At 41.1% G+C, this 115343-nt stretch carries 104 protein-coding genes; 46 read left to right on the plus strand and 58 right to left on the minus strand.

The features are described 5' to 3' along the window. Nucleotides 1-261 precede the first annotated feature (261 nt). The 4 genes from nagA (at nt 262) to K7X70_RS11180 (ending at nt 4553) form a co-directional block, all read left to right on the plus strand. Entirely contained in the window at nt 262-1368 is a 1107-nt protein-coding gene (gene nagA, locus K7X70_RS11165; protein ID WP_222537191.1) for an N-acetylglucosamine-6-phosphate deacetylase, read from the plus strand. A gap of 38 nt (nt 1369-1406) precedes the next feature. Beyond that, entirely contained in the window at nt 1407-2114 is a 708-nt protein-coding gene (gene pyrH, locus K7X70_RS11170; RefSeq protein WP_062550771.1) for a UMP kinase, read from the plus strand. Nucleotides 2115-2154: 40 nt separating this feature from the next. Next, nucleotides 2155-2718: a ribosome recycling factor gene (gene frr / locus K7X70_RS11175; RefSeq protein ID WP_062550770.1), complete on the plus strand. Its 564-nt coding sequence runs from the start codon at nt 2155-2157 to the stop codon at nt 2716-2718. An 86-nt stretch (nt 2719-2804) separates the two neighbouring features. Then, a complete protein-coding gene (locus K7X70_RS11180) occupies nt 2805-4553 on the plus strand; it encodes an ABC transporter ATP-binding protein (protein WP_062551223.1) in 1749 nt (582 codons plus the stop codon). Nucleotides 4554-4607: 54 nt separating this feature from the next. Here K7X70_RS11180 and K7X70_RS11185 read toward each other — a convergent pair whose 3' ends face one another. From K7X70_RS11185 to K7X70_RS11210, 6 genes are all read right to left on the minus strand, one after another. After that, on the minus strand, nt 4608-5882 hold the full coding sequence (locus K7X70_RS11185) for an MFS transporter (protein ID WP_222537192.1): 1275 nt from the start codon (nt 5880-5882) through the stop codon (nt 4608-4610). A gap of 67 nt (nt 5883-5949) precedes the next feature. Continuing rightward, nucleotides 5950-6582: a thiamine phosphate synthase gene (locus K7X70_RS11190; RefSeq protein ID WP_222537193.1), complete on the minus strand. Its 633-nt coding sequence runs from the start codon at nt 6580-6582 to the stop codon at nt 5950-5952. A 6-nt stretch (nt 6583-6588) separates the two neighbouring features. Beyond that, complete coding sequence (locus K7X70_RS11195) at nt 6589-9018, minus strand: TonB-dependent receptor (RefSeq protein ID WP_222537733.1); 2430 nt, start codon at nt 9016-9018, stop codon at nt 6589-6591. Nucleotides 9019-9322: 304 nt separating this feature from the next. Further along, a complete protein-coding gene (locus K7X70_RS11200; RefSeq protein WP_222537194.1) occupies nt 9323-9853 on the minus strand; it encodes an AAA family ATPase in 531 nt (176 codons plus the stop codon). Next, nucleotides 9837-10457 (minus strand): nicotinamide riboside transporter PnuC, encoded by a 621-nt coding sequence (gene pnuC / locus K7X70_RS11205; protein ID WP_222537195.1) that lies wholly within the window; start codon nt 10455-10457, stop codon nt 9837-9839. Before pnuC ends, K7X70_RS11200 begins: the two co-directional genes overlap by 17 nt. 57 nt (nt 10458-10514) lie before the next feature. Beyond that, nucleotides 10515-11060, minus strand: a complete 546-nt coding sequence (locus K7X70_RS11210) for a hypothetical protein (RefSeq protein WP_222537196.1) — start codon at nt 11058-11060, stop codon at nt 10515-10517. Nucleotides 11061-11349: 289 nt separating this feature from the next. Between K7X70_RS11210 and K7X70_RS11215 the strand changes: the two genes are divergently transcribed. Next, on the plus strand, nt 11350-11667 hold the full coding sequence (locus K7X70_RS11215) for a peptidase associated/transthyretin-like domain-containing protein (RefSeq protein ID WP_222537197.1): 318 nt from the start codon (nt 11350-11352) through the stop codon (nt 11665-11667). A 233-nt stretch (nt 11668-11900) separates the two neighbouring features. Beyond that, nucleotides 11901-14717, plus strand: a complete 2817-nt coding sequence (carB, locus tag K7X70_RS11220) for a carbamoyl-phosphate synthase large subunit (RefSeq protein WP_222537198.1) — start codon at nt 11901-11903, stop codon at nt 14715-14717. A gap of 89 nt (nt 14718-14806) precedes the next feature. Here the strand turns inward: carB and K7X70_RS11225 are convergent, their stop codons facing one another. The 7 genes from K7X70_RS11225 to K7X70_RS11255 form a co-directional block, all read right to left on the minus strand. Then, a complete protein-coding gene (locus tag K7X70_RS11225) occupies nt 14807-15763 on the minus strand; it encodes a DUF3137 domain-containing protein (protein ID WP_222537199.1) in 957 nt (318 codons plus the stop codon). Continuing rightward, nucleotides 15763-16326: a LemA family protein gene (locus tag K7X70_RS11230; protein WP_222537200.1), complete on the minus strand. Its 564-nt coding sequence runs from the start codon at nt 16324-16326 to the stop codon at nt 15763-15765. Before K7X70_RS11230 ends, K7X70_RS11225 begins: the two co-directional genes overlap by 1 nt. Nucleotides 16327-16386: 60 nt before the next feature. Beyond that, nucleotides 16387-16854 carry a DUF4920 domain-containing protein gene (locus K7X70_RS11235; protein ID WP_222537201.1) on the minus strand — a complete coding sequence of 156 codons (468 nt, stop codon included), beginning with the start codon at nt 16852-16854 and terminating at the stop codon, nt 16387-16389. Between the two features lie 364 nt (nt 16855-17218). Next, nucleotides 17219-18595 carry a DNA repair protein RadA gene (gene radA / locus K7X70_RS11240; RefSeq protein WP_222537202.1) on the minus strand — a complete coding sequence of 459 codons (1377 nt, stop codon included), beginning with the start codon at nt 18593-18595 and terminating at the stop codon, nt 17219-17221. A 125-nt stretch (nt 18596-18720) separates the two neighbouring features. Continuing rightward, nucleotides 18721-20271, minus strand: a complete 1551-nt coding sequence (locus tag K7X70_RS11245; RefSeq protein ID WP_222537203.1) for an Rne/Rng family ribonuclease — start codon at nt 20269-20271, stop codon at nt 18721-18723. A 250-nt stretch (nt 20272-20521) separates the two neighbouring features. Continuing rightward, complete coding sequence (locus K7X70_RS11250) at nt 20522-21394, minus strand: tetratricopeptide repeat protein (RefSeq protein WP_222537204.1); 873 nt, start codon at nt 21392-21394, stop codon at nt 20522-20524. 6 nt (nt 21395-21400) lie between these two features. Then, nucleotides 21401-21703: an HU family DNA-binding protein gene (locus tag K7X70_RS11255; protein WP_062550757.1), complete on the minus strand. Its 303-nt coding sequence runs from the start codon at nt 21701-21703 to the stop codon at nt 21401-21403. 172 nt (nt 21704-21875) lie between these two features. Here K7X70_RS11255 and mutY point away from each other — a divergent pair, with 172 nt between their 5' ends. Both mutY and K7X70_RS11265 read left to right on the plus strand, forming a co-directional pair. Further along, nucleotides 21876-22928, plus strand: coding sequence for an A/G-specific adenine glycosylase (mutY, locus tag K7X70_RS11260; RefSeq protein ID WP_222537205.1), 1053 nt, complete (start codon nt 21876-21878; stop codon nt 22926-22928). A gap of 11 nt (nt 22929-22939) precedes the next feature. Then, nucleotides 22940-23368, plus strand: a complete 429-nt coding sequence (locus tag K7X70_RS11265; RefSeq protein WP_222537206.1) for a single-stranded DNA-binding protein — start codon at nt 22940-22942, stop codon at nt 23366-23368. A gap of 74 nt (nt 23369-23442) precedes the next feature. Here the strand turns inward: K7X70_RS11265 and glmS are convergent, their stop codons facing one another. The 3 genes from glmS to K7X70_RS11280 all read right to left on the minus strand — a co-directional run bounded on the left by glmS (nt 23443) and on the right by K7X70_RS11280 (nt 27641). Next, entirely contained in the window at nt 23443-25281 is a 1839-nt protein-coding gene (gene glmS, locus K7X70_RS11270; protein WP_222537207.1) for a glutamine--fructose-6-phosphate transaminase (isomerizing), read from the minus strand. 75 nt (nt 25282-25356) lie between these two features. Then, nucleotides 25357-26793: a DUF4270 domain-containing protein gene (locus K7X70_RS11275; protein WP_222537208.1), complete on the minus strand. Its 1437-nt coding sequence runs from the start codon at nt 26791-26793 to the stop codon at nt 25357-25359. 23 nt (nt 26794-26816) lie between these two features. Then, a complete protein-coding gene (locus tag K7X70_RS11280) occupies nt 26817-27641 on the minus strand; it encodes a glycogen/starch synthase (RefSeq protein WP_255607101.1) in 825 nt (274 codons plus the stop codon). Nucleotides 27642-27795: 154 nt separating this feature from the next. Between K7X70_RS11280 and panC the strand changes: the two genes are divergently transcribed. The 3 genes from panC (at nt 27796) to K7X70_RS11295 (ending at nt 30268) form a co-directional block, all read left to right on the plus strand. Continuing rightward, entirely contained in the window at nt 27796-28635 is an 840-nt protein-coding gene (gene panC, locus K7X70_RS11285) for a pantoate--beta-alanine ligase (RefSeq protein ID WP_222537210.1), read from the plus strand. Nucleotides 28636-28680: 45 nt separating this feature from the next. Continuing rightward, entirely contained in the window at nt 28681-29031 is a 351-nt protein-coding gene (panD, locus tag K7X70_RS11290; protein WP_062550751.1) for an aspartate 1-decarboxylase, read from the plus strand. Nucleotides 29032-29128: 97 nt separating this feature from the next. Then, nucleotides 29129-30268 (plus strand): acyl-CoA dehydrogenase family protein, encoded by a 1140-nt coding sequence (locus tag K7X70_RS11295; protein ID WP_222537211.1) that lies wholly within the window; start codon nt 29129-29131, stop codon nt 30266-30268. A gap of 278 nt (nt 30269-30546) precedes the next feature. Here the strand turns inward: K7X70_RS11295 and K7X70_RS11300 are convergent, their stop codons facing one another. Next, nucleotides 30547-30894 carry a phage holin family protein gene (locus K7X70_RS11300; RefSeq protein WP_222537212.1) on the minus strand — a complete coding sequence of 116 codons (348 nt, stop codon included), beginning with the start codon at nt 30892-30894 and terminating at the stop codon, nt 30547-30549. Nucleotides 30895-30912: 18 nt separating this feature from the next. Between K7X70_RS11300 and K7X70_RS11305 the strand changes: the two genes are divergently transcribed. The 5 genes from K7X70_RS11305 (at nt 30913) to K7X70_RS11325 (ending at nt 37342) form a co-directional block, all read left to right on the plus strand. Beyond that, on the plus strand, nt 30913-31347 hold the full coding sequence (locus K7X70_RS11305) for a hypothetical protein (protein WP_222537213.1): 435 nt from the start codon (nt 30913-30915) through the stop codon (nt 31345-31347). A 175-nt stretch (nt 31348-31522) separates the two neighbouring features. Further along, the gene (rimP, locus tag K7X70_RS11310; protein ID WP_222537214.1) at nt 31523-31987 is read left to right on the plus strand and encodes a ribosome assembly cofactor RimP; all 465 of its coding nucleotides are present in this window, start codon (nt 31523-31525) and stop codon (nt 31985-31987) included. A 2-nt stretch (nt 31988-31989) separates the two neighbouring features. Then, nucleotides 31990-33225 carry a transcription termination factor NusA gene (nusA, locus tag K7X70_RS11315; RefSeq protein ID WP_222537215.1) on the plus strand — a complete coding sequence of 412 codons (1236 nt, stop codon included), beginning with the start codon at nt 31990-31992 and terminating at the stop codon, nt 33223-33225. Nucleotides 33226-33341: 116 nt separating this feature from the next. After that, complete coding sequence (infB, locus tag K7X70_RS11320; protein ID WP_062550745.1) at nt 33342-36407, plus strand: translation initiation factor IF-2; 3066 nt, start codon at nt 33342-33344, stop codon at nt 36405-36407. 77 nt (nt 36408-36484) lie between these two features. After that, nucleotides 36485-37342 (plus strand): hypothetical protein, encoded by an 858-nt coding sequence (locus tag K7X70_RS11325; RefSeq protein WP_222537216.1) that lies wholly within the window; start codon nt 36485-36487, stop codon nt 37340-37342. A gap of 222 nt (nt 37343-37564) precedes the next feature. Here K7X70_RS11325 and K7X70_RS11330 read toward each other — a convergent pair whose 3' ends face one another. From K7X70_RS11330 to K7X70_RS11385, 12 genes are all read right to left on the minus strand, one after another. Beyond that, entirely contained in the window at nt 37565-38011 is a 447-nt protein-coding gene (locus K7X70_RS11330; protein WP_438268959.1) for a hypothetical protein, read from the minus strand. 9 nt (nt 38012-38020) lie between these two features. Continuing rightward, nucleotides 38021-38209, minus strand: a complete 189-nt coding sequence (locus K7X70_RS11335; protein ID WP_222537218.1) for a hypothetical protein — start codon at nt 38207-38209, stop codon at nt 38021-38023. Between the two features lie 330 nt (nt 38210-38539). Beyond that, nucleotides 38540-39514, minus strand: coding sequence for a glycosyltransferase family 2 protein (locus tag K7X70_RS11340; protein ID WP_222537219.1), 975 nt, complete (start codon nt 39512-39514; stop codon nt 38540-38542). Nucleotides 39515-39518: 4 nt separating this feature from the next. Then, nucleotides 39519-40439 (minus strand): glycosyltransferase family 2 protein, encoded by a 921-nt coding sequence (locus K7X70_RS11345; protein WP_222537220.1) that lies wholly within the window; start codon nt 40437-40439, stop codon nt 39519-39521. Between the two features lie 54 nt (nt 40440-40493). Further along, nucleotides 40494-41723 carry a glycosyltransferase gene (locus tag K7X70_RS11350; protein ID WP_222537221.1) on the minus strand — a complete coding sequence of 410 codons (1230 nt, stop codon included), beginning with the start codon at nt 41721-41723 and terminating at the stop codon, nt 40494-40496. A 17-nt stretch (nt 41724-41740) separates the two neighbouring features. Continuing rightward, nucleotides 41741-42562, minus strand: coding sequence for a glycosyltransferase family 2 protein (locus tag K7X70_RS11355; protein WP_222537222.1), 822 nt, complete (start codon nt 42560-42562; stop codon nt 41741-41743). A gap of 42 nt (nt 42563-42604) precedes the next feature. Beyond that, nucleotides 42605-43819, minus strand: a complete 1215-nt coding sequence (locus K7X70_RS11360) for a glycosyltransferase (protein WP_222537223.1) — start codon at nt 43817-43819, stop codon at nt 42605-42607. A gap of 6 nt (nt 43820-43825) precedes the next feature. Beyond that, nucleotides 43826-44707 carry a glycosyltransferase family 2 protein gene (locus K7X70_RS11365; RefSeq protein WP_222537224.1) on the minus strand — a complete coding sequence of 294 codons (882 nt, stop codon included), beginning with the start codon at nt 44705-44707 and terminating at the stop codon, nt 43826-43828. A 2-nt stretch (nt 44708-44709) separates the two neighbouring features. Then, nucleotides 44710-45507: a hypothetical protein gene (locus K7X70_RS11370; RefSeq protein ID WP_222537225.1), complete on the minus strand. Its 798-nt coding sequence runs from the start codon at nt 45505-45507 to the stop codon at nt 44710-44712. Nucleotides 45508-45509: 2 nt separating this feature from the next. Then, nucleotides 45510-47330: an ABC transporter ATP-binding protein gene (locus K7X70_RS11375; RefSeq protein ID WP_222537226.1), complete on the minus strand. Its 1821-nt coding sequence runs from the start codon at nt 47328-47330 to the stop codon at nt 45510-45512. Nucleotides 47331-47430: 100 nt separating this feature from the next. Further along, entirely contained in the window at nt 47431-48165 is a 735-nt protein-coding gene (locus tag K7X70_RS11380; protein WP_222537227.1) for a glycosyltransferase family 2 protein, read from the minus strand. A gap of 6 nt (nt 48166-48171) precedes the next feature. Beyond that, nucleotides 48172-49170, minus strand: a complete 999-nt coding sequence (locus K7X70_RS11385; RefSeq protein ID WP_222537228.1) for a glycosyltransferase family 2 protein — start codon at nt 49168-49170, stop codon at nt 48172-48174. 52 nt (nt 49171-49222) lie between these two features. Between K7X70_RS11385 and meaB the strand changes: the two genes are divergently transcribed. The 6 genes from meaB to recG all read left to right on the plus strand — a co-directional run bounded on the left by meaB (nt 49223) and on the right by recG (nt 55499). Continuing rightward, nucleotides 49223-50116: a methylmalonyl Co-A mutase-associated GTPase MeaB gene (gene meaB / locus K7X70_RS11390; protein ID WP_222537229.1), complete on the plus strand. Its 894-nt coding sequence runs from the start codon at nt 49223-49225 to the stop codon at nt 50114-50116. Between the two features lie 409 nt (nt 50117-50525). Beyond that, nucleotides 50526-51851, plus strand: a complete 1326-nt coding sequence (locus K7X70_RS11395) for an OmpA family protein (protein ID WP_222537734.1) — start codon at nt 50526-50528, stop codon at nt 51849-51851. Nucleotides 51852-51931: 80 nt separating this feature from the next. Continuing rightward, nucleotides 51932-52066 (plus strand): DUF6728 family protein, encoded by a 135-nt coding sequence (locus K7X70_RS24555; protein ID WP_348636309.1) that lies wholly within the window; start codon nt 51932-51934, stop codon nt 52064-52066. Nucleotides 52067-52088: 22 nt separating this feature from the next. Next, a complete protein-coding gene (locus K7X70_RS11400) occupies nt 52089-52475 on the plus strand; it encodes a RidA family protein (protein ID WP_222537230.1) in 387 nt (128 codons plus the stop codon). 3 nt (nt 52476-52478) lie between these two features. Next, entirely contained in the window at nt 52479-53390 is a 912-nt protein-coding gene (locus K7X70_RS11405) for an EamA family transporter (protein WP_222537231.1), read from the plus strand. Nucleotides 53391-53393: 3 nt separating this feature from the next. Beyond that, the gene (recG, locus tag K7X70_RS11410) at nt 53394-55499 is read left to right on the plus strand and encodes an ATP-dependent DNA helicase RecG (RefSeq protein WP_222537232.1); all 2106 of its coding nucleotides are present in this window, start codon (nt 53394-53396) and stop codon (nt 55497-55499) included. On the opposite strand, the gene K7X70_RS11415 is transcribed toward recG, so the two are convergent. After that, the gene (locus K7X70_RS11415) at nt 55500-56717 is read right to left on the minus strand and encodes a serine hydrolase domain-containing protein (protein WP_222537233.1); all 1218 of its coding nucleotides are present in this window, start codon (nt 56715-56717) and stop codon (nt 55500-55502) included. Between the two features lie 175 nt (nt 56718-56892). On the opposite strand from K7X70_RS11415, the gene fumC reads away from it, so the two are divergent. Genes fumC through K7X70_RS11440 form a run of 5 tightly spaced genes read left to right on the plus strand, consistent with a single transcriptional unit; the run spans nt 56893 to nt 60653 of the window. Further along, nucleotides 56893-58290 carry a class II fumarate hydratase gene (gene fumC, locus K7X70_RS11420; RefSeq protein ID WP_222537234.1) on the plus strand — a complete coding sequence of 466 codons (1398 nt, stop codon included), beginning with the start codon at nt 56893-56895 and terminating at the stop codon, nt 58288-58290. 19 nt (nt 58291-58309) lie between these two features. Further along, nucleotides 58310-58804, plus strand: coding sequence for a fumarate hydratase (locus tag K7X70_RS11425; protein ID WP_222537235.1), 495 nt, complete (start codon nt 58310-58312; stop codon nt 58802-58804). Nucleotides 58805-58820: 16 nt separating this feature from the next. Continuing rightward, entirely contained in the window at nt 58821-59627 is an 807-nt protein-coding gene (locus K7X70_RS11430; RefSeq protein WP_255607102.1) for a S1/P1 nuclease, read from the plus strand. 5 nt (nt 59628-59632) lie between these two features. Then, on the plus strand, nt 59633-60079 hold the full coding sequence (locus K7X70_RS11435; RefSeq protein ID WP_222537236.1) for a low molecular weight protein-tyrosine-phosphatase: 447 nt from the start codon (nt 59633-59635) through the stop codon (nt 60077-60079). Nucleotides 60080-60092: 13 nt separating this feature from the next. Further along, nucleotides 60093-60653, plus strand: coding sequence for a DUF1543 domain-containing protein (locus K7X70_RS11440; protein WP_222537237.1), 561 nt, complete (start codon nt 60093-60095; stop codon nt 60651-60653). A 234-nt stretch (nt 60654-60887) separates the two neighbouring features. On the opposite strand, the gene cphA is transcribed toward K7X70_RS11440, so the two are convergent. After that, entirely contained in the window at nt 60888-63503 is a 2616-nt protein-coding gene (cphA, locus tag K7X70_RS11445) for a cyanophycin synthetase (RefSeq protein ID WP_222537238.1), read from the minus strand. 270 nt (nt 63504-63773) lie between these two features. On the opposite strand from cphA, the gene K7X70_RS11450 reads away from it, so the two are divergent. The 4 genes from K7X70_RS11450 (at nt 63774) to K7X70_RS11465 (ending at nt 68550) form a co-directional block, all read left to right on the plus strand. Next, entirely contained in the window at nt 63774-64649 is an 876-nt protein-coding gene (locus K7X70_RS11450; RefSeq protein ID WP_222537239.1) for a cyanophycinase, read from the plus strand. A gap of 27 nt (nt 64650-64676) precedes the next feature. After that, nucleotides 64677-65519, plus strand: coding sequence for an isoaspartyl peptidase/L-asparaginase (locus K7X70_RS11455; protein ID WP_222537240.1), 843 nt, complete (start codon nt 64677-64679; stop codon nt 65517-65519). Nucleotides 65520-65539: 20 nt separating this feature from the next. Then, a complete protein-coding gene (locus K7X70_RS11460) occupies nt 65540-66220 on the plus strand; it encodes a hypothetical protein (protein ID WP_222537241.1) in 681 nt (226 codons plus the stop codon). Nucleotides 66221-66384: 164 nt separating this feature from the next. Further along, complete coding sequence (locus tag K7X70_RS11465) at nt 66385-68550, plus strand: carboxy terminal-processing peptidase (protein ID WP_348636310.1); 2166 nt, start codon at nt 66385-66387, stop codon at nt 68548-68550. Nucleotides 68551-68619: 69 nt separating this feature from the next. On the opposite strand, the gene K7X70_RS11470 is transcribed toward K7X70_RS11465, so the two are convergent. Beyond that, nucleotides 68620-69558 (minus strand): SPFH domain-containing protein, encoded by a 939-nt coding sequence (locus K7X70_RS11470; RefSeq protein ID WP_222537243.1) that lies wholly within the window; start codon nt 69556-69558, stop codon nt 68620-68622. Nucleotides 69559-69670: 112 nt separating this feature from the next. Here K7X70_RS11470 and K7X70_RS11475 point away from each other — a divergent pair, with 112 nt between their 5' ends. Beyond that, nucleotides 69671-69856 (plus strand): hypothetical protein, encoded by a 186-nt coding sequence (locus K7X70_RS11475; protein ID WP_222537244.1) that lies wholly within the window; start codon nt 69671-69673, stop codon nt 69854-69856. Here the strand turns inward: K7X70_RS11475 and K7X70_RS11480 are convergent, their stop codons facing one another. After that, nucleotides 69857-70963 (minus strand): CapA family protein, encoded by a 1107-nt coding sequence (locus K7X70_RS11480; protein WP_222537245.1) that lies wholly within the window; start codon nt 70961-70963, stop codon nt 69857-69859. A 76-nt stretch (nt 70964-71039) separates the two neighbouring features. Next, nucleotides 71040-71594 (minus strand): C40 family peptidase, encoded by a 555-nt coding sequence (locus K7X70_RS11485; RefSeq protein WP_062550716.1) that lies wholly within the window; start codon nt 71592-71594, stop codon nt 71040-71042. Nucleotides 71595-71821: 227 nt separating this feature from the next. Here K7X70_RS11485 and pdhA point away from each other — a divergent pair, with 227 nt between their 5' ends. From pdhA to hisS, 3 genes are all read left to right on the plus strand, one after another. Further along, complete coding sequence (gene pdhA / locus K7X70_RS11490) at nt 71822-72817, plus strand: pyruvate dehydrogenase (acetyl-transferring) E1 component subunit alpha (RefSeq protein ID WP_222537246.1); 996 nt, start codon at nt 71822-71824, stop codon at nt 72815-72817. Nucleotides 72818-72847: 30 nt separating this feature from the next. Further along, on the plus strand, nt 72848-74497 hold the full coding sequence (locus tag K7X70_RS11495) for a pyruvate dehydrogenase complex dihydrolipoamide acetyltransferase (protein WP_222537247.1): 1650 nt from the start codon (nt 72848-72850) through the stop codon (nt 74495-74497). Between the two features lie 75 nt (nt 74498-74572). Further along, nucleotides 74573-75958, plus strand: coding sequence for a histidine--tRNA ligase (gene hisS, locus K7X70_RS11500; protein WP_222537248.1), 1386 nt, complete (start codon nt 74573-74575; stop codon nt 75956-75958). On the opposite strand, the gene K7X70_RS11505 is transcribed toward hisS, so the two are convergent. From K7X70_RS11505 to hutU, 6 genes are all read right to left on the minus strand, one after another. Continuing rightward, nucleotides 75955-76425, minus strand: coding sequence for a nuclear transport factor 2 family protein (locus K7X70_RS11505; RefSeq protein WP_222537249.1), 471 nt, complete (start codon nt 76423-76425; stop codon nt 75955-75957). The genes hisS and K7X70_RS11505 overlap by 4 nt on opposite strands. Nucleotides 76426-76431: 6 nt before the next feature. After that, nucleotides 76432-76824 carry a response regulator transcription factor gene (locus tag K7X70_RS11510; protein WP_222537250.1) on the minus strand — a complete coding sequence of 131 codons (393 nt, stop codon included), beginning with the start codon at nt 76822-76824 and terminating at the stop codon, nt 76432-76434. Nucleotides 76825-77095: 271 nt separating this feature from the next. Continuing rightward, nucleotides 77096-78541: an SDR family oxidoreductase gene (locus tag K7X70_RS11515; RefSeq protein ID WP_222537251.1), complete on the minus strand. Its 1446-nt coding sequence runs from the start codon at nt 78539-78541 to the stop codon at nt 77096-77098. Continuing rightward, nucleotides 78538-79842, minus strand: coding sequence for an ABC1 kinase family protein (locus tag K7X70_RS11520; protein ID WP_222537252.1), 1305 nt, complete (start codon nt 79840-79842; stop codon nt 78538-78540). The genes K7X70_RS11515 and K7X70_RS11520 overlap by 4 nt, the downstream gene beginning before the upstream one ends. Nucleotides 79843-79847: 5 nt before the next feature. Beyond that, the gene (locus K7X70_RS11525; protein ID WP_222537253.1) at nt 79848-80501 is read right to left on the minus strand and encodes a TetR family transcriptional regulator C-terminal domain-containing protein; all 654 of its coding nucleotides are present in this window, start codon (nt 80499-80501) and stop codon (nt 79848-79850) included. Nucleotides 80502-80667: 166 nt separating this feature from the next. Then, nucleotides 80668-82320 (minus strand): urocanate hydratase, encoded by a 1653-nt coding sequence (gene hutU / locus K7X70_RS11530; protein WP_222537254.1) that lies wholly within the window; start codon nt 82318-82320, stop codon nt 80668-80670. 76 nt (nt 82321-82396) lie between these two features. Between hutU and K7X70_RS11535 the strand changes: the two genes are divergently transcribed. Together K7X70_RS11535 and K7X70_RS11540 are read left to right on the plus strand one after the other, a co-directional pair. Then, nucleotides 82397-82729 carry a hypothetical protein gene (locus K7X70_RS11535; RefSeq protein ID WP_222537255.1) on the plus strand — a complete coding sequence of 111 codons (333 nt, stop codon included), beginning with the start codon at nt 82397-82399 and terminating at the stop codon, nt 82727-82729. Nucleotides 82730-83094: 365 nt separating this feature from the next. Beyond that, the gene (locus K7X70_RS11540) at nt 83095-85398 is read left to right on the plus strand and encodes a TonB-dependent receptor (protein WP_222537256.1); all 2304 of its coding nucleotides are present in this window, start codon (nt 83095-83097) and stop codon (nt 85396-85398) included. Nucleotides 85399-85495: 97 nt separating this feature from the next. Here K7X70_RS11540 and hutH read toward each other — a convergent pair whose 3' ends face one another. Then, nucleotides 85496-87010: a histidine ammonia-lyase gene (hutH, locus tag K7X70_RS11545; RefSeq protein ID WP_222537257.1), complete on the minus strand. Its 1515-nt coding sequence runs from the start codon at nt 87008-87010 to the stop codon at nt 85496-85498. A gap of 85 nt (nt 87011-87095) precedes the next feature. Here hutH and K7X70_RS11550 point away from each other — a divergent pair, with 85 nt between their 5' ends. Further along, a complete protein-coding gene (locus tag K7X70_RS11550; protein WP_222537258.1) occupies nt 87096-88085 on the plus strand; it encodes an alpha/beta fold hydrolase in 990 nt (329 codons plus the stop codon). Between the two features lie 21 nt (nt 88086-88106). On the opposite strand, the gene K7X70_RS11555 is transcribed toward K7X70_RS11550, so the two are convergent. Together K7X70_RS11555 and K7X70_RS11560 are read right to left on the minus strand one after the other, a co-directional pair. Then, nucleotides 88107-88889 carry a M90 family metallopeptidase gene (locus K7X70_RS11555; RefSeq protein WP_222537259.1) on the minus strand — a complete coding sequence of 261 codons (783 nt, stop codon included), beginning with the start codon at nt 88887-88889 and terminating at the stop codon, nt 88107-88109. A 3-nt stretch (nt 88890-88892) separates the two neighbouring features. Then, entirely contained in the window at nt 88893-89906 is a 1014-nt protein-coding gene (locus K7X70_RS11560) for a Gfo/Idh/MocA family oxidoreductase (protein ID WP_222537260.1), read from the minus strand. Nucleotides 89907-90069: 163 nt separating this feature from the next. Between K7X70_RS11560 and K7X70_RS11565 the strand changes: the two genes are divergently transcribed. Beyond that, complete coding sequence (locus K7X70_RS11565) at nt 90070-90432, plus strand: hypothetical protein (protein ID WP_222537261.1); 363 nt, start codon at nt 90070-90072, stop codon at nt 90430-90432. A 78-nt stretch (nt 90433-90510) separates the two neighbouring features. On the opposite strand, the gene K7X70_RS11570 is transcribed toward K7X70_RS11565, so the two are convergent. The 7 genes from K7X70_RS11570 to K7X70_RS11600 form a co-directional block, all read right to left on the minus strand. Further along, nucleotides 90511-91191 (minus strand): YiaD family glycine zipper/OmpA-like lipoprotein, encoded by a 681-nt coding sequence (locus K7X70_RS11570; RefSeq protein ID WP_222537262.1) that lies wholly within the window; start codon nt 91189-91191, stop codon nt 90511-90513. Nucleotides 91192-91373: 182 nt separating this feature from the next. Further along, a complete protein-coding gene (locus K7X70_RS11575) occupies nt 91374-92072 on the minus strand; it encodes an ABC transporter ATP-binding protein (protein ID WP_222537263.1) in 699 nt (232 codons plus the stop codon). Continuing rightward, a complete protein-coding gene (locus K7X70_RS11580; protein ID WP_222537264.1) occupies nt 92069-93547 on the minus strand; it encodes a DUF5687 family protein in 1479 nt (492 codons plus the stop codon). Before K7X70_RS11580 ends, K7X70_RS11575 begins: the two co-directional genes overlap by 4 nt. Nucleotides 93548-93549: 2 nt before the next feature. After that, nucleotides 93550-94830, minus strand: a complete 1281-nt coding sequence (locus K7X70_RS11585; RefSeq protein ID WP_222537265.1) for a replication-associated recombination protein A — start codon at nt 94828-94830, stop codon at nt 93550-93552. A gap of 19 nt (nt 94831-94849) precedes the next feature. Next, nucleotides 94850-96229 carry a DEAD/DEAH box helicase gene (locus K7X70_RS11590; RefSeq protein ID WP_222537266.1) on the minus strand — a complete coding sequence of 460 codons (1380 nt, stop codon included), beginning with the start codon at nt 96227-96229 and terminating at the stop codon, nt 94850-94852. 122 nt (nt 96230-96351) lie between these two features. After that, nucleotides 96352-97134 carry a DUF4197 domain-containing protein gene (locus K7X70_RS11595; protein ID WP_222537267.1) on the minus strand — a complete coding sequence of 261 codons (783 nt, stop codon included), beginning with the start codon at nt 97132-97134 and terminating at the stop codon, nt 96352-96354. Then, entirely contained in the window at nt 97121-99136 is a 2016-nt protein-coding gene (locus tag K7X70_RS11600) for a YfbK domain-containing protein (RefSeq protein WP_255607107.1), read from the minus strand. The genes K7X70_RS11595 and K7X70_RS11600 overlap by 14 nt, the downstream gene beginning before the upstream one ends. A gap of 99 nt (nt 99137-99235) precedes the next feature. Here K7X70_RS11600 and K7X70_RS11605 point away from each other — a divergent pair, with 99 nt between their 5' ends. Together K7X70_RS11605 and K7X70_RS11610 are read left to right on the plus strand one after the other, a co-directional pair. Further along, nucleotides 99236-99814 carry an RNA polymerase sigma factor gene (locus tag K7X70_RS11605; RefSeq protein WP_222537737.1) on the plus strand — a complete coding sequence of 193 codons (579 nt, stop codon included), beginning with the start codon at nt 99236-99238 and terminating at the stop codon, nt 99812-99814. Then, nucleotides 99807-101024, plus strand: coding sequence for a peptidase associated/transthyretin-like domain-containing protein (locus K7X70_RS11610; protein WP_222537268.1), 1218 nt, complete (start codon nt 99807-99809; stop codon nt 101022-101024). Before K7X70_RS11605 ends, K7X70_RS11610 begins: the two co-directional genes overlap by 8 nt. A gap of 109 nt (nt 101025-101133) precedes the next feature. Here the strand turns inward: K7X70_RS11610 and K7X70_RS11615 are convergent, their stop codons facing one another. The 6 genes from K7X70_RS11615 to K7X70_RS11640 form a co-directional block, all read right to left on the minus strand. Then, the gene (locus K7X70_RS11615; protein WP_222537269.1) at nt 101134-102144 is read right to left on the minus strand and encodes an inorganic phosphate transporter; all 1011 of its coding nucleotides are present in this window, start codon (nt 102142-102144) and stop codon (nt 101134-101136) included. Between the two features lie 12 nt (nt 102145-102156). Further along, on the minus strand, nt 102157-102798 hold the full coding sequence (locus K7X70_RS11620) for a DUF47 domain-containing protein (RefSeq protein ID WP_222537270.1): 642 nt from the start codon (nt 102796-102798) through the stop codon (nt 102157-102159). Nucleotides 102799-102944: 146 nt separating this feature from the next. Continuing rightward, nucleotides 102945-103970, minus strand: coding sequence for a sensor histidine kinase (locus K7X70_RS11625; RefSeq protein ID WP_062550693.1), 1026 nt, complete (start codon nt 103968-103970; stop codon nt 102945-102947). A gap of 34 nt (nt 103971-104004) precedes the next feature. Next, a complete protein-coding gene (locus K7X70_RS11630; RefSeq protein ID WP_222537271.1) occupies nt 104005-104652 on the minus strand; it encodes an HD domain-containing protein in 648 nt (215 codons plus the stop codon). 61 nt (nt 104653-104713) lie between these two features. Beyond that, complete coding sequence (locus tag K7X70_RS11635) at nt 104714-104974, minus strand: helix-turn-helix domain-containing protein (protein ID WP_062550691.1); 261 nt, start codon at nt 104972-104974, stop codon at nt 104714-104716. Between the two features lie 97 nt (nt 104975-105071). Beyond that, nucleotides 105072-106256, minus strand: a complete 1185-nt coding sequence (locus tag K7X70_RS11640) for a THUMP domain-containing class I SAM-dependent RNA methyltransferase (RefSeq protein WP_222537272.1) — start codon at nt 106254-106256, stop codon at nt 105072-105074. Nucleotides 106257-106328: 72 nt separating this feature from the next. Between K7X70_RS11640 and K7X70_RS11645 the strand changes: the two genes are divergently transcribed. The 3 genes from K7X70_RS11645 to K7X70_RS11655 all read left to right on the plus strand — a co-directional run bounded on the left by K7X70_RS11645 (nt 106329) and on the right by K7X70_RS11655 (nt 109687). Then, nucleotides 106329-106694: a DUF3127 domain-containing protein gene (locus K7X70_RS11645; protein ID WP_062550689.1), complete on the plus strand. Its 366-nt coding sequence runs from the start codon at nt 106329-106331 to the stop codon at nt 106692-106694. Between the two features lie 406 nt (nt 106695-107100). Then, nucleotides 107101-108939 (plus strand): ATP-binding protein, encoded by a 1839-nt coding sequence (locus tag K7X70_RS11650; protein WP_222537273.1) that lies wholly within the window; start codon nt 107101-107103, stop codon nt 108937-108939. A 52-nt stretch (nt 108940-108991) separates the two neighbouring features. Next, on the plus strand, nt 108992-109687 hold the full coding sequence (locus K7X70_RS11655; protein WP_197286266.1) for a response regulator transcription factor: 696 nt from the start codon (nt 108992-108994) through the stop codon (nt 109685-109687). Here K7X70_RS11655 and K7X70_RS11660 read toward each other — a convergent pair. Together K7X70_RS11660 and K7X70_RS11665 are read right to left on the minus strand one after the other, a co-directional pair. Continuing rightward, a complete protein-coding gene (locus tag K7X70_RS11660) occupies nt 109684-110460 on the minus strand; it encodes a GLPGLI family protein (RefSeq protein ID WP_222537274.1) in 777 nt (258 codons plus the stop codon). The genes K7X70_RS11655 and K7X70_RS11660 overlap by 4 nt on opposite strands. A 4-nt stretch (nt 110461-110464) precedes the next feature. Then, nucleotides 110465-113278, minus strand: a complete 2814-nt coding sequence (locus tag K7X70_RS11665) for an outer membrane beta-barrel protein (protein WP_222537275.1) — start codon at nt 113276-113278, stop codon at nt 110465-110467. A gap of 219 nt (nt 113279-113497) precedes the next feature. On the opposite strand from K7X70_RS11665, the gene K7X70_RS11670 reads away from it, so the two are divergent. Together K7X70_RS11670 and K7X70_RS11675 are read left to right on the plus strand one after the other, a co-directional pair. Beyond that, a complete protein-coding gene (locus K7X70_RS11670; protein WP_222537276.1) occupies nt 113498-114067 on the plus strand; it encodes an RNA polymerase sigma-70 factor in 570 nt (189 codons plus the stop codon). A gap of 78 nt (nt 114068-114145) precedes the next feature. Further along, entirely contained in the window at nt 114146-115342 is a 1197-nt protein-coding gene (locus K7X70_RS11675; RefSeq protein ID WP_222537277.1) for a FecR family protein, read from the plus strand. The last annotated feature ends 1 nt before the right edge of the window (nt 115343 follow it).

Genomic DNA, 115343 nt, shown 5'->3' on the forward strand with positions numbered 1-115343 from the left:
GGGAGAGTAGGTCGGTGCCAAATCTTAAAGAAAGCCTGTAGGAAACTACAGGCTTTTCTTGTATACAGCCTTTTTTTCTGAAAGGTTTCGAGCAGGTAGCGCTGCTCTTAAGTTATATAACTAGCATGTTTTTCGTAGCTTAGATCAATCTTATGTCATTCTGCCTATTTGAGGTAAAATTTATATCCATCTTCTTTTCTCAATTAGCTAGTGATATCTGAAGGACTCGCTTATATTTGGATATCTTAAATACATCTAATTATGATTGCGATAACCAATAGTCAGTTTTTTAGTGACGGCCTACTCCAAAAAGGTCAAACCATTTTTATTGAAGAAGGGAAGATTAGTCGAATCTCTAATGAAGCTGTTCCAGCTGACTATGAAATTATAGATGTAGCCGGTGACTATGTCTCTCCTGGTTTTATTGATCTTCAGATTTATGGTAGTGGCGGAAATCTCTTTTCCGCATATCCTACGGCGGAAACGTTAAAACAGATGGATGAAGATCTAATATCTAAAGGAACAACTAGCTTTTTAGCTTGTGTGGCAACAAATAGTCCCGAAATCGTCTATCAATGTCTGGATGCAGCAAAAGCTTATCGTAGCGAAGCTAAAGGGTTTTTAGGGCTTCATCTGGAAGGACCTTATATCAATCCCAAACGTAGGGGAGCACATATAGCAGAATACATTTATAAAGCAAGCCTGGATGAAGTAAAGAAACTGTTGGACTATGCGGATGGTACAGTTAAAATGATGACTATAGCCGCAGAGTTGCAGGACGAGAAGGTAATCCGTTATTTAGTTGATCAGGGAATCATATTGTCCCTAGGCCATAGTGATGCTGATTTTGATCAGGCTACAGCGGCTTATAACAGTGGTTTTAAGACAACCACTCATTTGTTCAATGCAATGCCTTCGATTCATCACAGAGCTCCTAATCTGCCTGTGGCGGTAATGAATCATCCTACTGCAATGGCTAGTATCATTGCTGATGGCTGTCATGTGAATCTTGAAGTTGTTAAAATGACGTACAAAGCAATGAAAGATAGGTTATTCCTAATTACGGATGCAGTGACGGCTTGTGCAATAGGGCCTTATCAACATGAACTTCATGGCGACAAGTTTGTGACTGCCGATGGTACGCTTTCAGGCTCAAATATTACCCTTTTGCAAGCGGTTCAGAATTGTGTTAAACATTGTGATATTCCAATACAAGAAGCTTTAAAACTTGCTTCAAAAAATCCGGCACTATTAATGGGTATTTTAAAAACAAAAGGCACTTTAAATGTTGGTAGCGATGCTGATTTGCTGTTTTTATCTCCCGAGCTGCAGCTAAAGAAAGTTTTTGTAAAGGGTTTGCACATTTGAGCCCTGATTAATTAAAACAAATAGTTATTTTTGGACTCATGAAGTATAAACGGATTCTGCTGAAATTAAGTGGCGAGTCGCTGATGGGCGATAAACAATATGGTATTGATAATGAGCGTGTTAGACAGTACGCTGAAGACATTAAAGCGGTACATGATGAAGGCCTTGAAATAGCAATAGTTATTGGAGGTGGTAATATTTTTAGAGGTTTAAGCGCCGAAAAGTCAGGCATGGACCGAGCACAGGCTGATTATATGGGAATGTTAGCGACCGTAATCAACAGTATGGCACTACAAGATGCACTAGAAAAAGTGGGTTTAAAAACACGTTTGCTGACTGCAATTAAAATGGAGCAAATCTGTGAGCCATTTATTCGTAGAAGAGCGGTACGTCACCTAGAAAAAGGTCGTGTGGTGATTTTTGGTGCCGGTACAGGTAACCCTTACTTCACAACTGATTCTGCGGCTGCTTTAAGAGCAATTGAAATTAAAGCGGATGTAGTACTTAAAGGAACACGTGTAGATGGAATTTACACTGCAGATCCTGAGAAAGATCCTACAGCAACAAAATATGAAAAAATTTCTTTCAAAGAAGTTTATGATAAAGGTTTAAACGTAATGGATATGACCGCCTTCACCTTGTGTGAAGAAAATGAACTTCCTATTATCGTTTTTGATATGAATAAAACCGGTAATTTCATGAAAATTGCCAAGGGTGAAGAGATTGGAACACTTGTTAAGGTCTGATTCTAATAAATTTTATATTTTTGGTTAAATTTTACAAAACATGAATGACCTCATAAAGAAACAACTACAAGATGCTCAGGCAAGCATGGACAAGGCTATTGACCATTGTGAATCTGAATTGACAAAAATTCGTGCGGGAAAAGCTTCTGCAGGAATGTTAGATGGCATATTTGTAGATTATTATGGTAGTGCTACTGGTTTATCTCAAGTAGCAAGTATCAATACACCAGATGCACGTACTTTACTCGTTCAGCCTTGGGAAAAAAATATGTTAGTTCCTATTGAACGCGCCATCATGGAAGCGAACATTGGAATTAACCCTCAGAATGATGGTGTGGTAATCCGTTTAGTAGTTCCTCCGCTAACTGAAGAACGCAGAAGAGAGCTTGTAAAAAAGGTAAAAGAAGAAGCAGAACGCGGAAAAATTACCATTCGTAATATCCGTAAAGATGCTAACGAGAAAATTAAGAAGCTAAAAGGCGAAAGTGTCTCTGATGATGAAATCAAAACCGGAGAAGGCGAAGTGCAAAAAATAACTGACGCATATATTATCAAAGTGGATAAACATGCTGAAGCAAAAGAAAAAGATATCATGACGGTTTAAAACCTGATTTATAATTTACTTGTAATTTAAAGGGAATGGAGCTAATGCTTCATTCCCTTTATTTATTTTTGGCTAGATTTAATTACATGAAATTACTACTTGAATATTTAAGTGCTCATAAATGGGTGGTTGCACTGGCACTTTTACTAGCAGCAATCAACATTGGATTCTCCTTATTGGACCCTTATATTACGGGAAGAATAGTGGATGAGTTCATTCAGAAGAAGGACGTGTTGCAAAGAAGCGAATTTGTATGGGGAGTACTTGGCTTGGTTGGCTTGAGTGTAGGAGCTGCAATGGTGTCTAGAATTGCCAAGAATTTCCAGGATTACTTTACCAGCATTATCGTTCAGAAGGTTGGAGCCAGTATGTATGCCGATGGACTGAAGCATTCTCTTGAATTACCTTATCAGGTATTCGAAGACCAGAGAAGTGGGGAAACATTAGGAATTCTACAGAAGGTTCGTCTTGATTCGGAAAAATTTATTACCGCGTTTATTAGTATTCTTTTCGTGAGTTTGATAGGGATGGTATTCGTTATTGTATACTCGGTTACGGTAAGTTATAAGGTAACACTGGTGTATTTTTCTGCAATTCCAATCATTAGTTTTGTCAGTTGGTATCTGAGCAGGAAGATTAAAACTATTCAAAAGACTATTGTTGCAGAAACAACCGCATTGGCGGGTTCTACCACGGAATCCTTGAGAAATATTGAGCTGGTGAAAAGTCTCGGCCTTGCCAGCCAGGAAATCGAAAGGTTAAATAAAACCACGTATAAAATTTTAGGGCTGGAACTAAGAAAGGTGAAATATGTAAGAAGTATGAGCTTTGTACAAGGAACAACTGTCAATTTTGTGCGTAGTACGATGGTGGTGGTTTTATTGATCCTTATCTTTGAAAATACGATTTCTGCCGGGCAATACTTTTCTTTTCTGTTTTATTCTTTCTTTCTCTTTGGTCCTTTACAGGAACTGGGCAACGTAATTCTTTCCTGGCGCGAAGCAGAGGTTTCTCTTGGAAATTTCAAGAAAATTTTAAGCACGCCAATAGATGAGAAACCACTAAATCCGGTTAAACTGGATAAAATTACCAGTCTTGAGTTTAAAGATGTGAACTTTAGACACCTGACCGGAAAGCACAATGCTCTGAATGACATTAATTTCCGTACTCATAATGGGGAGACCATTGCATTTGTGGGGCCTTCAGGCTCTGGAAAAACCACATTGGTAAAACTGTTGGTGGGTCTTTATCAGCCAATAGAAGGCGATGTTCTGTATAATGATACTTCGAGTAAAGCGATAGATCTTGATATGTTACGAGAGAAAATTGGTTTTGTAACGCAGGATACACAATTGTTTTCCGGAACGATCAGGGAAAACCTGCAGTTTGTAAGACCCGATGCTACAGATGAAGATTGTTTACGAGTAATGAAACAAGCGGCTTGCAATAACTTGCTGGCACGTGCAGATAAAGGTTTGGATACTGTAATCGGTGAAGGCGGAGTGAAGGTTTCTGGCGGAGAAAAACAAAGATTATCAATTGCAAGAGCATTATTGCGCAGACCAGATATTCTGGTATTTGATGAAGCAACCTCTTCTTTAGACTCTTTAACAGAGGAGGAGATCACGGCAACAATCCGTGATATTTCTGTGCAGACCAATCATATTACGATTTTGATCGCCCACAGGCTGTCGACGATTCGTCATGCAGACCGTATTTTTGTTTTGGAACGCGGACATATCATTGAACAGGGTAAACACGAAGATTTATTGGCCGAAACAGGGTTGTACTATGCCATGTGGAGACAGCAGGTCGGTGAGAGAATAGAATACTAGGCATTCCTGGAAAACAAACCCTGGCACAAAAGGATAAGGTTTAAATGAATGGGGTTAATTTTGCTGGTCGTTGATTTCCTGCAAAGTTAACTTCATCATTCCTTTTGTCTTCAGATACGTGATTCCAGCAACCAAAATCGTCATACTTCCTCCGAATACCACTGCAGGGACGGTTCTCATGAGCTTTGCGGTAAGACCAGACTCAAAGGCTCCAATCTCATTAGAAGAACCAATAAACATGCTGTTTACAGCAGAGACTCTACCCCGCATCTCATCAGGGGTAAGCAATTGCATAATCGTCGATCTGATAATCACACTGATGCTGTCGAAAGCACCTTCCATGAATAAAAACACCAAGGTGAGATAGAAGTTTTTTGATAAACCATAACAGATAATACTTGTTCCAAATCCTGTAACTGCAATCAGCAGATTCCTCCAGGGCTTGTTCATTGGAGAGAAACGGGTCATGGCTAACATGGTAATTACTGCGCCACTGGAAGCAGCAGCCCGCATGAAGCCGAGTCCTTCAGAACCTACTTTCAAAATATCATTTGCAAATACCGGAAGTAAAGCTACCGCTCCTCCAAAGAATACAGAGAATAAGTCTAAGCTCATCGCACCTAACATCATTTTGTTTTTGAAGACAAAATGAACACCCTCAGTCAGACTTTTTACAATACTTTCTTTAGGGACAAAGGTAGGAGGATATGTTTTTAAGAAAAATATGCAGATTAGGGCAATGCCGATGAAGGAAAGGATAACACAATAAGTCACTGTAATGCCGTAGAAGCCGTAAATTAATCCACCTACAGCAGGACCCAAAATAGAAGCGGCCTGCCAGCTGGAGCTGTTCCAGGTACTTGAATTAGGGTAAAGTTTTTTAGGAATAATCTGTGCCATTAAAGAGAAGGTTGCCGGACTAAAAAATCCTCGGGCAATTCCAATTCCAAATACCATCAAATACATAATGGGCACAATATAGTCTACTGGTACGTAGGCATGCATTTGCTGAGTGGTCACGATCAGCATGATCAATGAACACAGGAATACACCGCTAAATATTTTCAGTAATAACCCTCTTTTTTCTGATTTATCAGCTACATAACCTCCGTATAGTGCGATGCTGATGGCTGGAATCGCTTCGCAAAGTCCAACTAAGCCAAGAGCTAAGGGATCTTTGGTAAGGTGGTAAATATGAAATCCAATGATGACCGCCTGCATTTGATAAGCAAACGTAAAAAAGAAACGCATGCCGAGGTAGGATCGAAACTCCCGGAATCGGAGCGCAGCGTAAGGATCTGGTTTTTCTGTGGGTATCTGAGGTTCCAAAAAGGGTGTTTTTTAAACAAATGTATGTTATGGTGATTCAATAACATACACTTGCTTAAAAAAAATATTACATGATACTGTCATAAAATGCGCGATACGCAGCACCCATGTTATCCGCCTGATTGATGGCTTCAGAAACGGCAATTCCAAAAATTCCCGTTGCCATTAATGGATCAATATCACTAAGGGTAACACCTCCAACAGCAAGAACTGGTAGATTAATTTCTTGTGATTTTAGCGCTTGCATGGCCTTTGCATATCCTTCTACTCCTAATAATGGCGCAGTGTTGGGTTTGGTTCTTGTAGTGTAAAATGGTCCGAATCCGGCATAATCTGCACCTTCTGCTGCCAGTCTGATCAAGCCTTCTAAAGTGTTGGAAGAGCCGCCAATGGTAATCGCTTCTCCCAATTGCTCCCGAAGTTTTACAAAATCTGCATCCATATCTTCTATATGAAAGCCTTGAATGTCGGCTTTTCCATTCAAATGAATATGATCTGTAACGATCAGGGTTGCTCCCCAATCGTCACAGATTCCTGCAATTGCATTGATATCTTCCAAAAGTTCTTCATCATTTTTAGTCAGACAACGGTATTGAATCCATTTTGCACCTTCACTGCAGGCGATGTTAGCCTGTTCAATATGGCTATGCTGGTGGATATCGTGTGTTATAAACTGTAGCTTTTCGATGAACTTCTTCATAAGTAGTTAAAATTTGAAATTTAACGAAAGTAAAAAATTAGTTCCGGCTTGGGCGTAATAAAAGTTCTCTGTGGTGATATTGCCTTGGTAAGCAGAGCTATAAGTATAACCATTGCTTTCATACTTTTCATTGAGGATATTATTAACTAATAATCCAATATTGATGTTTTTGATTCCTTTAAGTTGGAAATCGTAACCGATTCTTGCATTATTTACCCAATAAGCATCTAGTTTTCTGCTTTCATTTTGTGTATTGTCAAGATATTGCTTGCCTACAAATTTACTTTGCAAAGCAGCGGCAAAACCTTTAAATGGTTTGTAAACGAGTTCTCCTCCAATAACGGATTTTGGAGAGAAAGAGATGTCTGTGTTTTTGTAATTGGTAGTAATCAGCGTTTCCGTATTGTCATCCTCATACTGAGTTACATAATTAATATAATTCTGGATTTTATTCTTACTGAATGCAGCATTGGCATTCAAGGCAAATTGAGCGCTAATGATATAGGAAGCATCTAATTCAAATCCCATCCGGTAACTTTTGTCAACATTTTGACGATAAGCATCAGCAAATTCATTGATTTCTCCGGTGAAAATCAATTGATCTTTATAGAACATACCATAGACATTTACGCCGAGGTTCAATCTGTTTTCTTTGTAACGGTATCCAGCTTCTAAATCATGCAGACGTTCTGGTTTTGGAGCAGGTATACCTACTTTCAAATTGGTGAAATCATCGCGATTCGGCTCTTTGTTAGCCACGCTGAAGGAGGTATAAATATTACTCTGCTCATTTAAGAAATAAGTAGCGCCAATTTTTGGATTGAAAAAGCGATAGGTATTGTTGAAATCAAGCTCCCGAAGGTTTTTATCTTTTCCTGAAATCGTATAGTTTACACTTCGGTATTGTAGGTCTGCAAAAATGCTCAGCTGATCAACCGGGCTATAGCTCACTTTAGCATAGGTATTGAAATCATTTTTATTTCCTTTACCATCATAGTAATGATCTGTATTGTTGCTGGTAGAAGGATATTTTGCCCAGATCACTTGTCCGAAGTGTTTTCCTCTATATTCATTGTAAGCACCACCAAGTGTGAAATTCAAATTAGCTTGCGGCTTATAAGTGAATGCATAAGTGGCACCATAGAAATCATTATCCAACCAGCGCCGACGAATCAGATCTGACCTTGTTTGAATGGCACCATCTGCATTCATTGGTGGCAAACCATATTTACTCAGCTTTTGATCGAATTTGAACTCTTCAAAATAACCTTTTCCATCTGTATAATGCAGGGCTCCATTGAAAGAGAATTGTTCGTTAAATTGCTTGGCATAAAGTGCCTGATAGTGATTTTGTGCGTAGTTGTCGGTTTGATCTTTATAGGTAAAGGAATTATAGGTTCTATTTCCTGAGTTTAATAAGTGCTGTTTTTGGGCATCATTAAATTCCTGACGCTTGCTAAAATCTATCATTCCCTGCAGATCACCTTTTAACCTGGATTCAGGAATCCCGTCCCAGGCCTGGTAAGTTTTTTCTGTTCCGGAGAAAACATTCAGGCGAAGCAATTCATTTTTCCCGTGATAAGCACCAGAAAGATAATAGGACTTCAAGTTTGAGGCTGCACGGTCGATAAAACCATCAGATTTTATTCTGGAAAGGCGCCCATCGAAACTCCATTTATTGTCAATAAGGCCTGTCCCTAGTTTTACCGTATTTTTAAGCGTATTGAACGAACCGTAAGTGTTGTTTAATTCTGCATACGCACTTTCTGAAGGAGCAGTGGTTTGGATATTCAAACTTCCGCCAAAAGCACCGGCACCATTTGTAGAGGTTCCTACGCCACGTTGGATCTGCACATTTTCTATAGAAGAGGCAAAATCCGGCATATTAACCCAGAATATTCCCTGACTTTCACTGTCATTGTAAGGAATACCATTAATCGTTACATTGATTCTGCTGGCATCACTACCTCTGATTTTTATACCCGTGTAGCCTACGCCAGCACCTGCATCGGAGGTGACCACCACTCCAGGGGTATTGTTTAAAATAAATGGTAGGTCTTGTCCGAAATTGTTTTCCTGGATTTCAGCTTTGCTGATGTTTTTATAAGTGGTTGCTGATTTGTCGTTGGCACGTGTGGCATTAACGATGACCTCATCTGCAAGAAAAGCAGCAGGTTTTAGGCTGATGTTTTCCAACTGATTCGCCTTTAGCTCAAGATTTTTTTCTGTTGTCTGATAACCAATAAAGCTCACGACTAAGGTGTAATTTCCCGCTTTAAGGTTCTTAAGCTGGTACTTTCCTTGTCCATCTGCCGTTACTCCAAAAGATTTTCCTTTTAAACGGATGGTTGCACCTGGTAATGTCTGCTGGTTGTTTTCGGACACAATTCCTGAAATACTAAACTGTGCCTTTGTTAATACAGGCAACATCAACATAGCTAGCGCTATGGTCAATAACTTTCTCAATTTTTTTGTTTTTTTAGTTAAAACACTGTAAGTAAGGGGCACTTACAGCCCAGTTAACTCCATAACTCCAATCCCTCCGCCGGCATTATCCGGATCAGGTGCATATATCTGTTTGTAGATATAATGGGTATGCTCTCAGCCTGTTTTTGTGTTTTTTACAAAACAAGGCACCCCTTTTTGATGGGCTAAAGGTATCGATAAAAATTGAATCTCAAGAATGTATCTCTAGGAATGATGTTTACAGCCTATTTTATGCAGTAATAATAAGCGAATGCTAATCTTCTTTAATAAAGTATTCTACAGCTGTAATCGCATTATTTAAGCGTTCGTCTGTGCCACCGATTACTACATAATTGGCGTTTAAATTTTGTAGTTCCTGATGCCAGACCTGCATGAAATGTTCTCTCTTATGAGGGAAATCACGCAGTGGATCTTCTTGCCATGGCAAGTCAATGTCCATTAACAGGTATAAATCGTAGGTATGTAGCGGCAAAGCCTTCAGTACCACTTCTGGAGTATTGCCAAAAACCTCATCACTCCAAACCTTTACCGTAATAAAAGTAGTATCACAAATGATCAGATCTTTTTCCGCTATGGCGAGGATGGACTCTTCCAGTGCGACTTGCCCATGGTACATATTTACTTCATCCTGTAAATTACAAGGCTCCGTTAGTGCAGCGCAATAGTAACGGGCATATTCTGGCACCCATAAGGTTTGGTAGTGTTTGGCCAGCTGCTGCGCAATAGTTGATTTTCCAGTGCTTTCGGGGCCAACGATGGCGATCTTTTTAATTTGCTTGTTCACGGCGGTACGTTTTCCTCCAGTCTATATATCCTTTAATGGCAATGGCGACCAGGAAAGCATAAAATATGGCACTTAAATTTAGATTCTTGTAAATATATAATGGGATATAGCAAAGGTCAACAATAATCCATAATATCCAGTTTTGCAGGATTTTTCTGCTGAGCATGAGTTGTGCAACAAAACTCATTGCCGTACAGAAGCCGTCTTCGTAAGGTACATTGGTATCTGTAAAATGGTCCAGAAATAAACCCAATGCAACAGATAGTATTACTATTGACCCAATTGCGATCCACCAGCCTTTTCTAGATAAATTAGCGACCGGTTTATCATTTACTTCTTTTTTTCTGATCCAAAAATACCAGCCATAAAAAGCAGTAAAAAGGAAGTAGAATTGCAGTGCCATATCTCCATACATCTTCGCATCAAGAAATACCCAGGCATAAGCGATCACGCTGATGATTGAAATCGGCCAGCTGAGCACATTTTCTTTTGTGGCCAGGTAAATGCAGATAAATCCGGAAAATACACCCAGCCATTCCAGCCAGGTAGTATGAATAAATTGATCAGCAATTAACTGAAAAAATGAAGACTCAAGAAGTAACATGAGCCAAAAGTAGTTATCCTAAAATTATTTGCAACATAAAGCTTTATAGGATTGCCGTTAATTATTGGTTTTTGGCGAGGTGCTAAAACTCAAGGACACCCGGACGCTTACGTCAGTAGTCGTTTTTTCTCTTAAAACGTACTCCATTCTGATGCGCAAATTCGTTCCTTTAACATAATTGTCCAGGAAGCGTGAATTGTCGATATCTAAAACCAATCCGGTACCAATATTCTGCTGCACATCATTTCTGGAAGCCACCATTACTTCTTCTCCTTTTTCATTAGCTACAAATAATTTCACAGACTTAAACATTCCTAAACTTTTGTTCGAAGGATTACTGGCTTCCATTTTTGCCGAAGCAATTCTGATCTCTTTTACATAATCTGTACCATTTTGATTTCCAAAAACCTGATCAAAGCTAGTTGCCGCGGAGCTGGTAGAAATGTTTGTATCACTTTTTGTGCCTGCAGGAATGACTACAGTCGCATTATATGGAAAAGATGATTTTATAAGGGATTGTACTGTGGCACAGCTGGAAAGCATCACTATTGTGGCCACTACTACAGGGAATAATTTTTTCATTGGGTTGTACATAGTTCTCATTTGATATGGTATATTTCAGATAGGAACGGCAAATGTTGTTCCAAATTGCATTCAGATATATTTTACCGCTGGTTTCGTGATGGAAACATCGGCATTGCCATCTAAATCAAGCTAGTCATATTAATGGAATTCGGCTAAACTAAAAACGTAATAAAGATATACACTAAATTATTACAGGAAGGGATGAATCTGGAAATGGATTTTACATTAAAACATAATTCTGCGCCAGTTGTAGTAAGTATAGGATTAAACATCAAACCTTTATAATTTCTACTTAAAATTGAATATAATGAAAAGGCTAAAATTAAATTTTATCGTAGCAGCAGGACTTTCATTTGGTTTATTGGCATTCAGTAGCATCAGGGAAGGCGGCATCCAGGGGAAAGTAAGTCCTGCGGAGGGTGCATCTCAGGTATTGGCCATTTCCGGAAGGGATACTTTACGCGCCTCAGTTAACAATGGAAGCTTCGTTTTTAGCAAAGTTAAACCTCAAACTTACACCATTTTGGTGAAGGCAAATTCGCCATATAAAGACACTTCTTTAGAGAATGTTGCGGTGGTAGATAGTGCCACAACAGACGTTGGAGAGATTAAATTGCTGCAGTAATTTATAGTAAATGATTAAAAGGGCTTTAGATGAATTTCAAAGGCCCTTTTTTATTTGAACTGTTTTTTAAAAAACAGCATATTTTTATGGATCAAAAACGTAACTTTGCATCCCGACGGAAGAGTCGGGATATTCCCCTCGCACAGCAGAGAAAATCTCTAGACTATTCTGGTCTTTTAGAATGCAATTTTTACCAATTTCACTTATACTAACTTTAGACTTTTTAAAGCCTTATGCCTAAAGACACCTCCATACGCTCAGTATTAATTATCGGATCGGGACCTATTATCATTGGTCAAGCCTGTGAATTTGATTATTCAGGATCTCAAGCTGCCTTATCCTTAAAGGAAGAGGGGATTGAAGTTTCCATCATCAACTCTAATCCTGCAACCATCATGACCGACAAGGTGATTGGGGACCATGTGTACCTTTGGCCTTTAACGGTAGACTCTATTGAGCAAATCCTGATCGAAAGAAAAATCGATGCAGTTTTGCCAACCATGGGTGGACAAACCGCTTTGAACCTTTGTAAAGAAGCAGAAGAACGTGGGGTTTGGGAAAAATATGGTGTTAAAGTAATCGGGGTAGATGTTGCCGCGATTGAGAAAACTGAAAACAGAGAATCCTTCCGTCAATTAATGATTGATATAGGTGTAGGCGTTGCTCCATCCAAAATTGCAAATTCCTTCCTGGAAGGTAAAGAAGCAGCTCAGGAAATCGGTTATCCATTGGTAATCCGTCCTTCTTATACATTAGGCGGTTCAGGTGGTGGTTTTGTGCACAAAAAAGAAGAGTTCGATCACGCTTTACAACGCGGATTAGAAGCTTCTCCAACGCATGAAGTATTGGTAGAGAAAGCTGTAATCGGATGGAAAGAATACGAATTGGAATTGCTGAGAGATAGTAATGACAACGTGATCATCATCTGTTCAATTGAAAACTTTGATCCAATGGGTATCCATACCGGCGACTCAATCACTGTAGCACCAGCAATGACTCTATCCGATCGCTGCTACCAGGATATGCGTAACCAGGCCATCAAAATGATGCGTGCTATTGGTACTTTCGCTGGAGGCTGTAACGTTCAGTTCTCTGTGAATCCTGATAATGACGACATTATCGCCATCGAAATCAACCCAAGGGTGTCACGCTCTTCGGCATTGGCAAGTAAAGCAACAGGATATCCGATCGCAAAAATCGCTTCTAAATTAGCCATCGGTTATAACTTAGACGAGATCGAAAATCAAATTACAAAAACTACATCTGCATATTTCGAACCTACATTAGACTATGTAATCGTGAAAGTACCTCGCTGGAACTTTGATAAATTCAAAGGTGCCAACATGGAACTAGGATTACAAATGAAGTCGGTTGGAGAAGTAATGGCTATCGGCCGTACCTTCATCGAAGCCCTACAAAAAGCTTGTCAGAGTTTAGAAATTGGCAGAGCCGGATTAGGTGCAGATGGTAAACATAACAGAAGTATCGAAGAGATCATGCACGGTTTGGAGCATCCAAGCTGGAACCGCCTGTTCTTAATTAAAGATGCCATGTCGATGGGTGTTCCTTTGGAGTCTATCCGTAAAGTAACTAAAATCGATAAATGGTTCCTTTCTCAGATTCAGGATTTAGTACACCTGGAAGTTGAGCTAAAAAGATACTCTCTGAACAACATTCCTAAAGATTTCTTCTTCACATTGAAACAAAAAGGATTCTCTGACATCCAGATCGCTTACCTGTTAGGTAATGTAACGGAAGATGAGGTTTATGAGAGAAGAAAATCCCTAGGCATCAGACGTGTGTATAAAATGGTAGATACTTGTGCAGCAGAATTCGCAGCGCAAACTCCATATTACTACTCTACGTTTGAAGAAGAAAATGAATCTATCCCAACAGATAAAAAGAAAGTAATTGTATTGGGTTCAGGTCCTAACCGTATCGGTCAGGGGATTGAATTTGATTACTCTTGCGTACATGGTCTGCTTGCTGCTAAAGAAAGCGGTTTTGAAGCAATCATGATCAACTGTAACCCGGAGACAGTTTCTACAGATTTCAACATGGCTGATAAGTTGTACTTTGAGCCGGTATTCTGGGAACATGTTCGTGAAATTATCGAATTAGAGAAACCAGTAGGGGTAATCGTTCAATTGGGTGGACAGACTGCCTTGAAAATGGCTGAAAAGCTTCATGAGAATGGTATTAAAATCATCGGTACATCTTACAATGACATGGATGTTGCGGAAGATAGAGGTCGTTTCTCAGACTTATTAAAAGAATTAGAGATTCCTTATCCAAGATATGGTGTTGCTGAAAACGCGGAAGAGGCGATTGTAGTTGCTAATGAAGTAGGATACCCGGTATTGGTTAGACCAAGTTATGTATTGGGTGGACAAGGAATGAGCATCGTAATCAATGACGAAGACCTGGAGAAAGCAGTAGTTAAACTACTAGGTGATCTTCCAGGAAACCGTGTATTGATTGACCACTTCCTGGACAGAGCAGAAGAAACCGAGTCGGATTCTATCTGTGACGGCGAAGACGTACACATCATCGGATTGATGGAGCATATTGAGCCTGCAGGTATTCACTCTGGTGATTCCAGCGCAGTATTGCCGCCATTCAGCTTATCTGAAAAGGTAATGAACGATATGGAAACTTACTCTAAGAAAATCGCGAAAGCATTAAACGTAATCGGATTGTTAAACATCCAGTTTGCAGTCAAAGACGAGAAAGTTTATGTGATCGAAGCGAATCCTAGAGCTTCAAGGACGGTTCCTTTCATTGCGAAAGCTTATGATGTTCCTTATATCAATATCGCTGCTAAAGTGATGTTAGGTGTAAACAAGCTGAAAGACTTTACGATCGAAAGAAAACTTAAAGGTTATGCGATTAAAGAGCCAGTATTCTCTTTTGATAAGTTCCCTGAAGTAGTGAAAGAACTAGGTCCAGAGATGAAGTCTACAGGAGAAGCGATCAGGTTTATTAAAGACCTGGAAGATCCTTACTTCAGAAAGCTAGTAAAAGACAAATCGATGTATTTATCGAAATAATAAAAAAAGTCCCGAAAGGGACTTTTTTTATGCAACCTGATTTTTTTTAGAAAGCGACCTTAACAGTTTCGTGTCTTTAAAAAATCAGGTTAATTTTTTCCCCAGATCCGCGTGTTTAAATCTAGTGTGTCAATCACCTGGTAAATATGGAGTACCAGATCTATGTCATCTCGCATCAAGTCATCGTTCAGCAGACTTTTAAACAATGAGGCCTCAAAATAATTCTTGGATAATGGAAAGGCGATATTCACCATATTTTCAATGAAAGAGAGGCTGATACTGTATTTACACCTGTCGTTGAGTGCACAGATCGATTCCATCATCAATGGAGTCAGGATATATCTTGCTTCAATCTGATCTGAAGAATGGGTGGTAAAAGTCTTTTCAAATTCCGGGCTCTCTAATTTAACACGGCTATCATATCCCGAAAGCAAAGGAACATTACTCACAAACCAATCGGAAATACTGCTCCCAAATGTTCTGGTTTGAACCACAGTAGCACCTTTGAAGTGTTTGTTAAAATCAGCCTGAAAAATTACTCCACTAAAAATCTCGTGCCAGGTTTCCTGACGCCCTTTTTTAGTGTTGGTGACTTCTTTATAATGTGCTTTTACTTCTGAAAAACTAAACTTTGTTTTTCCGGCATTTCCTTCCACAAGATCTTCACTATGATACTTATCAGGCCTCCTGCTGAAAAGTAAAGATTTAATGAATCCATTTTCAGGTAAACCTCTTTTAGGATCAATTTTAAGACTCTGGTCGATTGATTTTAAGGCTTGAGCAATCAGCTTTTCCTTAAAATCCAAACGATACTGGTCTACTGCTGTTGAGTTCATTGCCATTAAAACGAATCCGGTAATCAAGCAAATGATGCCTATAATGCCAATTGGAAGATGGGTTGATGTAAAGCCGAATAAGGCGATCAATGCCCCTGCACTGCAAATGATGATATGTGCAATCATCTTCCTTCGCAAAGCGATCCGGGTTGCTTCTAAAGTTTTTAAAACCTCCTTTGTGGCAGGATCCAAAGAAACTATAGCCGTCATTAACTGTTAAAAAGGTCTTTTGCGCTGATATTACTGCGTTCTGCTTCTGGAATAGTGAGTACTGGTTTAACTGTATAATTTAACATTCCTGCAAAGATGCTACCTGGAAACATCATGATGGCATTGTTGTAATCTGTAATTGCAGCGTTGTAATTCCTTCTGGCGGCAGCAATTTGTTCCTCGCTTTCCGTCCAGATGGTTTGTAGATTTGCGAAACTCTGGTCCGCTTTAAGGTTGGGATAATTCTCCACATTGACCATTAGCCCTTTTACCTCGTGACTGAGTTCCTGGTCGATTTTCAACTTCTCATCATTACTCAAATGAGGACTGCTGGCACGGCTCCTTAAGGCAACGACCTTTGTGAGCAGATCACCTTCATATTGCATATACCTTTTTACCGTTTCCACCAGGTTAGGCAGGAGGTCGAAGCGTTTTTTCAGCATCGCATCAATTGCTGCAAAAGCATTGTCAGTTTCGTTCTTCTTTGCAATTAAGGAATTGTAGATGGAAATACAAATAAACGCTAGTATAAGTACAAGTATGATAATGCCGGCAATGATCATAAGATAAATTTAAGAGGTTAAATGAGAATGGAGGTTATGAAATTAATAGGAAACATCTGGTTATTCCAGAATCGTTACTCCTTTTGCTTCAAAAGCCAATTCCTTTTTAGGTGCTATAATTTTTGCGATTTCCGAGGCTGGTTTATGTGCATCTTCTGCGTAATGACGTAATGTTTCTGCAGAGATGATTTGTTTTTTCGCAAGACCATCTAGTGCTACATTTTTACCTACTATATCCATTGGCATAAAAAAGGCGTAGTCTTTAAAAGTAACACGCATTGCTTCACCAGAAGGCATTTTTAAGGTCATCCAGCAGCCTTTTTTCTGACAAACTTCTACTACTTGACCGGTAATTTTCATGTCTACCGTCTTTTCAGCACCCATATTGGATTCCATTTTAGCAGCGGGAATCAGGTTGCCTGAAGTAACGCCAGTTCCAAAAGATTTGCCTTGAAGTGGTGTATTGTCTTGCGCCATTGCACAAATGCTAAGTGCAGACAAGCAAAGGCTTAATAGTACTTTTTTCATGAGATTAGGATTAAAAGATTGAAATTCTTTTGATTAGCAATAAAAATATCAAATTTCCTGGAAATTTCACGAAAGAATGGCTACAAAACAAAAAATCCTCGTTATCTATCGATAACGAGGATAATCATCCCTATTGTTGTTAAATCATAAATGATTAACAATATACATTAGACAACTTATAGGCCGATTTTTAAAAATCCCGTGCCAGATATTTAACTTGTTGATATTCAGGGCAATTTCAAATAAAAAGCAGGAATGTAACGAATCTATGGCGTAGAATAAAATCCCCAATATGTAGAAAAAGTATTACTCGTTTCCTCAAATTGGGGAAATATCTCCTTACTTATCAATTCTGTTTCCCTGATTATCCAAACAGCAAGGAGAAAACATCTTCGATTTTGCTAACTGGCGTCAGTTCAATTTTATACCTTTCAGTGATCAGGCCTTTCATATTATAATTAGAAATGAAAATCCTTTCAAAACCCAGCTTTTCCGCTTCTGAAATCCGCTGTTCAATCCGATTCACTGCTCTGATCTCGCCGGAAAGGCCAACCTCAGCTGCAAAGCAGATCTTTGAAGAAATAAAGATGTCTTCATGAGAAGAGATGATGGCCACTAAAATGGCTAAATCAATCGCAGGATCTTCCACTTTAATTCCACCGGCGATGTTCAAAAATACATCCCTGGTGCTCAGCCTGAATCCGCATCTTTTTTCCAGTACCGCCAGGAGCATATTCATTCTTTTGGTGTCGAAGCCATTAGAAGATCGCTGAGGCGTTCCGTAAGCGGCGGCACTTACCAAAGCCTGCGTTTCTATTAACATGGGTCTGGCGCCTTCTAAAGTGGCTGAAATCGCAATTCCACTCATCTCTTCATCCCTCTGCGACAATAAAATCTCTGAAGGATTGGAAACTTGCCTTAATCCTGTACTGTGCATTGCATAGATTCCCAGTTCTGCAGCTGCCCCAAAACGGTTTTTAATAGAGCGTAAAATCCGGTAAACATGATTTCGGTCGCCCTCGAACTGCAATACCGTGTCTACCATGTGTTCCAGGATTTTTGGACCTGCAATAGCCCCGTCTTTGGTAATGTGGCCGATTAAAAACACCGGGGTATCCGTTTCTTTGGCAAACCTCAGCAGCTCCGAAGTACATTCACGGACCTGTGAAACACTGCCAGGTGTGGCATCAATATGAGCGGAATGAAGCGTCTGAATAGAATCTACAATCAGCAGATCCGGGTTCAGTTCTTCAATCTGTTTGAAAATATTTTGAGTAGAAGTTTCCGTCAGGATATAGCAATCTGAGGTAGGGTTGGAGGTGATCCTTTCCGCCCTCATTTTAATCTGCTGCTCACTTTCTTCTCCGGAGATGTATAAAATCTTTTTGCCGGGGATGTTTAAAGCCAGTTGCAGCATCAATGTTGATTTCCCGATGCCCGGCTCGCCGCCGATTAAAATTACGGAACCCGCTACCAGGCCACCACCCAATACCCGATCCAGCTCCTGATCACCAGTTAAAATCCGATCCTCAGTGATAGAGATGATGTGGTCTACTTTATTCGGCTTATTTACTCTTGTGCCGGTTGTAGAAGTTTTCCAGGCCGGTACTTTTGAGCCTGCCTTTTCGATCACTTCTTCTACAAAAGTGTTCCATTCGTTACAGGAAGGACATTTTCCAAGCCACTTTGCTGCTTCATGCCCGCAATTCTGACAAAAATATGCTGATTTAGTTTTAGCCAATTGATTGATTTTTAATGTGCTGTAAATTTAAGATAATTCGCGCTAAATGCGGATTAAAAAACCCTTTAAAAGCAAACAGGCCTGTTCCGGAAGGAGCAGGCCTGTTTAAAGAAATTTAACCGTGATTATAATTTAATCTCTTCGTCTTTAGACGAAATAAAATGGAATTCAGTGAGGTTATAAGAAGGAACCGCCTTGATTTTGATTCTTTGTCCGAATTTAAAGAACCATTTCCATTGTAGAGATATGAACCCTTTTTTGATGTAAGCCTCAATATAAGGGTGTACACAAAGTGTAATATTTTTTTCGTTTTGCTCCTGCAAAATATAGGTCAGATTGTTCTCAATGTCATCCATTAATACAATACTTGCCTTAATTTCACCCGTACCGTCACAGGTTGGGCATTTTTCACTGGTTACGATGTTCATCTCCGGTCTAACACGCTGACGTGTGATTTGAACAAGACCAAATTTGCTTGGAGGCAATATGGTATGTTTCGCACGATCCAGGAGCATCAGTTCCTTCAGATAATCAAATAACATCTTACGGTTTGCAGGCTTGTGCATGTCGATAAAATCGATTACTACAATACCACCCATATCACGTAAGCGCAATTGTCTCGCAATTTCTTTCGCCGCTTCTTTATTTACCTGAAGGGCATTTTCTTCCTGATTTTCTTTGCTTGCTGTTCTGTTTCCGCTGTTCACGTCAACCACATGCAATGCTTCGGTATGTTCTACCACTAAGTAGGCACCACCGGCCAGGTTTACTGTTTTTCCGAAAGCATTTTTAATTTGCTTTTCAATACCGAAATGTTCAAATATCGGTTCTTTATGCTTGTAGATCTTCACGATCTTCTCCATCTCAGGAGAGATTTCATGCACATAAGAACGAATGTCTTCAAACAAGTTACTATCGTTCACATAAACGTTAGTAAAGTCGGTACTTAAAATGTCACGGATAAGCGTGGAAGTACGATCCATCTCTCCCCAAACACGTTTTGAAGGTTCTGCATCAGGTAACTTCTTGATGAAGTTTTCCCATTTTGTAACAGAGTCCAAAAGGTCTTTTTGAAGTTCGGCAACGCCTTTACCCTCAGAAACCGTTCTAATAATCACTCCAAAGTTCTTAGGCTTAATACTTTCGATAATCTTTTTTAAACGATTACGTTCCGTATTGCTTTTAATCTTTTTGGAAATCGAGATGACATTAGAGAAGGGAACCAGCACAATATAGCGTCCTGCTATAGATAAGTCTGAACTTAAACGTGGCCCCTTTGTTGAAATCGGTTCTTTGGCGATTTGAACTGGTAAGACAAGATTCTTGCTGACCACTTCAGAGATCTTCCCAGCTTTGTTAATGTCTCCTTCTAGCTTGAAATTATCTAATAAAGTTCCGCTAACAGAGCCATTACGCTTGATTTTAGTAAGCTTAATTAAAGATTGTACTTGTGGACCAAGGTCGAAGTAATGCAAAAAAGCATCCTTTTCGTAACCCACATCAACGAACGCAGCATTCAGACCAGGCATAATTTTCTTTATGCGGCCCAAATATATATCGCCTACAGCGTAATTGTTATTGATGAGTTCCTTATGAAGTTCTACAAGCTGTTTGTCTTCAACTAAAGCTATGGTTACTCCCGAGGGAGATGAATCTATAATGAGTTCCTTTACCAAAAGCTACAGATTTTAAGGCTATTCGCCTTATTAACACATGGACAATAAAAAAAATATTGCTACCAACAATTAAGGCTACGATCAAATCCTAGCCTTAGTTGTTGAGCAAAACATTAAGAAAACCTATTTTTTCTTATGTCTGTTTTTTCTTAAACGTTTTTTGCGTTTGTGAGTAGCCATTTTATGTCTCTTTCTTTTCTTACCGCTTGGCATAATTTTTGGGTTTTAAATATTTTCGTAAATCTGTTTATTATTTTTTATTCTTTAACGCATCCACTTTATCATCGATAAACTTCGACAAGGTCGCGTTTGCAGCTAATTTTTTACTCTTTTCGTAGGCTTCAATAGCTTCCGTGTTTTTTCCAAGGTTTTCATAGGCCGTTCCCAAATAGAAATAAGCATCTGGAGAAGGCTTCATGGCAATAATGTTTTGGAACCTGGTTATTGCTTTGTCAAATTGTCCCGATTTCATCGCGAAAGTACCTAAACTCATATTTGCTTTTAAGTTTTTCGGATCTTTCTTTACAACGTCCATTAACATTGCTATCCCAGCCATTGGCGCACCCATTCCGTTAACGATGGTAATTCCAAGGCCTGTTTTAGCATCATTGCTGGTCGAGTCTATCTTCACTGCATTTGTATAAGCGAGATTCGCTTTTTGCAATAATGCAGGTAACAATACACTGTCCCGGGTGTTGTCAAATGCCTTCATAAATGTATCTCCGGCAGTCAACCAATTGTTCAATGTAGGTTCTTTACTGGCTACAATTTCCAAATATAATGCACTTGGAACTGTTTGCTCTAAATCATCCCATTTCTTCGCTAATAATTTTGCTTCTGTAGCTTTTTTGTCTTCGGAAGCGCTGTTATACGCATTTTCAAGGGTAACGATTTCAGCGGCTAAACTGGCATTGATGGTGTTTTTAGCGACAGTCGAAACCTCTTTAAGATTGATTTCTGCTGCTGCCGGGGCTTGCGCACTCATTGGACCACCTGCAGGGGCACTGCTGGTTTCTTCCTTTGGCTTTACCAACCCTTTAATATCCCGTGTAAACAAAAACGCTACAAGCAGTACAACTGCTCCTATCAATATGGCTTGTTTAGTTCGGATATTCTTGATCATAATGAATTAAGCTTCTACGCTAACTATTTTTGAATTATTTTTCACTTTATCAACAAATACTTTTGCTGGTTTAAAGCTTGGAACGAAGTGTTCCGGGATAATAATTGCAGTGTTTTTAGAAATATTCCTTGCAGTTTTTTGTGCTCTTTTTTTAACAACAAAACTACCAAAACCCCTAACATATACATTTTCTCCACCAATCATGCTGTTTTTGATGACCTTGAAAAATGCCTCAACGGTTTCTTGTACATCTACCTTTTCAATTCCTGTTTTCGTTGATATTTCTGAAATAATATCTGCCTTAGTCATATTCTCTGTTATTAATTTATAGTGTGTTATATACTTTATAAGTGTTTTGGGGTTGCAAAAGTATTGCTTTTTAATGAGATAGGAAAATAAAAGATGATTTATTTGTCGCCAAGAGTATCACCGAATTGCAAGTTTTAGTAAAAATAAATATTTACCGCGTATTTTTGTGCTTATGAGTTTTCAGAGAGAAATCGTTAAATGGTATTCCATCAATAAAAGGGAGCTTCCCTGGAGAGACACTACCGACGCTTATGTGATCTGGCTGTCTGAAATTATTTTGCAGCAAACCCGTGTAGAACAAGGCCTCCCTTATTTTCAGCGGTTTTTGCAAAACTATCCTACGGTCAATGATTTTGCGAATGCCTCAGAGGCCCAGATCCTTAAATTATGGCAAGGTTTAGGTTATTACTCCAGAGGAAGAAATATGCTGTTTACTGCAAGACAGATCCAGGAAAATTATGGGGGCATTTTTCCGCAGAAGTACGATGAACTGGTCCAGCTAAAAGGGGTCGGAGAATATACAGCAGCAGCTATTTCCTCTTTTTCGGCCAACGAATCCAGAGCCGTTTTAGATGGAAATGTTTTCCGTGTATTGTCCAGGTATTTCGGCATAAAAACAGCCATCAACAGTACCGAAGGAAAGAAGGAATTTACGGCTCTGGCCAATGACCTGATCGAAGGTCAGCATCCTTCTGTTTACAACCAGGCCATCATGGAATTTGGCGCGCTGCAATGCAAACCGAAATCCCCGGATTGCGCAAGTTGTCCGGTTCGGCCCGGCTGCTATGCCAGAGCCAACGAGCAGGTCAATGTACTCCCTTTGAAACTCAAAAAACTGAAAAAACGGACCCGTTATTTCAATTATTTTGTGTGTCAGGAAGAGGAAAACCTGCTGGTAAAAAAACGGAGTGCCGGCGATGTATGGCAGGAATTGTACGATTTCCCATTAATAGAAACGGAAAAAAATTACCTGGAAACCCAGGAAAGTTTTCTGCCGGAATTAAAAAATAACTTTGGCCCCGACTGTCTGATCAGCCCAATATCAGCGCAAAAACATTTACTGACACACCAAACTATATATGTTCAATTTTTTGTTTTAGACAATTATATCATTAACTTTAAGAAGGATGCAGAAATAAAATGGGTATCCCTGGCAGAATTTGAGGAGCTGCCTCAACCTAAAGTGATTACAAATTTTATGAATTCCAATTCAATTAAACAGTAAAAATAGATTCCATGTCAGGTATTAACAAAGTTATTTTAGTCGGACATTTAGGCAAAGATCCTGAAGTTAGACATTTAGAAGGAGGGGTAACTGTAGCTAGTTTTCCATTGGCAACATCAGAGACCTATAACAAAGATGGTAAGCGCATTGAGCAGACGGAATGGCATAACATTGTTTTATGGAGAGGCCTGGCAGAAGTGGCCTCCAAATATTTGCAGAAAGGGAAATTGGTCTATATTGAAGGAAAGCTGCGTACCCGTTCTTTCGAAGACCGTGAAAAAGTTAAAAAATATGTTACCGAAGTTGTTGCTGAAAATTTTACCATTTTAGGTAGAAAAAGTGATTTTGAGCAGACACCGGTAACCACTGAAAATACGACGCCAAAAAGTGAAACGGAATACCTGGATCCAACAGAGGTGTCAGGAGATCTGCCTTTTTAAATCAGCATAAAAAAAACGGGTTGGAAGAATTCCAACCCGTTTTCAGTAGCTACGTTTTCAGTATCAATAAATACTTACTCTACCGTAACAGATTTCGCCAGGTTTCTTGGCTGATCAACGTTACAGCCGCGCATTAATGCAATATGGTACGACAATAACTGCAATGGTATCGTGGCCAATAATGGTAAGAAAGCCTCACTTGAATCCGGAATCTCGATGCAGTAATCTGCCATTTTTCTTACTTCTGTGTCTCCTTCGGTTACAATTGCCAACACAATTCCTTTTCTTGCTTTCACTTCCTGGATATTGCTGATTACCTTCTCATAGGAAGAATTTTTCGTCGCAATCACGACTACTGGCATTTCTTCGTCAATTAAGGCGATAGGACCGTGTTTCATCTCGGCGGCTGGATAACCTTCCGCATGGATATAAGAGATCTCCTTGAGCTTTAAAGCGCCTTCTAGCGCAACAGGGAAGCCGCTCCCTCTTCCAAGGAATAGACAGTTTCTCGAATCTTTGAATTTTGCTGCAATTTCTTGGATCAAATCGTTAGATTCTAATGCTTTTTGAATCTTATCTGGGATAGAATCCAATTCTGTTAATAGTTCTACTAGTTTAGATTTGGTAATGGTGCCTTTTTGCTGTGCCATATAAAAGGCCATCAGCGTTAATACCGTTACCTGAGCGGTAAATGCTTTGGTAGAAGCTACCCCGATTTCTGGTCCGGCATGCGTATAAACTCCTGCATGCGTTAACCTCGGGATAGAAGAACCTACTACGTTACAAACTCCAAAAATAGTAGCACCTCTTTCTTTGGCCATTTCAATTGCTGCCATGGTATCTGCCGTTTCTCCGGATTGAGAAATCGCAATCACGATGTCTTTTTCGGTGATAATCGGATTTCTATACCTGAATTCAGAAGCATATTCTACTTCCACAGGAATTCTTGCATATTCTTCGATCAGGTATTCCGCTACCAAACCGGCATGCCATGAAGTACCACAGGCAACGATGATGATGCGATCGATGTTTTTCAGTTTATCGGCATATTCTTTAATTCCGCCAAGCTGTACGATTCCTTCATTAGGATAGATCCTGCCACGCATACAATCCCGGATAGAACGCGACTGTTCAAAGATTTCTTTCAGCATGAAATGCTCATAGCCACCTTTTTCCAGCATTTCCAGTTTCAATTCCAGGGCCTGGATATATGGTGTCTGAACCACATTGTCCAACCTTTTGATCAATAACTCGTCGCGTTTTACCAGTGCCACCTCATTGTCGTTCAGGTAAATCACATTTTTAGTGTACTCAATGATCGGAGTCGCATCCGAAGCAATAAAATACTCACCTGTACCTACACCGATGACCAAAGGACTTCCTTTTCTTGCCGCAATCAGCTGCTCTGGCTGATCCTCATCCATCAATACGATGGCATAAGCACCAGTCACCTCATTTAAGGCCAGTCTAACCGCTTCATAAAGATCTGTGTTTTCATTTTTATAGATCTCTTCGATCAAATGAACCAATACTTCGGTATCCGTGTCACTTTTAAATTCATGACCTCTATTGATCAGCTCTTCCTTTAACGTCGCATAGTTTTCTATGATTCCGTTGTGGATGATGGACAATTTGCCGCTGTTAGAAGTATGAGGATGAGAATTTCGGTCAGATGGTGCACCATGGGTTGCCCACCTGGTATGTCCAATCCCGATCGTTCCGGAAAGGTCTTTCCCTACAGAGAAATTCTCTAGTTCCTTGACTTTTCCTGCTTTTTTATAAATGTTTAAACCGGTACCGTTCAACAATGCAATTCCTGCGCTGTCATAACCCCGGTATTCTAATCTTTTCAGTCCTTTGAGGACGATTGGCCAAGCTTCCCGATGACCAATGTAACCAACTATTCCACACATAGAAAAAATGTTTAAAAAAAATAAATCCCCCGAAATTACTGAATCTCGGGGGATATGAATATGGTTGGGGTTAAATTATCTCACTTTTGTATAAAAGATGTTCAATTTCATACGTTTTGTTCCTGCTGCTGCATTTTTTACCGGTGCCAGTAAAATGGAACGTTCTGCAGATGCTGCCCAAGGGCTCAAGGTGAATTCTGTACTTGGCGTTGGCGCTATAAATGTGCCATAGTCCTGTTTTTTTCCATCTATTAAATCCTGAACATAGGCAGTGATACTAAAAATGTACCTTCTGTTGACAGAATCAAAGTATCCGCCAAACAATTCCTGTGCTGGAAGTGCTCTTGGATCACCAGCAGATACACCACTAACCGCACGGTCATTATCAGGAAGGTTGATTGCCAAGCCCGCCGCATCATATCTGTACAGTCTCAATCTTGGTGCAGGTTTAAAATAAACATCATCTTCAGGGCTCAGGTCAATCACCAGTTCCGCTTTGTTGACAGATACTTTCGAACCGGCAGTTAAGGTTTTAAACTCGCTAAAATCAAAGCTGATCTTGTTTCTTAAGCCGGTTAAGCCTTGTATATACGTTTTTGGGTATTGCGTAGCCGAAGGGTCGTTCAATTGCGTGTTGATATCAGCGGTATAAGTATGCTTCACATAAGCACTCACCGGAGAAGTCGTTTTATCGATCGGAAAAATTACAGAAACCGTATCAAACGTTAATGGACTCGTTCCATCTTTGCGGTAATAGATCTGTAGTTTTGCGCCGTTGTTTACGTCTGTGATCTGATCAAAATTGAAAAATGCTATTGCACCAACACCTGTTGCTCTGGTCACATTCACATAAAGGCCATTAAACTTGCTGGTAAACAGGTCGTTTCTGGCGTAAATATTGGTGTCCAGCTTAACAATTCTATTCTGAATCAGGGTTGGATTCAGACGAATTCTCAACTGAGGAGCAACCGTTGCTGCTGTATCCGGTTTGCCGGTTACAATATTGGTTACTTTAAAGCTGGTAGTTGGGCGCTGCTGGTGGTCCAGATTTGTACCTAAAACGTCACTTGTATTCTTGAACCATTCTTTGCTGCTTAAATAGCTCGTCTCTAATGACATGTCTGTAGTCAATTGTTTTACCGCGAAATCATACTTTGCAGTAGAGTCACCATAAAACTGAGTGGAGTATGGCAATACCAATACTGCGGAATCTACAATTGGGTTATTTCCAAAGCGGTAACCTACCGAAGGAATATTTACCGTCATCGCAACCCCAGCTTCAGAGGTTCCAAACACAGGATCCACCATCAAACCGATTGGAAATCTGGTTAATGCACTTGCAGCAACCGCGTCTTCACGCTGAGTGCGAGTGGTAAGCGTTGTATTGTCGTATAAATCTCCGGAAATGGCATCACCATCTGGAGCAAGGCCAATCGTGTTGTTATCTTTACACGAAGAAAAAAGAAAAAGACCTATCAACATGGTTAATAAGTCTTGTTTTGTAAATTTCATATTTAAATTAATAATACCTGAGTTTATGCTATAGAAACCAATTCTTCATCCGAAATCTCTTCATATAAAGAGTAGAAGTTTTCGAAATCCTCGGTTAAATTAAAGGCTAAAGTTGGTTTATTAGAATCTTTAACAAATTTTAACACATCAGCATCGATTTTATCATGTGCTAAAACTACAGCATCTGAGTAAGTAATCGCCCCGATATGCATGGTATTACAGTCGGCATTTTCAAACATTTTCGTGTCCTCAAGCGTCATGGCATTCATGACAGCCTTCTTATGAAGATCGGCATGAAGCTTCTCTGTAAAGCAGTTCTCATAGATAGAATACACCACTTTCGCATTCTTGAAAGTAGGATCATTCTTATAAGAAGTCTTGATGTAAGCAGGAACTAAAGAAGTCATCCAGCCGTGGCAATGCACGATATCAGGAGCCCATCCTAGTTTCTTAACCGTCTCCAATGCGCCTTTGCAAAAGAAGATCGTTCTCTCATCATTGTCCGCATAGAATTTTTCTTCTTTGTCTCTAAAAACGTATTTGCGTTGGAAATAATCTTCGTTATCCAGGAAGTAAACCTGCATACGAGCAGCTGGAATAGAGGCAACTTTAATAATTAAAGGGTTGTCATTATCATCAATGATAATGTTCATTCCTGAAAGACGTATCACTTCGTGCAATCTGTTCCTTCTTTCATTAATATTCCCGAATCTAGGCATCAAAATGCGGATCTCAAATCCTTTATCTTGCATCGCCTGTGGTAGCTGACGGGTAATTTCTGAAATTTTAGTGAGTTCAAGGAAAGGCGACATCTCGTGTGTAACAATCAGTAGCTTCGTTTTGGCCATCTCCATATTCTGTAAATAAATAATTATGTTAAAGAAAAGATTATCAAGGGGCAAAGGTAAGCAAAATAATAACATTTATCAATTATATAGGCAAGATGTTTTGTTTGGAATGTATTATTAACCAACTTTGCCCTTTGAAATTTTATAGGCTAGTTTGAAAGTTATAAACACCATCGCAGCGTTAAAGTCGTTGCTTGAACCAATAAAATTGGGTCAACAGAAAATTGCTTTAGTGCCTACTATGGGTGCTTTGCACAAAGGACATGTGTCTCTGATTGAGGTTGCGCAGCAGCATGCTGATGTAGTGGTTTGCAGCATTTTTGTAAATCCAACCCAGTTTACAGACCCGAAGGATCTGGAGAAATATCCCCGTCCTTTAGCACACGATATGGAAATGCTTTTGGCTGCAGGTTGTGATGTGGTATTCATGCCTTCTGTTCAGGAAATGTACCCTGAGTCTGAGGAATGGCACATCGACCTGGGACCAGCAGAGTTCTTACTTGAAGGTGAATTCAGAAGAGGACACTATCAGGGGGTGACACAAATCGTAAACAAACTGTTCAATGCCGTGAATCCAGACCTGGCTTTCTTCGGACAAAAAGATTTTCAGCAGGTGCTGATGATTGAAAATATGGTGGCCTATTTTAAGCTGCCAGTTCAGATCATTTCCTGCCCGATCATCAGAGAAGACGACGGCCTGGCAATGAGCTCCAGAAACATTCACCTGAGCAAAGATGACCGCAAAAATGCCCTGGTATTGAGCGAAGCATTGCAGTATGTAAAGGATAATTTTAAAACAGTCAGCATTCCGGAATTACTGGAAAATGCGAAAAAGATGATCGCTGCCATTCCTGGTGTGGATCTCGACTACTTTACCATTGCAAATGGGAAAACACTGCTTCCGGAGGCCGATGAAAATCAACCGGATATCGTGGCGTTAGTGGCCGCAAAGGTGGGTCAGACGCGGTTAATAGATAATATGCTCCTCAACTGACAATCCATTAAACACCCTAATTACAAAAATTCGTAACTTTGAATTATGATTATCGAGATATTAAAATCGAAAATACACCGTGTTAAAGTAACACAGGCAGAATTGAACTACGTAGGTAGTATCACCATCGATCAGGATCTGATGGATGCTGCCCAGATCATTGCCAATGAAAAGGTGCAGATTGTAAACAACAATAACGGAGAACGTTTTGAAACTTACGTGATTAAGGGCGAACGTGGAACCGGTATTGTTTGCTTAAATGGTGCCGTAGCCAGAAAAGTACAGGTCGGTGATATTCTGATCATTATGTCTTTTGGCTCCCTGCCCATCGAAGAAGCGAAGAAATACCATCCTGTGCTCGTTTTTCCTGACGATAACAATCGCCTTTTAAAATAGCAAGAAATGGTATAGTGTAAAATAATGCTATGCAGCCATAGTAATCTGATCTAGAAATACTAAATTTGGCAGTACGTATATTTTTATCTATATAATTATGCTATTTCAATTAAGTGAAGAACAATTGATGATTCAACAGGCCGCCAGGGATTTCGCACAGACTGAACTGAAGCCGGGAGTTATCGAAAGAGATGAGCACCAGAAATTCCCTGCCGAGCAAGTAAAAAAGCTGGGTGAACTTGGGTTTCTGGGAATGATGGTTTCAGAAAAATATAATGGCAGCGGGCTTGATGCGCTATCTTATGTCCTGGTGATGGAAGAATTGTCGAAAGTTGACGCCTCTGCATCCGTGGTGGTTTCTGTAAATAATTCCCTGGTCTGCTATGGACTGGAATCTTATGGTTCAGAATTCCAAAAAGAGAAATACTTGAAGCCATTGGCGGCAGGTGAAAAAATCGGCGCTTTCTGTCTGTCAGAGCCTGAGGCCGGATCAGATGCCACTTCTCAGCAAACCACCGCTGTAGATATGGGCGATTACTACCTGCTTAACGGTACGAAAAACTGGATTACCAACGGATATACCGCTTCCACCTATCTGGTGATTGCACAGACCGACCGCAGTTTGAAACATAAAGGCATCAACGCCTTTATCGTAGAGAAAGGCATGGAAGGCTTTACTGTTGGGCCAAAAGAAAATAAAATGGGCATTCGTGGTTCTGATACCCATTCCCTCATGTTTAATGATGTTAAAGTCCCTAAAGAAAACAGGATTGGCGATGATGGATTTGGTTTCACTTTCGCGATGAAAACTCTGGAAGGCGGCCGTATAGGTATCGCTGCGCAGGCCTTAGGGATTGCTGCAGGCGCTTATGAACTGGCTTTGGCTTATTCAAAAGAACGTAAATCATTTGGCAAAGCGATTGCAGAACATCAGGCGATTGCCTTCAAGCTGGCCGATATGGCTACTAGTATTGAAGCTGCGAGAATGCTGGTGTATAAAGCCGCATGGATGAAAGATCAGGGCTTATCTTATACTTTGGCCGGTTCTATGGCAAAACTATATGCATCTAAAGTAGCGATGGACGTGACTGTTGAGGCGGTTCAGATCCATGGCGGTTATGGTTTTGTGAAAGAATACCATGTAGAGCGCATGATGAGGGATGCTAAAATCACTCAGATCTATGAAGGCACTACAGAAATTCAGAAAATGGTAATCTCCAGGGAAATTTTAAGATAAAAGACTTCAGGGTATACTGGTAAAGCGCTTCTTTACCAGCAAAAAAGGGCATCCTTAGGGTTGCCCTTTTTTGATCAGCAGAGTTTCTGTACTGGTCGGAAAGAAACCTGCTTTTCTAAGAGGTCTGGAGGGGGTTACTATAGGGTTCGGATAGGGTTTTGATAGCAGAGACTATAGCAACCCTATCCGAACCCTATAGTAACCCCTTCCGAACCCTATGGTAATGCCCTTCTCTTCCCAAACACTTCCCGGGCAATATCTAGACAATAATTTTAAAATTAATCTTTCTCGGTTCCCAATAAACCGCCAAGTAATCCCTTAATTACGGCAACTACAATCGCCAATAAGGCCGCAGCCCAGAAACCGCTCGTATTGAAGGTACTCATCATGTTGTCTACCAGTAAAATCATCAATACGGTGATGATGAAGGAAACCAATCCTAGGGTCAGAAAATTAATCGGTAAAGTGAAGATTCTCAAAATGGTGCCAATGGTGGCATTGGCCAGCGAAATCAACACTGCGGCAATAACGGCTGCCCAATAGCTGTCTACATGAACCCCAGGGATAATTTTGGCGCCTAGAAATACGGCCAGTCCCAATAATAAAATTTCTACAATGATCTTCATAATGCGTAATTTAGTGATATGTTTAAATACTTTGTTTGGCCAGTGGTGCTGGGCGCTGCCAGCCTTTTCTTTGCCGGATGTTCCGATGCAAATAATAAGCCACTTTCTATAGCTTTCTCGGCAGACAGTTCAAAGATCGTGTTTTCACACATTGATCCCAGAGGTTTATTGGAGTTGAAGGCACTCAAAAATAGAGATTCTGTTTTGATGGACCTGGTTTCAGTTCTGCAAACCCCTTCTGAAAAAGATTCGGTCATCAGAGAAGAAGCAATTCCCGGAACAATCAATTTGACCGACAGCAACCTTGTGTTCAGTCCGATACAACCTTTTGTAAAGGGCCGCGAGTATTTGGTCATTACACACCTGAACATTCAGTTCGCCAAGCCGGAAGAAATTATCAAAGGAAAATTAAGCTATACCATTAAGCCGCAGCAAAAGGTCTTGAACCGCTAATCAAGCGCTTTCAAAGGCTTGGATTCTGTTCCGTATCTTGCTGAAAAAGTTGCACATACATTACACATAACATCAAATCCATTTTTATTTTGTGAAAATATTTCATATCTTTGCACTGTAATAGAGGGCAAGAGGGGACAGGAGTCCCCTCTTTTCTTTTATTAGCAAATTGGTTATGCAAGTAGAAAAAAGAGTAACAGAGTTAGTTGAAGAGAAGATTTCGGATAGGCCGGAGTTGTTTTTGGTAGAAGTAAAAATGCTTCCAAACAATAAGCTTATTATTCATGTTGATGGCGATGAAGGGATTAGTATCCAGGATTGTGCAGCAATCAGCAGACATGTAGGTTTTTATTTGGAAGAAGAAAATACCATCGATAAAGCTTATAATTTAGAGGTATCCTCACCTGGTGTTGGTGAACCGCTGAGACTGAAAAGACAATATGTTAAAAACATTGGCAGAGAGTTAAGTGTGAAGCTAAGTGGTGGCGAGATTAAAGAAGGTAAGTTGCTTTCTGTTGAAGAGAACGGCATAACCATCGAAGCGAAGGTTAAAGAAAAAGGTAAAAAGGCGACACTGGAAGCAACCAGTATCGACTTTAGTAGTATAACAGAAACAAAGGTTTTAATTTCATTTAAATAAAAATGAGCAATATTAATTTAATCGATTCATTTCAGGAATTCAAAGAGTTCAAGAATATCGACCGTCCTACAGTGATTAGTGTGCTGGAAGAGGTATTTCGCAGTATGTTGCGTAAAAAATACGGTACAGATGAGAATTGTGACGTCATCGTTAACCCGGATAACGGGGATTTGGAAATCTGGCGTACTAGAAAGGTGATGGAGGATGGTTTTTCTGAAGATGATGACCTGGAGATCGAACTGTCTGAAGTAAAGCGCTTAGATCCTGATATGGAAGTTGGCGACGATTACATTGAGCAGATCACTTTAGAGAGCTTTGGACGTAGAGCAATCTTAGCTGCGCGCCAGACCTTGGTATCTAAAGTGCTGGAATTAGAGAAAGACGAGATCTTCAAAAAATATAAAGACAGAGTTGGTGAGATTGTAACCGGAGAGGTTTATCAGGTTTGGAAGAAAGAAACATTGGTGCTGGATGATGAAGGCAACGAGTTGATGATGCCAAAAACGGAACAAATCCCGGCTGATTATTTCAAAAAAGGAGATACTGTTCGCGCGGTAATCCTTAAAGTGGATATGATCAATGCCACTCCAAAAATTATCATTTCAAGGATTGCCCCTGAATTCTTACAGCGTTTGTTTGAAATTGAGGTTCCTGAGATTTTTGACGGCTTAATCACCATCAAGAAAATCGTTCGTGAGCCAGGAGAAAGAGCGAAAGTTGCAGTGGAGTCTTATGACGACAGAATTGATCCGGTTGGTGCTTGTGTAGGTATGAAAGGTTCCAGGATACATGGTATCGTGAGAGAACTTAAAAATGAAAACATTGATGTGATTAACTTCACCAATAACATTTCATTATATATTACCAGAGCATTGAGCCCGGCAAAAATCACTTCTATTAAGTTAGATGACGAAACGAAACACGCTTCGGTATATCTGAAACCAGATCAGGTTTCATTGGCCATCGGTAGAGGTGGACATAATATTAAATTAGCAGGTAAACTGACCGGTTATGAGATCGATGTTTATCGTGAAGCAGGCGAAGAAGATGAGGATGTGGATATTGAAGAATTCTCAGATGAAATCGACAGCTGGATCATTGATGAGCTGAAATCAATCGGTTGTGATACCGCAAAAAGTGTACTTTCACTTTCAATTGACGAGTTGGTAAAACGTACCGACCTTGAAGAAGAAACCGTCAAAGAAGTGATGAGTATATTAAAATCAGAGTTTGAATAAAACGTTAACTTGAACAGTCAAAATTATGTGGCCATTAAAAACAAATCACATACGCATGAAATAAACAAGAATAAACGTTACTTTTGTATAAGAATTAAAAGAAAAATAGGATATCAATGTCAGACGACAAACCAATAATTTTATTTAAAGCAGTTAAGGAACTTAACGTAGGCATAGCTACGGCCGTTGAGTTTTTAGAAAAGAAAGGCTTTTCTGTTGAGAATAAACCCACTACTAAGCTCTCCCGCGACATGTATAATGCGCTGTTGAAAGAGTTTCAGGGCGATAAGATCGTAAAAGAAGAAGCCAATCAGATTGTTATTGGTAAAATTCGTCGTGATGAGCCGGAAGCAGCCGAAAAAGCTGCAGAAGCACCTAGAAAAAATGTAGAATTCGAAAATGAAGGCATCTTAATTAAGAACCTTCATTCGTATACTCCTCCTGTAGAAAAAGCTAAAGAAGAAACTCCGGCAAAACCGGTGGCTCCTGTAGTGGAAAAAACAGAAGAGAAACCTGAAGAGGGAGCATTGCCGGGTGTGAAAATAGTAGGGAAAATCAATCTAGATGATTTAAATACTAAAACCCGTCCGGTGAAGAAAGACGAAGCACCAGAAGTGCCTCAGCCAGTTGCTGAAGCACCTAAAGTAGTGGAACCAACACCAGCCCCTGCTCCAGCGGAGAAAGCACTTGTAGAAGAAAAAGCAGTTGAGAAACCAGTAGAAGCCCCAAAAGCGGAAGTGGTTAAACCTGTGGAACAACCTAAGGTGGAAGAGACTCCAAAGCCTGTTGAGCAACCTGTTGCTAAAATAGAGCCAGAAGTAAAAGAAACTCCAAAACCAGTGGAAGCACCAAAAATAATTGAAACGCCTAAAGTAGCGGAAGCTCCGAAAGTTGAAAAAACTGACGGTGTGGAAGTCATCAAGGCACGTTCTGTAAAACTATCAGGACCAAACATCATCGGTAAAATTGTATTACCGGTAACACCTGATCGTAAATCGTCACCTGTAGCCTCATCGGCAGACAGCAATGATGCAAAGAGAAAGCGTAAACGTAAAAAGACTCCAGGCCATCCTGGCCAGGGAGGTCATACTTCCGGAGGAAATCAAGCGGCACCAGGAGCTGCAGGTACAGGCACAACAGCGCCGAAACCAGCACCTACTTTTACCAATAGACCTGATTTCAGGAACAATACGAATAACACTGCCAACAGGCCAAACTTCAGGAACAACAAACCAGGATCTCCTGGTAACGGTCCTAAAGAAGAACCTACGGAAAAAGAAATCCAGGATCAGATCAAAGCAACACTTGCCCGTTTAAGTGGAGCAGGTAAATCTGGTAAGTTCGCACAGCGTGCAAAATTACGTCGTCAAAAACGTGATGATGTGGCGCTTTCTGCAGACGAAGCAGCAATGGAGCTGGAATCACAATCCAAAGTATTAAAGGTGACGGAATTTGTTACGGCAAATGAGTTGGCTACAATGATGGATGTGCCAGTAACGAAAATTATCGGAACTTGTATGAGTTTAGGTATGTTCGTATCTATTAACCAACGTCTGGATGCAGAAACATTAACGATTGTTGCGGATGAATTCGGTTACGAAATTCAATTCGTGAAACCGGATGATGAAAGCGATATCCTGATCGAAGAAGAAGATAGCGAAGAAGATTTAGTACCAAGAGCACCGGTTGTGACGATTATGGGTCACGTCGATCACGGTAAGACTTCATTGCTGGATTATATTCGTAAAGCAAACGTAGTGGCTGGTGAAGCCGGTGGTATTACACAGCACATTGGTGCTTATATGGTAACCACGCCTACAGGTAAACAAGTAACTTTCTTAGATACTCCAGGTCACGAAGCCTTTACAGCGATGCGTGCACGTGGTGCGAAAGTTGCCGATATTGCCATCATTGTGGTTGCAGCGGATGATGCAGTAATGCCTCAGACTAAAGAAGCAATCCAACATGCTCAGGCAGCAGGCGTACCATTGGTATTCGCCTTTACCAAAATTGATAAACCGGGTGCAAACTCAGAAAAAATACGCGAGCAATTATCGACAATGAATATCCTTGTAGAGGATTGGGGAGGTACTTTCCAATCACAGGAGATTTCAGGTAAGAGCGGACTAAACGTAGACTTGTTATTAGAGAAGGTATTATTAGAAGCAGAAATGCTGGACCTTAAAGCCAACCCTAACAAACGTGCTACAGGTAGTGTAATTGAAGCCACCTTAGATAAAGGTCGTGGTATTGTTACTACGGTTCTTGTTCAGGCAGGTACTTTGAAAATCGGTGATCCGATCTTAGCGGGTAGTTATAGCGGACGTGTGAAAGCGTTGTTTAACGAACGTGGTCAGAAAGTTGATAAAGCAGGCCCATCTGTACCAGTACAGGTATTAGGTATGCAGGGAGCACCTACGGCTGGTGATAGATTCAATGCACTGGAAAGTGAAGTTGAAGCAAGAGAAATTGCCAACAAACGTCTGCAGTTAATGCGTGAGCAGGGTCTTCGTACTCAGAAACACATTACCTTGGATGAGATCGGTCGTCGTTTGGCTATCGGTAACTTTAAAGAGCTGAACCTGATTGTTAAAGGTGATGTGGATGGTTCAATCGAGGCATTATCTGACTCATTATTGAAACTGTCTACGGAAGAGATTCAAATCAATATCATTAGTAAAGCAGTAGGTCAGATCTCTGAATCTGATGTATTGTTAGCTTCTGCTTCTGATGCGATCATCATCGGTTTCCAGGTTCGTCCTTCCCCAGGAGCGCGTAAGCTTGCTGAGGCGGAACAAATTGACATCAGACTTTACTCGATCATCTACGATGCAATCAATGAGATTAAAGCAGCGATGGAAGGTATGTTAGCTCCAGAATTTGAAGAGAAAATCACCGCTAACGTGGAGATCAGAGATACTTTCAAAATCACTAAAGTGGGTACAATTGCCGGATGTATGGTATTGGATGGTACGATTACTCGTAACAGCAAGATCCGTATCGTTAGAGATGGTGTAGTAATTTACACAGGTGAACTGGCTTCGTTGAAACGTTATAAAGATGACGTGAAAGAAGTGTCAAGAGGCTACGAATGTGGATTGAACATTCAGAACTTTAACAACATCGAAGTAGGTGACATCGTTGAAGCTTACGAACAAGTAGAAGTAAAAAGAAAGTTGTAAAGCTTTCTTAAACATAAAATAACTAACCGCCACAGTCTCTGTGGCGGTTTTTTTACGCATAAAAAATATAAACACTAATGACGACCATTAAAGCAGGTTACCTGATTTCCTACGATTACGAGTTTGTGAGAACTTCATTGCCCAGAATCTATGACTTTGTGGATGAAATATATTTTGCCGTAGATGTAGAGGGGAAAACCTGGTCTGGTGGCTCATTGGAAATTGATCCGCAGTTTTGGGAATGGGTTAAGAAATTTGATAAAGATGAGAAAATCAAAGTTTATAAAGACCAGTTTTACCTGCCTGGTCTTAGCCCAATGGAATGCGATACCAGAGAAAGAAACTTTTTGGGTAAAAGGATGGGTAAGGCTGATTGGTACATCCAGATAGATTCGGACGAATATTTTGTAGATTTTGAAGCCTTTATTCAAAGGCTGAAAGCGTATCATCCGGAAAAGCCAACCAGCATTTATTGTAGCGTAGCTACTTTATTTAAAGAACTACCTACTGGTTTTCTATTGATTGATGATTCTTTTGAAACACTTAGCTTTGCCACTAATTATCCGGTATATGACCTGGCCAGGAATAATACATCTGGCAATGAACAAGTACATTGGGATAATTTAATGCTGCACCAGAGCTGGGCAAGAACGACTGAAGACATTCAGCAAAAACTTAACAATTGGAGCCATAAAGATGATTTCAACACCAAAAGCTTTTTTAAACTATGGGATGCAGTAGATGAAGACAATTACAATTGCCTGAGAAACTTTCATCCGCTTTATCCGATTACCTGGCCTAAATTGATCCTGTTTAAGGGAACAATCAGTGAGATCTTGAATTCTGAGGAGCTGAAAAGATTTAAAACTAAAAATCAAGTGCCCGTAAAAAGGAAGTCCTTCTTTTTGAGGCTTTGGAAAAAAATAAAGTCTTAGCAGCGAACGGGCTCATAAAATTTAATAGAAAAAGAGACCATATCATCACGATATGGTCTCTTTTTCATGCTGCGCCGATAGGGGCTCACGAACGGCACGTAGAGTGGTGTGAGGGTACAAGTAAGCAAATAATGATTACCTTACTTCTCAATTGTAATTTGAAGCGAATTAAATCGCTTTGCTATTTGCCGAATATTAGAAGATTTTTTAGCTTAGGAGCGTCTAAAGGTACCCAATAATGCCTTCTAAATACCAATCACTATTTCCATTCCCGATCCAAGTAAAATCATGAGTGTATATCCGATCAAATTTGCCTTTCAGTCTGAAATAAGAGTAAATGGGAGCTCCTGACCCCATATTATTAAGGCCTGACTGAAGATATCCTACTATGCCTTCTGAGATGTATTGGTCAGGAGTGGCACTTGAAGTAGTAAAGTAGTGATCTCCGTTACTGGGACGATAGTACCTGTAAAGCGCTATTAGTGGTCCTGAAAATTGATCATGTGTTGAAGTAGCATAAAGATAAAAAACACTTCCATCAGCCTGCCATTCCGAAAATCCATCATTATTAATTGTATTTATCAATTGATAAGCTTCGGGGCCTGATGCCATGAAATGTTGATTTGTCTTGTATCGGATTAATTTGTAAAGAATTACTCGGCCGGGAATTTCTTGTTTTTATGGAAGTTGAAATGCAACTCTTGCATTGACAGAGCTGCTTTTTAAACTATCGGCCGGAAGCCTCGTAGCGCCTACCTTATCAGCCTTTACTGGCAATTCCTTTTCAATTAAATCTGTAGATGTTTCTTTCTTGCAGGCAGTGACTATTAAAATAAGTAATAAGAAAGATAAATATTTGATTTTCATAATATTTTAAATATTGTTTTGGTGAAATAAAATATAAATAATGAAATTTATAGTTTTACTATTTAATTTGTTAATCTTTATTAAAATAAATAAAATTTATATGTTTTTATTTTTAAAAAAAAGATTTTATATGTTTTTTGTAAAAAATAAATTAACTTTTGTTGCGTTTTTTGAACGAAAGATTTTGGCTTGAGTTTTCTGTACAAAAACTAAGATTTGATGATGAATGAATTTGGATTTTAGGCTGCTCAGTTACGTAAAAATGAGAAATCAGGCACAGGAAAAGAAGACATTCTTCTTTTCCTGGTTATGGAAAGAATAATTAAAATTTTAGCGATGAACCGCCTGATAAAACTTTTTAATTTTTAGCATCACTGTGTTTTTGCCGATTTCAAAAGGACTTAGGAATATAAGTGTGTCCTTTGCTTTTTCTTTGCGTTCTATTGTACTTGCAGTTAAGAAACGGAAAGGGGTAACTAGCAATAACCTCATTTTTGTCAGCAAGTTTTTTTCAGATTTCAATTTCAGCGCGTTTGCCAGATAGTATTTGTGAAGGATCTTATTACTTTCTGTAAAGCCTTTAAAAAGATTAACTCTGTATTCACTTTGTAAGCGATTCTCGGGCATATAATGTTTAAAGATGAGGTTCTCGTCATAATACAACTTATAGTCTGCGAGGATTAACCGCTGGCAATATTCGGCATCCTCTCCTGCGGTCAGTTGCTTGCCTAACCTCCCTGTCAATAAAGAAGGGAAACCCATATACATTTGCTGATATAAGGAAGTCCGTGTGCCCAATCCTGCACCCCATAAATGCCCATTGGTCGTAGCGTCGCCAGTTTGTGGCCTTTGCTTACCGGTTGCATAGCCTTCTGCATAATCTCTAAACCATGTTGGGAGTGAGGGTAAATCGCATACTGCAATTCCTTGCCCGCCAACGGCACCTACTTGTGGATGGTGATCTAAAACGGCATACATCCTTTCCAGATAATCCGGATTTAGCCAGTTGTCGTCATCACAAATCAGAAGATATTCAAATTTTGCCTTTGCAGCACCTAGCTCCAATGCGTAAATCTTTCCAGGCTTTTGCTCGGAAAGTATAATAAATGGAACGGATGGCAGGTTGTATTTATTCCATTCTGTTTGTGCAACCGCTGCAGAATCATCTTTAGAAGCATTGTCTATTACAATAAGCTCCCATTTAAGTGCAGGCCCTGTCTTTTGGGAAGCGAGGTGTTCAATGGTTTTGGCAAGCCTGGTGGCGCCATTGTAAGTGCAGACAAGAACAGTAATTCCTTTATTCATTTGCTTATTTTTTCTTTTGCTTGAATTTCTTCCATATTGCAATCGGAACTAATTTAATCATACTAGTTTTAGTAGATAGCGAGTTGTTAAATAGGTTTTTAACGATATCTTTATTGGCTTTTTCGATGGTATCTTTTACTTGCCAGTAATCAATAAATTTCTTCTTGTAAGCGCGGTAGTATTGGCGTTCAGTAATCAATTGATCGGTATACATCATATTTAGGATTCTAAGCTCTTCTACAAAATTCAATCCGCTCTGGTAAGCTTTTCCACTTACATCGTTGCCGTGTTTTCTGAAGTAATTTAGGATTTTTCCAGAGATGTGGACCTTGCCAGATCTGGACAACTGGATCCAGAAAAACCAATCTCCACAAAAGCGGAAGGTAGTCAGTTGTTCAGGGATTTGGTCAAATTTATCCTTTCTCCAGATGGCCATACTTGCATTAAATATAGCCACAGGTACTGATAAGTAGTTTTGAATAAATTGATTTCCGTCTACGGTTTCTGACAATACGCGGTGATTGGACTGGAAAATAATGTCATGTTGGTCGTTCACACAATAAGATTGGCAATAACTAATCACTGTGTTTTTATCTTTTTCTATGCCGGCTATTAATGTTTCCAGAAGGGTGGGGTCACACCAATCGTCACTTTCTGCAATCCATATATAGGTGCCCTGAGCTACATTTACACCCTTTTTCCATTGTTTGAAAGTGCTGCCGCTATTTTGTTCATTAAAAATAACCTGGGTAACTTTAGGATGGCCGCGGTATCGGGCTAAAACTTTCCTGCTGTCATCTGTGGAACAATCGTCCATAAGGATGAGTTCAAAGTCCTGAAAGGTCTGAGAAAGAATGCTTTCTATTCTTTGCTCCAGATATTTCGCATGATTGAAATTAGGAACGATAACAGATACTCTTGGCATGAGATAGGTGATTATGAGGTAAAAATAATGGTTTCTGTTAGGTAGACTTTGTTTTTAGCGAATTTTTTTTAACTGCCATAAAATACTTTTCATCATTTCGGAACGGCCATAGGTATTTAGACATCTTCTAGTATATTCATTGATCAGATCCTTTGAAAAATTGGCGACCAGGCTATCCAAAGTGCTGCTTTCCATTCCAAGATGTTTGTAGACTAATTGTTCCAGACTACTGGTAATCTTTTGAGCTTTATAAGCATTTACAATTTTTTCTTTTGAAGCAGCGGACAAGCGGGTTCTCGCTGTTTCATCTTCATACAGATATTGGAGTGCCGAGGCGATTTGATACTGATTGGCTTTCGCTACCATTCCGGTTTTCTGGTGGTCTACCAGCTCTATTTGTGCATTGTCTCGATCTTCTGTGCTGATGGTCAAGACAGGTGTGCCAGCCGTCATTGCTTCTGCAATCACCATTCCAAAGCTTTCCCCAATGGCACTTGCTGCTAGAAAAATATCAATAGTTTTATAGTAATACAATAGTTCCTGAAGATCAGAAGTGTTTTCACAGATGATCAGTTTATCAGTGATCCCTAGTTTTTGCGCATGAGTTATCATTTTAGGTGTGGCACCAAGTAATAAGAAACGTGCATTGCTTATTTTTTCTGCAAATATTTTGAATCCATCCAGACTGATCAGATCGAATTTATTGTCATCCGCCCGGCCAATTCTACCGACTATAAAAAAGCTATTCAGGTTTTTATGTTTCTTGAAGTTCAATACTGCTGGAGGTTCAGGCAATAAGTTGCTGAGGTGATCTACATCGACAGGATAAGGCAAGACTTTTCTTTTGTCCTCAAAATTGTTTTTTAACTTTTTGTCCAGCTCCATACGTCTTACCAGAATCATCTTGGAGATGAAAAGATCGTAATCGATTACGTCATAAGTACTGTTGTCGAATAAGCCAAATACATTAGTTTGAATTACTATTTTTGGTTTATTCATCTTAATGATTTGGTACAAATCGGGTTCTAAAATACCATTTCCATGCCAATGTAATACGTCAGTTTCCTTTAATAGTTCAGCAAAATCCTGTAAATTACCATTGAGTACGGTCACCTTGATGCCTAAATCTTCGATAAGTTTCACTCTTGGTCCCCCCTCCAGCAGGGCAACTACGGTTACTTCAAAACGTGATTTGTCGAAAAATTTGCTATATAACTGCAAAGCATATTCCGTCCCTCCCAAGCCAAGTTGGTTCACAGCTTCTATTATTTTTATTTTTTTCATAAAATCAGGTTTGATGTTTATCCTTTCTGTTTGGGAAGGAAGAACTGTAGGGCACTCATGGTCATTTTTAAAATTCTCCAGGCTACTTTGTTTTGTTTCAGGAGTAAGAACTGCTTCATTCTTTTTTGCTGCAGTTCCGGGAAGAAAATGTAGTCGTCTTTAAATGCAGGAAAGAATTTATCCAGGGTCGCTGCTCTTTCTTTCCTCATCATGACATGGTTATCCACATTAGAAGAGAGCCCGGTCGCATCGTAATTAGTGAGGATACTGTTGATATGTTGATAAGGAACGTCTTTTTTGCAAATCGCATAGATGAAAAACTCCCAGTCGGACACAATTTTAAAGGATTCATTGTAATAGAAAAATTTATCAAAAAGTGCTCTTTTGATAAAGCTGGCCTGATGAGAGAGGTTGTGCTCGTAAAAAAAACCGAAAGTTAACCGGTCAGGAAAAGTCCTGATGGTCTGTTTGCTGATTTCATCATAAATGATATCGCCATAATAGATGCCATGTTCCCCGGTGATTTCCTGGTTTACCTGTGCCAGTACTTCCGAATGGTATAAGCTATCGCCGCTGTTTAAAAACAACAGGTATTCGCCTTTCGACATTTTGATGCCTTTATTCATGGCGTGGTAAATACCTCGGTCTGGTTCGGACACCCACTGGGTAAATAATGCTGCGTGTTCCACCAGCAATTCTTTACTGCCATCTGTACTGCCACCATCAATAACGAAGAATTCAAAACCCTTGAAAGATTGGTCTGCAACGCTTTTTATGGTGTTCTGAAGTCCAGCTTTGTCGTTGTAGTTGACAGTAATGATAGATATTTTAGGGTTCATTATAGCTTTAGGTTGATGTTAGGCGATATAATTCTGTAGAATTTACAGCGTTTTAAACAATTTATCTAACTTTTTGGTCACTTCCGCCGGACTATAGTCTTCGATTGCTTTAATAGAGTTGTTTTTGATCGAGAACCAAAGTTCTGGATTTTGGTACAATTGTAAAATCCGGTTGGCAAAATCATTGGTGCTTTCGGCAACCAGTACATTATGGCCATCTATCAGGTCCATGCCTTCTACACCAATACTGGTAGAAACCACAGGTAATCCATATTCCATACTTTGGCCTATTTTTCCCTTCATCCCTGCACCATACCTTAATGGCGCAACAAATATCCGGTTTTCATAGAAGTAATCGGCCACCTCCTGCAGGTATCCGGGAACGGAAACCTGATCAGAATTGTAAGCCAGCAATTCTTCACTGGGGTCGCTACCCAAAAGGGTCAGGTGAATACTGGGATCCGCCGCCCATACTTTAGGCATGATCTCTTCCACCAACCATTTTACCGCATCAACATTAGGTTCATGCTTGTACCCTCCGATAAATAAGATGCCTTTGCGTTCCTCAAAAGGCGTATTTTTATTGTCCGGATGGAGGAAGTGTACATTTGGAATGACGAAAACATGTTCGATCCCTTCTCTTTCCAGGATGTCTTTTTCAATTCCTGTAACCGTTACCGTGGCATGGCTGTTCAGCGCTAAGGACAGTTCTAGTTTTTTAGTTTTCAGGGCCCTGCGTTTTAACTTTTCATTGTCCTCATTTTCTGCCTGACGAAGCATTCTCAAATAATGAAGATCCACCGTATCAAAAATCGTTTTGGTGTTTTTATTCAGAATTTTCTGATATTTTTTATTCAGCGTTGGTCTGGAAATCCAGGCATAATGGAATTCATTCAAGCGTTCTTTTAACTGATCTACATGGCTCTTCCCAGGTGTGGCGGCGATAATCTCAATGCCCATTTCCTGTAGTTCTCCGGCATAAGGCTGAGGTGCCTTGCCATCTTCCGGCAGGTAAATCACCTTGAAATCCATCCCAATGAATAGCTTTAACAGTTCAAATAGTCTTTTTGAGCCAGAAGATTTATCATAAAAAGGAAGGTAATCGTCGATCACCAATAGGGTCTTTTTTGAAGCCTCTACTAATGGTTTCGATCTGCTGGAAGAAATAAGGAGTTGGCTTAACTTTGTGGCAATGGTATTCATTGTGCCTGGCTTTTTAGGACCATTGTTTAAGCTGGAGTTAGATATAGCTGCCATATAGGATTAACGGGTACTTTCTTTTAGGATGAACTTGATTTGTGAAAAAAGCGACTTCCGTCGGGTATAAAATATTGATTTTGAATTTTTAAGGAGTGTCCAGCATAAAGCCCTGGAAAAAGACTGCTGTTTCAATACGGCGTAACCATGCAGCAGGTCTTTTATCAGTGTTTTTGTGGCTTGCGGATTTAAAGGGTGGGTCTGAAATAGACTCAGGTTTTTAATGCGCAATGCTTTACCGCTGATTTTATCTTTACTGGTAGAACTGGAAGCATGTCTTCTGTGCTTCACCAGGGCTAAGTCTAGGTAGTCGATTTTACCAAGACAAGCCGCCGTATAAGCCATCCACCAATCATAATAGATACCTTCCGGAAAGGGCAGTAAATGAGGTAAAAGTGCTTTGCTCATCAAACAGGTATGTCCGGAAACACAGTTGTTGTACAGTAAAAAGGAGGCACACTGGCCTTTTACAAAACGGTGGGTATTGGACGTCTTTCTGCCGGCAGTTTGTCCATCCACATCAATTAATAGGGAATCATGGTAAATCAAGAGGTTATCCCCGATTTTGGCGGCCAAATGGCTGATTTTGTCCTGTTCCCAGATGTCGTCCTGATCCGCAATCGCAATGAATTCCCCTTTACACTGCAGCAGTGCAGCTTCAAAATTTTTGTTGAAACCCAGATTTTCTTTGTTTTGATTTAGGCGGATCTGCGGGTATTTTTCCTGATACTGCAGCAGCAATTCATAAGTCCGGTCTGTAGAGCAGTCATCCAGAATTACAATTTCAAGATTTGGATAGTCTTGTTTCAGCAGGGAGTCCATTTGTTCATGCAAATGCTTTTCACCGTTATAGGTGCAAAGGGCAATAGAGATCATTTGGGCTTCCATGATTAGATTTTCTTCTTTAGTCCATAATACATCTTTGCGAAAAACAAAGAGAGCGGGTTACCGGCCAGCCTTCCAAGGAAAGAGCCTGATAAATGGAAAATGGTAGTATTGGTTTGAATCCACCTGCTGCTAAAAAAGCGGTTGTATTTTTTGATGAGGGCTTTACGGATGGTATAGAAGTCTTCATTTCTGTTGCCTTTACTTTTATGGATCACATCAAAGGCGATCACATAGGCATTTAATCCGTTCAATTCTGCCTGTAAACAAAGATCGGCACCATATAAATGAAAACCTGAAAGGTCATTTGATACTTTTAGACAGGCTTCATTTTTTACGATCAAAAAGTTTTCATCCAGAGCGGCAACTTTCAACGGGAATTTACCTTTTGTTTTTAAGCCAGTATCAGGATAGCTGATATGGTATACCACATGGTTTGGTGCAGCAGCACCGGCATTGCCGCAAAGGCCCCAGTTTTTATCTAATGCATCCAGTTCTGAGAGTCTGATTCTCAGGTCCTGGATCGTATCTTTATGCAGCAGAATGTCCTGATGACAGATGATCACATATTTTCCTTTTGCTTCCTTTAAAAAGCGGTTGATGCCAGTATAGGCATCAAATGTGCATTCCTTACTATTGTCGGCATGTAAAAACTCACAGCAATCTTCGGTAAATCCATAAGCCAGAAAGCTGGCTATCATCTCCTGATATTCCTGTTTTCTGGTCACCAGGCTGCAAATCGAAAACTCGAACGAGTAATCCGCTGGTTTGATTGCCCTTGATCGCTCAGTAAGGTTTTCCATCATTAGTCAGTAAATGCCTGCATGTCTATTAATCGTCTGTATAAGCCATTATGACTCATCAATTCAGTATGACTTCCGGTTTCTTTGATTTCACCCTGCTCAATTACCACAATCGTATCCGCATGTTGTATGGTGCTCAAACGGTGAGCAATCACAATAGAGGTTCTGTTTTGCATCAGGTTGTTTAAAGCCTGTTGAACCAGTTTTTCAGATTCTGTATCTAAAGCAGAAGTCGCTTCATCCAGTAACATGATTGGCGGATTGGCCAATACTGCTCTGGCAATGCAAATCCTTTGTCTTTGTCCGCCGGATAACCTGCCGCCCCGATCACCTACATAAGTTTGGTAACCTTGTTCCTGCCCTAGAATGAATTCATGTGCATTGGCAATTTTTGCTGCGGTAATCACTTCTTCTTCTGAAGCATTAGGATTGGCAAAGGCTATGTTGTTAAAAATAGTATCATTGAAAAGGAAAGATTCCTGATTTACAATTCCCATTTTACTGCGGATACTTTCTACAGTTAAGTCTTTATAATTCAGTCCGTCGATTTTAATTACGCCTGATTTCGGGTCATGGAAACGAGGGATTAAGTCCATTAAAGTGCTCTTTCCACCACCAGACGGACCAACCAATGCAATGGTTTTTCCCTTAGGAACGGTTAAGCTAATGTTGTTTAAAACGACTTTATCCTGATAGCTGAAACTAACATTTTCGAAAGTCAGCGATTCTTTGAATTCTTTTAATTCGATAGCACCTGGTTTGTTGACCACCTGTGGCTCCGTATCAATTAATTCCAATACCCTTTCGCCGGCAGCAATACCCGAGTGAATGCCGCTAAAGGAGTCACTAATGGCTTTAACTGGCTGCATCACCTGAGAGAATACCGCAATATACATGATGAAATCTGAAGCAGTAAACTCTTTACTTCCGCTGAGCACCAAGCCACCACCGTACAATACAATGATTACAATGACAAAAATTCCCAGGGATTGTGATACTGGAGAAGCCAGCTGCTGTCTTCTCACCATTTTTCTGTTCAGGTTGGAATAGAACTGGTTTTCCGCGTGGAATTTTTCTTTAGTCCTTTCAGTAGAGTTAAAGGCTTTTACGATTTTTATGCCACTCAATGCCTCATCGAGGAAGCCAATCATTTTTGCAAAGGATTCATGTGTAGCAGTTGCCTGTTCTTTCAGTCGCTTCACAATCTTGCTGATGATGAAACCAGATACCGGAATCACCAATAGGGAGAACAAAGTCAGCTTTACGGAAATGCTGAACAATACAAACACGTAAAAAAGCAATTGCAAGGGCTCTTTGAAAACCACCTGTAAGGTATTGGTTACAGTAAACTGTACTACCTGTACGTCAGATGATACTTTAGAGATGATATCACCTTTTCTTTCGTTGTTGAAAAAGCCAATGTGCATGTTCATCACATTGTTAAATACGGTTTTTCTAATGTTCAGCAAGGTATGTACCCTCAAGTCTTCCATGAATCGCTGTGATAAATAACGGAAGAAGTTAGAAAGTAATACGGAAGCCAAAATTACCGCACATACGATTTTTAAGGCTTCTTCTTTTCCAAAGTGCTCTACGGTGGAAGCGATATAGTTTTTGAACTGGGCCAATAAATCCCATTGTCCAGCAACTTTCATTGCTCCTGTAGCACTGCTTTGGTCAAAAAACAGGGTATCTAACAAAGGTGCTAGCAGCGTAAAGTTGAAGGTGTTGAAAAATACAGCTAATAATGTAGCAATAATATAAGGGATGGCGAACTTCTCAATAGGCTTCGCAAAGGACAGTAATCTAAAATATGTCTTCATTAAAAATGATAAAATCGCCCAAAGTTACAATTTTTATTTTTGTGCATTAAAGAAGGCAGGGTATCCGGAAATGTGAGTTGCCGCAGTCAGGGCATGAGCACTAGCTTTGGAGCAGGTATTTGTATTTAAGAAAGGTGCCTAGCGCAATGTAGTAACTGATTTTTAAGCCCGCCATGCCATCCTGAAAACCTCTTTTTATAAAGTAAGATTTCACAAAGCTGACAATCGGGGAAAAGATCATCTTTCCAATTGCGGCAATTTTGTCCAGGTGTTTGCGGTCTTCTGCACCTAATCTGGCATACAGTTCTACTTTCGATTTTAGTTCTTCTTCGCTGCTGTAAGCATAATGAAGAATCGGACTTTTAAAAGTATACAACAACTGATCTTCTGTCAGTACCAGCTTTTCATGGCTGGCAGCATGGTTCCATAAAACCTCTTTAGGGAAAAGTCGGATTTTTTTGTCAGGGTACCAAGCCCCGTGTTTGATCCATTTACCGCAGTAGTTGTTCAGGCGTCTAAACTCATATAGGCCCTGCAGCTGTAGTTTTTCAGGTTCCATTTCTTTCACTAAAGCGTAGGAAAGTGCTTCGTCCGAATCCAAAGATAATATATAAGGGAATCTGGCCGCCTGGTGGCCAAGGTTTTTAGTGGCGCCATAACCCAACCAAGGGGTTTTGATGATGACACAGCCAAAGCTTTCTGCGATTTCTAGCGTGCGGTCTGTACTACCCGAATCTACAATCAGGACTTCATCTGCAAGATCTGCAATACTGTCCAAACAGCGTTTTATAGTTTTTTCGGAGTTTTTGGTAATGATAACTGCTGAAATATACATTGATCCTTAGTTGTTTTTTGGTTGGATTCGTGCTAAAGTTTCTGCCTTATAATTACTGATGATGTCGAATAGGCCTTGATTAGGCACCTTATTTAAGGCCATCAGCTGCTGGAATTTGAACTTCTCGATTTTAGCTTCCTTTTTAGTCTTCATAAAAGTAAGGAAGGCTTTCAGGTGTGTCCCATTAAGCGTGATCAGGCGCATCGCGATTTCCAGGAAAGTTTGCAGGTACCAGCCAAATAAAGTCAGCCCGCTTAAATGGATAAAGTGGAGGTAATATTTATTCCTTAATGTCAGGTATTTGATTTTCTTCTTTTTATTGTATTTATTGATGGTGGTGGAAACCTGGTGCATACATTCTGAAGTTGGCGAGTAATACATTTTCCAACCCATTCTTAAAGCACGCACAGAGAGTTCTACGTCCTCCACATAGAAAGGGCTAAACAACTCATTATAACCTTGAAGCTGCAAGAGCTTTTTTCTATCCACCAGGGCATTGGTCCCGCCAAGGAACATACTCAGGTATTCCGCATTTTTATCAGCAGGGAGATCGGTAACATAATAGTTTTGATTGGCCTTGATTTTGAAAAGGTGTCTGCTGATCAGTTTTCCGCCGCCCTGCAGGATTTCGCTGTCCCAGTTGAGCACAGTGGCATTGACGCCAAAGGTATCTGGCTTTTCGAAAAACCGGAGCTGATCTTCAAAATATCCTGGCAGCAGTTTCACATCATTGTTGAGGATGAGTACCAAATCCATGCTGGCCGCATAGATGCCTTTGTTCATTGTCCCTGAAAAACCCAGGTTGATTTCATTTTTTAAAACAATAATTTCGGGAAAGTTCGCTTTGATGAATGCGATGGAATCATCGGTCGAGTTGTCGTCCACTACGATGATTTCGCTGGAAGAGGGAAGGGTAGATAAAGCGATTACTACACTTGGTAAAACATCCGCCAATAAAGATTTTCCGTTATAATTCGGAATAACAACAGAAATACTAAAATTCATTCGCCTGCTTAATTACATATTGCTTTATTTGTACAAAGATAGATATAATTTAATGCATTCATCTGCTCATTTGCTTACACAATTACGAGAAGGCAGCTTCATTGGACTAGCCAGGGCTTTAACACTGGTGGAAAATGACATTCCCCCTGCGGCAGCATTATTAAGGTCGCTGGAACTGAATCAGACACCTGTAATTGGAATTACCGGCCCTCCTGGGGCAGGAAAAAGTACCTTGGTCAATGCCATCACCATGCATTTAACGGCACAGGGAAAGCGAATTGCTATTCTTGCTGTAGATCCTACTTCTCCTTTCAATTTTGGTTCCTTGCTAGGGGATCGGATTCGTATGTCTCAGCACTTCAATAATCCTAACGTATATATAAGGTCTATTGCTACCAGAGGTGCGCTTGGAGGGATCTCCGCTAAAACGATAGAAATGGTAGATGTGATTAAAGCGGCTAATTTCGATCTGATTTTTGTTGAAACCGTAGGAGTGGGGCAGTCGGAGATTGAAATAGCTGGATTAGCTGATAAAACCGTAGTCGTGCTCGTGCCGGAGTCCGGGGATGAAATCCAGCACATTAAATCTGGCCTAATGGAAATTGCACAGGCATTTGTGGTGAACAAGGCAGATCGGGAAGGTGCTGATACTTTTGCGAACAACCTGCAGAAATTAATGTACCACCAGCATCAGCAAACGCCGATCTTTAAAACGGTGGCAGACAAAAATATAGGGATAGCCGAGCTCTGTACCTGGCTGATGGCGCCCAGTGCTGCCGATAACGAACGCCGGCCTTTCCTGCTTGCAGAAAAGGCACTGAAGATCATTCAGCATTACAGGATGGCCAGCTTAGACAAGCGGGCATTGCTTGAAGCCATACAGGTGGCGCTAAAAGACCCAGATTTCAATATCTATAAATTTACTGACCGCTGGATCAATTCCTAAATTTCTCAATTCGCTATATAGACGATTTGTATGTAAAAAAGGAATCGAATGCTGAACAGGTAGGACAATCGTGCCAAATCAGGAATATTTTTTATCAAAAAAATATCAAGCTTGTATTTTTTACACTTTCTCCAATTTATAGTGATTGAGGGTCTTTGTTTTGGAGTAATATTGTTTATTATGCTGTTTATCAGCATGTTTTATTTTTTTAAAACAAAACGATAGGCTCATTTGTATGTTCTTATTTGGAAAAATATTCAGTTACAGCGGTGCTGGATTTACACAATTAGTCTTGCTTCGAAACTTTGGAACGGAGTTTGTATATCTATTGTGGGAATTTAAAAAATTGTTTAGTTTTGCTACGCAAAAAATTATACAATTAATTTGTTTAACCTTAAAAAAGAAAATTATGAATTATTCTACTTTAAAAAAGGGTCTTGCAGTCTCTTTCGTAGCGTTAATGGGAGCAACGACTCTTGCTAATGCACAAGAAACTCCAGCGACTTCATCTTCAGCCAAGGTATTTGGTGGAAGAGCACAGTACAGATCATGGTCGATCGGTGTAAACGGTGGTGTTTTATCTCCATTTGTTGCTATCGGTGGTACTAATGACTTCAATAAGATGGACGTTAACTTAGGTTATGGTTTATCATTAAGAAAACAACTAGGTCATGCATTTGGTTTAGAAGGTAACATTTTCCGTGGAAAAGTTTCTGGAACTAACAACCCTGGTCCAGACGCTTTAGGTGGTGGTATCAAAGGTTTCGAAACAGAAATGCAATATGCTATTGACTTAAGAGGTGTTGTTAACGTAGCTACTGTAGATTTCTTACGTCGTGAGAACTCAGTAAACTTCTTCGTAACTGCTGGTTACGGTTTAGTTGCTTATAACCCAATCGTTGACGGAAAAGACAACAAAGGTAAATTTGGTGAGAACGGTGATAAAGACTTCATTAAAGAAGCTTATATCCCAGTTGGAGCTGGTGTTAAATTTAAAGTATCTGACCGTGTGTCATTTAACTTAGGTTACACGATGCACTTCATCGATGGTGATAATTTTGACGGAGTATATGCAAAAGCAACTACTAAAGATAAATTCTCTTACGGTTATGCAGGTCTAGAATTCTCTCTAGGTTCTAAATCTAAACCAAACCTTGACTGGGTTAATCCTTTAGCTTTAATGTATGATGAATTGAAAGATCCTTCATTACGTCAAGAAGTTGAAGCATTGAAAACTCGTGTATCTAACGTTGAAAAATCTGTTGAAGATTTGAAAAAAGATTCTGATGGTGACGGTGTTGCTGATCAATTCGATAAATGTCCAGGTACTCCAGCAGGAGTTGCAGTTGATGGTTCAGGCTGTCCTCTACCTAAAGTAGAAGTTGCTGTAGTTGACAATAGCAATGTAACTGGTTTCGAAAGAATCCAATTTGAATTTAACTCTTCAGTTCTTAAAACTGATTCATACCCTACTTTAGATAAATTATCTTCTGTATTGCGTGATGGTGGTGGTAAAGTAACTGTTAACGGTTATGCTTCAAGCGAAGGTACTGCTGCTTACAACTTAAAATTATCTAAAGACAGAGCCAACTCTGTGAAAACTTACTTAGTTAACTCTGGAGTTAACGCTAGTCAAGTAATCACTAAAGGTCATGGTGAAGCTAATCCAATCGCTTCTAACGATACTGAAGAAGGTCGTATCCAAAACCGTCGTGTTGAAACTGCTAGAAACTAATTATTTCTAAGTAAATATTGAAAAAAAGAGGGCTTCATTTTTGAAGCCCTCTTTTTTTTATGCCTACATTTGTGAGACGTATGTATCTATTTAGAAAGAAAGATCCGAATCGACCAACCAATATCAATCTGAAGATTATGCACGTCATTAATGCCGTTGCCATCTCTGTTTTTGTAGCTGGTTTGCTCTATAAGCTGATCAGCTGGCTTTTTTAGCATAAAATAAACCTATATAATTATGAAGCAAATATTTAACACCGACAATGCGCCGGCTCCAATTGGTCCTTATAGCCAGGCTGTAAAAGCAAATGGTTTCTTATTCTTATCAGGTCAGGTGGCCATCAATCCCTTAAACGGAGAATTGACCATGACTTCCATCTCTGAAGAAACACACCAGGTGATGAGAAATATTAAGGCGGTATTATTAGAGGCTTCTTATAGCTTTGGTGATATTGTAAAGACCACTATTTTCTTAACCGATATGGCTTTGTTTAATGAAGTGAATGAAGTATACGGTTCTTATTTCGACAGCAAAAGTAATTTTCCTGCCCGCGAAACCGTTGCCGTTAAAGGCTTGCCTAAAGGGGTAAACGTAGAAATTTCTATCATCGCTTGTAAAGGATAAGTTTTGGGGAAGTCTAATCTCAGGTATTTCTTTGCCGGCATTTTATCTTTTGCCATCTGGGGTTTCTTCTCCATTCCATTGAGAAACTTAAAGGCTTTCCCTTCCGAGGAAATTCTTTATTACAGGATCTTTACCTCCCTGGTTTTTTTATGGATTGCGATACTGGCCTTTAGAAAAAAGCAAATCAGAAAAGATCTGGATTATATTGCCGGTTTAGGCAAGAAGGAAAAGAACACCATCGCATTGCAGATTACTGCGTCTACGGTACTCCTTGTCTCTAACTGGTACACCTATATTTATGCTGTAAATAATGTCAGTCTTCAATCGGCAGCCTTTGCTTACATGGTTTGCCCATTGATTACTGCATTTGGTGGTTTTATCCTCCTCAAAGAACATTTATCAAAATTAAAACTGATCTCTCTGGCCATTGCCCTGCTGAGTATCATCCTGCTGGCCACCGGCTCCTTTGTGGAAGTATTGTGGTCAGTAATCATTGCTTCCCTATATGCGTTTTACCTGATCATTCAGCGGAAAATGCAAAACCTGGACAAGCTCAATGTCCTCGCGCTGCAGATCGGTCTTGCCGTCATCCTCATGCTGCCATTTTATGTTTTTCAGCATGGCGGAATTCCTGATTCTGCCTGGTTTTGGGGCAACATCATTGTAGTGGCCGTATTCTTTACCATCATTCCGCTGTTCCTCAGCCTGTACGCATTGATCGGAATTCCTTCTTCAACCTTGGGCATCATCATTTATGTGAACCCTATCATTGCTTTTAATGTGGCCATCTTTTACTTTGATGAACACGTAGACTCCAATAAACTGATCGCTTATTTCCTGTTGATGGTCTCTGTTGTCGTATTTAATTGGAGCATCATTAAAGATATCCTTACCTTTAGGAAAAAAAATATTTAACTCTTGTTTGCTTCCAGTTTAGATTCCACTATCGAGTACCTGAAAGGCGTAGGGCCTAAGCGTGCGGAACTCCTGCAAAAGGAGCTGCGTATTTTCACCTACGATCATTTACTCAATTATTTTCCTTTTCGTTACATCGACCGTACCCGGTTTTATAAGGTAAATGAGCTGAACAGCGAATTGCCTTATGTGCAGGTATTGGGGCGGATTACCGGAAAAGAACAGATTGGGGAGAAGCATAAGAAAAGGATTGTGGCCCGTTTAACCGACGAAACCGGCTCAATAGAATTGGTGTGGTTTCAAAGTTTGAAATGGGTCGATGAAAATGTGCAGCGTGGTAAAGTGTATATTGTTTTTGGAAAACCAACGGCTTTTAACGGTGGCTTTAGCATCTCTCATCCAGAACTGGAAAACTACCCGAGACCAGCAACGATCACCGGAAATCTTCGTTTACAACCAGTTTATAACTCCACGGAAAAACTTAAAAAATTCTTCCTCGACAGTAAAGGGATTCAGAAATTACAGACGCTGGTATTGGAGCAGCACCTGTCGGAAGTAAAAGAAAGTCTGCCGGCTTATATTCTGGATAAATACCAGATGGTGACTAAAAAAGAAGCGCTGCTGAGTATCCATTTTCCAAGAGATGTGAAGGCTTTAAAAGGAGCAGAACGCCGGTTGAAATTTGAAGAACTGTTCTATATCCAGCTGCAGTTATTGCACAATAAGCAAATTAGAGAATGGAAGTTTAAAGGACATCCGTTTAACTCCGTTGGGGAAAGTGTGAATACTTTCTATAAAGAAATCCTGCCTTTTGAACTGACAGGGGCACAAAAGCGGGTGATTAAAGAAATCAGGACAGACACACAGCGAGGCATTCAGATGAACCGTCTGGTGCAGGGAGATGTAGGAAGCGGGAAGACTGTTGTGGCGCTGATGAGTATGTTATTGGCTAAGGACAACGGATTCCAGGCTTGTATGATGGCACCTACAGAAATTTTGGCACGTCAGCATTATGAATCTATCACTTCGCTGTTGGATGGCCGCCTGGCTAAAGTAGGCATCCTGACCGGGAGCAGCACCAAAAAGCAGCGTATAAAATTGCATGCGGAACTGGAATCCGGAGAAATTGATATCCTGGTAGGTACCCATGCCTTGATTGAAGATAAAGTAGTTTTTAAAAATCTGGCTTTAGTAGTAATCGATGAACAGCACCGTTTTGGAGTGGAACAGCGGGCTAAACTTTGGCGTAAAAATGCGATCCCACCTCATATTTTGGTGATGACTGCGACGCCTATTCCACGTACATTGGCCATGACTTTATACGGAGACCTGGATGTTTCCTCGATTGATGAATTGCCGGTAGGCAGGAAGCCGATTGAAACCCGTCATTTTTTTGAAGGTCAGCGCTTGCGCATGTTCGGTTTTATGCGGGAAGAGATTGCTAAAGGCCGACAAGTCTACGTAGTTTATCCATTGATCAAAGAAAGTGAGAAACTGGATCTGCTGAACCTGGAAGCAGGAATAGAGCAGATGAGCTATCAGTTCCCCCGACCAGATTTTCAGATCAGTATTGTTCATGGGCAGATGAAAAATGCGGAAAAGCAGTTCGAGATGCAGCAGTTTATTGATGGTAAAAGCCAGATTATGGTGGCCACCACGGTAATTGAGGTAGGGGTAAACGTACCGAATGCATCGATCATGATCATTGAAAACGCAGAACGTTTTGGGCTGTCACAGCTTCATCAATTGCGTGGAAGGGTTGGAAGGGGCGCCGAGCAGTCGTATTGTATCCTGATGTCCGGCAATAAGCTGAGTGCCGACGGACGTTTGCGTTTAGATACAATGGTGAAGACGAATAATGGTTTTGAGATTTCTGAAATCGATTTGCAGCTGCGCGGTCCTGGAGACCTGACTGGTACACAGCAAAGTGGGGTACTGGAATTAAAACTAGCCAATCTAGCCACTGATCAATTGATTTTACAAGAGGCGAGGTCAACGGTGATGGATATTCTCGCGGGAGATCCACAGCTGGAACTCCCGGAAAATAGTCTTTTAAAAACATACCTCGCGAAAAGAAGCAGAGGTATTGCTTTAGATAAAATTTCTTAATTAGTCTTCGTCGCTGCCTGGTAATGATCCAGTACCTGAATAAGCTCCTTTTCTGATAATCGGCATACCCAGATGTTTATATAAATCATCCAAATGCATTAAACTGCCATTGGTCAGGTTGCCAAGGAAGATCACCACAATGTTCTTCTGTACATCACGCACATAGATGTGTCTGAATCCATGCCACCATCCCGTGTGGTAAACTACTTTTCTGCCATTCTCACCATCAAACATTCTCCATCCATAACCGTAGTTAAAGTGGCCATTGATGGCTTTGTTATGTCCTTGATAAGCAGAGTCCAAACTTGCTTTTGTTAGCAATCTGCCATTTTTCAAGGCTTTGTCATACAATACTAAATCATGGATCGTACTGTAAATTCCTTTATCACCAACAGGGCCATCCAGGAAATTCTGTACTACAGAGTATCTCCAGGTACGGTCGTGACCAACTACGTCGACAGGGATTTTAGGGTATACAGTGGTAGAGTAGACGTGTGTGTTTTTCATTCCCGCAGGTTTGAAAATATGCTCCATCATGTAGTCGGAGTAAGGTTTGCCGGTCACCTTTTCGATGATGGCAGCCAGTACCATATAATTGGAGTTGTTGTAATGAAAACGGGTATCCGGTTTAGCATAGCGGTTAGGTTTATGCTCGGCAATCAGGTTCATCACATCGTTGTTACTCATCGGTTTTTTCTTATCTTTCCAGATGCCATCAGTAAAATAAACATAATTCATCATACCGCTGCGGTGAGTCAGCAGCAATTTTACATTGATGCCTTCATAAGGGAAGTTCGGGTAGAATTTCTTCACATCATCGGTCAGCTTTAATTTTCCCTGCTCAATCAATTGCATGATTGCCGTACCAGTAAAGGTTTTGGTAATGGATGCCAGCTCAAATTCAGAGTTGATTTTTAAACTGTCACGGTGCAGGTAGTCTGCCCATCCAATTGCCTTTTCATATAAGATCTTACCATCTTTAGCCACCAGCATATTGCCATTAAATCCATATTTTTTATGTAGGTTCTGTACAAAGTCGGCAATCCATTTATCGCCCTTGGCAGGGTTATAAACCAATAGCAAGCTGTCGGCCTTGTCATCCTCCACAGTACGCTCCTTACTTGGCTCAGCAAGTGTCGCAGGTTTTTTGGAATTTGAACAGGAAAAGAATAATAAAGTGGCTACTGTAGCTACGGCTAGAATATTACGATAAGTCATGAATAATGATGGTGCTTTAAAGACTGGAAAATTAAGGAATATTAACCTTTTAAACGTAAAAGAGTTTTAAACATTATCAGTACCTATTATTTACCTTATGAAATTGTATACATTTGAAGAATAGCGCTACCATTAAATTATAAAAAACTAAATTTGTCATCACAAAAAAAACACTATGAATTTTAGAACTGAACACGATACCATGGGTGAAGTGCAGGTACCTGCCGATAAATATTGGGGGGCTCAAACCGAACGTTCACGTAATAATTTTAAAATAGGGCCTGAGGCTTCTATGCCAAAGGAAATCATACATGCTTTTGGTTATTTGAAAAAAGCAGCAGCATTAGCGAATACAGAGTTAGGCGTGTTGACAGCAGAAAAAGCAGCATTGATTGCTACAGCTTGTGATGAAGTGATTGCTGGTGCTTTAGATGAGCAGTTTCCTTTAGTGATCTGGCAAACAGGTTCAGGAACGCAAAGTAACATGAATGCCAATGAGGTGATTGCCAATCGTGCACATGTGCTGAATGGTGGCTCACTTGCTGATGCGGCAAAAGTTTTGCACCCTAACGATGATGTGAACAAATCACAGTCTTCAAATGATACTTATCCAACGGCAATGCACATCGCGGCTTACAAACAGGCAGTTGAGATTACCATTCCGGGATTAGAAAAATTACGCCATACTTTAAGCGGTAAAGTTGCGGAATTTAGCGATATCGTAAAAACAGGCCGTACCCACTTTATGGATGCAACGCCATTGACATTGGGACAGGAATTCTCAGGATATGTACAGCAAATTGACAATAGTGTTAGAGCCATAAAAAATGCTTTAGTGATGATCTCTGAGCTTGCACTTGGTGGTACTGCTGTAGGTACAGGATTGAATACGCCTAAAGGTTATGATGTGTTGGTCGCTGCTAAAATTGCAGAACTGACCGGACTTCCTTTTGTAACGGCTCCGAATAAATTTGAAGCTTTGGCAGCACATGATGCTATGGTAGAATTGTCGGCAGCTTACAAACGTACGGCAGTAGCGTTAATGAAAATTGGTAATGACATCAGAATGCTGAGCTCTGGTCCACGTTGTGGCATCGGTGAGATCATCATTCCAGACAATGAGCCGGGATCTTCTATCATGCCAGGAAAAGTAAATCCTACACAGCCAGAAGCATTGACGATGGTTTGTGCACAGGTAATGGGTAATGATGTCACAGTTGGTATCGGTGGCAGCAACGGTCATTTTGAACTAAATGTGTTCAAACCGGTAATTGCAGCTAACGTATTACAGTCAGGACGTTTAATTGGTGATGCTTGTGTGTCATTCAATGATAAATGCGCAGAAGGTATTTTACCAAACTTACCAGAAATTAAAAAACATTTAGAGAACTCTCTGATGCTGGTTACTGCTTTAAATCCTCATGTAGGTTATGAAAATGCAGCTAAAATCGCTAAGAAAGCACATAAAGAAAACAAAACTTTACGCGCTGCAGCAATAGAATTGGGTTTACTGACCGGCGAGCAATTCGACGAGTGGGTACGTCCGGAAGATATGGTTGGCAGTTTAAAATAATTTATAAAAATACCCGGATATGTGGAGATTGATATTATCCCTTTTACTGGTTTCAGGTCTGTTTGCTTCTTGCAGCAGACTACCTAATGTACAGGGGAAAGGTGAGGCTTTTTTGCAGGGTGTTTGGAATCAGGATAGTATCCCTCACAAAGAGCAATTGCTGAATTATACGCAGCATAAGTTCAAATTTACCTGCGACTCGTTCTATGTAGATTTGACCACTTACTCTAAGGTGAACTACTATGCTGATTCTTGTTTTAATAATGGCGTCTGGAAGGAATATGCCAAAGGAGTTTATGAGGTCCGCAACGACAGTCTGATTCTGGAAGGTACCTATACCAAAGCCAATTATAAACAGAAAGTAACCGGTTGCTATCAAATCGGCAGATATGTGAGGAGCTTTTTTGTCAAGTCTTTTGAACCGAATGAATTGTCGCTGGTGAATGCCAGTGATCAAAGGGAATGTAACCTGGTCTTGAAAGAAAAGATCGTCTGCGAACCCAAATCGTTATAAGTAAATATTAATTCTAATGAACACAAAATCGATCAAAAGATCATTGAAAATTGCCCTAACCGTAGCAGTTATGGCATATCTACCTTTAAATGCAAATGCATGGGGAATGCTTGGACACCGTATTGTTGGACAAGTAGCAGAAAGTCACCTGACTAAAAAAGCCCTTAAAGGCGTAAGAGGTGTATTGGGTACAGAAAGCCTGGCCATGGCGAGTAATTGGGGCGATTTCATTAAATCTGATACCGCTTACAATTATTTGTACAACTGGCATTTTGTAAACCTTCCTGGTGGATTGGATAAACAAGGTGTATTTAACTTTCTGGATACAGACCACGATGCCAATGTGTACAACAAGACGCTGGAAATGGTAGCCATCCTGAAAAACCAGGCCAGTACTGCAGATCAAAAAGTATTAGCAATGCGTATGCTGGTTCATATGGTAGGTGATTTAAACCAACCGATGCACACCGCACGTAAGGAAGATCTTGGTGGCAATAAAGTATATGTAACCTGGTTTGGTGAAAAATCTAACCTGCACAGGGTTTGGGATGAAGCCTTAATCGGTTACCAGCAATTGAGCTATACAGAATATGCCGATGCGATTAACCACCCAACAAAAGAGCAGCTGACCGCTTGGAAAAGCAATTCTTTAAAAGACTACGTTTATGGTTCTTATGAAGCCTGCAATAGAATTTATGCAGAAACAAAACCTGAAGCGAAGTTGAGTTACAAATATAATTATGACTTTGCAGGCCTGCTGGATGCACAATTGCTAAAAGGTGGGATTTGCTTAGCCAATATTCTGAACGAAATTTATAGCTAAGAAATATGAAAATTCTAATGGTTTGCCTGGGCAATATCTGCCGTTCTCCGCTAGCGGAAGGCGTGATGCGCCATTTGGTAGAAGCAGAAGGTTTGGACTGGCAGATTGCTTCTGCTGGTACTGGCGACTGGCATATTAACGAGCCTGCCGATAGAAGAAGTATTGCCATCGCAAAAAAGCATGGTTATGACATCTCCAAACAAAGAGCCAGACATTTTAATGCGGATCACTTTGAAGCATTCGACAAGATTCTGGTGATGGATCAGCAGAACGAAAAAGATGTCTTGAGACTGGCAGAGGAAGCACATCACCGTGAAAAAGTAATGCTCTTCTTACCAGAAAACCTGGAAGTTGCAGACCCTTATTTTGATGATAAATTGTTTGAACCGGTGTTCCTGCAAATCGAAGCCCGCTGCAAACAAATTCTGGAAGAAATAAAAGCTCAATCCTAATCTTATTGCCCCTATGGAATCACCAAAACTGTTTATGCTGATGCTAGGCTGTACACCGCCGCCTCGTCGGATTGAACAGCATGACATGCTTTTCTCTGTAGCAACAGCTTTAAAAGACTTGAAACAAGAAATTCTTGATTGCTGGCCCGAAGCAGGAGAAAAAATCCATGTAGATGCCTGGCGTGAAGTAACAGCAGTTGATGGCTACCAGATAGAAGTAGTGCCCGCTGGTACTTTAAAAGAAGCACAGCAGCATAAATTGTTTTTCATGAACCTTGGCGGGTATAAACGGAATGAGTTTGATGAGCCTCACTATAAGCTGCTCATCGTTGCTCCTGATATGGCAAATGCGATACAGCAAGCTAAACAAACCGCATTTTACAAACATGCCGGCTTTGAGGGCGCAACTTCTCATATTGATGATAAGTACGGAGTAGATGTGGATGATGCTTTTGAGGTGGTCGATGTATTGCCTGAACTGATAAAAAGTAATTACGAACTGAAAATCACTCTAAAAGAAGGTTTGCCAGAGGATGAAATCCATCTAGGCTATTTCAAGCTGAGCAGGCTTTAAAGACCTGAGAAATTTGAGGGAGTCTAAAATCTAAGGAATCACGGGATCTAAGAAAGTATAAAAGACCTTAAGAAACGATAAGTACTTCAGTCTTTATCACCGAATTCAGTTTCATAAAAAACGGGAGTTTTTCTTTGAAGACCTGTGAATATTTGCATTTCCGCAAAGATTCGAGGCTGAAAAGAGAACTCCCGTTTTGTGATCCTGCATATCCCAAAGGGACAGAACCTTTATTTAAACCCCAAATTCCTTATCGAGGTAATCTGTTACTTTTACAAGCGCATCGTCGATCGTATCACTTAAAATAGTGAAGAACGAACCAGGACGTGCGGTGGCCATAATATACTTCAAACAGTCATCCCCATTGTTATTGATGATGATGTCCATATCCGGTTTCACCTCACGAATCCCAGTGATCAATAAATCGATCAGCTCCTGCGGAGCTCTGCCACGAAGGTATTTCTCCTGACAAATAATGATCTTATCAAACATCTGCGCCGAAATTCTTGCAATTTCTAAATTGTCTGAATCCCTTCTATCGCCTGTTGCAGAAATTACACCAATGTGTTCTGTGGCATCCACCGTCTTCAGGTAAGATTTAATGCCATTAAAACCATCCGGATTGTGTGCAAAATCGACCATGATCTTAAACTCCTTGAATTTGAAAGTATTCATCCTGCCTGGTGTTTGTGCAGCAGATGGAATAAATGTTTCCAAAGACATCCTGATGTCTTCAATTTTATAACCGTAAAGGAAGGTCGCAAGCGTTGCCGCAAGCACATTCTGAATCATAAATTCGACACTGCCACCAAAAGTTAAAGGTACATGGGTTACTTTTTCTACCCTGATTTTCCAGTCTCCTTTTTTAACAGTAATGTATCCGTTTTCATAAATAGCCGCAATACCGCCCCCTTTACAATGTTCTACAATGACCGGGTTTTTCTCATCCATACTGAAATAGGCGATGTTACAATCGGCAGCATTGGCAATCTTAATGCAGTACTTATTGTCTGCATTTAATACGCCCCAGCCACTTCTTTTCACCGATCCGATGATCACAGATTTCACTCTTGCCAGGTCGTCCAGTGTATGAATGTCGGAAATGCCAAGATGGTCTTCCTGGATATTGGTAATGACCCCGATATCGCAGTGGTTGAAGCCCAGACCTGCTCTAAGGATACCCCCTCTTGCCGTTTCCAGCACCGCAAATTCTACGGTTGGGTCTCTAAGGATAAACTCTGCGCTGACAGGTCCGGTGGTATCACCTTTCATCAGCATCGTGTTCTGCACATAAATCCCATCAGAAGTCGTAAAACCTACCCTGGTACCATTGCTTTTCACAATATGTGCGATCAACCTGGTGGTGGTGGTTTTACCATTGGTACCGGTGACTGCAATAATTGGAATTCTGGTAGATTTTCCAGGAGGGTATAACATGTCAATCACAGGAGCGGCAACGTTCCTTGGCAAGCCTTCGCTTGGGGCAAGGTGCATTCTGAATCCTGGCGCTGCATTGACTTCGAGTACTACACCTCCATTTTCGGTAAGTGGCTGCGTTAAATTCTCTGCCATGATATCAATGCCGCAGATGTCCAACCCGATGACTCTGGAAATGCGTTCAGAGATGAATACATTTTGAGGGTGAACGAGGTCTGTTACGTCTATTGAAGTTCCACCTGTGCTCAGGTTGGCAGTAGATTTCAGGTATACGATTTCTCCTTGCGGAGGAACGGTATCCAGTGTATATTCTTTTTTAGCCAGTAAGTCCAGGGTATCCCGGTCTACACTGATTTCGGTCAGTACATTTTCATGTCCATAACCTCTTCTTGGATCAAGATTTTCTTTGTCGATGAGCTCCTGGATACTCAGCTGACCGTTTCCAGTCACATGTGCAGGAACTCGCAATGCTGCGGCCACCATTTGATGGTCGATCACCAGAATTCTAAAATCGTAACCTGTGATGAACTTTTCAATAATGACTTTCTTCGAGTATTGCTGCGCATATTCAAATGCCGCTTTGGCAGCTTCATCAGTCTTTACGTTAATAGTAGCACCTTTTCCATGGTTTCCATCTAATGGTTTGAACACCAATGGGTAGCCAACATTTTTGATGGCATCTTCCAGCTCTTCCGGATTCCAGATCGTTACCCCTTTTGCAACGGGAATCGCTGAATCCTGAAGTAAACGCTTGGTCTCGTCCTTATTACAGGCGATATCTACTGCAATAGAGTTTGTTCTTTCAGTCATGGTAGCGCGGAAACGGACTTGATTTTTTCCGTAACCCAATTGTACCAATGAGCTTTTATTTAACCTGATCCATGGAATGTCTCTTGAAATGGCTTCATCAACGATAGAACCTGTACTTGGGCCTAAACGTTCCAGTTCCCTCAGTTCGCGCATCTTTTGGATGTCATGTTCCAGGTCGTAATCTGTGCCTGCAATTAATGCTTCCGCAATTCTCACGGCCGATTCTGCGGCATAAAGACCGGCTTTTTCTTCTAAATAGCTGAAAACAACATTGTAAATACCCTCAGTTTTGGTCTGGCGTGTTCTGCCAAATCCAGTGTCCATACCGGCAAGTGTCTGGATTTCTAAGGCAATATGTTCAATCACATGGCCCATCCAGGTGCCTTCTTCGATCCTCATGAGTAAGCCTCCGGGTTCGCCTTTGGAACAGCGATGTGTATATAATGTAGGGATTAATTTTTCGATTCGTTCTCCAAATCCTTCAATCAAATTGGTAGGAAACTGTTCCATTTCCTCCAGGTCCAGTCGCATTTGAATTAATTTTTTTCTTTTGATAGACCATATATTTGGTCCGCGGAGCACCTGTATGCCTAATATTTTCATTCTAGATTTGTTATTTTGTGTTGGTAGTGACCATATTACGGGGAAGTTATCAGTTTCTTGGATAAGGTCGAACGGAGAGATTAAAGTTAGGTTTTTTTCCGAAAATATTGCGATGAACCCAGTTAAATCTTGGGAATATATTTTGCATTCCATTACGGGCGGGTTATTGTGCTAAATCGAAATGTTGATAAGGTGTTAATATTGATAAATAATTCATTGATATTGAGCATTACCCTATATATTTGAAATTTAGGAACGAAAAGATTTATAATGACTCCGAAGGGTAAACTAATAATAATAGGAGGTGCAATCAACACGGGAAGTTTCACAGAGACAACTTTTGGATTGCCCCAGAACATGAATTTCTTTGAAAGAGGAATTCTGAAGAAAATCACTACGGAATCTATAAAAGGCACTACATCTCGTTTTGAAATCATGACTACCGCCTCTTTAATTCCAGAGCGGGTAGGAGAGGAATATATCAAAGCTTTTGCACAATTGGACGTTCAGGATGTGGGTGTTTTAAACATCACCAGCAGAGAGCAGGCCAATTCAGAAGAGAACTGTGCGAGGATCAAAGCCGCTGATGTGATTGTTTTTACCGGTGGTGATCAATTGCGTTTGTCTTCTATTTTTGGCGGCACGGCCATCCATCAGATCTTGCTGGACAAGTATCAGGATGAAGCTGTGGTGATTGCAGGAACTTCTGCAGGTGCTGCGGCGAGCTCAAAAAACATGATTTATCAGGGCAGCAGTAAAGATGCCTTGCTGAAAGGCGAGGTTAAAATTACCGGCGGACTTGGTTTTATCGATGGCGTGATTGTAGATACTCATTTTGTGCAGAGAGGAAGGATTGGCAGGTTATTATATGCAACAGCAAGTAGTCCCGGCATTCTGGGAATCGGCTTAGGAGAAGATACAGGACTGTTTATTTCCGGTGGAAATTTAATGGAAGCCATTGGATCCGGCATGGTCATTCTGGTAGATGGTAGAAATATGACCGATACCAATCTGACAGATGTGGAAATGGGACAACCGGTTTCTATTAGCAATATGACGGTTCATGTGATGTGTGATGGTGATATTTATGACCTCCATGATCATAAACTGACCATTCATCACCCCAAAGTGATCCCCGTAGATTAACATTAATTCACAGCCCAAATTATTAGGATGAAAATTATTATTCATGGTGGCTTTTTCAGTGAGTCTGGAACCAATCAGGAAACGAAAATAGCAAAGCAAGAGGCCCTTTCGGCGATTGTTAGTCAATCATACGCCTATTTAAACACGCATACTGCATTAGAAACGGTAGTTTATGCGGTGAGCTTATTAGAGGACAACCCGCTTTTTAATGCCGGTCTGGGCTCGCAGATTCAAAGCGATGGACAGCTGCGGTTGAGTGCTGCTTTAATGGATGGCAAAAGCCAGAAATTCAGCGGGGTCATCAACATTCAAAATATTAAAAATCCAATACAGGTTTCTGAAAAGCTATTGGCTTACGACGATCGTGTATTGAGTGGGGAAGGCGCATTGAACTTTGCAAGAGCGCAAGGATTTGGTTTTTTCAATCCAGTCATCCCACAGCGGCAACTGGAATATGAGCAGAAACTGGCACAATCTTCCAGGTTAGGAACGGTTGGCTGTGTGGCTTTAGATGCCGATGGGAACCTGGCAGCAGCAACTTCCACAGGAGGAAAAGGATTTGAAATCCCTTGTCGCGTGAGTGATTCGGCTACAGTAGCAGGAAATTTTGCCAATGAATATGCAGGCATTTCCTGTACCGGTGTTGGAGAAGATATTGTCAGTGCAGCACTGGCAGCAAAGATCGTGACCCGTGTCACTGACGGCTTTACGTTAAAAAATGCCTGTGATAAATCTTTTGAAGAACTGAAAACTTTTGATGGTTTTGCCGGGGTAATCGGTATTACTGCCTCAGGAGAAGTATACCATACCGACTCTCATGCCTATATGGTATGGGCAGCATTTGACGGTAGTTTACAGGTGTTTAACTAAATTTGTTATATCTTTACAGGATGAACAAACTTTGTTTAGTCGTTCTTTTCCTATTCTTTTCAGGAAAGGCAATGACACAAACCAATACTTTTATTCCTCAAGAACCACCAGCCACGAGCGGAGCCATTAATATTGTCACCTCCAGTATGGAAGAGGCAGATGGCAATACCTATTTTGCGGAGGCCATGAAGAATGAAAGAAGAGGTGACCTGAATGATGCCCTGAATTTATACGCTAAAGCAGCATTCGAGTTCAATTCCTCCAAATTGTTTGTTCGCTACGGAGAAGCATTGATGAAACTTGGAAATGTTCATTTGCTGATGAACCATTATAGTGAAGCAGAACAGGTGATCCTGAATGTGGCATTGAAAAATTATTCCAAAATTGGCAGTAAAGCCGGCCAGATGGAATCTTATTATCAATTGGGCAGAATTTATTTTGCCGCCAATAAACTGACCCAATCACTCTGGTTTTATACCCAGCAGGGGATTATCGCCAAACAGCTCAATAACAATAGCGCTTATGTCGAGTCTGTTGTCGGGATCGCTCAGGTGAAAATAAAGAAAAAAGAATATAACCTTGCTTTAAAGGATCTGAATAGGGCAGAACTGCTGTTGAAAACGGCAAACAATGCGCAGCTAAAAACTCGTATTAAGGAGACCAGAGCGCTAATCCCCTCAAAATTAGTCGCTAAGAAGTAAGTGCTCAAACCTAAAAATTATAGATTTTTGTATAAGTATTTTAATTACTTTTGATAAGTTTACAGAAAAGAGACGGTAATAATACTGTCTCTTTTCTGTTTATTCGTGATATTGGTATCATATTAGTTGTGGATTATAAAATGGATTTTAAATTATTCAAAGAAATGTTAAAAAGAACATTACTGGTCATCTTTACTGCTGCTGTATTGGCATGCCAAGCTTCCCCTAAGCCACAACCATTAGTGAAGGGTGTAAGCAATATTGTGCCTGACGAACGCCAGGCACTGGTAGTTAGAGAGGTTGTGGGCCTGATAGAAAACTATAATTACAAAAAAATAAAGCTGAATGATTCTATTTCTTCTTTGATTCTTGATAAATATATCAAGGACCTGGATCCATATAGATATTATTTCCTGGCATCCGACATTAAGGATTTTGAGCAATTCAGGTATGCATTAGATGATGATTTCAGAAACGGTGACCTAAGCGCACCTTTTTACATCTTTAACGTTTATTTGAAAAGATACAATGAGTGGCTGAACTATACGCTCACTCAGGTAAAAGGTAAGTATGACTTCAATGAGAATGATACTTATGTATTTGACCGCGAAAAAATGCCTTGGGAATCTACACAAACAGGTTTACAGGACATCTGGAAGAAAAAGGTGAAATACGACCTGGTGAACCTGAAAATTGCAGGTACGCCTCCAGCGAAAAATATAGAAACCCTGACTAAAAGATATGAAAACCTAAAGTCTCAGACCAATAAGGTGAACAATCAGGATGTGTTTCAACTGATCATGGATGCATTTACTGAAACCATCGATCCGCACACGAATTATTTTAATCCGGCAAATGCACAGCAGTTCAATGAAGATATGGCCCGCTCTTTCGAGGGTATCGGTGCCAGACTGAAACTGGAAAATGACATCCTTAAAATTGATGAAGTGATTCCTGGAGGTCCTGCTTTCAAAAGTAAACTGCTGAGTGCCGGCGATCGTATCGTTGGTGTTGCGCAGGGTGCTGGCGAATTTGAAGACATCATCGGATGGAGAATCGACAATTCAGTATCTAAAATTAAAGGCCCTAAAGGCACTAAAGTAAGACTGAAAATTATTCCTGCCGGACGCGAGCTTTCCTCTAAACCTGTCATTATTGAATTAATGAGGGAGCGTATTGTGATGGAAGACCAGTCGGCTAAGAAAACAGTAAAAACAATCCAGTCGGACGGTAAACCTTATAAAATTGGAATCATTAGAGTTCCTGCTTTCTATGCAGACTTTAAAGCTGCCAATGCCGGTGATCCGAACTACAAAAGTACCACACGTGATGTGAGGCTATTGATTGATACGCTGAAAAATAAAGATAAAGTGGATGCGATTGTGATGGACTTACGTGCCAATGGTGGTGGTTCATTAGTAGAGGCAATCGACTTAACCGGTCTGTTTATTGATAAAGGCCCGGTAGTACAAGTGAGGAACACGAAAAATGAAATTGAAGTAAATGAAGATACCAATCCTGGTGTAGCCTGGGACGGCCCGCTAGGGGTGATGGTAGATCGTTTGAGCGCATCTGCTTCGGAAATTTTTGCTGGTGCAATCCAGGATTATGGAAGAGGAGTGATCATGGGTACGCAAACTTATGGTAAAGGTACTGTGCAGTCTTCGATCGACTTAAATAGGTTGGTAAATCCTTCTTTACTGCAAAGAATTGCAGCATTGGTAAATAAAGATGCTAAATTAATAACGACCACTACCAAAGATGGGGCTCCAATACAATTGGGACAAATCAACTTAACCATGGCAAAGTTTTACCGTGTGAATGGCAGTAGTACACAGCATAAAGGCGTAATGCCGGATATTCAGTTCCCTTCTCTTTACCCAATGAATAAAATTGGAGAAGATACTGAGCCTTCAGCTTTGCCTTGGGATGAAGTGCCTAAATCTAACTTTAAAGCGGTAGCCGACCTAAGTCCGTTGAAACCGGAGCTGGTAAAACGTCATGAAGAGAGAATGGGGAAATCCTTAGATTATAAAACGCTGGAGCAAGACATTGCAGACATGAAAAAACGTGACGGAGAAATTTCTATCACTTTAAATGAAGCGAAACTTAAAGCCGAACGTGATAGCCTGGAAGCGAAATCCCTGGATAGAATCAATAAACTAAGAGCTTCAAAAGGCCTGCCTCCGGTTAAAAAAGGAGATAAGGTGAAGAAAGAAGAAAACTTTGATTTTATTGAAGATGAAAGTTTACAGATTATGACCGACTTGATCAAGCTGGCTGATCCTAAGAAATCAGAGCTGGTAAACAGAGGCACTGGTATTAACTAAAGGCCAATATATAAATCATAAAAAAAGGAGGATGCCGCAAGACATCCTCCTTTTTTTATACCAGATATTTTAAAGGTTATCCTTTTTATCATCTACTCTTTTCTGGATTTGCATGGCCATCATTTCCTTCATGGTCTTGTTCATCCCTTCTGTAGAACCATCCAGAAAGACCACATTGCCCTCACTGTTTTCTGCAAAATGCTTGATGGATTCCGTCCACATGGTGAATAAGATGACAGAAATATCGAGGTTAGCCTCTTCCATTTCCTGAGCCGCTTTGGTCATCCCGTGTGCGACCTCCGCGCGGAATAAGGCGATCCCTTGTCCACGTAACTGGGCAGCTTCTCTTTCTGCCGCTGCGGCAATTTTAATGGCATTACCATCTGCCTCTGCACCCTTAGTTTTAGTGATCAATAAGGCCTGGCCTTCATTTTCTGCTGCCGCTTTTAAATTGTTTGAAGCCACAACTCTACTCATCGAACGCATAATTTCTTCATCGAAAGTAATGTCATTCAACTGAAGATCCTGTAAATGGTAACCCCAGGTTTCCAATACCTGATCGATCTGGTGTTTTACATGGTCTACGATCTCATTTCGCTGCGCTAATACATTGGCTTGTCGCTGGGTGGCTACATAAGCCCTGATCGATCCTTCAATGGTTCTGATCAGTGCCTGCATCAGGTTCGTGGCATCCACAAACTTAAAAGCTACATTCTTGATGGTTTCTTCGTCGTGATTCAGGACAGAGTACAGCAGCATGGCCTTAAAGTATACATTGGCCTGATCTTGTGTAACCGCCTGAAAAGAAAGTTCCACAGAACGGTTCTGGATCGAAATCCTGGAATGAATGTTTTCAAATAATGGGATTTTTAAGCTTAAACCCGGTCTTAATAACCTCCTGTATTTTCCAAAAATGGTGACTACAGCAATAGTTCCTTGTTTTACCGTCACAAAAGAACTCATCAGAATAATTAGTGCAAGAACCACTATAATGTAAGTATAAATCATATTGAAGCGTTTTGGTGAATATTGAATATATTGGCTTCAAGGTACGAAGAAATCTTCTTTTCTAAGTTGAGGCACAGATTTTGCCTACTCAGTATAAAATTACACAGATATTATGAATGTAAAACGCACTTTCGGAACAATATTAACCATATTGGGCATCCTAGGCCTTATTTATGCCGGTTATGGTTTTGTGAAGCATAGTATGCAAAGCAGAGAATTGGTCGTAGCCGGTATCATTGGATTGATCTTCTTTGTATCCGGTATTGGATTAGTGAAAAATACTAAGGACGAATCCTAATTAGTTTTTACGACTGATTTTGCCCTTTTCAGAGAAGTCTAACTGGTGTCCTGGGAAATCAGTATCAGTTAGATTTTTTATTTTTTGAAATGCCCCATCCTGATCGTCCAGTTGCAGTCGGTTGATTTTATCTTGCTTTACCGAAATCACTTCCGCAGCAATAAAATCACCTTTGCCATTTAATTTGATCTGTAGAAGTGGTGCAATGCCATTTGGACCTTTCAAACTGAACATTCCGTACGTACAGAAGTTCCCAAGGCTATAAGCGATAAATTTATCTTTATACAATTCTACAGCTCTCGTCACATGCGGACCATGGCCTAATACAATATCAGCGCCGGCATCAATTACACCATGGGCGAACTGATAGACGTTGCCACGGTTTTCCTGGTAAAAGATTTCATTTTTTTTAGGAACATGCTCAAATTTTGCGCCCTCACCTCCACCATGGAAAGAAACAACCACAATGTCTACTTGCTGTTTTAAGCGGGATACCAGTTCTTTTGCTGCAGGGAGGTTATTGATAGAAACGGTGTTTTCATTAGGTGCAAAGGCACAGATCGCATATTTTACACTGTCTATTTCGAAAATCTGAAAAGGCTTCGATTGTAAACCTGCATAGTTAATTTGCAAAGAATCTAATATTGCCATGGTCCGTTTCCTGCCTGTGCTGCCAAAATCACCCACATGGTTGTTGGCAATACTCATGACATTAAATCCGGCATCTTTAATAATTCCGGCATATCGCTCCGGCATTCTGAAGGCAAAACAGCTGTTGCCTATTGTATCTTTACACTTGGTAGATTTACCATTGTTCAGGAAACAGCCTTCCAGGTTCCCAAAAACCAGGTCTCCTTTTAAATAGGGTACTACTGCCTGGAAACTATTCAGGGCATCATCTGCAGGAAGGTTTGCTTTAGTTGGATAGGCAGAGCCTAACATGATATCGCCAACTGCGGTAATATTAATGGTGTCTTTTATCGGTTTTTTAGGGATGGTGTCTGTTTGGACAAGTTGGACAGTCGGTACACTTGCGCGATTTCCTTCACAGCTGAACAGCAATAAGGCAGATAAAAAGAATAAGGCGAGCGCGTTTAATGATTTCATGGGTAGCTGGTATTTTTTCATAAAAAAAGTCCTCCCAGTAAAATAGGAGGACTCAATGTCTTTTGTTTGTGAAGGATTATTCCTCCATCAGGTCATTTTTCACTGGATCCAGAATTCTGCCACCTTTGTAAAAATACCTTGAATAATAGGGTTCATTTAAATTGCTGATCACTACTCCACGACTGGAAGAAGCATGAGCGAAGCGGTTATCGCCAAGATAAATCCCGATATGCGTAATGCTGCGGCTTTTGATCTTGAAGAATACCAAATCTCCTTCTTTTAGTTCGTCTTTTGGCAATGGATCTACCATGCTAAAGATGTCACGTGAATTGCGGAGTATCGTAGTGTTGAAAACTTTATCGTAAATCGCTTTTGTAAAAGCTGAACAATCAATCCCTCTTTTGGTATTTCCACCGAAGCGGTAAGGAGTGCCAATCCATTCGTAAATGAATTTGTAAAGTTTGATGTTAGAAGTTGCATCTACCGCAACCCCCATTACCTGAGAAAAATATTGGGAAGCTAGATTATCAGGGTCTTCTAATTTGTTGGTTTCTTTTGATTTTGTCTGTGCATGGACGGCTGAAAGGCTGCACGCGACAATTAGGGTAGAAAACAAAAATTTTTTTATCATACTCTTAAGTTTGGGTAATAGACACTTACACTTAAACGTACACCACTGGGGCTTATTGTCCGGTGCCAAAACTATGTATTTTACAAATGTTATCCAAATGTAAACAGTTTAAAAATAAAAGTTATCCACATTTTGTGTAACCTTAGTGTTCATTTTACAGGTATTTCTTCTATATGTTGCAATAAAAAAGTAGATTTGCTCTTGTAAATAAAAACCAATACCCAAAAATGAGTGCAGTAGAAATTAATAAAGATACCTATCTGAAGTGGTTTGAGTCGATGTTGCTGATGCGCAAGTTCGAAGAAAAAACAGGTCAACTATACGGACAACAAAAAATCCGTGGTTTTTGTCATCTATACATTGGTCAGGAAGCTGTCGTAGCCGGAGCTATTTCAGCGTTAAGACCAGAAGATTCTATGATCACCGCATACCGCGATCACGCACATGCCCTTGCAAAAGGTGTAAGTGCAAACAGCATTATGGCTGAGATGTACGGTAAAGCAACCGGATGTTCAAAAGGTAAAGGTGGTTCTATGCACATGTTTAGCAAGGAGCATAACTTTTATGGTGGACACGGTATCGTTGGTGGGCAGGTTCCATTGGGCGCAGGTATCGCTTTTGCAGAAAAATATAAAGGCACAAAAAATGTAAACGTTTGTTACATGGGTGATGGAGCGGTTCGTCAGGGCGCTTTACACGAGGCTTTCAATATGGCGATGCTGTGGAAATTGCCAGTTATCTTTGTTTGTGAGAATAATGGTTATGCCATGGGTACTTCTGTAGAACGTACTACAAACATGACTGATATATATAAAATAGGTTTAGGTTTTGATATGCCATGTGCTCCTGTAGACGGAATGGATCCTGTAGCAGTTCACACTGCAATGGATGAAGCGGCTCAGCGTGCCAGAAATGGTGATGGACCAACCTTCCTTGAAATCAGAACTTATCGCTACCGTGGTCACTCCATGTCTGACCCAGCTAAATATCGTTCTAAAGACGAATTGGAAGCTTACAAATCGAAAGATCCAATTGAGCAGGTAAGAGAAACTATCCTTCAGGAAAAATATGCTGATCAAGCATGGATCGAAGAGATCGAAGCAAAAGTGAAACAAATCGTTGATGATTCTGTTAAATTTGCGGAAGAATCTCCATGGCCGGAAGCATCAGAATTGTATACTGATGTTTACGTACAAACTGATTATCCATACGTACAAGATTAATTTAGAACGCATTTCATTTAATAATATAGAATGGCTGAAGTAGTTAAAATGCCCAAAATGAGCGATACCATGACCGAAGGTGTGATGGCTAAGTGGCATAAGAAAGTTGGCGATAAAGTTAAAAGTGGCGATGTAATGGCCGAAGTGGAAACCGATAAGGCAACCATGGATCTTGAATCTTATTGGGATGGTACCGTTTTATACATTGGTGTAGAAGAAGGTCAATCCGTTCCAGTAGATGCAGTTATCGCTGTAATAGGTAAAGAAGGAGAAGACTATAAAGCGGCATTAGCGGCAGAAGAAGGTGCTGCGGCCCCTAAAGCTGAAGCGGCGCCTGCAGAAACAGCTGCTCCGGTTGAAGATAAAAAAGAAACAGCAGCAGCTGGAATTACTGATGCTGATCTTGAAAAGATCGGTGTAACGGTAATCAGAATGCCTTTGCTAAGTGATACGATGACTGAAGGCGTAATCGCTGAATGGCATAAAAAAGTTGGTGATAAAGTGAAGAATGATGACATCCTTGCTGATGTAGAAACCGATAAGGCGACTATGGAAGTAATGGGTTACGCAGACGGAACTTTATTGCATATCGGTGTGGAGAAAGGTGCTGCCGCGAAAGTGAATGGCATTATGGCGATTGTTGGCCCGGAAGGAACTGACATCAGTGAATTCCTTAAACAAGGTGATGCACCTGCAAAACCAGCCGCTGATAAAAAAGCTGATGCTCCGGTAGCGGAAGCTGCTCCAGCAGCAGAAACTACAGCAGCTCCTGCTGAAGGTTCTGATCGCGTAAAAGCATCTCCATTAGCAAAGAGAATTGCGAAAGACAAAGGTATTGACCTTGCTAAAGTAGCAGGTAGTGCTGATGGCGGACGTATCATCAAAAAAGACATCGAAAACTTTAAACCTGCGGCAGCAGCGGCCCCTCAGGCAGCAGCAGCAAGTGCAGCCCCAGCGGAGAAATCAGCTTCGGTCAGCATTCCTCAGTTTATTGGTGAAGAGAAATATACAGAGAAACCAGTGACTCAAATGCGTAAAGTAATCGCTAAGCGTTTATCTGAAAGCTTGTTTACTGCACCTCATTTCTACTTAACGATGTCTATTGATATGGATGGTGCAATCGCTGCACGTACCAAAATCAATGAATATGCACCGGTAAAAATCTCTTTCAATGACATGGTGTTAAAAGCAGTTGCGATTGCTTTAAAACAACACCCTAATGTGAACTCCTCTTGGTTAGGCGATAAAATCCGCTACAATGAGCATGTAAACATTGGTGTAGCTGTAGCTGTTGAAGATGGTTTATTGGTTCCTGTAGTTCGTTTTGCTGATGGCAAGTCATTGTCGCACATCTCTGCGGAAGTGAAAGACTTCGCACAGCGTGCTAAAGCTAAAAAATTACAGCCATCGGATTGGGAAGGTTCTACTTTCACCATTTCTAACTTAGGAATGTTCGGAATAGACGAATTCACTGCCATCATTAACCCACCTGACGCTTGTATTCTTGCGATCGGCGGAATCTCTCAGGTTCCTGTGGTGAAAAATGGTGCTGTAGTTCCAGGAAACGTAATGAAAGTTACTCTAAGCTGCGATCACCGCGTAGTGGATGGCGCAACTGGATCTGCTTTCTTACAAACATTAAAAGCATTGTTAGAAGAACCAGTAAGACTATTGGTTTAACTAATATCCTAAATAATCTAAAAAGCTGCTTCGGCAGCTTTTTTTATGCCTGTTACTTTTTGTACTTTTGTCGCTATGTCGAATATTAAACCTTCTCTAGTTAAAGGAACCCGTGATTTTTCACCCCAGGAAATGGTCAAACGCAATCATATTTTTGATACCATAAAGACGGTATTTAAAAAGTATGGTTATGCCGAAATACAAACCCCAACGATGGAAAACCTAAGTACTTTAACAGGTAAATATGGTGATGAGGGCGATAAACTGATCTTTAAGATCTTAAACAGTGGTGATTTCCTTTCTAAAGCGAAACCAGAACTGCTGGCAGCTGCCAACTCAAATGCCCTGACTTCCTCGATTTCTGAAAAAGCATTGAGGTATGATTTAACGGTACCTTTTGCACGTTACGTAGTGATGCACCAGAATGACATTTCGCTGCCTTTTAAGCGCTTTCAGGTACAACCGGTATGGAGAGCTGACCGACCGCAGAAAGGCCGCTACAGAGAGTTCTATCAATGTGATGTGGACGTGGTAGGTTCAGACAGCTTGTTAAATGAGGCAGAATTCATTCTGATCTATCAGGAAGCATTGAGTAACCTTGGTCTTAAAGACTTCACGATTAAATTAAATAACCGCAAAATCCTTACTGGAATTGCAGAAATCATAGGTAAACCAGAGTTGATCATTGACATGACGGTAGCCATTGATAAGCTGGATAAAATCGGACTGGATGGCGTAAGTAAAGAGCTGTTAGAACGCGGATTTACGGAAGCAGACCTGGAGAAATTGAAGCCAGTCATTCTATTGCAGGGCAGCAACGAAGAAAAACTGCAAAGTTTACGTAATGTATTGGCAGGTTCAACAACGGGTATGAATGGAATTGAAGAGCTCGAAACGGTATTCAAATACCTGCAAGGATTGCTGCAGACCACGCCGGATCTTCGCCCGGATGTAGAGCTGGACATTACTTTAGCACGTGGTTTAAACTACTATACCGGCTGTATCTTTGAAGTGAAAACAAATGAAGCTGCTATGGGCAGTATTGGTGGAGGTGGTCGTTATGATGACCTGACCGGTATGTTTGGCCTGAAAGGTTTAACCGGGGTTGGGATTTCTTTTGGTGCAGACCGCATCTATGATGTGTTGCTGGAACTGAACCTTTTCCCTGAATCTGCTGCGGCGGGAACGAAAGTCCTGATCAGTAACTTTGATGCAGCGGCAGAATTATATGCCTTGCCTATCGTACAGCAGCTGAGAAATGCCGATATCGCTGCAGAACTATATCCTACTGCTGCAAAGCTGAAAAAGCAAATGAGCTATGCGGATGATAAGAAGATTCCTTATGTGATTTTAATTGGGAGTGATGAGCTGGAAAGCGGCCTTTTAACCCTAAAAGATATGCAGAGCGGCGTTCAGGAAAAACTATCCCTGAATGATATTCTGGAGAAAATTAAAAACTAATAGTTTTTGGACATATAAGCGGCCAGTTTATCGCTGGCCTGCTTTTTTACCTTATTCCTTAGAAAGGAAGTCCAGCCCAGTAATTTTCCGGTAAGTCCCAGAGATTGCTTCGACCAGGTATAAAAGTCGAACTGATCCCGGTGCTGGACGATTTTTCCGTTTTCAATGATGAACTGCGCATCGACTTGATTCCACACTTTTCTTCCCGTTGCCGAAAAGGTATAATGTGCATCCCAATGTGCTGTCGCGCCATTTTCAGTCGCTTTCACCGCACTAAATTCTACACGCATATCTTTTCCGCTTTTGATCAGCATTGCCCACATCGCACGGACCTGCGCAGCGTTCAGATCGGTAAATATGGGGTCGCTGAAAGTGGCCTGATCACTGTAACATTCCTGCATTCCGGCAACATCCTTGTTTTTAAAGGCTGTATAGAATTTGGTGATGAGTTCCTGATTGGCGTTCATAGGTGATTAATATACTTTTCCTGCGAGGATGCCCTCAATTCTGTCTAGTAAATCGTCAATATCAAATGGTTTGGCCAGGAATCCATTCGGTTTAAAAGAACCATGCTGGATGTTGGCTTCAGTATATCTTGCGGAGATCATTAATACGGGAATTTCCGCCGTGCTGGGATTAGACCTGAGCTGGGTTAATAACTCTCTGCCATCTCCATCAGGCAGCATAATGTCCATGATGACAAGATCTGGTCTGGATTTTTCAATATGCGTCATCATATTGATGCTTTTATTGAGACCGGTTACTTTATACGCTTCGCTTTGTAAGATCAGCGTGATGACATCAAGTATGGCGTGATTGTCCTCAACGACGAGTATGTTTTTGTAAATTTCAGAGCTTTTTGCCAAAATCAAATGGGTTGGATGTAATACAAATATATTTAATCAGGTTTGATTTTTGTACACATTAATTGGTTTAAATCACAAATTCAAGTAATTTTCTATACAGGTGTGGAATTGTAGCACTTAGGGCTATACAACAGAATTAAGATACTAAATGGGAAGAAAGCCCTTCATGAAAAAAAATATATTAGCCGATGAAACCTTTTGAGTTTTTGACTGTCTTAATATTAAGTTTTAGGTTTTTAAAAGAGGTACGATTGTGGCGATTGTACCTTTTTTATTGCACTTTAAATTGGGTGATTCGTCTGGCCATCCCATTAAACAGGAAAATATGGAATGGAAACATGGCATACCAGTATATCCGTCCCCATAAGCCTGAAGGCCTGAAAGTGGCAATCTGTGAAAGAAAATACTGACCATGAAATTCAATGACTTTAAATTCCAGCCAGGCTTCTCCAGGGACTTTCATCTCTGCAAATAATAACAGTCGCTTGTTTTGCTGATCGGCTAACAGCACCCGCCAGAAATCCACTACATCGCCAGCATGTATGGAAGTATTGCTCGTTCTGCCCCTGCGCGTGCCTACACCGCCCATCAGTTTATCCAAAAATCCCCTTAAATTCCATAGCCAGTTCGCATAATACCAGCCTCTGTTTCCGCCGATGCTCCATATATTCTCAAATACCTCCTGCGGATCTCTCTCAAAAGGCATCTTGACCTTATATTCCAGCGTTCCATTTTGAGGGACTTTCACCTGATCCATGAAACTGGTGTCCAGATAACCCCGGTTCAGCGCATCTTTCCAGCTGGAAACAATAGAATTTTGTTCAATTTTCTCAAAAGCAAGTGCTAGATTTTTACGATAAGGTAAGCAAGTGCCGGGAACTACGCTGCTGATGTGGTTGTCTTTACAAACGACCTCATTTTTCATGCTGTCCACCAGGCTTCTGGCCAAAGCATAAGGGACAGAGGTCACCATGTTTAACCATAAAGAAGATAAACGGGGGGTAAGCAATGGTAGTGTGAGGATGAAACGCTTTAAATGCCTGACTTCCGCATATTGCAGCATCATTTCTTTATAGCTCAGAATGTCTGGACCTCCAATGTCAAAAGTTTGCTGCATGGCTTTCTCATTTGACAATACACCGCTTAAATAACGCAGTACATCACGGATTCCGATCGGCTGACACTTCGTTTTGATCCATTTTGGGGCTACCATCACCGGTAATTTTTCCGTCAGATCCCTAATAATTTCAAATGAGGCACTTCCGGACCCAATAATAATGGCTGCTCTTAAAATCGTAAAAGGAATACCGGATTGCTTTAATACGTCTTCGACGGCCAGTCTTGAGCTTAAATGCTCGGATAAGCCGAGGTCATTCACAATACCGGTCAGGTAAATCAATTGCTGGCATTGACTGGCTTTCAGTGCTGCTATAAAATTTTGTGCAGAGGCGGTTTCCAGTTCAGAGAAGCCATGTTCGCTGGCCGACATAGAATGAACCAGGTAATAAGCGGCATGAATATCAGCAGGGATTTCAACCAGTGTTTCAGGCTTTAATAGATCTCCGGTGATGATTTGTACCTGATCACCGAAGTCTGAAACCTCTGCAAAACGCCTTTTGTCGCGCACCATACAGACTACTTCATGCCCAGCTTCCAAAAGAACAGGCAGCAATCGGGTACCGATATAACCATTAGCACCGGTCAGCAGGATTTTCATTTTAAGGGATGTGGTTGAAAAGTATCCGTGTTTACTACAGCTTTTAGTTCTTGCAAAATGGTATACAAGCCAAAATTGGTGCGGTTCACATAAATGAAATGCTTAACACCTCTGGCCTGTTTAAATTCAGGCATGGTGGCTACTTTTTCCGCATATTTATACAGCTGTTCAAAGAATTCAGGTTTACTGAAATCGAAGGTTTTACTGGCATAAGGTCTGGCAAATAATTCGATCATTTCCCGGTAAGCCTTATAGTAAAACTCAACCTGGCTGTCTGTATCCTCACGGTGGATCATCTCCAGCTGACGGAATGCTGCAATAGTTTTCGCCTTGTCTTTAATCACATCTGTGGAGATCAGCGAGAAGAAAGGATAGTAAAAATCATCCGGCATTTCTTTGATACAGCCAAAATCAATGACACCCAATTTCTCATCCGGCGTAATCATAAAATTGCCCGGGTGCGGATCTGCGTGTACTGCCCTCAGCTCATGCTGCTGGAAATTATAGAAATCCCATAGCGCCTGACCGATCTTGTTCCTCAGTTCCTGTGAAGGGTTGGTGTTCAAAAATTCTTTCAGGTGTAAACCCTCAATCCAGTCCATCGTGATGATCCGTTTTTTGGAAAGTTCCGGATAATATTTAGGGAATACGATATTTTCTAAATGACTGCAAGCTTCGGAAAATTCAATAGAACGGCGTACTTCCAGCTCATAGTCGGTTTCTTCCAGCAGTCGTTCTTCTACTTCTTTGATGTAAATATTGAGTTCCTTTTCATTCATGCCGAGCAGACGAAAAGCAAAGGGCTTTACCAATTTCAGGTCGGATGAGATGCTGTCGCCAACACCAGGATATTGAATTTTAACCGCTAAAGTTTTCCCATTCAGTTCTGCCTGATGCACTTGTCCGATGGAAGCCGCATTGCTGGAATGCAGGTTAAATTTATCATAAATCTGCTCCGGTGTTTTTCCGAAAGATTTGCTGAAAGTTCTGACAATGAGTGGCCCGGAAAGGGGAGGTGCATTGTACTGCGATTGTGTAAATTTGTCGACATAGGATTTTGGCAGGATATTCTTATCCATGCTCAGCATCTGGGCAACTTTTAAAGCACTCCCTTTCAGCTCGCTCAGCGACTTGTAAATATCCGTAGCATTGTTTTCATTCAGCTCATCCCTGCTCAGCTCCGGGTTAAACAATTTTTTAGAATAATGCTTGATGTAATTGCCGCCAATCTGGATTCCTGTTTTTACAAACTTCGCTGATCTCTGTCCTTTCGTTACCGGAATACGCTCTTGTTCTTTCATGAATTTTATAGTCCCATCTTATCTTTAAAGTTTCCATTTCTGGAAAGAAATTTCCCGTATTCCAGGAGGTTATCTAGCGGAGAGCGCTCAAAAAGGTCGAATGTTACATTCACCCCTTTTTCAATTACTTCATCAGTTTTTTCAAATCCAGCACTGTCATCAGTAGTCCAGAAGTTAATGATAAAGCCAAATTGTACCCATACCGCATCTTTATAGCGTTTGCTTAAAAATTTACGGTTGGCCAATTCTCCACTCTCCAATCCTTCATTGATGATGCCTTCTGCGAAATTCTCAAAAATCGGCCTTACGCCAGATAAAACTTCTGGAGTGCCAAATTTATTTTTGTGATTCTTTAAACTATAGATGATGAAACTTCGGTGTTTTTTTAAAACCTCTACATAGCTGTAGAAGAAGGAAAGGATTTTCTCTCTTGAAGAATACTGACTCCACACTTCCTGTGCCTCAATGGCCTGGATGGTTTCGAGGGTAAGCTCTACCCATAAGTTCTTTTCAATACTTTCAAAGGAAGGGTAGAAGTCATAAAAATCTGCCTCAGCAATCTTTAATTTCTTAACGAAACTATATACTGATGCTGGTTTTTCACCATTGAGAAGTACGTAATCCAGGTATCCGTTTTTGATTTGCTGAGCAGTTGCCATTTCTTTTTTATTTAATAAACGTTAAAGGGGTCTGCTTAGTTTCGCAGACCGCCTAATTTAGCTGATTATTCGATCATGGTTTTGTAATAAAAACACAGGACAAAAATGAAAGACAAGGTATTTTAATGACAAGCAAAGAGACTTGGAAAAGATAAAGCAATAGAGCTTATAAACCCAGTCGATGTTTTCTTAACGTATCTTTTGCAATGTCATAACCTGCATCTGCATGTCTGATCACGCCCATAGCAGGATCATTATGAAGCACACGCTTGATTCTGATAGCGGCATCTTCGGTGCCATCAGCAACGATCACCATACCTGCATGGATGGAATACCCGATGCCTACACCACCACCATGGTGCAGAGAAACCCAGCTTGCCCCACCAGCAGTGTTGATCAGTGCATTTAGAATCGGCCAATCGGCTACCGCATCTGAACCGTCCAGCATCGCCTCGGTTTCCCGATTTGGAGAAGCCACAGATCCGGTGTCTAAATGGTCCCTTCCAATCACTAATGGCGCTTTTACCTTGCCATCAGCTACTAATTTATTGAACGCCAGTCCGGCTTTTTCTCTTTCTCCTTGTCCAAGCCAGCAAATTCTTGCCGGCAATCCTTGAAAGGCAATGCGTTCCTGAGCCATGGTAATCCATTGTTTCAGACTTTCATTTTCAGGGAAAAGCTCCAGAATTAATTTGTCAGTTTCATAGATATCCTGTGGATCGCCACTTAATGCAGCCCATCGGAAAGGTCCTTTTCCCTCGCAAAACAAGGGACGGATATAGGCAGGCACAAATCCAGGGAAGTCAAATGCATTTTCTACTCCTGCCTCCAATGCCCTTCCGCGCAGGTTATTGCCATAGTCGAAAGTAATGGCGCCGCGACTTTGCAGTTCCAGCATCTGACGGACATGCTTAGCCATCGTTTCATAACTTCTTTTTACGTAAGTATCGGGATCTGCTTTGCGCAATTCATAGGCTCCATCCACGGTTAATCCTTCGGGGAAATAGCCAATCAGGGGGTCATGTGCAGAAGTCTGATCCGTTAGCGTATCTGGCGTAATGTGGCGGTCGATCAGTCGCTGTAATAGATCTACCGCATTACAAACGACCCCAATAGAAATCGCTTTTCCTTCCTTTTTATACTGTAAGGCTTTGTCGATAGCCGTATCGATATCATGTTCAATTTCGTCGATGTAACGTGTTTCCAGACGTTTTTGGATGCGCCATTCCTCTACATCTGCGGCCAGGCATACGCCCTGATTCATCGTAATGGCTAATGGCTGCGCGCCGCCCATTCCACCTAATCCGGCGGTTACGTTCAGCGTACCCTTTAGGTTACTATTGAAATGTTTGCGTGCCAGCGCGGCGTACGTTTCATACGTTCCCTGAACGATGCCCTGGGAGCCGATATAAATCCAGGATCCTGCAGTCATCTGTCCGTACATCATCAGCCCTTTGTCCTCCAGTTCGTCAAAATGCTGCTGTGTAGCCCATTTTGGAACCAGCTGAGAGTTAGAAATCAATACTCTTGGCGCATCTTTATGCGTGGGTAAAACACCAACGGGTTTTCCTGATTGGATCAACAAAGTTTCCGTGTCTTCTAAATTCTGAAGGGCTTTAATGATCAGTGCTAAAGCTTCCTTATTTCTGGCAGCTTTTCCACGGCCACCATACACGATCAGCTCTTCCGGTCGCTCGGCTACATCAGGATCGAGGTTGTTCAACAGCATTCTTAATGCAGCTTCCTGCACCCATCCTTTACAAGTCAATGTATTTCCGGTTGGGGTTTGTCTTTTACTTAAATCTAAACTTATATCCATTATGCGGTCATGTAAGGGCAATGTTATAAAACAAATGTATGTAATTATGTGAGATTGCGTACTTTAGCATTCGAAATTGAAAACGCGTCAGCAACATATCCATAAAATCATATCCATAGCATTGCTTTGGGTATTTGCGATCGCTTTGACGCCGTTTAGCGCCCTCCATCATCATGAGGAAGAAGTGCTTTGCCAAAATGAAAAAATATGTACCCATAAATTACACCTGGGCAGTCATGTAGATACCTGTTTGGTTTGTGCGGCACATTTCGAGAAAAACTACCTTCAGGAACAAACTCAGTTTCAGGTTTACCTGGTAACCAGACCTGTTATCAAGTATTACGCTTTACTAACTGGCGCGTATACCGCGCTGATCAGTACCTCACTTCGGGGGCCCCCAACCACCTGATCTTTTCATTACCCTGAAAAATACAGGATCGTATACCTTTTTACCAAGAGATATAGCGGCTTTACTATCTATGTGTTGTCGATTTTTGCTAATTGCTAATTGCTAATTGCTAATTGCTAATAGTTTACGCGATTGCAAGTCAGATTGATCATTTTTTATGGCTGTCTTTTAGCTTTCATAGCAGAGTTTCGCTTTTATGGAATAGGTAATTAACCGTATTTCGATCCAGAAATTAAACGATGTATTTAAACCCAGGGGGGAAGGCTGATTTCGGCCGCAATTACTCAATTTAACATTTTACAGCAAATTGGCTTTGGCCAACACGATGATTTTGCCCAGCAAATGATCGATATAAACACATACACATGAAAAAGATACATCTGGTATTAATGGTCTTATTATATACCTTATTTTCACTTCCTTCTTATGCTGCCGGAGGATTGGCAGAATTTAAAGGTAAAGTAACTGATGCCGACAATAAAGAGCCACTCGTTGGGGCTACAGTCTACATCAGCGACTTAAAAGCAGTCACCAGTACGAATGCAAACGGAGAATTTATCCTGAAAAACATTCCTACAAAAGGACGGTTCCTATTGGAAGTTCGCTTTGTAGGTTATAAAACCTTTTCGCAAATCGTAGATCTTGGCAGCTTGAACAAGCTAGATATCGCTATGGAGCCTTCCGCTATAGAAAGCGCGGAAGTGGTAATTACCGGATCGCCATTTAGTGCCAACAACAAAACCAATAGCTTATCCGTAGTGACGGTAGGAAAAGATAAGCTGGCACAGGCCGGCGGCACAAATTTAGTAGATGCCATCTCAAAGGTTCCTGGAATTTCTCAGGTGAGTACTGGCGGTGCGATTTCTAAGCCTACCATTCGGGGTTTAGGATACAACCGAGTATTGACCATGGTAGATGGCGCAAGAGAAGAAGCTCAGCAATGGGGAGATGAACACGGTATTGAAGTCGATCAGTTCTCTGCAGCAAGGGTAGAAATCTTAAAAGGCCCTGCAAGTTTGCTTTACGGATCTGATGCATTGGGTGGTGTAATCAATATTATTGATGATTTAGTGCCTCCTCCAGGCACTTTTAACGGTAATTTCAGCACTTCCTATGCGACCAACAATGGATTAAGCGCTTCCTCATTGATGCTTCAGGGCAACAACAATGGTTTCGTATATCGTGGCCGCGCTTCTTATAAAAATGCGTACGGCTTTGCTTATAAAGATGCGGTAGTGCCGAATTCTGGCTTTAACGAATTCAATTTAAATGGTATGGTGGGTTTAAATAAGAGCTGGGGATATTCTCACCTGACTTTCTCCCGCTTCCAAACCAATATTGGTTTAGTAGAACATGGGCCCAATGAAGATGGCCAATATGTAAATGATGAAGGTGAAGTGATCTCTAAAGCCGAAGCACAAGCGCGCAGACTAGGACTGCCTTTTCAAAATATCAACCATTACCGCGCTGCATTAAACAGTAATTTTATCCTTGGTTCTGGACAGTTGAAAACAACTTTTGCTTTTCAACGCAATATCAGGAAGGAATTTGAAGAAAGCGCGACTGAACCAGGGCTGAACTTAAACCTGAACTCTTATACTTACGATGTGAAATATTATTTCCCAAATGCAGGGAAATGGGAGCCTGCAATCGGTGTTCAGGGCATGTATCAGAACAATGTGAACAAAGGTGATGAGTTTTTGATTCCTGATTACAACAGCAATAACATCGGTGCTTTTGTGTACCTGAAACGTAATTTCGAGAAAGGTGCCTTTAACATTGGTGCACGTTACGATTATAAAAAAATAAATGGAGAGGCACTGGCAGTGGATGGCGCACCTTTATTTACCGCTTTCCACAATCAATTTTCTAACGTTTCCGGATCATTGGGTTTCGCGTATGAAGTGGCTAAAAACCTGGTATTAAAAGGAAATGCAGGATCAGGATTCCGCGCTCCAAATATTGCAGAATTGGCCGCTAACGGTCGCCATGAAGGAACATTCAGGTATGAGATCGGGAATTCAAACCTAAAACAGGAAACTAGTCTGCAGTTTGACCTCGGACTGGAATACACTGCTAACTCGGTTACTTTTGGATTAAATGCCTATGCCAACCGCATTTATAACTACATCTACGCGGGGAATTTCAACAATGAAACCACAGGTGTAAGCGATGGAAACGGCATGACCGAAACCTTACCGGTTTACCGCTTTGTACAAACCAATGCAGACCTGATTGGGGGCGAAGCATCGATGGATTTCCACCTGATCAAATCCCTGCATTTTGAAAACTCTTTCGCTTATGTGAAGGGAACAAACCGTGCAGATGATCAGCCTTTACCTTTTATCCCGGCAGCGTCGATCAACAACGAATTGCGCTTTGAACCAACGATCAAAGGCCTCTCAGGTACTTATGTGAAAGTTGGATTAACCAATGTATTTAAACAGGCACGTTTTGATAGTTTTGAAACTCAAACGGATGGATATACTTTGTTAGATGCAGGAATTGGAACAGCGATCAATACTAAAAAAGGTAAATTTAATCTTTGGGTTACTGGACAAAACCTATTAGACAAAAAGTATTTTAACCACCTGAGCAGGTATAAAATGGAAGGGATTTACAATACCGGAAGAAATGTGACTTTCGGTGTCAGCGTGCCTTTCTTGTAGATGTCGATAGCTATCCTGTCAAATCCCCCAATAGCAAATACTATTGGGGGATTTTTGTTTAAAACAATCCGTATGAGGGAGCATCTAAATCTGCAGCTTACAATAAACCAGACGCTGTCTTCAAGAAACCCACAGAAGCGGCAATATCTTTTGCCAGCAAGCGATCTGCATGATTAAATGACACCACTTTCCTATATTCAGCAACCAGATTTTCTATCCGCTCAGAAGAACGTAAGGGTTTTCTTAAATCCAAAGCCTGGGCTGCGGTTAGCAGTTCTATTGCCAAAATCCTTTCCAGGTTATTCACTACCCTTAAACACTTCGTAGCAGCATTTGCACCCATACTGACATGGTCTTCCTGACCATTACTAGACACAATACTGTCTACCGATGCTGGCGTGCACAACTGTTTATTTTCACTGGCGATAGAAGCTGCGGTGTATTGGGTAATCATTAACCCGGAGTTTAGTCCTGCATTTTTCACCAGGAAAGGCGGTAATTCCCTTTGTCCGGATATCAATTGAAATGTCCTTCTTTCAGAGATCGAGCCTAATTCTGCCAAAGCGATACACAGGAAATCCAGCGTTAAAGCCAATGGTTGTCCATGGAAATTCCCTGCAGAAATAATCCGGTCTTCTTCAGGGAAAACATTCGGATTATCGGTCACGGAATTGATCTCCGTTTCAAATACCGACTGGATATAATGGATGCTGTCCTTACTCGCACCATGCACCTGCGGCACACAGCGGAAAGAATAAGGATCTTGTGTTTGCTTGCCAGAACGCGCAATCAACTCGCTTCCAGAGAGCCATTTGCTGATCTGTGCGGCGGTATGTACTTGTCCGGCATGCGGACGAATCACATGGCTGAATGTTTCGAAAGGATCGATTCTGCAGTCAAAACCGTCTATAGACATCGCGGCAATCGCGTCTGCCCAATTCATCAGACTTTGAGATTTTAACAAGCAGAATACACCATAAGCACTCATAAACTGCGTTCCGTTGATCAATGCCAGGCCTTCCTTAGATTGCAACTTTAAAGGTTCCCATCCTAATTTCTGATATAGCGGGGAAGATTTTTCATAGAGGCTTGAAGCCGGTATTTTCTTTCCTTCATACCAAACTATCCCTTCACCGATCAGCGGTAAGGCGAGATGTGCAAGGGGAGCCAGGTCGCCGGAGGCACCTAAAGAACCCTGGGTATAAATCACCGGTAAAATATCATGATTGTAAAAATCAACCAGACGTAAAACGGTAGGCAAGGCGATGGCCGAATGCCCATAACTTAAAGATTGGATTTTTAACAGCAGCATTAAGCGGACGATCTCCGGAGCAACTTCTTCGCCGGTACCGCAGGCATGGGATAAAAGTAGGTTGTGCTGGAGTTGCGAGAGTTTTTCCGATTCAATTTCTACATTTTGTAAATAACCGAATCCCGTATTTATCCCATAAATAGGTCCTTCATGACGCTGTAACTTATCGTCCAGGTAAGTCCTGCATTTTTCTACTTTCTGAAGCGCTGCATCGGATAATTGCAGCAATTGTTTTTCTGCAATGATCCTGGAAATCTGATCCATAGTTAACCGCTCCAAACCTATTTGGTGACTGCTCATACATTTTATATTTCCCCAAAAATATAAATAATGCTTAAGTTTAGAACTTTCAGTTCCTATTATTGTTTTTCCTAAAACCAGCATTATGTTTTATAAGAAAGTTGCCCTTTACCTGTGTTTACTTTTCAGTGCCACAGCGACTTTGGCACAGCAAGCCGATACCCTATCTATTACCTTAGAAAACGTCAAATACCCTTATCCAGTTAAGTATTACAGAATCCATACTGAAGGTCAGGATTTAAATATGGCCTATATGGATGTCGCACCAGTGGGAAAAGCCAATGGCAGAACAGTAGTCTTGCTTCATGGTAAAAACTTTGGTGGATATTATTGGGGAGGCACGATCAAAGCATTAACTGACCGCGGATTTAGAGTAGTGGTGCCGGATCAGATCGGCTTCGGCAGATCTTCTAAAGCCTTTATTCATTACAGCTTTCATCAGCTGGCACGCTGGAATAAGCAATTGCTGGACACTTTAGGCATTCAAAAAGCAAATATCCTGGGCCACTCTATGGGTGGTATGTTGGCTACCCGCTTCGCATTGATGTATCCGGAAAATACCGAAAAGCTCTTATTGGAAAACCCGATAGGCTTAGAAGATTACCGCAGTTTTCTGCCGTATGTAAGCACTGATCAGCAATACCAGACGGAACTAAAAGCAACCGCAGAAAGCGTTAAAAAATACTATCAAACTTCCTATTTTACCGTTTGGAAGCCAGAATACGACGAATTGGTGAGCATTGCAGGGGGCATGACAAAAAGTGCAGATTTCCCAAGACTGGCCAAAGTAAACGCCATGACCTATACGATGATCTACGAACAGCCGGTAGTTCATGAATTTTTCAACGTTCGTGTACCTACGGTTCTGTTTATTGGAAAAGAAGACAAAACTATTGTTGGAAAGGGCTTGTTAAGCCCGGATCAGCAGGCCTTACATGGCCAATATCGTCTTTTAGGCAAGCAGACTGCAGCTAAGATTCCAGGAGCCAAGATTGTGGAATTTGAAGGCTGTGGGCACATTCCGCATATAGAAGTACCCACAGAATTCAATGTGGCATTATTGGGCAGTCTGTAAAGAAGAATGCCCTTCAGCAGACTAGGAATGCTGGTCTGCTGCCAGATCCTGCGAAAATATCCCGGCTAAGCTATCGTATAGCTCCGGGTGTTTCGACTTAAACTGATCTGGTTTTTCAAAGAAATATTCAGACACTACCGCAAAAAACTCTGCCTCATTGGTGATGGCATAAGGGTTAATGTCTGATTTTCCTTTCTCAATTCTTTTCATTTCCTCATGGATCATCCGAATCCATGGCACTACATATTCGTGCTTCATCAGGTTTTCTGGTACGCCATCTGTTGCGCCGTCCGACTTGTCCAGCAAGTGCACAAACTCATGGATAGCCGTATTTTCCTTATCTGCAGCATTGGAAAAACCTTTGATCAATGCCGCTCTGGATAAGATCATCTGACCATTCATATAGCCAGAACCCACCATGCCCAGGATGTTCCGCTGACCGCCTTCATACTGAAAGTCCTGATTAAAAGTATCCGGATACAGCAATACATTGGTCAGGTTGCGGTAATGCCAGTCCTCGAAACCGAATACGGGAATGACCGCACTGGAAGCAATCAATAACTTATCAAGGACAGTCACCGGAGTACCTACACCCTCAATTTTTACCTCGGCTAGAAAAGCAGAAATTTTTTGCTCAAAGCGCAGGCGGTCTTCTACCGTCAGGTGCTGGTAATAAACCACATGCTGGAATAACATCTGCTTATCTTCCTCACTTAAGGTGACGTAGTTGTGGCGGCTGTCTTTTCTAAAGATAAAATAGAAGACCAGCAGCAAAATAGGGATCAGTATGAAAAATGCCTGCATGGGTTAAGCCTCCAATATTTCCAGTTGTGTGATCACCTGCTCTTCAGTTACCGGATAGGGTTGCTCATTTACGATCGTCTGATATACCGCTTCGAACAATGGCAGGTAGCTTCCCAGTAAGGCAGGAATAGTATGTGTTGTCTTATGGCCATCGGCATCCAGTAAATACAATTTGCCTTCCGTTCCTGGCGCTTCAATTCCATAAGCAGGGTCATCTAGTTTCATTCCTGCCAGCAATTGGCCTTCCTGTGCATCTGCTCTTACCTTATGCAATGAACCATTGGTTCCGTTGATCACGAAAGCAGGTAAAGCTTCTACCACCATCATGTTGGAATGAACAAACACATTGACACTATCGGCATAGCTCAAATGGATAGAGAAATAATCATCTACCTGTGTATTTACGCGGTTTTTACCAAGGATCTTATGAAAAGATTCCGGTTTGCCGAAAATACTCAATGCCTGATCCAGTAAATGCGGACCCAGGTCGTACATCAATCCACTGGCAGCAACCGGCTCTTCCTTAAAACTTTTTACGCCGATCGTAGAACGATACCTGTCGTAACGAAAATGTACTTCACTCAATTTACCTAGCTTTCCACTTTCAATCACTTCACGAACTGCCCTGAAATCACTGTCCCACCTTCTATTTTGGTAAAAAAGTACTTTCTTATCCAATTCTTTTGCCAGGCCAAGTACCTCTTTTGCCTGCTCAGCAGTGGCGGTAAAAGGCTTTTCTACCAGAATATGTTTTCCTGCCTGCAAGGCTCTTTTCGCATAATCGTAATGGGTATTGTTGGGCGTATTGATGATGATCAGTTCAATCTTTTCATCTGCCAGTAAATCCTCAATGGTATCGTAGCTGATGATTCCGGGATAATCTGCTGCGGCATTCTTCTGATTTCTTTCGGTTACGGCATGTAATGTAAAACCGGGATGGGCATGTACAAAAGGCGCATGGAATACTTTACCAGACATTCCGTAGGCCATCAGACCCGTTATAATTGTTTTTTCCATGAGGTATATATATTTCAAGGTTGATGGAACACCAATGATGGGATCCATGAGGTTTAAAATTCTCTTTTTATTCGAAAGGTGATTAGGCTAAAATAGTAAAACGCCCGACTAAACCCTTAATATTATTGTCATAAGTCGAACGTCTTATTTGTATCTTTGCGCTATGAAACCTGCAGAAACACATGCGAAATGGAAAATTTTGCAACAAAAGATCGCTAAGGAGTTTGATTCTGATGTGCCCGATTTAAAGGTGATGTTGTTTTTAATCGGTGTGCAGGAGTTAGGCAAAGGACCTGGCAAGTACAGTAAACGTCAAAAGGAGGAGTTAATGCACATTGCAACCTGCCGTTTACTGAGTGAAATGGGCTTCTATGAACTGGAAGGATTAGACCAGGATGGATGGCCGCATTGGAAGCTGATTAAACCCGTTCCTTCATTCGCGATGATGGAGCAGGAATTACTGCTAAAATCGTTAACGATACATTATTTTGAAGATATCTACGGTACAGAGCAACCAGAAGATTAATAAAATCTGATCACATAAAAAACCCGAAGTACATTGTACGACGGGTTTTTGCTTTTATAGGTAGATGTAAATTGCGTATTATTTGCCTTGTTGTGTAGCTTGTTGTTTCAATTGATCGTTTGCAACGATTACAACCTCAACTCTACGGTTGGCAGCTCTTCCAGCTTCAGTGGTATTGTCAGCAATTGGCTCAGACATTCCTTTTCCAATGGTGATTAAACGTGATGCAGGAACACCTTGAGAAACCGCATAAGCTTTAACAGCTGCTGCTCTTCTTTCAGAAAGAGCCATGTTATAAGCTTCTTTTCCTACGTTATCAGTGTGACCAATTACTTTAATGTCCGTTCCTGGATATTTAGTAAGTGAAGCCGCTAATGACTGTACGTTTGTTTTTGCCGCTGCAGTTAAGTCAGATTTGTCGAATCCAAAAAGGATACCACTATCAAACTTCACGATAATACCTTCACCTTCACGGATTACTTCAGCATTTGGGATTGCATTTTGAATCTCTGCTGCTTGTTTGTCCATTCTTTTTCCAATAAATCCACCTGCAGTACCACCAACAGCAGCACCAATGATAGCCCCAACAGCAGTGTTACCCGCTTTTTTTCCTATAATAGCACCTAGAACACCACCTGCAGTAGCACCGATACCTGCGCCTTTTTGTGTTTTAGTTAAGCTATCGCAGCCTTGGAATGTCATTGCACCCATAGCTAAAGCGATACTAAATGCTGCTATTTTAAATTTTGAAGTAACCATAGTTTTATATTTTATTTTACCCAGTGCGTTAATCAAACGTAATGCCAAATTCACGTTTTGTAAAATTATTGTGTCATAGAAATAATTTAACAGCTTAATCTCCTGTAAAAACGAGGCTCAGGCGCTGAAAATAGGTGAAAACTGGGCGGAAGACTGACTATAATTCTGTACAATATTTTTTACTATTCTGCAAAATAGGCTTCCAGTTCCATCAAAGTGTTGGCCGTAGTCTGCAGGTCTTTGATAATCAGTCCTTTTTCCATTAAGATGATCCTGTCACATACGTCAGTGACATGGTTTAAATCATGACTGGAAATCAGGGTGGCCATCTGACGTTCCGATTTCAGCGACTTGATCAGTGTTTTCAACCGGATTTGTGTGGTTGGATCCAGATTGGCAAAAGGCTCATCCAAAATCAAGAGCTCCGGATTTTGCATCAGCGAAGCCGCAATCCCTATTTTGTTTTGATTCCCCTTAGAGAAGTCTCTGATATACTTGCCTTTATTCAGGATCTCCCCATTGAAGAAATCTTGAAATTGCTGGAGATAATCATTTACATGGGCAGCAGTCATCTGATGAAGGCCACCAATAAACATAAAATATTCTTCAGCTGTGAGGTAATCAATTAAAAAACCTTCATCCAGATAGGAAGCGGTATAATCTTTCCATTGGTCATTTTGGCCGATCAGCTCTCCTTTAGAGCGGATTTCTCCTTCCGTAGGACGAATCAGGTCCAATACCATTCTAAACATCGTGGTTTTTCCTGCACCATTGTTACCTACAATCCCCACCGTTTCCCCGGCATGGAGCTGTAGGGACTCAATATTGACTACAGTACGGTTACCGTAGGTCTTTTTTAAGTTTGAAATTTCTAAAATCATGATTTTTCTCTAAAGCCAGCTGCAATTTTATATTTTCTCTTATTGAACTCTTTCACTAAAAGATCTACCCAGAACTCACGGGTCAGGGCGGCGGCAAGGCCGGATAACCCTAATGCCAATAAGCCCCAGTAAGGATGCCCATTCAGGGAAAAGGGAAGGACGATCAGGTAAGGCATTAAAAAATAAGGTAATCCCAATACCCATTGTGAAGCACCTACACCCTGGAAATTAAAACTGGAACCTTTAGTCAGGTCCATCGCCCGATAATTTCGGGTGGCGAAGTATAACACCACAATGGTTCCTATCCCTATATTATAAAAATAGGCGGCAAATTGAATCACCAATATCTTCCAGCTCATGAGCCCATATAAACAGGCCACCAATGTGGTGAATGAGGAGAATAGTGTGAATAACAGGAATTTTGCCCGGATAAAATCTTTAATGTCAATTTTATTGGCCATTAATCCATCAAAATGTGCCGACTGCCAGCCAAACATGAATTGTCCATATATACTAATGGTATTGCCCGTCATGAATATGGCGGCAAAAAGCATGAGGTTCAGGTTGTCTTTATCCAGCAGTTCCTTTTTATAAAAAAGGAAGCCATACAGCAAAAACAGCAGACTCATGGTCACTGCCGAGCGGCTTCTTTTATTTCTCAGGATGAGCTTGATCTCCAGGGCTGCATAAGCGCCAACTTTTCCAAAGCGATCCAGAAAAGGATAGTCTGTACTGGTCTTTACCGTTTCCGTACTACTCAATTCTTCTGCATACAGGTTATTCCGGAGGTACCGGGCATTGACTAAAAACATCCCTATCGCTAAAAATGTAAAGCCCAAAGCGGCAAAAGGCTGATCTGCAATGTAATTGAAGACCACATTTGAAATTGCCGCAATTGAGAACACTTTGAAATACTCCAATAAACCCAGTCCAACAATCAGCGCTAACATGATCGGTACCAATTTCAGGTTTTGTATACTCAGCCTTTTGATGTATAGCGCGGCATAATTGTTAAAGACCACCAATGAAATGATGGCGATGAAATACATCAAAGCCGTCAGCGGACTGTATACACTAGCAATCGCGGTAAAGCAGAATGGCAGGAATAAAAAAAGGGGTAAGATATTAAAAGCAGAAAATAGTGCCCTTATATTTAAGAAATTAACAATCTTTCTTTTCGGAATCCTCAAATGGAGATAGGGGACAATACTCAGCGTGGGCAATTCCTGCAATTGCATCCTCATCAGGAAATCCATGGCGAAATAATAAAGGATCAATCCGTTGAAAACTACAAATACATCTTTATCAGGGAAGGCTTTCGCAATAAATATTTCTAAACCTATACCCAGAAAAATAGCGACCCCCAGGAGATAGATCACCACAAATCCGATGAACAGCTGTGTGGCAATTGTTCCGCCTTTATTCTTTGATCGCCAGAAGGCTTTCCATTGATGGTCTAGAAAAGTCGAGCGCATAATTAATAGTTATATTTATTTTTCCAGTTTTGTCGTAATTTCTCCCGTAGCTTTTCTTCCGCAGGATTCTTTCCCGGGTCGTATAGTTTGGTACCGCTCAAAGTGTCAGGGAAATATTCCTGTTCCGAGAAATTGCCTTCAAAGCCATGCGCATATTGGTAGTCTTTACCATATCCAATATTTTTCATCAGCTTAGTAGGGGCATTCCGTATATGTAAGGGGACTGGCAGATTACCGGTTTGTTTCACCAATGCCTGTGCTTTATTTATTGCCTCGTAGGCCGCATTACTTTTTGCAGAAGAAGCCAGGTAGGTAACTGCTTGTGACAGAATGATTCTGGATTCCGGATAACCAATTACATTGACGGCCTGAAAACAGTTGTTGGCCAGTAAAAGCGCATTTGGATTGGCATTGCCGATGTCTTCGGAAGCCAGGATCAATAACCTTCTGGCGATAAATGAAGGATCTTCTCCACCTTCAATCATCCTGGCGAGCCAGTACACCGCGGCATTGGGGTCACTGCCCCGGATACTTTTTATAAAAGCAGAAATGATGTCATAATGCTGCTCACCGGCCTTATCATATAAAGCCAGGTTCTGCTGGGCATGTTTTAGCACATTTTCATTGGTCAGCACAATCTTATCTCCACCAATACCATTGACCGCTATCTCGAGCACGTTCAACAGCTTTCTGGCGTCACCACCGGATAAGCGAATTAAAGCCTCATGCTCCTTAATCGTTATTTTCTTTTCTTTCAGTACGGTATCCTGCTGAATTGCGGTTTGCAATAAGCCGGAAAGTTCTTCTTCATTCAGCGATTGTAAAATATAAACCTGCGAGCGGGACAGTAAAGCGGAGATGACTTCAAAAGAAGGATTTTCAGTGGTTGCGCCAATCAGCGTCACCAATCCTCTTTCTACGGCACCCAGTAAGCTGTCTTGCTGTGATTTGCTGAAGCGGTGGATCTCATCGATAAAAAGAATCGGAAGACCCATGAAGCTGTTTTTTAGCGCTGCCGCCCTGTCGATCACGTCCCTAATGTCTTTTACGCCGGAATTGATGGCGCTCAGGTTAAAAAAAGGACGGTCTAAAGTTTGAGATATAATGTAAGCAAGTGTAGTTTTCCCAACACCTGGCGGGCCCCAAAAAATCATTGATGGGAGCTGCCCGCTTTGAATGGCTTTACGCAATACAGCATCAGGACCTACTAAATGTTGCTGACCCACATATTCATCCAGATTTTGAGGGCGCATACGCTCTGCTAAAGGAGGTAGGTTTTGCATAGTCAGTAAGTTTTTATTCCTATTCTTTTGTCGGACTGGCATCACCTGAAGCAGGCTTTGCAGTACCGGCCGTACTTGTTGTTTTAATGGTGTCAGAATGAGTTTTACCTGTATTTACATCAACAGTTCTTGCAGCCGTTTGGTTTGCCTCAGCAGCATTCCTTGGCGCAGCGGAACTTTTTCCTTTAGGTTTTTTGCCCCAAACTTTACGCTGCGGTTTCTTGCGGTCATACTTTTTCTCTGATGGGCTTTCTGGGGCATCTGCCGGAACTGCTCCAAAATGTTCAGGAAGCGGCATTCTGTCAATTGTCTTGTCAATCAGTTTTTCAATATTCGCAAATTTGCGCTTGTCCTTTTCATTCACCAATGTAATTGCGGTACCAGTAGTGGCCGCTCTTGCTGTTCTTCCGATCCTGTGGATATAATCTTCCGGATCATGAGGTACATCAAAATTGATCACCAAACTAATTCCTTCCACATCAATTCCCCTCGATAAAACGTCTGTTCCAATCAATACCGGAACCCGTTTATTCTTGAACTCTGATAATATCGCTTCACGTTCTTTCTGACCTAAATCCGAATGGAATGCTTCTGCTTTGAATCCTAATCCACGGAAAACCTTACCCAGATTCTTTACTTTTTCTTTCGTAGAAGCAAAGATCAAGATGCTTGGAAACTCTACATTTTTCATCAGTTCCGTCAGTAATTTTACTTTCTGAGAATCATGAACCATATAGGCCTGCTGGTTAATTCCCGCTGCGGGTTTAGAAATAGCAATGCTGATTTGTTCCGGATTGTGGAGCAATCTGCCGGCAAGCGTTCTTATTTTAGGAGGCATAGTTGCGGAGAACAATACCGTTTGTCTTTTCTTGGGAAGGAAACTGACGATGCGCATGATGTCATCATAAAAACCCATGTCCAGCATTCTATCTGCTTCATCCAGTACCAGGTGCTGCAACTGGTCCAGTTTCAACAATCCTGAGGAAAGGTGGGAGATTAAGCGTCCCGGAGTGGCAATAATGATGTCTACACCTTCGCGCATAGAGCGTTTTTGCTGCTCATAAGCGATCCCATCTCCACCACCATAAACCGTTAAGGAACTGATGTTCGTGAAATAGGAAAGTGCTTCTACCTGTAAATCTATTTGCTGTGCCAGCTCACGTGTAGGCGCCAATATCAAGGTATTGTTATGGCGATTTTCCGTCATGCTGATCATGTTCATGATCGGTAGCAAGTAAGCACCAGTTTTCCCGGTACCTGTTTGTGCGCAGGCGATTAAATCTTTTTTATCTAGAATTAGCGGAATAGCTGCTGTTTGGATGGGAGTCGCATTGCGAAAACCCATGGCTAGTAAACCCTCTAATAAATCAGGGTTAAAATTAAAATCTTTGAAATCCAATATACTTCTATGTTGTTAGTATTATCCTATAAAAGTAACCTTTTATTCATTAGTTGTCTAATGTTTTTTCGAAGGTTCAGTACTTGCATGGGCTTGATTATTAATTTATAAGCCCATGCGGTTTATTTTTTCTGGTCGGCATAACCGAACACTTTTTGCAAAAGTGGGGTAGACCTGGCGCCCAGATTATCTCTGATTTTAAGCTCTTCCTGAGCCACTTGGATAAACATGCCGTCGATGGCCTTTTGTGCTACATAGCTGGATAAATCGGTAGTTACCGGCTTTACCATTGGCAGTTTATTGTATTGCTTCGTGGCATCGCCCCAATATTTTGCGGCACCAACTTTACTCAGGCTATTTGTAATGACTGGCTCAAACTTCTCCATCAGCTGTGCTGTAGTGACTCTTTTGAAATAATTCGTCGCGGCATCCTGCTGACCCAATAAAATATTAGTTGCATCAGCAATGGTCATCTGTTTGGTGGCCGAAACAAAAATAGGCTTCGCCTCTTTCGCTGCATCTTCAGCAGCCCTGTTTAAGCTCAGTACCACATTATCGGCAAGGGAACCTAAACCAACGCTGCGTAAGGTCTTTTCTACCTTTTGTGCTTCTGGTGGGAAAAGGATTTTCACAGCAGCATTGCCCATAAATCCGTCTTTTGCCGATAATAAATCTGCGCCTCTGCCGATCCCTAATTCCAGCGCTTCTTTAATCCCAAAGCCGATTTCGGAAGTACTCGGCGTACCCGTTGTTCCGGTCACGCTGTTGGATTTATTAGTCGTTGCAGGTTTTGAAGCTGCAGTTACTTTTTTTAAAATATTACCGAGTTTTGTCTGACTTTGGGCTTCGATACTGCTGAGACTGATCAGGCAGGTGGCGAGCAAATAAATGCTAGTTCTTTTCATTGAATTTGTTTGTGTTTTCAATACTAAGCAAATCTTTGGCCAATAAAGCAGCCGACTTTACTAAATTTATAAACTCGGCACGGTATCCTTCGGTATCTTTTCCCTTTGCAGCCTGCGCCATGCGGATGACTTGCTCATAATTGGCATCACGTTTATATTCCGATTGGCGCAATAACAAGCCAAATTCTGCGACAGCCGCCGCAAAACGGAAATGCTCAGAGGCCTTGTCAAATGGCGAATTGGTATCCAGCACTGCTTTTTGCAGTAACTTACTTTGATGGCCATCCGGTTGTTTGTAACGAAGCTTTACCATGAGCATTTCCGGACTGCCATTATTACTGGCGATAACTTCATATTTCTGATATTTCAAAGGGTCAATGAACGGTGTAAATCCACTTTTAACCCCAAAAGGAATCACTTCATAGAAAGCGGTTACCGTGTGTCCTGCACCCATATCGCCGGCATCTTTACGGTCGTTATTAAAATCTTCATCTGCTAATAAGCGGTTTTCATAACCAATCAAACGGTAGGCCTGCACTTTCGAAGGATTGAATTCTACCTGTAATTTCAGATCTTTGGCTACGGTAAATAAGGTGCCTCCAAATTCATTGATCAGTACTTTTCTGGCTTCGGAAATATTGTCGATATAGGCATAATTACCATTGCCTTTATCAGCAAGCGTTTCCATTTTGCTGTCTTTGATATTGCCCATTCCATAACCTAATACCGTTAGGAAGATGCCGCTTTTTCTTTTTTCTTCAATTAGTCTTTCCATCTCCTGATCGCTGGAAGCACCCACATTGAAATCCCCATCTGTGGCAAGAATGATCCTGTTATTCCCCTTTTTGATGAAGTTTTCTGCAGCTACTTTGTAAGCCATTTCCAGGCCTTTTCCACCGGCTGTACCACCGCCTGCCATCAATTTATCTAAAGCATCTTTGATGGTGGTTTTCGCCGAACCTGGGGTAGAAGGTAAGACCAGTTCAGTTCTGCCTGCATACACTACAATAGCGACGTGGTCGTTGGGACGCAATTGATCTGTTAATAATTTGAAAGAGGAAATCAGCAGCGGTAATTTATTTGATTCGGCCATAGAACCAGATACGTCAATCAGGAACACCAGGTTGGCAGCCGGCAAAGACGCAGTGTTGATGCGTCTGGCCTGCAAAGAAATTTTGACTAGTTTATGCTGAGGATTCCATGGGGCAGCTGCGATTTCTGTACCGATGTTTACCGGATCATTTCCGCCAGGCTGAGGATAATCGTAATTAAAATAATTGACCATCTCCTCAATTCTCACCGCATCTTTAGGGGGCAATGCGCCATTGTTCAGGTAACGGCGTACATTGCTATAGGCCGCGGCATCTACATCTATTGAAAAAGTAGAAAGTGGTGTTTTATTGGGAGCGATGAAGCCATTTTCCTGAATAGGTTTATAGCTTTCGGTATTACTTGCTGAACGGAATTCATTGCGCTCAATTCTTCGGATCTGCATGCGGCTAACAGCAGGTTTCGATAGGATTGTTCTTGCTTCGCTGACGATCACTCCAGGGCTTCCGGTAGTGATGACGTTATAGGCTGCGATGTCTGCCGATGGATCCCCTTCCAAGGTTCTCATTCCTGGATCTTTAATCGCAATTCCCCGTATCCGGATCATATTTTTTGCTTTATTTCTCGCTATTTCTTCTTTGGCCAGTTTTTTTGCCGCACTGGGATCAATGATCAGCTTCACATTCAGGATACTTTTTGTTCCGATGCTGAGTCTTTTGCTATAGTATCCCGGAGCTTGAAAGCGCAATTCCTGATCGCTATCATCCAGGATGATCGTGTATTCACCAGCCCGGTTTGTGGCGGCTGATCTGCTTCCGGAAAGATTGCTGACCGTAGCGTTGGCAATCCCAGCGCCATTTCCAATCACTTTACCTTGTATTTTCTTGATTGCGGAAGCATTAAATCCCAGCAGTACAAGTACCAGGAAAAGGGGGAAGAATATGTTTCTCATAATTTCATTGATTTCCAGAATGATGTAAGCTTTGAAGAATTTCCACACCTTTATCAGAAAATATTTTTATACTTGATCGAATTATGTTCTATACCGCAATTGAAATTTATTAAAAACAATACCAGAATTCAGGAGCAGGACGATGCTGCTTTGATTGCCCGATATAAAATCAGCGGCGATCTGGAATCATTGGGCCAGCTTTACAATAAATACATGCACCTGGTATTTGGGGTTTGCCTCAATTACCTGAAAGATGAAGAGCAGAGTAAGGATGCGGTCATGCAGATCTTCGAAGAACTGGTGGTCAAACTGAAAGTTCATGAAGTGCAGAACTTCAAAAGCTGGCTTCATGTGCTATCCAGAAATTACTGTTTAATGGCCATCCGTAAAAATTCCAAGCATACCACCGTTTCCATGGAGGATACTTTTGTGGAAAACACGGAATTTGTGCATCTTGATATCGATGATACAAAGGAAGAGAAACTGACTGTGATGGAAAGGTGTATGGAGAAACTGCCGGAAGAGCAGCGCATTAGTGTGCAATTGTTCTATCTGGAAGAGAAATGTTATAAAGAAGTTGCAGATCTTACCGGATATGAAATGTTGAAGGTGAAGAGTTATATCCAGAATGGAAAGCGGAACTTGAAAATTTGTATAGAAAAAAATAGTGGTGAATAACGATTGGTTAGATATAGCAGTTTTAGAAGATTACCTGGATGGTAAGCTTGATGCCAAAACCATGAATAGGGTGGAGCGGGAAGCGCTTGAGGATCCTTTCGTGGCAGAAGCTTTGGCTGGACTGAGTGCTTCGCCTAAACGCTCTTTAGCGTCGATTTCTTTACTGCAGAAACAATTGCAGGAACGCATTGCGGATCATCAGGCAGAAAAGAAAACAAAGGTGATCACCTGGCAGCGACTGAGTATTGCAGCAACGGCAGCAGTATTGTTTATCGCGGTGAGCGTGGTTTTCTGGATGAAAGAAGTGGCACAGCAAAATCAGCTGGCTAAACAAGGAAAAGAAGTAGAAGTCAATTTAAATCCTGCTGCTGGAACGGTAGTTCCTGCGGATCAAGGCGCATTGGCAAAAAATAAAGTCGAAGAAAGAACTGAAGCAGCTGCCGCCGGACAAGCAGCGGCAAATGCAGGTGCCTCTGCGGAGGTGGTTGCTAAAGAAGCAGTGATCGCAGCAGCTGTTCGAGCGGCAAAGACGAACAGCTATGCGGCAAATACACAGAAAAAAGCAGCAGTAGCCAATCAAGCTGTGGCAAGCGATGTGATGGCCGCTGATGTGGTCTCCAGCGATAGAATGGCAAAAGCAGCACAAAGCGCTTATGCTAGTCCGATGGCAAGATCTATGCGGACCGTTTCCGCGCCTATGATACAAGGAAAGGTAGTTTCAGATGTAGATGGGAAACCCTTGTCTGGTGTAGCTGTACAAGCTTTGCCAGGTAAGGTAGGAGGTGTAGCGATCACAGGTATTAACGGGGAGTTCAAGATTCCTGCCGATAGTATGGGGAAGGTTTATACAGTTGCTTTGAGTCATCCAGGTTATGTACCTGAACAGGTGGTAGTGCGATTGAATGAACCGCTGGGGATTACCTTGAAAAAAGAATTGAACCCTGTTGCTGCCGCTAAACCGGTAGTTGGCTGGACTAAATACGAGCAATATCTTCAGGAAAACAATCAGCTGACCAAAGAAAGCACGCTAGGTGCAATTTTAGAACTCAGCTTTGCAATAGGAAAAGACGGCCGGCCTTACGACTTTAAAATACTCCGGACCTTTGGTGCGAAATATGAAAAAGAAGCCATTCGCTTAATCTCAGAAGGCCCAAAATGGGAACTGCCTGCTGATCCTAAAGCAAGACTAAAGCTCGGCGTAAAGTTCTAAAAGATCAATCACCTTCATGAAAATATCTTCATAAAAAAACCGGAACGCTTTAAGCGGTTCCGGTTTTTTTATGGGAAGTACTCCCTATATTATTTTTATGCTTTATTGATTAAAAGAAAAGGTGGATCACACTGTATACAATTGCAGCAAGCGTAGCAGATACTGGAATGGTCAATACCCATGCCCATAATAAGCTCACGGTTACTCCCCAGCGTACTGCGGATACTCTTTTCAGTAAACCTACCCCAACAATCGAACCTGTGATCGTGTGTGTAGTAGATACTGGGATACCAAAATGCTCAGTGATTCCTAAAGTCACGGCACCAGCAGTTTCTGCGGCTACCCCTTCAAAAGCATTCACTTTAGTAATTTTAGAACCCATTGTTTTCACAATTTTCCAGCCACCGCTCATGGTTCCTAATGCGATTGCCGCATAACAGGAGATAGGGATCCATTCTGGCATAGTGTCACCAGTTTTAAGGACGTTTGCAGCCACCATCGCTACGTAAATGATACCCATTACTTTTTGCGCATCATTACCACCGTGAGTAAAACTCAGGGCAGCAGAAGAGATCAACTGTAATCTTTTGAACCATTTCTCTGCAACAGAGGGGCGTGCATTTTTGGAAATATGAAGGATAATAATAGATATAATCACGGAGATCACCATACCAATAACCGGAGCGAGCACAATAAAGGCGACTACTTTCAGGATTGGAGCAAGGTTAATGGCATCCATTACACCCACACCTAGGGTGAATGCTTTAGCCATACCGGCACCGGCAAAACCACCGATCAGGGTGTGTGAAGAGCTGGAAGGAATTCCGAACCACCAGGTAAAAAGATTCCAGGTGATGGCAGCCAGAAGGCCAGCCAGGATCACTTCCAGGGTAATAAAGTTTTCCACTACCGTTTTTGCAATGGTGTTGGCTACTTTATGGTCAGTGAAATAAAAATAGGCGGCGAAATTGAAGAGCGCGGCCCATAATACTGCCTGAAAAGGTGATAATACTTTCGTAGATACAATGGTAGCAATAGAATTTGCCGCATCATGAAAGCCATTGATATAATCGAAGGCAATTGCCAGGACAATTACAACGACTAATAAGGTAGTTACCATTTTATTGAAGGTTTAAGCGTTCTTTACCAAAATAGATTCCAACACATTTGCTGCATCTTCACATTTATCTGTAGCCATTTCTAAGGTCTGCAGTACTTCTTTTTGTTTGATCAGTTCAATTGCATTAGTTTCAAATTCGAATAAACGAGCAATCGCAAGGTTCGTCACATAGTCGGCTTGATTTTCACCACTATTGATTCTTACACAAGCATCAGCAATCACGCGGATGTTTTTGAAACTTCTCAATTCTTTAATCGCTTTATCCAAATCGGTACACATTTCTACTAACAATTCTGCTAGTTTGATCATGGCATCACCAATGTTAACAATATTGTAAAGTTCAATGTTGCTTGCAGAAGCATGAATATAATCTGCAATATCATCAACCGCACTCGCTAAGGCATGGATATCTTCCCTGTCGAATGGGGTAATGAAATTCTTGCTGAGTTCTAAGAAGATCGAATGGGTAATGTCGTCACCAACATGCTCTAAACGTTCTACTTCTTTGATGTATTCTTTTCTTCTTTCCAGATCTGTTGCGCTAAGGGCAAGCAATAGAGCTTCAGAAATTTTCAATACATTGCTGCCTGCCTGCTCGAATAATGGCTGGAATTTTTTGTCTTTTGGCGTGAAGAACTTAAAAATGCTATTCATCTGTTATATTATATTTTGTTTTAATTGTCAGATGAAACACCGCATAATGCCCTGGTCATCCTACTTATAAAATATGATACAAAAGTATGAGTGTAATGTTAAGTTAATGTTAAGTGTTAAGTTATTTTGAAAAAGCTTTGTCATTGTTAACCAATCTTTTGCAGGGTAAAGGCAAAAGTGGTCCCGATTTGTAACGTACTTCTTACGGAAATAATCTGTTGATGAGCCTCCAGGATATGTTTTACGATGGCAAGGCCGAGTCCAGTACCGCCTTCCTGCCTAGACCTATGAGAATCAATCCGGTAAAAACGTTCGAACAAACGAGGGAGGTGTTTTTCCTCAATTCCAATCCCATCATCGGTTACTTCAATCAGGTATTGGTCATGAAGTTCGAAGATTTTTATGGCCGTAGAGCCATTTTCCTTCCCGTATTTGATGGAATTCTGGATCAGGTTGATCATCACCTGACGGATTTTCTCCCTATCGGCATTCACATAAGCAGGGTGGGTATATTTATCCTTGAAGGAGATGGTAATGTTTTTTTTCTTTGCTTTGTCTTCCAGGCCTTCCATTACTTCTTTAGCCAGCAGCACAAAATCAAACTTGGTATAATTGATCGGAATTTCCCCGGATTCTAACTTAGAGATAGAGTCCAGATCATTGATCAGGTAACTTAAGCGTTCTACATTGTTTTCCGCTTTTTTCAGGAACTTCTGCGCCATTTCCGGGTCATCCAGCAGACAATCCTGTAAAGTCTCTATATAGCCTTGTACGGCAAATAGGGGAGTTTTAAACTCATGGGAAACATTCGATAAAAACTCTCTTCTAAACTGTTCCTGTTTTTTCAGAATGTCGATCTCGCGTTTTTTAGCCCCTGCCCATTCTTTTACTTCATGTTCCACATCATTGATGGGGTCGCTGCTCACATATTCTCCAAGTGCATCTTTTAAGTCTTTTCCCAATTTTAAGTTGTGGATCATCTTATAGATCAGCACGATTTTAGAATAGATATATTTCTCCAGCAGGTAGTAAAATACGATGAAACTGGTCATAAAAGCCACCCCAAAAGATATGGCCATAAAATACCAGCTCTGTTGGAAATAGAAATTCACCAGGCCTATAGAAAGGCCTACTGCAAATGCAGCAATTAAAACGAGGACGCTCAACTTCATGCAGGCAATTTACAATTTAGATTTAAATTAAACGTTAAATCTTTCCTTCCCACTCTTTATAGAAATGATCCAGATAAACCAGCATAAAATCGTGACGCTGTGCGGCAATTTCTTTTCCGGTATTGGTTTTCATGAGGTCTTTTAATCTCAATAGCTTCTCATAAAAATGATTGATGGTGGGAGCGGTAGAATTTTTATAAACTTCCTTGCTCATGTTCAGATCTGGCGCAATCTCAGGATCGTATAACACCCTGTTTTTATAACCGCCATAAGTGAATGCACGGGCGATACCAATGGCACCAATGGCGTCCAGACGGTCGGCATCCTGTACAATGTCCAATTCCCTGGATTGGAAAGTGATGATCCCCAGACTAGCTTTGTAGCTGAGGTTTCTGATGATTTGCTGAACATGAAGGATCTGTGCAGGGGCAAGGCCTAATTCCGTCAGAAAATCTCCGGCCATTTTTGGGCCGATTTCTTCATCCCCATCGTTAAACTTTGGGTCGGCAATGTCATGTAAAAGTGCAGCAAGAGCCACAATCAGTTGGTCCCCTTTTTCTGATTGATTGATAAGCAGGGCATTCTTGTACACACGTTCAATGTGAAACCAATCATGCCCGGCTTCTGCTCCTGCTAAAGTTTTTTTAACAAAGGCAATGGTCTGTTCCAGGATCTCATTCATATCATTTTGCTTTGCTGCAAAAGTATCTGAAATCCACCACAGGAAAAAATGATTTGTAGAATTAACCGGAAGCTCTTAGTGCTTCAACGAATTCTGCGGGCTTAAAATAAAGAAGTTGGTTGGGTTTGACATCCAGGATGCCGGCGATCTGACACAATCGCTCTACGGTAAGTTTACTGTGGCCCAGTTCGATTTTACTGTAGGCATTTTGAGAGATGTGGAGCTTTGCAGCTAGGTACTCCTGAGTTAAGGATTTGATTTTCCTGATCTTTTTGATCGTGGTTGGAATCTCTCTAACGTTAATTTCGAGTTGCTCATTCATAGTCTTGGGAAGTTTAGTTTACGTTTATTCTCAAGTATAAACGTAAACTAAACAAGAATAGATGTTAAAAAAGAAAAAAAAACGTAATTTCTCTAATTTACTCTGTTATTTCCTTTGGATCTGCTCTTCTGGTACCATCATACAACTCATATTCAAGCATGCGGCAATCCAGTTTACCATTGTAAAATTCGATCTTTTTGGTGGCTTTAAGGCCTATTTTCTTCGCAAGGTCTGGATTACCGGTAAAGATATATCCGAAATAACCTTTGCATTCCTGTTTCATAAAATCACCTACCCTTTTATAAGTAGCTTCCAGTACCGAGTGTACACCCAGACGCTCTCCGTATTCCGGATTGAAAACCACTACGCCTTTCCCACCTTCAGGAACTTTCGTTTCTGCGAAATCACAGACTTCAAAAGTAATCAGGGTATCTACACCGGCAGTTTGTGCATTCTTACGGCTCACTTCAACAGCATCTTCGGAAAGATCCGTGGCAATAATCGTCAGGTCAATGTTTTTAATCACTTGTTCTTTCAGAATCCGGCGTTCCGCAAAGAATACTTCTTCATCATAACCCAGGATGTGCATAAAACCATAGTTCATACGGAACAATCCAGGGCGACGGTTAGTGGCCAATAGCGCAGCCTCAATCGCCAGTGTTCCTGAACCGCACATCGGATTCACGAATGGTGATTTCTGGTCCCATTGGGTACTCATGATCACACCAGCGGCTAATGCTTCTAACATCGGTGCTTTTCCAGGGATCTTACGGTAACCATGTTTGGCTAAAGTTTCTCCGGAAGTGTCCAAAAAGATGTCCGCTTCACTGTCTTTCCAGTATAAATGAACCACCGCTTTATTGGCATCCGATCCTGAATTCGGACGGATTCCTTTTTTGTCTTTAATGCGGTCAACAATCGCATCTTTTACTTTTAGATTGGCAAAAAGCGGCGTCGTGATGGTTGGGTTATCCACATTTGAAGTCACCGAGAAATATCCCGAGAAATCAATCAGCGATTCCCACTCCATATCCACCAGCTCCCGGTACAATTCTTCCGGGTTATTGGCTTTGAAGCTTTTTAAGCAATATAAAATCTGACTGGCACACCTCAGGTTTAAATTCAACTTGATGCATTCCGTTAGGGTTATATTTAACTCTACCCCTGTAGGGAAATCCCTAACAATGGTGTAGCCCAGGGCTTTAACCTCTTCCTGTAGATATGGCGATAATCGCTTGTTGCAGGTTAAAATAACCTTGCTTTTTGTGTGGAAAACTTGCATAATATATTGTGCGAAGTTATCAATAAAAATATAGAGATTTGAACTTTGTCAAAGAATAAAACAGTAATTGTTATGGAAATAAAAGGAAAAGTGCATGAAATTGGTGCATTACAACAGGTGAGTGAGACTTTTAAGAAACGTGACCTGATTATAGAATACGCAGAAAATCCTACTTATCCAGAGTACATCAGATTTGAAGCTTTACAAGATAAAACGGCTTTATTCGACAGCTTAAAAACTGGTGATGATGTGGAAGTTTCTTTTAACTTACGCGGTCGTCCATGGACTGATAAAACAGGAAAAACATCATATTTCAATAGTTTGGTAGTATGGCGTATCAATGCCTTAACTCCAGGAGCTGCGGCAGCAACGCCAGCTTATGCTCCGCCAGCAGATTTGAACAATGCTCCAGGTGAGGAAGATGATCTTCCTTTCTAAAGATCTTTTTTAAATAAACAAATTGACCAAACGAGCCTGTCCGATCCTTCGGACAGGCTTTATTTTTGCCCTGTTTTTTCGGAGCTGCGAAAGGGCTTAGGAACTGGTTGGGAAGAGTTCTGCGTTCCTATAGCGTTTGGATGGGGTTGCCGTAGGGTTGGGCTAGTTAACACTATGGCAACCCTACGGCAACCCTATCGGAAACCTACAGGGACCCTATAATAAGGCCGACCAATGTCCGAACACTACCCGACCAATACCGGGTCATTTTATGCTTTTTTTTCATTTTATAAATTAAAAGCAATCATCTCTGGTTAATCGCTGTAATTTTAGGAAATTCAGCATGTTAAAAAGTGTTAAATAAGCCGGTTTATCCTTCCGCCTTATTTATTTTTGAAATCTCAGCATGAAAAAAAGAAGCCTTTGGTTGATCACCGCTCTAATGACCATAGCTTTGCTTGGTGTATTTGTAATGCAATTGTATTACATCAGGGAGGCGTATGCCCTAAAATCTCAGCTTTTTGAACAGGATGTCAGTCAGGCCTTGAATGCAGTAGTAAACAAGGTGCAGAAAAGATATGCCGCAACACACCTGAATAAGAAAGAAGAACAACTGAAGGAAGAGCGGGAAGCAGAGCTGCGCGACAAAGCACAGATTCTGGTGGATTTCAAAGAGCAGCATAAGCTGAAAGAAGAACGCCGGAAACTGGAGCAGCAGAAAAAAATTATTGCCGACCTGAATATGCAGGACAGTGTGATCCGCAACAATTACCTGCGTCCGATGATCATCACCGAAAAGGAATACCTGTCGATGTCTACCCTGGACGACGATAAGAAATCTCCTTTGCAGGTAGATATGAATTTTGGGGTCGACAAAGCCGGAAATGTAATTACCGCAAATGTCAATCAAACCTATATCCCTGAAAAAGCGCAGACTTTTAAGGTTTCTACAGATAAACTTCCCGATAGCATCCGCTACCTGGCTTTTAATCCTTTTAGTAAAAAACCGCTCCTGATTACCTTGCCACGCGTTTCTCCGGAGATGGCTGCCAAATTCAGAAGCCAGGATGAGATTGAAAATGAAAAATTTCAAAGGGCTTTTAAAGATCTCTTGACAGATACGGTCATGATCAAAACCAATAGCCTCAATTATCTGGAAGATGTAGCGAAGGAAATGCGTCAGGAAAATGTGCCGATTGATGAGCGGGTGCCCAGAGACGTACTGGATACGCTGATCAAAACGGAACTTCTCAACAGAAATATTAAACTCGATTACGATTTCTGGGTAAAACTGGCCAATAAAGATTCTGTGCTCTACCGCAAGGTGTCCAAAGAAAGTATGGTGCCTGTTCCGGCCAATATCCATAAGGTAACGCTGTTTAGCAATGATATTTTTAGAGATCCAGGAATGTTATACATCACGTTTCCAAAAGAAAATTCTTTGATCTTTAGCAACCTGAGTATAACCATGGCCACTTCCGCCGCACTATTACTGGTGCTGGTGTTCATTTTTGCCTATACCATTTACACGATTTTAAAGCAAAAGAAAATTTCGGAGATGAAAACGGATTTCATCAACAACATGACACATGAGTTTAAAACTCCAGTGGCTACTATCATGATTGCCAGTGAGGCCTTGAAAGATCCGGAAATCACTGAGGATAAAACCAGAGTAAAACGACTGGCAGGCATCATCTATGATGAAAATGTACGATTGGGAAATCATATCGAAAGGGTATTGAGTATTGCCCGACTGGAGAAGAAAGAATTGAAACTGGAAGAAACGATGTTGAATATCAACGAACTGATCCTGGTGGTGGTAGACAGTATGGACCTGCAGTTGCAAAAGAAAGGCACACAGCTGCAGCTGAACCTGGATGCCCAGCCTCCCTTGATTTATGCGGATGAACTGCACCTTTCCAATGTGATTTACAACCTGATAGACAATGCGAATAAATACAGTCTGGGGGTCCCTAAAATCACGATCAGTACCAGGATTAGCCATAAAAATCTTATTATTGAAGTAGCTGATGAAGGAATTGGTATGAGTACGGAAGAGACCAAACGTATTTTTGATCAGTTCTATAGAGTGCCCACCGGAAATTTACATGATGTAAAAGGATTTGGCTTAGGCCTGAATTATGTCCAGGACATCATCGAACAGATGAATGGGAAAATCAAAGTACATAGTGAAAAAGATAAAGGCACTGTCTTTGAAATTATCCTTCCCTTAAACCGTAATTAATGAAACCATTATCAATGATAGCTTCACAACCCATAAAAAACAATAAAAGCTGATGAAAAAAATTCTGTTGGTAGAAGATGATCCGAATCTGGGTTTACTTTTGCAAGATTACCTGCAATTGAAAGGGAAATTTGAAGTGGTACTATGCGTAGACGGAGAAGAAGGCCTGAAAGCTTTTTCAAAGCAGGAATTTGATCTTTGCATTCTGGATGTCATGATGCCCAAGAAAGATGGTTTCACGCTTGGAAAAGAAATCAGAAAGATCAACCAGCAGGTCCCGATTATCTTTGCCACGGCAAAAGCCATGATGGAAGATAAAGCGTCTGCTTACGACCTTGGGGGCGATGATTACATCACTAAACCTTTTCGTATCGAAGAGCTGCTGCTGCGCATCAATGCCCTGTTGAAAAGGGTAAGTACCAAAGAAGTGGCAGAGGTCGCTCCGGTAGAGACACAGTTTCAAATTGGCGATTATACCTTCGATTATACCACTCAGCTGATTCATTATAAAGGACAGCAGCAAAAACTCAGCACTAAAGAAGCCGAATTGCTGCAATTGCTCTGCTTAAAGAAAAATGCAGTACTGACCAGGGAAGAGGCTTTACTCAGCATTTGGCACGACGATAATTATTTTAACGGCCGCAGTATGGACGTGTTCCTGAGCAAACTGAGGAAGTACCTTAGGGAAGACCCTAAGGTAGAAATCCTGAATGTGCATGGAAAAGGTTATAAATTACTGGTCAATTAAAGGGTAAGTGCTTTTAGTACGGTTTGTGCGTAATTGCCCCACCTTTTCATGACGCCATTCAGCGTGTCATTTAGGCCCTTCGTATTCATAGATTTCCCTTTTACCGGTGCTTTTAGTTCGGCTGCGGTAACAGGCCTGTCTTTGACACTGGTGGCAAACCAGCTGGAGTTTTCATGCGGTAAAGCAACGCCCAGAATCATGCCCGGTAATCCATTGAAAGACTCTGGTCCACCGGAAACAGGGATTTTATCCGTGTAAAAGGCCACCACATAAATAGAATCCATGATGATGGCATTTGCTCTTCGGCATTCATATCCGGCAATCTCCCGGGTCTCCGAAGTGAGCTTCCAATTGATTTTTCTTAAACTGTCTTTGACCAGGAAGGTTTCTTCATAAACCTTTTTCTGGTTGATGAAGGTCTGGCTGGATAAATTTGAAAAAATAATGTTGTTCTGTACCACGTTCGGATCGCTGCCCCAAAACCCGTTCGCGTCTTTTTGGGTATCCTCCAAAGGGCTGAACAGCGTCTGATCATTGGAGAATGCCAGGGTGCTTTTCAGGATTTTGAACTGCGGCTGGTTCTTCTTGTATTGGTCAAAAGCGGCCTGCATATAACCTTCATTGTCTTTGTTAATGGTTTTTTTGATGATGGCATACATGTTGATTTTCTTTTCAAAATCAATCATGCCAGTAGTCGCAAACCGTACATTTTGTGCAGATACCCGGCTCATACAGCCAAGCAGTAAAAGGAGGGTAATTAAAGTGTTTTTCATTTGATTATGGTTTAGCTGATGATCCGCCCATTTTATTAAAATCCCAGATCAGGGACAGCATGAAATATCTTTGTATCGTGTTGTAACGTCTTTCGGTGATGAGGTTGGCATTGGCACTTCTTTCAAAACCTGTGTTTTGATTGAGCAGGTCATTGCCGGCAAGTCTAAGCTGCAAGTCTTCTTTTTTGAAAAACTTCTTGCTGATGGCCGCATTCCATATCAATCGCTCAAATTCTTGCTGCAGCGCAGGTGTTTTCCCACGGTATTCATAGTTTCCACCGGTGTTGATTTCTATTTTCCCCGGCAGGTATGCATTGATGCTTAGGTTTCCATTTGCACCCCAGCCGCTATTGTTGGATCTGGTGTCTAAAGAAGCTTTGCTGTACGTATAGCTTGGTCCGGCGGAAAAGTAAATGTTATACGATTTTACATCCCGTTTGGAGATCGAGAGGCCTGTTCTATAAGTCCTGTTTTTTGTGGTATTGAATGCCTGGTTGATCATGCTGTAGTTGTTGGATCCATTGAAGCTTGCATTTGCACCCACATTTAAACCGAGCAGGTTGATTTTTCTATTGTAGTCCAGATAGAGGCTATAATTGCTGGGCGTTTTGCCCTCCAGATTGACGGGCTGATAGGTGCTTTTGCCATTTTCGTCGGTAAGGGTGCTGTTCACAATCGCATTAGTACTGAAGTTATAGTAAAAACTGGCGTAGATAGCCTCAGAAGTCATGACCTTATAGCTGCTGTAACTGGTATTGAAGGAGTGGTTAAATGAAGGGTCTAAATCTGCATTTCCAATGTAAATATTAAGCGGGTCAGTATTCACTTTTACCGCTTGTAGCTGACTGATGCTGGGCTGACTGGTATAACCATTGTAGTTGAAGCGAAATGACCGCTGCTGACTAAAGTTATAACGGTAAGTAGCTGAAGGACTCCAGTTGAAGAAGTCTCTTTTCAGGCGCTCATTCGTGTAGCCATCCAGCTGCCTCAGGTGTACATCGTTGACCTTGGTTCCGAAGTTCAGTACAGATTTGTTTTTGTTTAAATTGAAAAACGTACCTACCTGATTGTTTACCTGATCCAGGTCCAGTTTATTGCTGAATTCTTCGTCCAGCAGGTTATAATCGCCAGCGGTATTTTTGTTAAATGATTTCCTGTCAGAATGGTCTTTGCTCAGGTACAAGCCATAGTTGAACACCATCGACCATGCCTTAGACAGCGGTTCTGTGTACGTTGCATTCGTATTGTGTACGGAGCTTCTGATGTAATTGGTCTTGTATTGATCTATAGGGGTTTGATCTTTGAAATCACCATTCAGGTCAAAATTCTGCACCAGAGAATTGATGAATCCGGTATTGTTGTTCTCATTAGCGCTTTGCGCGATGCTGATCGAAAATGTTCTTCCTTTTTTACGGAGTTTTTTGGAATAGAAAAGGGAAGCATTTAGGTCTCTCTGATCACCTTTATTATTCAAAGACCGGCGGTTGTTGTTCAGGGCGGTTCCGTCTGCACGGGTACTGCTCGCAAAATATTCACTTTCCGACCTGCTGTTCTTGACCGTCCCATTCAGGCTGACCTTGATGGTGGAGCTGGAATCCAGGTTGATCGTGTACATCCCGTCTAATTTTTGACGGAACAGATGTTTGTCGGAAGTTTCATTAGAAACACTGTAAATAGTAGGGGTTTCTACATCTGAACCTGGAGGCAGGTTTCTTTGTGTCAGGGTGTTTTTATTCCCTGATACGTCGATCATACCTGCTTTATAATTGGTGTTGATGCTTTCCTTGTCTTTGTTCCATTTATTGGAAAAATGTGCGCCGCCATTTTTGGTAGAAGGCAATCCTTCCCCCCCGTATTGCCCATCATAAGTGTCCAGGCCATCGTCACTTCGGTCTGCATTGAAATAAATCCGGCCATCGTCGCTCACCTGTAGATTGCTGGAACCAAATTTATCGCGATCACCCCAGGATAAACCTGTCTTTCCTGTATTTCCGAGGGTGCTGTAGGCTGCCATTTTCTTTCTTCCTTTGAAAATATTTACCATGGCCTGGCCCTGATATAGGTCGTCTGTAGCCATTCCCGCATCAATTTTTCCGAAATAACCGTTCTTTTTGTCTTCTTTCAGTTTGATGTTGATCGTTTTTGCTTTTTCCCCGTCATCTATGCCAGTAAATGCGGCCTGATCGCTGGTTTTATCGAATAGCTGCACTTTATCCACCATATCACCTCGCAGATTTTTAGTGACCAGGGTAGGGTCGTCCCCGAAAAATTCTTCTCCATCTACCAGTACTTTATTCACCGTTTTACCTTGTGCGGTGATTTTGCCGTCTTTATCTATGGTGATGCCCGGCAGCTGCTTCAGCAGGTCTTCTACTTTTGAATTGGGCTGAATCACATAAGCAGCAGCATCAAATTCGGTGGTATCACCCTTCATTTTTATGGCGTTTATTTTTCCTTTGATGATGACATCATTTAGTAATGTTGATTTTAACATCAGGTTTAAGCGACCGAAATCATGCGTTTTATGGAAAGAGTCCAGTTGGAAGTCTTCCACATAGTCAGCATAGCCGGGATAGGTAATCAAGATCATAAACTTTCCGGCTTTTGGCGGATGAAGTTTAAAAGCACCTTCGGCATCAGCTCTGGTATATTTGACAAGTGTGGAATCTTTAGCGTTTAGCATGGTGATGGTGGTGTTGACCATTTTATAAGTCGCTGCGGTGTCGGTGATTACCCCTTTTACTTCATAATTGCTTTGAGAGCGGGCTAAAAAAGAGCAGGAGCAGAATAAATACAATAAGAAAAATCTCAGTTTCATTTCAGGTTATTTGGTTAACCTAATATATAACTAAAACCTTAGTAATGTTGTTTAATAGATTGTCATTTTATGTTAAATTATGTTAAAGATTAATAAATGTTGGAGAATTATAATCTGCTATTTTAGTAGATTATTCTTGTTTGTCCTTTTTTTTGAGTTTTCTTTGAGGTGTATTTTTGGGCGGAACTTATTCATTATCTTGGCCCTTAACATTGATTTATGGGGAATTACAGTAATCTTTCTGATGAGGAGTTGGTTGATTTTATCAAGACCGATAATGAGGTCGCGTTTGTAGAACTCTACAAGCGACATTGGGAAGGACTGTATAAATTTTGCTTTCAAATCCTTCAGGATCAGGATGCGTCAAAAGATGTTTTGCAGGAAGTATTTGTTTGGTTCTGGACGCACCGCAGCGAATTAAAGGTCTATGCCATTCGCAGCTATCTATATGTAGCGGTAAAACATAAGGTGGCCAATTATATCCGTAAAGACCATACCCGGAATAATTTTTATGAAAGGATAAAGATAGAAAGCCTGGATACTGTTTTCGTGGATTCTTCTTTAGAAGTAAAGGAACTGATCGCGTTTATCCGGGATTTTACTTCGGATCTTCCGGACAAATGCCGGCAGGTATTTGAAATGAGCAGAACGGAGTACCTCAGTAATAAGGAAATTGCAAGCCGGTTAAATATTTCCGAAAAGACCGTAGAAACCCATCTGACTACCGCATTAAACAAGTTGAGAAAAAAAATGGGCAGGTCTTCTGCCTGGATGCTGTTCTTAAGCTAGCGCTTTATTTCTTTATTTTTTTTTCAATCAGACTAAGGGATAGCGCCTCGGCAAGTGCCTTATAGATATATGCCACAGATGGAAAGCGCAGCTTACTTAAAATTATTAGAACGGATTGCCGATGGTTCTGCCACAGATCAGGAAATTAGTCAGTATAACTCCTGGATCAGTAAGGTAGGAAATCCAGCGGTTTCCTGGGAAGATGCGCAGCTGGGTGATAAAAATCAGATCGAAAATGAGCTGCTGGCTAGAATCCTGTTGGAAATCCAGCAGAAACCTGAGATAAATAAACCTGTAGAAAGTAATCTTGTAGCAAATGATCCGGTAGAAAAAGGCTCTAAACTGTGGAAAAGGCTTAGTATTGCCGCTTCCATTCTGCTGATTTCGGGATTGTCTTTTTATGCGATTAATTCTCGCACACTTCATTTGGGCTTGGAAAAAACAGAAATTGTCAACGACATTCCACCGGGTACTGAACAGGCCATACTGACGCTGGCGAACGGCAAAAAGATTGTGCTGGATGGCGCGGTGAATGGAAAAATTGCAGAGCAGGCAGGGATTAGTATTACGAAAACTGCGAATGGACAGCTGGTGTATGAATTAACGGAAAGCAATAAAGAGAATAGTGGTTCTGCTGCGAATGATTTTAACACGATTGCTACCCCAAGAGGAGGGCAGTATCAATTGAACCTGCCAGATGGTACACGTGTTTGGCTGAATGCTGCTTCTTCGCTGAAATATCCAATTCGTTTTGGGGAGAGAAACCGGGAGGTAGAACTTCAGGGAGAAGGCTATTTTGAAGTGTCTAAAGATGCATCCAGGCCTTTTAAAGTAAAATCTGGCACACAGGAACTAGAGGTATTGGGCACGCATTTCAACATCAATAGCTATAGTGATGATCCAGCAAGGAAAACAACTTTGATGGAAGGTTCAGTCCGCATCAGTTCTACACAATGGAAACAGCCAAGGGTACTGCTGCCAGGTCAGCAGGCCGTTGCCAGCAATGATGGCGTAAAAGTGATCCAGGTGAACCCGGAGGAAATACTGGACTGGAAGAATGGGAATTTCGTTTTTCAGGATGAGCCATTGGAAAGTATCATGAGAAAAGTAGCCCGATGGTATGATGTGGAGGTCAGCTATCAGGGAGCACCCGCCGACCTGACTTTTACCGGTGTCGTATCCAGAACCAAAAATATATCCGCCGTATTAAATGCACTGGATAAAACGGGGAAAGTTCATTTTAAAGTAGCAGGGAAGAAAGTAACCGTATTATAAA

The sequence above is a fragment of the Pedobacter polysacchareus genome, from assembly GCF_019802255.1.
Classification (GTDB): Bacteria; Bacteroidota; Bacteroidia; order Sphingobacteriales; family Sphingobacteriaceae; genus Pedobacter; species Pedobacter polysacchareus.

Bases quoted from the DNA above. Each gene is read 5' to 3' on its own strand.
- nagA (WP_222537191.1), top strand. From the start codon at position 262: ATGATTGCGATAACCAATAGTCAGTTTTTTAGTGACGGCCTACTCCAA.
- pyrH (WP_062550771.1), top strand. From the start codon at position 1,407: ATGAAGTATAAACGGATTCTGCTGAAATTAAGTGGCGAGTCGCTGATG.
- frr (WP_062550770.1), top strand. From the start codon at position 2,155: ATGAATGACCTCATAAAGAAACAACTACAAGATGCTCAGGCAAGCATG.
- K7X70_RS11180 (WP_062551223.1), top strand. From the start codon at position 2,805: ATGAAATTACTACTTGAATATTTAAGTGCTCATAAATGGGTGGTTGCA.
- K7X70_RS11190 (WP_222537193.1), bottom strand. From the start codon at position 6,582: ATGAAGAAGTTCATCGAAAAGCTACAGTTTATAACACACGATATCCAC.
- K7X70_RS11195 (WP_222537733.1), bottom strand. From the start codon at position 9,018: ATGTTGATGTTGCCTGTATTAACAAAGGCACAGTTTAGTATTTCAGGA.
- pnuC (WP_222537195.1), bottom strand. From the start codon at position 10,457: ATGTTACTTCTTGAGTCTTCATTTTTTCAGTTAATTGCTGATCAATTT.
- K7X70_RS11210 (WP_222537196.1), bottom strand. From the start codon at position 11,060: ATGAGAACTATGTACAACCCAATGAAAAAATTATTCCCTGTAGTAGTG.
- K7X70_RS11215 (WP_222537197.1), top strand. From the start codon at position 11,350: ATGAAAAGGCTAAAATTAAATTTTATCGTAGCAGCAGGACTTTCATTT.
- carB (WP_222537198.1), top strand. From the start codon at position 11,901: ATGCCTAAAGACACCTCCATACGCTCAGTATTAATTATCGGATCGGGA.
- K7X70_RS11225 (WP_222537199.1), bottom strand. From the start codon at position 15,763: ATGACGGCTATAGTTTCTTTGGATCCTGCCACAAAGGAGGTTTTAAAA.
- K7X70_RS11230 (WP_222537200.1), bottom strand. From the start codon at position 16,326: ATGATCATTGCCGGCATTATCATACTTGTACTTATACTAGCGTTTATT.
- K7X70_RS11235 (WP_222537201.1), bottom strand. From the start codon at position 16,854: ATGAAAAAAGTACTATTAAGCCTTTGCTTGTCTGCACTTAGCATTTGT.
- K7X70_RS11250 (WP_222537204.1), bottom strand. From the start codon at position 21,394: ATGATCAAGAATATCCGAACTAAACAAGCCATATTGATAGGAGCAGTT.
- K7X70_RS11255 (WP_062550757.1), bottom strand. From the start codon at position 21,703: ATGACTAAGGCAGATATTATTTCAGAAATATCAACGAAAACAGGAATT.
- mutY (WP_222537205.1), top strand. From the start codon at position 21,876: ATGAGTTTTCAGAGAGAAATCGTTAAATGGTATTCCATCAATAAAAGG.
- K7X70_RS11265 (WP_222537206.1), top strand. From the start codon at position 22,940: ATGTCAGGTATTAACAAAGTTATTTTAGTCGGACATTTAGGCAAAGAT.
- glmS (WP_222537207.1), bottom strand. From the start codon at position 25,281: ATGTGTGGAATAGTTGGTTACATTGGTCATCGGGAAGCTTGGCCAATC.
- K7X70_RS11275 (WP_222537208.1), bottom strand. From the start codon at position 26,793: ATGAAATTTACAAAACAAGACTTATTAACCATGTTGATAGGTCTTTTT.
- K7X70_RS11280 (WP_255607101.1), bottom strand. From the start codon at position 27,641: ATGGCCAAAACGAAGCTACTGATTGTTACACACGAGATGTCGCCTTTC.
- panD (WP_062550751.1), top strand. From the start codon at position 28,681: ATGATTATCGAGATATTAAAATCGAAAATACACCGTGTTAAAGTAACA.
- K7X70_RS11295 (WP_222537211.1), top strand. From the start codon at position 29,129: ATGCTATTTCAATTAAGTGAAGAACAATTGATGATTCAACAGGCCGCC.
- K7X70_RS11300 (WP_222537212.1), bottom strand. From the start codon at position 30,894: ATGAAGATCATTGTAGAAATTTTATTATTGGGACTGGCCGTATTTCTA.
- K7X70_RS11305 (WP_222537213.1), top strand. From the start codon at position 30,913: ATGTTTAAATACTTTGTTTGGCCAGTGGTGCTGGGCGCTGCCAGCCTT.
- rimP (WP_222537214.1), top strand. From the start codon at position 31,523: ATGCAAGTAGAAAAAAGAGTAACAGAGTTAGTTGAAGAGAAGATTTCG.
- nusA (WP_222537215.1), top strand. From the start codon at position 31,990: ATGAGCAATATTAATTTAATCGATTCATTTCAGGAATTCAAAGAGTTC.
- infB (WP_062550745.1), top strand. From the start codon at position 33,342: ATGTCAGACGACAAACCAATAATTTTATTTAAAGCAGTTAAGGAACTT.
- K7X70_RS11325 (WP_222537216.1), top strand. From the start codon at position 36,485: ATGACGACCATTAAAGCAGGTTACCTGATTTCCTACGATTACGAGTTT.
- K7X70_RS11335 (WP_222537218.1), bottom strand. From the start codon at position 38,209: ATGAAAATCAAATATTTATCTTTCTTATTACTTATTTTAATAGTCACT.
- K7X70_RS11340 (WP_222537219.1), bottom strand. From the start codon at position 39,514: ATGAATAAAGGAATTACTGTTCTTGTCTGCACTTACAATGGCGCCACC.
- K7X70_RS11345 (WP_222537220.1), bottom strand. From the start codon at position 40,439: ATGCCAAGAGTATCTGTTATCGTTCCTAATTTCAATCATGCGAAATAT.
- K7X70_RS11350 (WP_222537221.1), bottom strand. From the start codon at position 41,723: ATGAAAAAAATAAAAATAATAGAAGCTGTGAACCAACTTGGCTTGGGA.
- K7X70_RS11355 (WP_222537222.1), bottom strand. From the start codon at position 42,562: ATGAACCCTAAAATATCTATCATTACTGTCAACTACAACGACAAAGCT.
- K7X70_RS11360 (WP_222537223.1), bottom strand. From the start codon at position 43,819: ATGGCAGCTATATCTAACTCCAGCTTAAACAATGGTCCTAAAAAGCCA.
- K7X70_RS11365 (WP_222537224.1), bottom strand. From the start codon at position 44,707: ATGGAAGCCCAAATGATCTCTATTGCCCTTTGCACCTATAACGGTGAA.
- K7X70_RS11370 (WP_222537225.1), bottom strand. From the start codon at position 45,507: ATGGAAAACCTTACTGAGCGATCAAGGGCAATCAAACCAGCGGATTAC.
- K7X70_RS11375 (WP_222537226.1), bottom strand. From the start codon at position 47,330: ATGAAGACATATTTTAGATTACTGTCCTTTGCGAAGCCTATTGAGAAG.
- K7X70_RS11380 (WP_222537227.1), bottom strand. From the start codon at position 48,165: ATGTATATTTCAGCAGTTATCATTACCAAAAACTCCGAAAAAACTATA.
- K7X70_RS11385 (WP_222537228.1), bottom strand. From the start codon at position 49,170: ATGAATTTTAGTATTTCTGTTGTTATTCCGAATTATAACGGAAAATCT.
- meaB (WP_222537229.1), top strand. From the start codon at position 49,223: ATGCATTCATCTGCTCATTTGCTTACACAATTACGAGAAGGCAGCTTC.
- K7X70_RS11395 (WP_222537734.1), top strand. From the start codon at position 50,526: ATGAATTATTCTACTTTAAAAAAGGGTCTTGCAGTCTCTTTCGTAGCG.
- K7X70_RS24555 (WP_348636309.1), top strand. From the start codon at position 51,932: ATGTATCTATTTAGAAAGAAAGATCCGAATCGACCAACCAATATCAAT.
- K7X70_RS11400 (WP_222537230.1), top strand. From the start codon at position 52,089: ATGAAGCAAATATTTAACACCGACAATGCGCCGGCTCCAATTGGTCCT.
- K7X70_RS11415 (WP_222537233.1), bottom strand. From the start codon at position 56,717: ATGACTTATCGTAATATTCTAGCCGTAGCTACAGTAGCCACTTTATTA.
- fumC (WP_222537234.1), top strand. From the start codon at position 56,893: ATGAATTTTAGAACTGAACACGATACCATGGGTGAAGTGCAGGTACCT.
- K7X70_RS11425 (WP_222537235.1), top strand. From the start codon at position 58,310: ATGTGGAGATTGATATTATCCCTTTTACTGGTTTCAGGTCTGTTTGCT.
- K7X70_RS11430 (WP_255607102.1), top strand. From the start codon at position 58,821: ATGAACACAAAATCGATCAAAAGATCATTGAAAATTGCCCTAACCGTA.
- K7X70_RS11435 (WP_222537236.1), top strand. From the start codon at position 59,633: ATGAAAATTCTAATGGTTTGCCTGGGCAATATCTGCCGTTCTCCGCTA.
- K7X70_RS11440 (WP_222537237.1), top strand. From the start codon at position 60,093: ATGGAATCACCAAAACTGTTTATGCTGATGCTAGGCTGTACACCGCCG.
- cphA (WP_222537238.1), bottom strand. From the start codon at position 63,503: ATGAAAATATTAGGCATACAGGTGCTCCGCGGACCAAATATATGGTCT.
- K7X70_RS11450 (WP_222537239.1), top strand. From the start codon at position 63,774: ATGACTCCGAAGGGTAAACTAATAATAATAGGAGGTGCAATCAACACG.
- K7X70_RS11455 (WP_222537240.1), top strand. From the start codon at position 64,677: ATGAAAATTATTATTCATGGTGGCTTTTTCAGTGAGTCTGGAACCAAT.
- K7X70_RS11460 (WP_222537241.1), top strand. From the start codon at position 65,540: ATGAACAAACTTTGTTTAGTCGTTCTTTTCCTATTCTTTTCAGGAAAG.
- K7X70_RS11465 (WP_348636310.1), top strand. From the start codon at position 66,385: ATGTTAAAAAGAACATTACTGGTCATCTTTACTGCTGCTGTATTGGCA.
- K7X70_RS11470 (WP_222537243.1), bottom strand. From the start codon at position 69,558: ATGATTTATACTTACATTATAGTGGTTCTTGCACTAATTATTCTGATG.
- K7X70_RS11475 (WP_222537244.1), top strand. From the start codon at position 69,671: ATGAATGTAAAACGCACTTTCGGAACAATATTAACCATATTGGGCATC.
- K7X70_RS11480 (WP_222537245.1), bottom strand. From the start codon at position 70,963: ATGAAATCATTAAACGCGCTCGCCTTATTCTTTTTATCTGCCTTATTG.
- K7X70_RS11485 (WP_062550716.1), bottom strand. From the start codon at position 71,594: ATGATAAAAAAATTTTTGTTTTCTACCCTAATTGTCGCGTGCAGCCTT.
- pdhA (WP_222537246.1), top strand. From the start codon at position 71,822: ATGAGTGCAGTAGAAATTAATAAAGATACCTATCTGAAGTGGTTTGAG.
- K7X70_RS11495 (WP_222537247.1), top strand. From the start codon at position 72,848: ATGGCTGAAGTAGTTAAAATGCCCAAAATGAGCGATACCATGACCGAA.
- hisS (WP_222537248.1), top strand. From the start codon at position 74,573: ATGTCGAATATTAAACCTTCTCTAGTTAAAGGAACCCGTGATTTTTCA.
- K7X70_RS11505 (WP_222537249.1), bottom strand. From the start codon at position 76,425: ATGAACGCCAATCAGGAACTCATCACCAAATTCTATACAGCCTTTAAA.
- K7X70_RS11515 (WP_222537251.1), bottom strand. From the start codon at position 78,541: ATGAAAATCCTGCTGACCGGTGCTAATGGTTATATCGGTACCCGATTG.
- K7X70_RS11520 (WP_222537252.1), bottom strand. From the start codon at position 79,842: ATGAAAGAACAAGAGCGTATTCCGGTAACGAAAGGACAGAGATCAGCG.
- K7X70_RS11525 (WP_222537253.1), bottom strand. From the start codon at position 80,501: ATGGCAACTGCTCAGCAAATCAAAAACGGATACCTGGATTACGTACTT.
- hutU (WP_222537254.1), bottom strand. From the start codon at position 82,320: ATGGATATAAGTTTAGATTTAAGTAAAAGACAAACCCCAACCGGAAAT.
- K7X70_RS11540 (WP_222537256.1), top strand. From the start codon at position 83,095: ATGAAAAAGATACATCTGGTATTAATGGTCTTATTATATACCTTATTT.
- hutH (WP_222537257.1), bottom strand. From the start codon at position 87,010: ATGAGCAGTCACCAAATAGGTTTGGAGCGGTTAACTATGGATCAGATT.
- K7X70_RS11550 (WP_222537258.1), top strand. From the start codon at position 87,096: ATGTTTTATAAGAAAGTTGCCCTTTACCTGTGTTTACTTTTCAGTGCC.
- K7X70_RS11555 (WP_222537259.1), bottom strand. From the start codon at position 88,889: ATGCAGGCATTTTTCATACTGATCCCTATTTTGCTGCTGGTCTTCTAT.
- K7X70_RS11560 (WP_222537260.1), bottom strand. From the start codon at position 89,906: ATGGAAAAAACAATTATAACGGGTCTGATGGCCTACGGAATGTCTGGT.
- K7X70_RS11565 (WP_222537261.1), top strand. From the start codon at position 90,070: ATGAAACCTGCAGAAACACATGCGAAATGGAAAATTTTGCAACAAAAG.
- K7X70_RS11570 (WP_222537262.1), bottom strand. From the start codon at position 91,191: ATGGTTACTTCAAAATTTAAAATAGCAGCATTTAGTATCGCTTTAGCT.
- K7X70_RS11575 (WP_222537263.1), bottom strand. From the start codon at position 92,072: ATGATTTTAGAAATTTCAAACTTAAAAAAGACCTACGGTAACCGTACT.
- K7X70_RS11580 (WP_222537264.1), bottom strand. From the start codon at position 93,547: ATGCGCTCGACTTTTCTAGACCATCAATGGAAAGCCTTCTGGCGATCA.
- K7X70_RS11585 (WP_222537265.1), bottom strand. From the start codon at position 94,830: ATGCAAAACCTACCTCCTTTAGCAGAGCGTATGCGCCCTCAAAATCTG.
- K7X70_RS11595 (WP_222537267.1), bottom strand. From the start codon at position 97,134: ATGAAAAGAACTAGCATTTATTTGCTCGCCACCTGCCTGATCAGTCTC.
- K7X70_RS11600 (WP_255607107.1), bottom strand. From the start codon at position 99,136: ATGAGAAACATATTCTTCCCCCTTTTCCTGGTACTTGTACTGCTGGGA.
- K7X70_RS11615 (WP_222537269.1), bottom strand. From the start codon at position 102,144: ATGGTAACTACCTTATTAGTCGTTGTAATTGTCCTGGCAATTGCCTTC.
- K7X70_RS11620 (WP_222537270.1), bottom strand. From the start codon at position 102,798: ATGAATAGCATTTTTAAGTTCTTCACGCCAAAAGACAAAAAATTCCAG.
- K7X70_RS11625 (WP_062550693.1), bottom strand. From the start codon at position 103,970: ATGAAGTTGAGCGTCCTCGTTTTAATTGCTGCATTTGCAGTAGGCCTT.
- K7X70_RS11630 (WP_222537271.1), bottom strand. From the start codon at position 104,652: ATGAATGAGATCCTGGAACAGACCATTGCCTTTGTTAAAAAAACTTTA.
- K7X70_RS11635 (WP_062550691.1), bottom strand. From the start codon at position 104,974: ATGAATGAGCAACTCGAAATTAACGTTAGAGAGATTCCAACCACGATC.
- K7X70_RS11640 (WP_222537272.1), bottom strand. From the start codon at position 106,256: ATGCAAGTTTTCCACACAAAAAGCAAGGTTATTTTAACCTGCAACAAG.
- K7X70_RS11645 (WP_062550689.1), top strand. From the start codon at position 106,329: ATGGAAATAAAAGGAAAAGTGCATGAAATTGGTGCATTACAACAGGTG.
- K7X70_RS11650 (WP_222537273.1), top strand. From the start codon at position 107,101: ATGAAAAAAAGAAGCCTTTGGTTGATCACCGCTCTAATGACCATAGCT.
- K7X70_RS11655 (WP_197286266.1), top strand. From the start codon at position 108,992: ATGAAAAAAATTCTGTTGGTAGAAGATGATCCGAATCTGGGTTTACTT.
- K7X70_RS11660 (WP_222537274.1), bottom strand. From the start codon at position 110,460: ATGAAAAACACTTTAATTACCCTCCTTTTACTGCTTGGCTGTATGAGC.
- K7X70_RS11665 (WP_222537275.1), bottom strand. From the start codon at position 113,278: ATGAAACTGAGATTTTTCTTATTGTATTTATTCTGCTCCTGCTCTTTT.
- K7X70_RS11670 (WP_222537276.1), top strand. From the start codon at position 113,498: ATGGGGAATTACAGTAATCTTTCTGATGAGGAGTTGGTTGATTTTATC.
- K7X70_RS11675 (WP_222537277.1), top strand. From the start codon at position 114,146: ATGGAAAGCGCAGCTTACTTAAAATTATTAGAACGGATTGCCGATGGT.